Source organism: Anaerobium acetethylicum (assembly GCF_900096945.1).
Classification (GTDB): domain Bacteria; phylum Bacillota; class Clostridia; order Lachnospirales; family Lachnospiraceae; genus Anaerobium; species Anaerobium acetethylicum.
In genome coordinates this window covers 1-115,343 of record NZ_FMKA01000008.1, presented here as the reverse complement: position 1 = coordinate 115,343, position 115,343 = coordinate 1, and the positions used below count along the sequence as shown (strand labels likewise).

The following is a 115,343-nucleotide window of genomic DNA, read 5'->3' as shown; positions in this document are numbered from 1 at the left end:
TGTTCCATCCTCATTGATTGCAAGATAGGCAAGACCTTTTGCTCCAAAACCTTTTGCAAATTCAACAAGCGCATCTATTTTCTTACGAGGCATTGCGCCTTGTCCTTCAGCGTTGATACCGCGTACGGATCCGCCATTTTCAAGCGCGCCCGTGAATACCGAGAATCCGCATCCTTTTACAACGTCAGATACATTCTTCAGTTCCATTCCGAACCTGGTGTCCGGCTTGTCAGAACCGAAACGGTCCATAGCCTCTGCATATGTCATCCTCTGGATCGGTATCTGGATATCCATTCCCATTGTTTCCTTGAACACATATGCTAAAAGCCTTTCGTTCACATCGATTACGTCATCGATATCTACGAATGAAAGCTCCATATCCACCTGCGTGAATTCAGGCTGCCTGTCAGCCCTTAAGTCCTCATCCCTGAAGCATTTTGCTATCTGGAAGTATCTGTCGTATCCCGAACACATAAGCAGCTGTTTGAAAAGCTGTGGCGACTGGGGAAGCGCATAGAAGTTTCCCGGATGAACACGGCTTGGAACAAGATAATCTCTTGCTCCTTCAGGAGTGCTCTTCTGAAGTATCGGTGTCTCGATTTCCAGGAAGCCTTCGTTTGCAAGGAATGACCGGAACGCTACAGCAGCCTTGCTTCTTAAGATAAGATTTTTCTGAAGGTCGGGCCTTCTCAAATCAAGATAACGGTATTTCAGCCTCAGTTCTTCCTTCGTTGAACTTCCCTCTTCAATTGGGAACGGAGGCGTCAGTGCTTCTGAAAGGATTCTCAATTCAGTTGCACGGATTTCAATGTCGCCTGTTGCAAGGTTTTCATTTACTGCCCCTGAGCGCTTTTCAACCGTTCCGACTATAGCGACAACGAATTCGCTTCTTAATTTTCCAGCTTTTTCAAATCCATCTTTCCCGATATCGTTTTCATCGAAAATGATCTGTAAAAGACCTGAGCGATCTCTTAAATCCACAAATATTAAACTTCCTAAATTTCTTCTTTTCTGTACCCAGCCCATAACTGTAACGGTGTCTCCGATATTTGCATTCGAAACTTCCGTACATCTGTGTGACCTGTGTAAGCCTTTCATTGATTCTGCCATGTCTGTACCTCCGTTTTTATGTTTTTCCGGAGCGGGTAGTTCCCTCTCCGGTTTTTGATTTTATTTACTGCTACTGACTAGCAATTCCCGCCAGCTATATATTCGCTGATTCTGTCAAGCGCAACTTCTGTCTGTTCTCCGGTTTCCATATCTTTTATTCTCGCAAGATTATTTGCAAGCTCATCGCTTCCGATAATTACGGTTTTTCTTGCGCCGATTTTATTTGCATATTTCATCTGAGCCTTTACGCTTCTGTCCATATAATCCGTTTCAACGATTATGCCCTGGTTTCTCAGGTCATTTACAAGCTTGTAGGCTTTTGCCTTTCCTTCTTTTCCAAGGATTCCCACATATAATTCGACAGGATCCTCAGCTTCCAGCTCAACGCCCTCTTTTTCAAGGAAATAAAGGATTCTTTCGATTCCCATTCCAAAACCAACTGATGGAATGTCCTGCTTTTCGTCTATTTCATGAATCAGGCCGTCATACCTTCCGCCTCCGCAGAGGGTAAAGCCTTCGGAATTTACAAATTCGAATACTGTTTTCGTATAATAGTCGAGGCCTCTTACGATGCCCGTATCTATTTCATATGGGATTCCAAGTTCTTTTAAGAGAGCCTGGAGTTCTTCAAAATGCTCCCTGCATTCATCATCAAGATAGTCGATTGTGCGTGGCGCATCCTTGACGATTTCCTTGCATGCATCAACCTTGCAGTCAATTACACGGAGGGGATTCTTAAGCATTCTTTCCCTGCATGTCGGACATAAGTTTTCTTCATGTTCCTTCAGATAGGAAAGCAGCGCATCATTATAGGTCTGACGGCAGTTCTTGCAGCCGATGCTGTTTATATGGAGCTTTGCATCTTCCAGTCCGAAACGTTTGATCAATGTCGTTACAAGCGAAATCAGCTCAACCTCAGCCAGAGGGCTCTTTGAACCCACGAATTCCACACCAAACTGATGGTGCTGCCTTAATCTTCCACTCTGTGGTTTTTCATATCTGAATGCAGGTGTTACGTAAAACAGCTTTACAGGACCGGGATCTGCATACATATTATGCTCCAGATACGCCCTGATTGCACCCGCTGTTCCTTCCGGCTTCAGGGTTATGCTCCTGTCTCCTTTGTCGTTAAATGTGTACATTTCCTTCTGCACGACGTCAGTAGTCTCGCCGACACTTCTCTGAAACAGCACTGTGTGTTCAAAAACCGGCGTGATAATTTCCTTTATGTGATAGGCTTTTGCAAGGTCCCTTGCTATTTTTTCTATGACTGTCCTTCTGTGCATATCCTTGCCGTACCAGTCCTGTACGCCTCTTGGTGCCTGTGTAATCATACTGTTACCTCCTGAAATCTAGTATATATAAATTTACAACTATTCAGGACTATGTCCTGAATAGTTGCCTGAATCTCTACGTGATTGCCCTGTACCCCCGTCTTGCAAAACATTTAAACGGGTACATAACCGGTACTCTCGGATACCATCAGTGAATAGCCTGGCTGGTCAATGCGGATGTTTTCAATCCTGGTCACCGTCGGCTTATAACATCTTTCTATATTGAAATTTTCATCGTTTACAACTTTAAGGAATGTAAGAAAGATTCTCATATCAAAATTCTTGACCTCATCAATCATGAGTTCAACAGCCGTATCCTTGTCAAATGCCTGTCTGTAAGCCCTGTCTGATGTCAGCGCCGAAAAAACATCGCAGATTCTCATGATCCTTGCTCCAAATGGGATCTTTTCTCCCAGAAGATTATTCGGATATCCTGTGCCATCATAATTTTCATGATGATACAGGATACTTTCGAGGATAAATTCTGAATAGTCATGTTTCTTCAGGATGTCATAACTCAATTGCGAATGCATACGGATATATTTCATTTCCTCAATTCCCAGGGTGTCTTCATTCCTTCCATGAAGATACCTGGACAGTTTCATTTTTCCTATGTCATGCAGTATTCCTGCAACAGCCAATTCATGGCACTTCTCATGAGACAGCCCAAGTTCCCTGCCCATGCTGAAAGCCAGATTGCTGACGCATATCCCATGAGTAACATTATCTGTCAGATCATTGTCCAGAACCCATGCCATTTCAAGCCTCTTCTCCACAGCCGCCATTTCCATCTACTCCTTAAAACACGTTGTGCTCGATAAACGCTTGCTTGCGCTCTATCATTTCGTCAATTCGTTCAATATAATTCTTTACATCCTTGACATTTTCAATTCTTTCTATTCTGTCCTCATCCCTGAATACGATTTTAGTTGATGCTCCCGCACCGAGAGCAATAATGGGCTGTCTCTCCTCCATTATGAGGATATTGTAGAGCCCTTCTTTTCCAGGCTTTGCGTAGCCTACATTTTCAAAATTCCCCGCCATATTCTTCTGCCTGTAGAGATAATAGGGAGCCATTCCCATCTCTTTCGCAGATTTGGCCGTCATATTTATGATTTCTTCCGTATTTTCAAATTTAAGATCCTGATAGTTTTCCCATTGCATATTCAGCCTTGCAGCCCTTTTGATTGCCAGCGAATGCACTGTGATGCTGTCCGGATCAAGTTCCCTGATGGCCTCCATTGTGCGCTCCACATCGGCGAGTTCTTCTCCCGGAAGCCCTATGATCAGATCCATATTGATGTTATCGAATCCAAGACTTCTCGCCATCCGGAATGCCGCAACGGTCTCCTGGGGGGTGTGCTTCCTTCCGATTATCTCCAGTGTCTCCTGCTTCATGGTCTGCGGATTAATGGAAATTCTTGAAACTCTGTGTTCCTTAAGCACCTGCAGCTTTTCCACAGTGATACTGTCAGGTCTTCCCGCTTCAACTGTAAATTCCTTCAGTGCGCTGATATCAAAAACCGATTCCAGCTTTTCCATGAGCATCTCAAGCTGATGGGGAAGGAGGGTCGTTGGTGTTCCACCGCCTATATAGATTGTATTTAATTTTCTGTCTTGAAAAGCCTGTGCTGTAAAATCGATTTCCTTAAAGAGCGCCTCAAGATATGATTCAATTTCGTTTTCCCATTTTGAAATCGGATAAGATGTGAAAGAACAGTAAAGACAGGTGCTCGGACAAAATGGGATTCCGATATAGATGCTGTATCCGTCATCGGAGTCCGTTGCTTTCAGAATGGAAAGCTCGTATTCCGCAATCCCGACGGTAAGGCTTACCTTGTCCTTGCGGGCATGATAGGTCTTTTCCATATAGTCTTCTATTTCCTGCCTGTTTTTTCCTTCTTCAAGCATTGCCATGGGTATCTTTGTCGGTCTGATCCCTGTCAGAGTTCCCCATGGAAGCTTTTTCCCTGACTGTTTTGAAAGGATGCCATAGAGCATCGTCTTTAACTCGTTTTTAATTTCTTTGGGATCCCTGCTTTCGAAAACATGATATTCTTCCTGGAACATGATCACATCGTAAAACAGCGACATGGAGATGCTCGTTTCCTCCAAGTATACCGCCAGTGTAAAAATCAGAGGATCCGAACAGGAGTCTGCCCGTTCATGTTTCTTAAGCGGCGGGTCCTCACCCATAACGGTTACTTTTATGTTCTGTTCCGGATAGAACGCCTTTATAAGGGAGCGTATATCGTATTCAAAATCTCTTGTATTTGCTTGTACTGCTATCATAATATTACTCCTAATTAACGTATGGGTTATACTTTCTCTCATGACCGATCGTGGTAGAATCTTCATGGCCCGGAAGCACATCCACTTCATCGTCAAGAGCCATCAGTTTTTCACTCACTGACCGGACAATCTCAGAGGTGCTTCCTGTCGGAAGGTCCGTACGGCCTACGCATTCCCTGAACAGGGTGTCGCCGCTGAAAAGCACCTTCTCTTCCGGGAAATAGTAGCATACGCTTCCCTTTGTATGTCCCGGCGTATGGATTGTCTGTATTGCAAACCCTGCAAGTTCGAACTGTTCTCCATCCTTCAGGCCGATATCGGCTGTCAGGCTGTACGGAATTCCAATCTGGTTTGATGCGTTGTATCCTGGATTCCCCAGAACGTCTTGTTCTTCGTCACTGGCATAAACGCTTACCTTTGCGGCATCCCTGAGCTCCCTTGCCGCCATAATGTGGTCAAAATGCCCATGGGTCAGGAGTATCCCTTCAAGTTCAAGTCCTTTGTCTCTCAGTTTCTGTTCTATGTATGCGGCATCATCCGCCGGATCAATAACGATTGCCTTTTTTCCATCTGTTTCAGAAATAATATAGCAGTTGGTGCTTACCATGCCCAGTACTATTCTTTCTATTTCCATTTTTCCTGTCATTTATAATCTGCCCTTTCTGCCATATAACGCTTAACCGGTAGTTCTTTCAATATCTAATATGCTTTCTACCTGTCTGATCTTGTCTATGATGTAGTTTAATTCTTCTCTTCCTCTGATTTGGAAAGACATGGAGATGGTTGCAGTCCCCTGTTTGCTTGTCCTTACATTCATGGATATAACGTCAATCTTCTTTTCCGTCAGAATCCTTGAGATATCGACCAGAAGGCCTGTCCTGTTGTTGCCATAGATTTTGATTTCTGCAGTATAGAATTCCCGTCCGCCTGTTCTGTCTGGCTCTTCCCATTCTGCATCGATCAGTCTTGCCCTGTCCATATCTGTAAGGTTTATGACGTTGATACAGTCGGTCCTGTGTATGGAAACTCCTCTGCCTCTGGTTACAAAGCCTACTATTTCGTCTCCCGGCACAGGGCTGCAGCATTTTGAAAAACGAACCGCAAGGTCATGGATTCCCTTCACTACGATGCCGCTCTTGGATTTCGCAATGCGGAATTTCTCCTTGTTTTCTGTGATATTCTCAAGCACTTCGATGTCGGTGATTTCTTTCTTATGAGCCTTTTCATAGCTTTCAAGAAGTTTGTTCACGACCTGGCCTTCTTTCAGGCCGCCATGTCCGATAGCTGCAAGAACTGATTCCCAGTCCCTGAAGCCGTATTTCTGAAGGAGGGAATGCATATATTCACTCTTCGTGATATCGCTGAGTACGATTCCTTTGGTCTTACAGTACTGCAGGACCATTTCCTTGCCCTTTATGATATTGTCTTCTTTTAATTCATTCTTAAACCACTGGTTAATCTTGTTCTTAGCCTGGGTGCTTTTTACAATATTCAGCCAGTCCCGGCTTGGTCCCTTGGAGTTCTGGGAAGTAAGCACCTCTATACGGTCACCATTCTGGATCACATAGTCAATTGTAACCAGCTTTCCATTTACGCGGGCTCCTACCATCTTATTTCCTACCGCACTGTGTATGCTGTAGGCAAAATCGATAGGGGTAGATCCGTTGGGAAGGTTCTTCACATCTCCGGTCGGGGTGAAGCAGTATACATTTTCGGAAAACAGGTCAAGATCGCTCTTTAAGAGGCTCATGAACTCCCTGTTATCCGACATATCCCTCTGCCACTCCAGAATCTGGCGCAGCCAGCTTAATTTTGCCTCTTCCCGGTCTTCGACCTTCTTGCCGTCGGAAGATTCCTTATATTTCCAATGTGCCGCAATTCCGTATTCGGCAGTCCTGTGCATCTCGTAAGTACGGATCTGAATTTCAAAAGGCTGGCCCGTCGGTCCTATCAGCGTCGTATGAAGCGACTGGTACATATTCGGCTTCGGCATCGCAATATAGTCCTTGAAGCGTCCTGGAATCGGCTTATACATTTCATGAATCAGCCCCAGGACCGCATAGCAGTCTTTTACAGATTCAACGAGTACACGTATGGCAAACAGATCGTATATCTGATCCAGGGTCTTATCCTGGTTCTTCATCTTCTTATAGATACTGAAAAAATGTTTTACCCTTCCATCTACATGAGCCCTGATTCCGCCCTTTTCGATATGCTCGCTCACTTCATTGACGATGCTGCGAACAAACTCTTCCCTTGTGCTCTTTCTGAGGGCAATCTTCTCGCCCAGGTCATGATAGACTTCCGGCTCCAGGTATTTTAAAGATAAATCGTCCAACTCAATCTTGATTTTCGAGATGCCGAGACGCTGCGCGATAGGCGCATAGATATCCATCGTCTCTCTTGCTTTCTCTTTCTGTTTATCCGGCCTCATGTACTGCAGCGTCCGCATGTTGTGGAGCCTGTCGGCCAGCTTGATCAGAATTACGCGGATATCCTTTGCCATTGCAAGAAACATCTTCCTCAGATTTTCAGCCTGTACCTCAACTTTATCAAGGGAATAGGACAGCTGTCCCAGTTTTGTGACACCGTCAACCAGGAGGGCGATTTCCGCTCCGAATTCGACTGAAATCTCTTCTGTCGTCATAACCGTATCTTCAACAACATCATGCAGAAGTCCTGCAACAATTGTTTCTTTGTCAAGTTCAAGTTCTGCAAGAATGATTGCAACACAAAGTGGGTGAATAATATATGGTTCACCCGATTTTCTGGCCTGGTCCTTATGCGCATCATAAGCGATTCTATAAGCCTTCTCTATTAAGGATATATCTGCTGATGGATGGTACTTCCTGACACTGCTTATAAGTTCATTATATAAGATGTCAGGGCTTGTAAAATCCGCAGGAGCTTTAGCACGTGCCTCCACGTCTGCAGGAGTCCCTTTCATTGCATTGTCTGCCGATTGATTTTTTTGCCCTTCTGACATAGCGATCACCATTTCTATGATTTAGATAGGGCTGAATGAAGAAAATTCTGCCATTCAGCCATCAATAATTTCTTTAATTATAAATTTCTTTTTAAAAAATTGCAATTACATGTTTTTTGTCTGCAAAAGTTATCAGCCTGTGTTCCCGCAGAATCATTCCCGTTTGCCGTTCAGGCTATTTGCCTTCATAGCAGATTACTGTTTCAACATCATAGCCCTTCAGTTTATCGCGTCCGTTCAGACCCGCAAGTTCCATAAGAAACGTGATTTTCACGACTTCTCCTCCAAGAGCTTCAATCAATTTTACGATTGCCTCTGTCGTTCCGCCTGTTGCAATCAGATCGTCGATGATGACTACCTTCTGGCCTGGCTTGATGGCATCTGCATGCATTTCCAGAGTCGCACTTCCGTATTCGAGATCATATTCCATTTCAACGGTCTCTCTTGGCAGCTTTCCTTTTTTACGCACTGGCACAAAGGCTTTCTTGAGATTATACGCGATCGGCACGCCAAAAATAAATCCTCTTGACTCAGGTCCTATCACCACGTCGAAATCAACATCTTTCACCAGCTCCTGCATCGCATTGATTGCAAGCTGAAGTCCTTCCGCCTCTTCAAGGATAGATGTGACATCTCTGAAAATAACGCCTTCTTCAGGAAAATCCGGTATACTTCTTACATAATCTTCTAATTTTTTCATTTCTGTTCGCTCCTTAGAGAATCTATAATATTTATTTTTTGGCATTCCAGTGTGCATTATTAAAAATACAGAATACACAACAATGTTTTAATAGTATATCACCATAATGCGTATGCCGTAAAGACTTTTCAAGCATTAAACATAAAACGCAGAGTCTTATTAGTTACTGGTCACGGAGTGAACAGTAACTCTGATTGCTGCTTACCTCTTACTGATAATTCTGCACCACAATCTGTATGCTTTTATTTCCATTGTATTCATTTACGGCTGGATAGTATGTCACAGAAAGCCTTATCCTGTTTTCGCGTTTCTGATACATCCTCTCCAATTCCGATCTCCCGAATTTTCCGCCTACGTATTCATTGAAATTCTCTATATTGCCAAAATACATGGCATCAAGCATCGTGCCCCGCTGGTTCAGCACCTGGAGCTTCAGCACGTTCTGGTTCTTTCCAAGTATTCTCGCACCGATGACATCCAGCTCCTTCTCTGCAAACACAGGCTTTGCATTGGCCTTTCCAAAAGGCTCCAGCATGTCCAGTTCATTAATAAATTCTTCGCTTATATAGTCGATCGGCATCGGGACGTCAATCGAAACTTTGGCCGTCAGGTCCTCCTCCGTCAGCCTGCTGTATGCGTTCATGCGGCGTCTCAATTCCTCGACATTCTCTTCCGGCAGGGACAATCCGGCTGCCAACGGGTGTCCTCCAAATTTTGTAAGGAGATCCCTGCATTCCGAAAGCCCCTCGAACATATGATAAGCTTCTATGGAACGGCCCGAACCTTTAACGCCCTCCTCGCCCTTTGTCAGCACGATTGAAGGCTTGTAGTATTTTTCCCTGATACGTCCGGCTATAATTCCAGCAAGACTTTCGTGGCATTCCGGTATATAGACCACCAGTATCCTGTCTTCCTTCAGGCTGGTGCTTTCGATAAGATCCACAGCCTTTGCAAGGTTTACCTGGGTCATCTCCTTCCTGCTGTCGTTCAGCATCTTCAGTTCCAGCGCAAGTGTTTTTGCTTCTTCTGCTGTTTCTGCCCTCAGGAGGTCCAGTGCCTTCTTCGCCGTATCGAGTCTTCCGCTTGCATTGATACAGGGTCCCAGGACAAAACCGATATGGTAGGCCGAAAGGTTTTTATCTTCCAGCTGGTTTACCTCCAGGAGGGCCCTGAAGCCAGGATTTTCAGTGTTCTGAAGCCTCTGAAGCCCAGTTTTCACGAAAATCCTGTTTTCACCAACCAGATCCATTACATCGCCTACAGTTGCAAACGCTACAAATTCAATAAACTCGTGGATCTGCTCATCCCTGATGCCGCATTTCCGATAAAGGACTTCAGCAAGCTTGTATGCGACTCCTGCGCCACAGAGGTTTTTGAACGGATACCCGCAGTCTTCCTGCTTCGGATTCACGACAGCATCTGCAGATGGTATTATGTGTCTCCTGATACCGTTTTCTTCCTGATAAGGAATATCATGATGATCAGTCACGATCACATCCATTCCAAGTTCCTTGGCATATCTGATCTGTTCAACCGCTGCGATTCCGTTATCGCAGGTCACAATGGTGTCGACCCCGTCATCATAGGCAAGTCTTATGAGATTCTCATTCAGCCCGTATCCGTCTTTCATCCTGTCCGGAATATCTGTATCCACATCTGCCCCGCACCTTTCAAGTGCTGCAAGAAGGATATAGGTAGCATTCACGCCGTCTATGTCATAATCGCCTATGATCCTGATTTTTTTCCTTTCCTTTATTTTCCGCATGATTATGGAGACCGCTTTTTCCATGTCTTTCATAAGCCTTGCATCATGCAGATAGCTCAGGTCGCCGTTGAGATAGCAGTCTATAGCTTCGTCTCCTATAATATCCCTGTTCCTGATGATCCTTGCCGTTACGGGAGTGATATTGTACTTTTTCGCTATTTGATTAAAATCCGCCTTTTTCGCAGCAACAAACCATTTTTCCATGTCTTCCCCTTTTTATAAAAGGAGACTTTCACATCACAGCGAAAGTCTCCCGAATTAAGTCTTTTTACTATTTCTCGTTTTTCCTATTTTTTGTTCTGATCACGTACCATAATGCACCAGTCACACAAACCGATGAATAAGTGCCGTATGCGATACCGATCATTAACGGAAGCGCGAATTCTTTTATGGAAGCCACACCTACAAAGTAGAGGACCGCAATCGTTATGAACGTCGTAAGGTTCGTGTAGATGCTTCTTGAAAGAGTCTGGTTAATGCAAACATTCACAAGATCTTTCAAGTCGCCATTTGCCTTCATCTGAGGCAGGTTTTCACGAATTCTGTCGAATATGATGATGGTCGCATTGATTGAATAACCTACAATTGTAAGCATGCAGGCAATAAATGTTCCGCCCACCGATGTCTTGGAGATCGCATAGAATGCAAAAACCACAAGTACGTCATTTAAAAGGGCAAACATAGCACTTACTGCAAATCCCAGATTCTTAAATCTGAACCAGATATAGGCGAGCATTCCTGCGAGTGAAATGACAACGGCGATTACTGCGTCCATTCTCATTTCAGAACCAATTGTAGCGCTGATATTTTCAGTTGTAATAAGGGTTTCATCCACCCCGAAGGTTTCCGCCAGTGCTTTGCTTATCTCTGTTCTTTCATCAAGTGTCAGCAATCTCGTCTTGATGATTACAGCATTGGAATCCGCAACCTTCTGTGCCTGGATGTCTCCTTCGCTTATGATGTCCGAAATGACAGGCTTCACCTCTGCATCTATGTCCTCGATGGACATGTCTTCATTGAAGGTCACGTTCGTTGAAGTGCCGCCTCTGAATTCCATGCTGTAGTTCAGGATACTTCCGGTCTGGGATTTGTTAACTCCGAGGAATACGAATCCTGACAGAATAAGCGCAAGGGAAACAATAAAGAATACATTCTTCTTTCCTAAGAAATCGATAGTCTTCCTTTCCTTCTGCCTGCCGTAGAACTTAGGATCCGTGAATCCCAGCGCATAAAATGCATTTAACAGGGCTTTTGTAACGAACAGAGCTGTGAACATGGATAACACAACGCCCAGGCCTAATGTCATTGCAAAGCCTTTTACCGTTCCCGTTCCTTTGATTCCCAGAACCACTGCTGCGATCAGAGTAGTCACGTTACCATCTATGATTGCAGATAATGCCTTATGGAATCCCAGCTTCATGGCAGATTTCACGGTTTTTCCTGCGGTAAGTTCCTCTCTGATTCTGGCGAAAATAATAACATTGGCATCGACTGCCATACCAAGCGACAATACAATACCTGCGATACCGGGAAGAGTAAGCGTGATATCGAACAGATTCAGCATAGCAAGGGTCAGTGCCAGGTATAATGTAAGGGCAATACCGGAAACAAAGCCTGGCAGCAGATAGAATACAGTCATAAAAATGATGATAAGGACCAATCCGATTGCTCCAGCCTTGAGGCTTGTCGAAATCGCTTCCTGGCCTAATTTTGCACCTACCACGTTTGAACGGAGCTCTGTCAGTTCCAGCTTGAGGGAACCGATTCTGATAGCCGAAGCAAGCTGTTCAGCCTCTTCATAGGAGCTCATGCCGTCGATATATGCTTTTCCGCCTTCGATAGCTGACTTGACAGTAGGCGCACTGATTACCGCTTCATCATATACGATCGCAAGGGTCTTTCCGATGTTATCAGCTGTTATCTGTGCAAATGTTGCTGCCGCTTCATCCGTAAATGTAAGTTCAACAACATACTGCTTGTTACCCATGTCATCCTGGGTCGTAGCTGCCTGGGCATCTGCTATATCAGTTCCCGACAGGACTGTAGTTCCGTCTTCTGTCTGGAATTCTATGGAACCAGGTTTCCCAAGTTCTTCTAAAATCGTATTTGCATCTGATACGCCAGGAATGTCAACATTGATTCTGTTGCTGCCTTCCTGGTAAACTTCTGATTCTGTGCTATAGCCTTCTACACGTTTCTGAAGTTTATAGATCGTGTCACTCATTTCCACTTCTGTAGGATTTTCCTTTGATGCTTCATAGGTTATGCTTACGCCGCCTGCAAGATCCAGCCCCAGATTGATCTCTCTGATATTCCCCGTTTTTCCTGAACCGAACCCCACTGCTTCCATAAAGCTGAGGCCTGCTATGATGAGCACCGTGAGAATGATTATGATGATTCCTCTGCTTTTCTTCATTACTAGTCTTCTCCTTTTCGTATTATGCTATTATTCTGCTAATGCTGCTTTTATCATAATTGCGCACTCTACCCTCTTCCTCTGGAGCTCGCAACCGATGTCGTATGTATCTGTAATGGAATTGTGGAATTTATAGGAATTTGCCGCGCATCCGCCACTGCAGTAGAATTTTGCAAAGCAGTCCCTGCATTTTTCTTTTGCATATACATTACAGAGCTTAAATTCATCCCTGATTTCCGTATTGGTTATGCCGGTGTCCACATTCCCCATGAGGAATTTTTCTTCCCCTACAAACTGATGGCATGGGTAGAAATCCCCCCATGGAGTAACTGCAAGATACTCTGTTCCAGAACCACAGCCTGACAGACGTTTTGCGACGCATGGGCCCTGTTTAAGATCTATCATGAAATGGAAAAAGTTGAAGTCTTCTTCCTTTTTATGGCGTTCTATCATTTCCACGGCCAGTCTGTCATATTCTTCACAGATCTGCGGGATATCCTCTTTTTTGATTGCGTATGGTTCTGACTCTTCCGAAACAACCGGTTCAACCGAAATCTGTTTGAATCCTTCGTTTGCTAGATGGAGCACATCTTCTGCAAAATCAAGGTTATTATGGGTGAATGTACCCCTTACATAATAATCAGTCTGCTTGCGGCTTTCAGCTAGCTTTTTGAATTTCGGAAGTATCAGGTCATAGCTTCCCTGGCCTTTTCGGAAAGGCCTCATATGATCATGAACCTCTTTTCTTCCATCAATACTGAGAACGACATTTGCCATTTCGCGGTTGGCGAAATCCATGACTTCATCATTCAGAAGAACGCCGTTCGTAGTCAGGGTAAACCTGAACTTCTTGTTATGCAGCGCTTCCTGCTCACGGCCGTATCGAACAAGGTCTTTGACAACCTGCCAGTTCATCAGGGGTTCGCCTCCAAAAAAGTCAACCTCAAGATTTCTTCTGTTTCCTGAATTTGCAATCAGGAAATCAAGCGCCTTCTTACCAACCTCGTAAGTCATAAGCGCCCTGCGGCCGTGGTATTCTCCCTCTTCCGCAAAGCAGTATCTGCAAGCCAGGTTACAGTCGTGGGCTATATGCAGGCAGAGAGCCTTGACCACAGTCTCCCTTTTTTTGAAATCCGTAATATAATCCCTGTATATATCTTTCGTAAAAAGCTGTTCTGCCTCTGTAAGTTCCTGGATATCGGCTAAAGCTTCTTTGATTTCTTCTTCTGTGTATATTTCACTCAGCTGGCTGACGATGGTGCCCTCGGCTTCTCCGATTTTTTCAGCTGACATATTCTCTTCATCTATTGCTTTAAGCTGTGAAATCACATCATAGACAAGATCGTCTACTACATGAACTCCTCCGCTGTTAACGTCTAAAACAATATTAATACCATTATTTTTATACTGATGAACCACTATAGTTCCCCTTTCATTTCCTATCAATCAAAAAAATACCCGATTTAAATTTATCGAGTATCACAAAGATTTCAATAAACATTTCCTGTTCATGCGATAAATAAGCAGCGACAAAGTCGCTGCTTACGGCTGATTAACGATTGTTGCTATTTTCACAGCTCTGGTTTCCAACTGTGCATGAAGTTTTACAAGCTGACTGGCATGAAGTCTGGCATTCGCCACATCCGCCTTTTTTCATTGTATTTTTCAAGCTCTGTGTATTCAATGTTTTGATATGTTTCATATTCACTACCTCCTTATGTTCATTAACTTTGAACATTATACCATATATGACTATTTTTTCAAAGTATTTTTTATACAGCGGCTGCCCGCTTCAGAGGTTTGCCTCTTCAGTGCCAAAAGTCATCGTCCTGAACCTTAATCAGTCAAGAAGAAACTGCGCAAGCACATAATTGCTCAAATCCATTCCTTTCCCGGTAAGGCATATCCTGCCGGGCTTTCGGCTATACCCCTTCAGCAGTCCTTCTTTTTCAAGCTTCTCACAGATTTTACCATAGACGGCCTCAAATTTCCCAGAAAACACTCTGTCAAACTCTTCCTTGTCAATCCCTTCAGTAGTCCGCAGGCCCAGGAACATGAATTCCTCCATCTGCTCCTGTACGGAAAGGTTCTGCGTCGCCTTGTGTATACTGTCCGGACTCCCGCAGTTTTCAATATACTCCGGAATGCTTTCCGTATTGCTGAACCTGACATTGTCGATCAGGGATGCAGCGCCCGTTCCAAGGCCAAGGTAATCCTTCCGGCGCCAATAGCCCATGTTGTGCCTGCAGATGAAACCTTCCTTTGCATAATTGGATATCTCATACTGGCAATACCCCCTGGCTTCCAGAAACCGCTTCGTAAGTTCATACATTCCGCGTTCCTCTTCCTCGGAAGGCAGCGGCGGGCAATTCCTTCCTTCTTTGTCCTGAAACCATTCATAAAAAGGAGTCCCTTCCTCAATGATCAGGCTGTAGGCCGAAATATGGGCAGGATCCAGATCCGCTATCCTCTCCAGCGTCTTGGCCCATAATTCCGGCGTCTGCCCCGGAAGTGCCGACATGAGGTCCACATTTATATTGGAGAATCCGCACTTTTCAGCCATTCGGTATCCCTCAAGGAATTCCTCGTAGGTATGGATTCTGCCAAGCAGCTTAAGTTCTTCATTTTCCGTGGACTGCAGTCCCATGCTTATCCGGTTGATGCCTGCCTCACGGTATATCATCAGCTTTTTTTCCGTAATCGTCCCCGGATTCGCCTCTATTGTGACCTCCGGACTCTCATCAAATTCAAAGACTTCCTTCAGTTTTTCCATGACCGCCTTTATTTTCAGCGGAGCCGCAATTGAGGGGGTCCCTCCTCCGAAAAACACAGTATCAACAAAGAAGCGGCTGCCGAGATTCCTGTTCCCCTCTATTTCCTTCACCAGCGCATCCATGTACGTATTTATAGTACCCTCATCAGCCGGCCCTGACAGGAAATCACAATAGCTGCACTTACTGATGCAAAACGGTATATGAATGTATATTCCGAGAGGCTTTTTTAAACCTGATGCTTTGCTTATAGCCTTATTCATAATCTTCAGACTTTCCTTTCTTTTGTGCTGCCTCGGTGTACAGGCATATGCCAAAGTCCACGGATTCAGGTCTTCCCTGTCTCCATGGACTTTATAGGTCAGTTCATATGCCAGTGCTATTTTTCGTCCAGCTTCAGGACGCTCATGAAGGCTTTCTGCGGAATTTCGACATTGCCGACCTGCCTCATTCTCTTCTTTCCTTCTTTCTGCTTTTCAAGAAGCTTTCTCTTTCTTGAAATATCGCCGCCGTAACATTTTGCAAGCACATCTTTTCTCATAGCCTTGACTGTTTCTCTTGCGATTACCTTGCTTCCAACAGCTGCCTGTATCGGAACTTCGAAAAGATGTCTTGGAATTTCGTCTTTCAGCTTTTCACACATTTTCCTGCCTCTTTCATAAGCAGTCGATCCATGCACGATAAACGAAAGGGCATCCACTTCTTCCTTATTGATCAGGATGTCAAGTTTAACAAGTTCTGATCTTTCATATCCCTTCATTTCATAATCGAAGGATGCATATCCCCTGGATCTTGATTTGAGCGCATCGAAGAAATCGTAGATGATTTCATTTAATGGCAGCTCGTATCTCAGTACAGCTCTGGTTTCCTCCATGTATTCCATTCCGAGGTAAACCCCTCTTCTCTCCTGACATAAATCCATGATCTGTCCGATAAATTCTGTTGTCACCATAATTTCGGCGCTTACAATCGGTTCTTCCATATAGTCGATTTCCGAAGGGTCCGGAAGATTTGAAGGATTTGTAAGTTCTACCACTTCTCCATTTGTCTTATATACCTTATAGATAACACCTGGCGCTGTTGTTACAATATCAAGATTGTACTCCCTCTCAAGCCTCTCCTGAATGATTTCAAGATGGAGAAGTCCCAGGAATCCGCATCGGAAACCAAAACCAAGGGCGATTGATGTTTCAGGTTCGAACTGGAGAGATGCATCGTTAAGCTGGAGCTTTTCAAGGGCATCCCTCAGATCCGGATATTTAGCTCCGTCCGCAGGGTACATACCACAGTAAACCATTGGGTTTACCTTTTTGTAGCCGGGCAGCGGCGCTTTGCATGGATTCAGCGCATCCGTGACCGTATCGCCGACAGAGGTATCCTTCACGTTCTTCAGGCTGGCTGTTATATACCCAACCATTCCGGCGCTGAGCTCTTCACAAGGAATAAACTGGCCTGCTCCGAAATATCCTATTTCCACAACATCTGCCACTGCGCCTGTTGCCATCATCTTAATCTTTGTTCCTTTTCTGACCCGGCCTTCTTTGATGCGGCAGAATACAATAACGCCTTTGTAGGAATCATAAAGGGAGTCGAAAATAAGGGCCTGCAGAGGTGCGTCCGGATTTCCAACAGGCGCCGGAATCTTTGCAACAATCTGCTCAAGCACCTGCTCGATATTGATTCCCGCTTTTGCTGAAATAAGAGGCGCATCCTGTGCCTCGATTCCGATCACATCCTCAATTTCTTCAATTACCCTCTGCGGGTCCGCACTCGGAAGGTCAATTTTGTTGATAACAGGTATAACGTCCAGATCGTGGTCCAACGCAAGATATACGTTTGCAAGAGTCTGCGCTTCAATTCCCTGAGCCGCATCGACTACCAGAACAGCTCCGTCACATGCTGCAAGGCTTCTCGATACTTCATAGTTGAAATCCACGTGACCCGGCGTATCGATAAGATTAAATACATATTCTTCCCCGTCCTGGGCCTTGTATACGATACGCACCGCCTGCGCCTTAATTGTAATTCCTCTTTCCCTCTCGAGATCCATGTTGTCAAGGACCTGGGCCTGCATTTCTCTGCTTGTAAGGAGCCCTGTTTTTTCGATTATTCTGTCAGCCAATGTTGATTTTCCATGATCTATATGTGCAATGATGCAAAAATTCCTGATTTTACTCTGCTCTATTCCGGACATATTTTTCCTCCTGAGGTGTACTCAAATTTTCAATAAAATTATCTGATGTATTATAGCACAGTCGGGCTCTTCCTTGCAATCTATCCTATATTTTTTTGCAAAAAAACCTTAAACTTTCTATTGACATCGGAGCCTGTTTCATCTAATATATAGTGGTATGTTTACATTAGATCGTCCGTGTCCGGCTTTAATGTAGCTGCTTACAGAACATAGAACCGCAATGGGAGATTTAGAATATCCGTTGCATTAATTTAAAATAATTTTGGAGGTGTCCACATTGGCTAACATTAAATCTGCTAAAAAAAGAATCTTAGTTAACGAAACAAAGGCTGCTAGAAACAAAGCAATCAAATCAAAGGTAAAAACTTCTATCAAGAAAGTTGACGCTGCAGTAGTTGCAAACGACAAAGATCTTGCTAAAGAAATGCTTAGAAACGCAATTTCTGAACTTGACAAAGCAACAACTAAAGGTGTTTACCACAAAAATACTACATCAAGAAAAATTTCTCGTTTAACTAAAGCTGTTAACAGCATCGCTTAATTAACGGAATTCATAAAGATAATAAGTCCCAGGCCGATACCGTCATGTCAGCCTGGGACCTTTTTCATGTAAGCAACAAGCCAAAAACAAAAAATCATGCCACGCATCCTTCTGCTCGCAGAAAAGGTTGCATGGCATGATTTTTTGTCGTGGGCGACTGCCCACGACCCCTCGGAACTGAGTAGCAGTTCTAATGGGTGTTTGGCTGTCCCTTCCGGACCGCACAGCAGTTCTAAGAAGTGTTTGGCAATTCTAGTGTGTATTTGCCTGCTTCCCGCTATATTTCACAATAATAAGCTCCACGCTTATCAGATCATTTATCTTTCCTGTCTTTACATCCTGTTCAGTCTGGACACAGTCCTCGACTGCCTCCTTCAATATTTCCATACTGAAATTCCTGGCCTGAACCATATATTTTCCGGCAATAAATCCGGGAAGCCCCATTTTTTGTCCCAAAGAATCCCTGCTGTATCCCAGACGCATAAGATCCTTTGCCTGCATCAAAAGATTAAACTGTCTGGCAATCAGAAATAAAATTTTCATAGGTGGCTCTTTGAGGGCCAGCAAATCGTAATAAAGATCCAGCGCCTCTTTCTGCTTACGTTCTGTAATAAAATTGATCATATCGAAGATACGGTTTTCCGTAATGGTTATGCAGACCTCCTCAACATCATCATCCGTAATCACATCCCTGTCAAGAGTATAGCATATCAGCTTTTCCAGTTCCTTGTCGATATTTTCCATATCAGCACCCGTTTTGTTCAGAAGGCTCATCATGGTATTCTCAGTGATCCTCTTATTCTCGCCCTTGAGTTTTCCCAGAATCCAGCTTATAAGCATTTTCTCATTCTGCCTGCCCAGTTCGGTAACCCGGCCGATGTCCTTCACAGCCTTGAACAGACGGCTTCTTTTGTCGATTTCGCTTTCCACAAATATAAAATAAGATGTTTCAGGAAGTTCTTTCAAATAATCAGCAAGTTCCTGGCCTTCACCCTTGAAAAGCCCGCTGTTCTCAACGACAATAAGCCTCCTGTCCGCAAAAAACGGCATCGTCTCCGAAAGATCGATAATTTCCTTTACATTTATCTTTTTCCCTTCAAAATACCCGTAATTCATCGTATCTCCAGGTTCAACAAGCGCTTTTACCAGTTTTTCCTTGTACTGCCTTTTCAGATATGCCTCTTCGCCATAAAGCAGATAGATCTGTTTGAAATTACCGGTTTTTAAATCCTCATTTATGCTTTTCATCAGGACTTATCTGCTCCTTTTCATTTTTTCGAATCATTTTTTCGAGTCACTTTTACGTAGCTGTTCAGACGCTAAATGTTCTGAATCAGGAAATATCCCAGCACGATGACGCCCAGTACAATCCTGTAATATCCGAATACCGCAAAATTATGCTTCTTTATGTATCCCACGAGGAATTTGATTGCAAATACAGATACCGCAAATGCAACGCCCATTCCCAGAACCAGGGTGAACACCTCGGGACCGGTGAACGCAAACCCGAACTTGATCAGTTTCAAAAAGCTCAAGCCGAACATTACCGGAATTGCAAGGAAAAATGTGAATTCAGCTGCTACATTCCTTGACGTTCCTATAAGGATACCGCCAAGTATCGTCGCCCCGGACCTGGATGTTCCCGGGATTATCGAAAGGACCTGGAAAAGGCCGATGCAGAAAGCCATCCCGAATGACATGCTTCTGAGGGTATTGACCTTCGGAATCCTGTCCTTGTTTCTTTTTTCAATGATTATGAATAATATTCCATATAAGATAAGGGTGATGGCAACCGTTATGTAATTATTGAATTTTGCTTCAATATAGTCATCAAACAGGATGCCTACCACACCGCCCGGAATGCATGCGACTACAATCTTTAACCACAGTATCATTATATTTTTCTTTACTACAGGTTTTCCCTTTAAGCTGAAAGGAAAAAGCTTATTCCAGTAAAGGACAACGACGGCCAGAATGGCCCCCAGCTGTATGACTACCAGAAACATCTCCTTAAATTCTTCGCTTGTATTTAATTTAATGAATTCGTCCACAAGAATCATATGGCCGGTGCTGCTGATCGGCAGCCATTCTGTAATTCCTTCAACAATTCCAAGCAAAATTACTTTTAAAATTTCTATAAATTCCATTTTGTTTTCCGCCTCGTTCCTGAAATTTTTACCGCTGCCGGTTTACGACACACGGTACCTGAATATTATAACATTGTTTTACAATTTTACAACTTGCTATTGCATGAAATTTCAGATCAGGTTTTCAAATTCAAAGCGTTTTGGCGCATTCATTTTTTGCAGGATCTGATAGGATATTAAAGAGCCGGCAACACCAAGAATTCCCATACCAATTAGGAGAAATCCGTAACCCGGGATAGTTGTCACTTCCCCAAAAACCTTATTATAAAGAGCAAATGTCTTATTATCCGGCACCAGATTTACAATTCCAAGGGTGATTCCCGTAACCAAAATACTGATTCCTGCAAAAACCATATACCAGGTTCTGGTTTTTCGAACCAGGGCAAGAGGAAGCATGGCAACTGTCATCAAAAAGTAATACAGAATATAAAAAACTGCATTTACTAAAATGTTGTATATCTCTCTGGTTTTCGGGAAATCACTCAGTTTGAAATCATGAAATGAAAACCCAAAAAATATTATTAAATACAAAAGCCAAAGAAACATAAGAAAAATAAAATTAGCAGCGAGTATCATCAGTGCATGATGTATCTGCTCCCTTGATGTAAACGGAAGATCCTTTGTAAACTGCGGCAAATTCAGCATTAAAGAGGAAAATGACACATATATGCCCGCTGTAATAAAAAACGGAAAAATCATGGGCCCATTGAACAGATCACCATGCATTTTATTAGATATAAACGAAAGTACAATTGCTGCTACCCACCATTTTGAAACGCCTTTAGAACTTGTATTATTAAGGCTGTATAGTTTATTTAACCAGAATATTTTTTTCATTAATGAGCGCCTTTCTGTCTGTTTCTGTATTGTTTTTTGAATTGTAATCTGCCTTTACAATTTTTCCCTTGTCAATAAAAATAAGATAATCCACTATCTGATCGAAATCTTCAGTACTGCTGGAAGTAATAAGTACTGAGTTTTGTCCGTCTTTAACAAAGTCCTGAAGGATATCCCATATGGTATTTCTGTCAGCAGGTTCTAAATCCATTGTGGGTTCATCCAAAATCAGAATCTGGGGATGCCTTGACAGTGCTACAATCAGTTCGAATTTGCGCTTCATGTCAGGCAAAAATTTGACAATAGCATGTTTGTAAGAAAGATCAAATTTATCCATATAGCTACAAAACAAATCCGAATCAAAATCCTGTATGCAGGATTTGGCTCTTTTTAAAAATTGTTTAGGTGTTAATTGGGTATTGAAACAGACCACATCATAAACAAACCCCAGTTTTCTCTTGATACCTGCTTCATCTTCCCAGAACAGGCGTCCATCATATAGAATTGTTCCTGATTTTCGGATAAGGTTATTTGCAATAATATGTATAAGAGTGGTTTTTCCAGCTCCATCAGGTCCGACAAGACTTGTAATACAACCCTTTGGAACCTCAAAACTAATATTTTCCAGTGAAAATCCTTTTACTGAATAGTTTACATTTTTCAGGATCAGTGAAGACATAAAAACCTCCTTTTATTTGATTTAATTTTTAACATTATTGTAATTATATGGTAATTTTTGTCCACTGTCAATATTTTAAAAACCTTTCTACCTTCATACTACTTCCGTCCATTCTTATTGTGATCTGTCCACAATCAGGTGTTGTCATAATCTCCACCTCCATACTCTTTATTCTATCCAGCACTTCCTGATGCGGATGACCAAATCTGTTTCCTTCCCCACAGGATATAACTGCAATCTCGGGGGTTACTGCTTCTATAAATTCCTGACTGGTTGAAAATTTCGAGCCATGATGGGCTACTTTTAAAAGATCATAGTCCCTCATGAGGCCTGACTCCAGAATCAGTTTTTCCCCGTCAGCCTCCAGGTCGCCGGTAAGCAGCATGTCGAATCCGCCACAGCTCACATCCAGAACCGTAGAATAGGAATTTCTCGATGAAGCTGGAAACTCCGCAGTCGGGTGCAGGCATTTGATTGTGAAATCTCCGTTTCTTATTTCGGTACCTTTCCTGATGTATTTTACCTTGACGCCGTTGGCTTGTGCAAGGCTTACAAGCCCGAGATATGCCTCATCCTTCAGCGATGTATCAGGCATCAGCAGACAGCGTACCCTGATTCCGTTCTCATCCGATTCTTCCAGAATCTCCTTCAGACCGCTTATATGGTCCTCATCAGCATGTGTGACGATCGCGTAATCGATGACGCCGGTACCGTTATATTTCAAAAATGGAATGATTCTGTATGTTCCGACTTCCTTCACACCTGTACTTCCTCCGTCCACAAGAATATGCAGTCCTTCCGGCGTTTCAATATAGATTCCGTCTCCCTGGCCAACGTCCAGAAAAGTGGCTGAGAACCCCTCATTTCTCTGGAATGCGATTACCAGGATAAGCAACGGCAGTATTGCAAGGCATTTTCTTCCCCATTTCCGCTTCACTCCTGCAATAAAAACTGCCAGGAGGCAGTAGTAGAGCCAGAGCTGCCACTTCTCCGGACGGCCGGTCACATGTAGCGCATGGGGCAGAGACATGAAAACACTGCAAGCTTTTTCGCAGAACAGAAGAATATAGTGGCAGGGTGCCGCAAATAATACTGCCACAGGAATGCTCACGTTCCCTGCTATTCCGCAGAGTATACCGGAAATCAGAACAATGGACATAGGCGGTATGATCAGGATGTTCAATAAAATTGAGTATACTGGAAGTTCATAATAGTAATAGGCAAGTATTGGAATTGTCACGACATTGATGCCGATGCTTGCCGACAAGGTACGGATAACGATATTCTTTTTCGAAGCAGCATTTTCAATTGCCGGAGCTACCACCATGATGCCCGCAACTGCTCCGAAGGACAGAAGGAATCCCGGATTATACAGATAACGCGGATTTTCAAAAAGCAGCAGAAAAGCAGAAAGGGACATGGCCGTTATCACGTCATAACTCCTGCCCCACATCTGGGCCGCCACTCCGATGGAAAACATGAGCACGGCGCGGAATGATGAGATTCCCAGACCTGTCATGATGCCGTAGCTGATCACGCAGAAAATACACAGGCAGCCTGCCTTTTTGAACGAAAGCCCAAGCCTGCGAAGAAGATTGTAGAGCACCATGCCAATGAGGGAAATATGTTGTCCCGAAATTGACAGAATATGCACAATTCCACTTTTCTGATACAGCTCTTCTATGCTCCGGTCAAGCTCCGATTTGTCCCCTAATATCATTGTCTTCATGATTGACGCATCCTGTTCCCCAAGGGTCATTTCAAAAGACCTTTCCAGCCTTTCCCTGACTTTCTGAAGCGTCTCCCTGTAGCTGCTATAAGTTTCGTCGACAACTTCCGCTCTTGAAACATCAACCTTGTAATCGATTTTCATCGCACGATAATAAGAAGCGGCATCAAACTGCCCCTCATTTCCTGCACTGTCCCAATTTTTAACTGTTCCTTCTGCTTTGATTGTATTCCCGATTAGAAAATGTTCATCGGTATCGAAATATAAAATAATCTGACCAGCCCTGTACCCTTTCGAGCCGGCTGCTATAGAAGTGTTTTTAATATATACGAGATTTTTTCCATTCTTTATTTCTCTTTTATAAACTTTTCCTGTTACTGCTACCGCCCTGTTTTCCTCAATACATTCACCGGCTCCCCCCACGGCTGACATATTTCCATCCCCTGGGGACGCCCAGGCCTCTGCACCTATTGCATCCGGCCATCCCGCATCCTGCCATGTGTATGCCATTCCTCCAATGGCCATGATTGGAAGAATCAGCAAAAAGGGACTATCCAGTCTTTTCCGGATTTCCGGAACCATAAAGGCTGTTGCCGATACGAGAATAGCTGCAACGCCCATACGTAATGGAAATCCTGCCAAAAAGATTCCGGTGATGAATGCCAGGAAGACGGCAGCCAGCGGCCGTTTTCTCATACAAATCCCTCCCCTGGCCTGCCTCTATATTTTTCTTGATCACTTTTATGACTGTTCAGGATTTTTCCCTTCATAGTCCCATCATTTTTCTTCTTCCGTCAACACTTCGCTTTTCTCAATGATATCAAGGTTTCTTTCATATGTCTTATTAAGAAATTCCTTCTCAGCCTTTCCGTTTACGACAATCTGAACCTTGCTTATTCCAGGCACTTCCGAAAGGGTGTTTACGACTGAATATACCGGAATTTTCTCCATTCCTTCTATTGATGTTTTCAGGAACGCCTCATTGAAATTCACATAGCAGATGTTGTCCACAACAGAAGCGCTTATCAGTTCGGTATCCTCCGAAAGAGTCGGATAAGAACCTTCTTTTTGGGGACCCTTGATCAGCTCCTCAATAATCGCCTTTTCGAGAGGCGTACTGCTGTCGTAGGAAACCTTCCTTGTCTCTTCTACAAGCTTGTCTCCCGTCTTATTCGCAAAATACAGGGTCAATTCCTGACTATGCCTGGACTGAAGATCCCGGCTTATGTCCTCGATGAAGTTATCGGCTGTGAGAACTCCTACCGGCTGGTCGTTAGAATTCCTGAGTGGCTGATCGTTGATGTAGATCGATATGCACTCCACCCCTGGGATCTGGGTGAATGTCTTTACAAGCGCCGCGCGGCAGAGTATTTCCTCAACCCTGTCCATCATGGCATAGGTGCTGTCGAAGCTGATATATAGAACTTTCTCCTCCATACGCTGGCTGACGACTATCACTTCTTCAGGCAGTGCTTTTTTGATTCCTACTTCCTCTGGATCTTTTTTCAGTGCTTCGATAAATTCCGCAACCATTTCCTCCGTTGTAGAAGTTTCCGGCTCATAGGCCTCCGTCACAATCTTAGTACCTTCTTTGTTTATGTAATACAGAGAATATTCTGATTCTTCCTCTTTCTTGTCTGAGCCGCCGCAACCGCAGAACAGAATCATCACTGTTAAAAAAAGAAGTCCTTTACTTATCCTTTGAAACATGCTTTCCTCCTTACGCAATGTAGTTGAGCGGCACTCTGATTGTAAACGTCGTGCCCTCCCCTTCCTTGCTGTATACCCTTATTGCCCCGCGATGCATAAGAATTGCATTCCTTGTAATGGATAACCCCAGACCTGTGCCTCCGATTTCCCTGGAATGGGATTTGTCGACACGATAGAATCTTTCGAATATATGCTCAAGAGATTCATCTGGTATCCCTATGCCCGAATCTGCCACCTTCACATAAAAGTATTTGTGGTCTGCGTTCAGATAAATCCTTACCCAGCCATTTTCCACATTATACTTGATTGCATTCTCAACGAGATTTGAAATGGCAAGGGTAAGCTTAACCTCATCGACTTCGGCCGTCACGGGCCTGAAGCTTTCGAATACAAGCTCGATATTCCTCTTTGCCGCAATTGGACGGAGCCTCTTGAGTATAAGTTCAAGAAGGTCATTGATATTCATTGCCTTTATGTTAAGATCTGCCGCAGTCTTATCCATCTTGACAAGGGAGAGAAGGTCATTGATGATTTTATTTTCCCTGTCTATCTCCTCTGTAATATCTGTCATGAATTCCTTATATAATTCAACCGGCGCCTCCTCCTGCATAAGCAGGGAATCTGCCAGAACTTTCATGGATGTAAGAGGGGTCTTCAATTCATGGGACACATTTGAAACAAATTCCTGTCTTGAAGCATCAATCGCCCTTATTTTTCCGAGTATTTTATTGAAGGCTTCTGAAATGAGCTGGGTCTCTGTATAGTCAGAAACCGAAAAACTTTCATTCCCATACCCGTCTGAAAGTTCTTCTATTGACTGGGTGATCCTTCCGAAAGGCTTTACAAGTGCTGCAGAAAAGAATATGCTCAACACCACCAGTACAAGCATCAGTGCAGCCATCAGTATTGTTGCCTTATTTTCTATGACTTCATGGTTTGTTGCCAGACCCTCCGTAGAAATGATACTGAGTATTGCGCCGTTTATATTCTTGCTGTCGGGATCCTTTATCGGTGCAACGATTTCTATGTACCCTTTTTTCGCATCATACCTGACCGTACTCTCGCCTTTGAAGCACTTGATGATATCTTCTGAAACAATTGTTTTGGACTCCGCATCGGTATAAGTATCCTTGATTATCTTAAAATTGTCATCAATAACAAGAATGCGCCCCGCATAGATATTGGACAGCTGTTCCAGTTCTGCATTGACAGTCTCCTGCTGCGGGTTGTCCATGTAATTCAGATCGATCAGCTTCCTGGAAATAATATTGTACTGATTCTGCACCTCGATCGTCTTTGCAGAAACCGCATATTTCTCATAACTGCTCATTATTCCAAACTCCAGAATGATGCAGGGAATAACGCCCATTGTCAACAGAATAATCAGGATTTTGAACCTGAGGCTCCTGAAAAACCTTTTCTTAATTTTGTTCCTAATCCTGGAAATAGTAACCAACTCCCCATTTCGTATGAACATATTTTGGTTCGCTTGGATTTACTTCGATCTTTTCCCTCAGCCTTCGAATATGTACATCCACGGTCCTTACATCACCCGGATAATCATATCCCCATACTATATTCAATAAATTTTCTCTGCTGTATACCTTGTTCGGATTGAACACAAGCAGTTCCAGTACGTCGAATTCCTTTGCTGTCAGATTAATTTCCTTGCCATTTATATACACACGCCTGCTTTCACAGTCCAGCTTCAACTCCCCGACCACAGCAATTTTGCTGTTTTCCGGAGCTTTCTCCTTCTTATTCGTACGCCTCATGATTGCCTTGATCCTGGCTTTGACCTCCAGAATATTAAAAGGCTTTGTAATATAATCATCTGCTCCATATTCAAGCCCGAGTATCTTATCCATATCGTCGCCTTTTGCTGTCAGCATTACGATCGGCATCGATGAAAATTCCCGGATCTGCTGGCAGACTTCAAATCCATTCAGCTTAGGAAGCATCACATCAAGAAGGACGATATCATATTCCTTCTCTTTCGCCATATTAAGGGCTTCCTCTCCGTCATAAGCACAGTCTACTTCCATTCCGTCCTGTTCAAGACTAAAACGTATTCCTTTTACAATTAATTTTTCGTCATCTACGACCAGTACTCTCTTTCCCATGCTTTCACCTCAATTTATGGATATATAATCCTTTATTTTGTTAAACAGACCTTCCTTGATTCCTTCAATATTCTTGATTTCATTAATCGTACTGAACCTGCCATTTTTCTCGCGGTAGCTGATGATGCTCAGCGCTTTTGCTTCACCGATTCCCGGAAGGGTCGACAGAAGCTCCGCATCAGCATCGTTGATGTTGACGACTGTTTTGCCTGTGCCGGCATTTTCACTGGAACCCGTTCCCGTCGATGCTGGCGGTGAAGCAATACTGCCTGATGCCACCTGCTCATGAGTCGGCACCTCTATCCTCTGCCCGTCAGTGACTGCTTCCGCCTGGTTGAGCGCATCGCCGGCTCCATCCCCGGTAATTCCCCCTGCCATCTCAATGACCTGGTATACCCTTGTTCCGCTGGCAGCACTATAAACGCCAGGCTTTGCCACTGCCCCGCAGACATGGACGAATATCGTCGTGGCTGCACCGTCATTTTCCGGATCAGCTTTTTCCGTACTGCCATCTCCTGTTTCTCCGGCTTCTTTTCCCTGGCCGGCAGAAGCGGTACCGTTTTCTCCTGTGCCGCCCTCATTGCCATCTTCTCCGGAGCCTTCCACCACATCATCATTCACAGGAGCCTCTTCAGCCCCATAAATTCCATCCGCAGCATTCCGGGTTCCGGAATCTCCCGCTAAAATACGATCTGTATCCGTGCCTTTTCCTGCGCCCGCATACAAAATAGCAGATATCAGAAAAAGCAGGAAAACGCCTGCATATTTCAAGATTTTCCCTGCCTGCTTTCTGCAGAAAAGCTCTTTTACTGTTTTTGCAAAGTCTTGTTTGTCTTTTATATTCAGCATATTTCTCCTTTTATAGTTTTGACCAGCTATAAAAGCCCCTCTATGCTTACATCATTTATTCTAACGAATTTCCAGTGTCTTTACAATAGATAATCGCAATTTTCGACCAACGGGACGGAACAGCGTTATTGAGCAAGCTGCTCTTTGATGAAATCCGCAACAGCTTTTATCTCTGCTGCTATGTCACCGCCGGCCCATATGTTCGAGAATGCAATTTCAATTTTCACCCAATAGTTCCCTGCCTCCATAAATTTCGCTACCGGAACAGACGCCCTGTACTGCTCCATAATGTTGGCTATTTCAGGATTGCTGTAGGCAATTCCTTCCCTTGCTGCAATCCTTCCCGTCGTATCATACAGGGAATCCGCTGCATCATAGCTCAGATATTTTGCAAAATCCTCTGCTTCCTCCCGGTTTTTTGTATACCCATTCACCACAGCCATATCCGTGGTCGATATTCCCTTCGTTGCAAGATCTGCTCTCAGGTCAGGAAGCACCGCTGCTCCATATGGTACTGCTGAGGTTCCTGCCGCAACAGCTTTGTCTATGGCAGATATTGCATCTGTCTTGGCAAAAATGAATACCGTTTTCCCATCCATGAATTCCTGGAGGACGTTTTCATATGTCACTTCCCTGGCATCTATGGAAAAGAACTGATTCAGGGACTGGAAATAAGCAAGGCATTCCTGTACCTTCTGGTTATCCACGTCCGCCACAGTCCTGTCATCACCGTTCTTTCCTCCAAGTTCCATATATTCCCTCACAAAAAAGTAATCAAAGAACAGGTCCGAAACGTCCCATTTCAGTATGTTCTCAACGCCGTCGGAACCGGCAAAATTTTCTGCAAAGGCCAGGATTTCATCCATGGTCGCAGGGACTGTTTCCACATAATTCTTATTGTAAAGCAGACAGGTTGTTTCAAAAGAAACCGGATACGCAATCAGCCCGTCCTTGTAGGAAGCAGCCGATAAAGCCGTTCCCGGAAAATTCTTTTCCTTATAGATGTCCTTATATTCCTCGACTTTCGAAGTCAGCCCGGCAAGCTCCAGAGTCTCAAGAAGGCTGTTCGCCGCAATATAGACGTCAGGGCCTCCTTCTTCGGAAATGCTTGCTTCGCTGATCGCCTCTGCATAGTCGGCTGCGGGAACCAGCTCCAGAGCCACTTCCACGCCCTTTTCCGTTTTGTATGCCGTAGCTGCCTGGGTCAGATATGGCTCAAGCCCCTGATCCGTATACCAGAGCCTGAGGGCCTTTTCTTCCTGGACCGATGCCTCGTCCTGGGTGTCAGCATCCGGCTTTTTGCCGCTGCAGCCCGTGATCAGACCTGCCGCAAGGGCTAGCACTGCTATGCAGGCTGTCATTTTTTTAACAAATCGTCTCATCATTCAGAATTTCTCCTTTTCAGATCACATGAACGAATTGGTTTCGCCACTCAGCTTTTTTATGAGATAAAAAATCCAGTTCCATGAAACAGTCAATGCCCGGGCTGCCACGGATATTTTTCATCCGCATCAGCCCAGGCAGTTTTTTTTACTTGAATACTTTTTCTATGCTTGCCTTCAGTTTTTCAATCATTTCATCGACATTTTCTTCCGTGATGATGAGAGGTGGAACAAATCTTAACACATTCGTTCCTGCCGTGATTACGATAAGCCCTTCCTCAAGTGCCCTGACCACAACATCGCCTGCCGGAGCGTTGAAAATAAGTCCCTGCATAAGGCCTTTTCCGCGCCTGCCTTCGATAAAGTCATACTGCTCTACAAGCTCATCAAGTTTTTTCTCCAGATAAACGGAGATCTCGTTAACATGCTCAGTAATCTTCTCTTTTTCGAACATATCCAGCACTTTGCTCACTGCCGCACATGCGAATGGGTTTCCGCCGTATGTCGTTCCATGGTCTCCCGGAACCATGGCGTCCACCGCTTTCCCTGCTGTCAGGAATGCTCCCACGGGAACCCCGCAGCCCAAAGCTTTGGCAGTCGTCATGACATCTGGCTTGATTCCATAAGCCTGACATGCGAACATGGTTCCTGTCCTTCCCATTCCGCACTGGATTTCATCAAAAATCAGCACCAGATCATGTTCATCGCAGAGTGCCCTCACGCCTTCAAGGAATTCCTTATCAGCAGGATAGATTCCGCCTTCGCCCTGAACCGGCTCCAGTATGATTGCGCAGGTTTTTTCCGTAATCTGTGCCTTTACGCTTTCAAGGTCATTGAAGTCGGCAAACTTCACGCCGCCGATAAGCGGTTTGAATGCCTCCTGATATTTTTTATTTCCCGTAACCGATAATGCACCAAGACTTCTTCCGTGGAAGGAATGCCTCATGGCTATGATTTCGTGATCAGCTTTGCCGTCACGGTTGTATGCGTATTTCCTTGCAACCTTGATTGCCCCTTCGATTGCTTCCGTGCCGCTGTTTGTAAAGAACACCCTTTCCATGCCTGAAACCCTGGTCAGCTTCTTTGCAGCTTCTATCGCAGGCACATTGTAATAAAGGTTTGACGTATGGATGAGCTTGTCGATCTGGCTTTTCAGGGCTTCGTTAAACTCTTCGTTGTGGTAGCCGAATGCGAAAACTGCGATTCCGGCTGCAAAATCCAGGTATTTCTTTCCATCCGTGTCATAGAGATAGACCCCTTCGCCTTTATCAAGGACGATGTGATACCTGTTATAGGTGCGGAGAAGGACCTTCTCTGCCTCATCTATATATTCAGATTTATTCATGGTAATACCTCTTTTCAAGTGAGTTCAGGATTGCTGTTCCGATACCTTTATTTGTAAAGAATTCAAGGAGGAGACAGTGTTCAATTCTTCCATCAAGAATATGCACCCTGGAAACGCCGCTTTCAACGGCATCGATGCAGTTATTCAGTTTAGGGAGCATGCCGCCTCCAACATTTCCGCTTGACAGAAGTTCCTTTGCTTCCGGAATCGTAAGTTCTGAAATCAGGGTTGAAGGATCTTTAGGATCCCTGTATACGCCTTCAATATCAGTAAGGAATGCAAGCTTCTCAGCTTTTACGGCAGTTGCGATGGCGCATGCCGCATCATCAGCATTGATATTGTAAGTATTGTACAGATCGTCTGTTCCAATCGGACAGATGACCGGTACGAAGTCATTTTCAAGAAGGGTGTTCAGAAGTCCCGCGTCAACCTCTTTTACATCTCCAACAAATCCGATATCCTGGCCGTTTGACAGCTTTTTGTCAACCTTGATCGTTCCGCCGTCTTTGCCGCTGATTCCGACAGCCTTGACGCCGTTGCTCTGCATCAGCTGCACAAGGCTTTTGTTTACTCTTCCGAGTACCATTTCTGCAATTTCCATTGTAGGAGCGTCAGTAACACGGAGACCATTGACGAATTTCGTTTCCATTCCGACCTTGGCGATCCAGGAACTGATTTCCTTTCCTCCGCCGTGAACGATAATAGGTTTGAACCCTACCAGTTTCAGGAGGGCAACATCCTTGATGACGTTCTTTTTCAGTTCTTCATCAACCATGGCGCTTCCGCCGTATTTTACAACAATGATCTTTCCGTTGAATTTCTGTATATAAGGAAGGGCTTCAATGAGCACCTGTGCTTTTTCTAACCAAAGTTCCATTTCCATATTTTCATCCTCTTTCGTCTCTTAATTTATATTATGAACGGTAGTCTGCATTGATTTTGACATAGTCGAAAGTCAGATCGCATCCCCATGCAGTAGCTTCTGCACTACCCATCTTCACGTCCGCAATTGTAGTAACCTCCGGTTCGGACAGGATCTGAGTCGCAATCTCCTCGCTGTAGTCGACTGCCATTCCGTTTTCAATCAGCTGGATCTTTCCGGCTGCGCTCTGGAAGAACAGATCCACCTTTTCAGGATCGAACTGTGCCCCTGAATATCCCATTGCACACAGGATACGTCCCCAGTTTGCATCATGTCCGAAAATTGCTGCCTTCGTAAGTGACGAAGTGACGATCGCTTTTGCAAGAACCGATGCCTGCTCCTTATCGAGGGCGTTAATTACCTTAACCTCAAAAAGGGCTGTTGCTCCTTCTCCGTCTTCGGCGATTTTCTTGGCAAGATAAGTGTCCACAAAGTTAAGGGCATCCAGAAACTTTTTGAAGTCCTCATTCTTCTCTGTGATTTCAGGGTTTCCTGCCATCCCGTTCGCCATAAGAAGAACCGTATCATTCGTTGATGTATCGCCATCAACGGAAACCATATTATAGGTATCTATGATATCCTCGCTCAGGGCTGCCTGGAGCATCTCCTTTGAAATTGCAGCATCTGTCGTAATAAAGCTTAACATTGTGCACATATTCGGATGGATCATTCCTGATCCCTTGCACATTCCGCCGATTGTAACTGTTTTTCCGCCCAGTTCAATTTCAACTGCGATTTCCTTTTTCTTAGTGTCGGTAGTCATGATAGCCTCTGCCGCAATGGTACCGTCATCCAGGGTATCTCCAAGAATGGGAACCAGATTCCTGATGCCCGCCTTGATAATGTCCATCGGAAGTTGTTTTCCGATAACACCCGTAGATGCCACGAGCACTGAATCCATCGGAATTCCAAGCTCCTCTCCTGTAACCTCAGCCATCTCCTTGCAATATTCCATTCCTACGGCGCCTGTACATGCATTTGCAACACCGCTGTTGATTACCACTGCCTGTGCGGCAGGTGAGTTGTAGACGACTTCCATATCCCATTTTACAGGTGCTGCTTTAACAAGGTTTGTCGTAAATGTCCCTGCAGCTTTACATGGAACCTCGCTGTATATCATAGCCATATCTTTTTTCTGTTTTTTGATGCCTGCATAAAGTCCTGCAGCCTTGAATCCTTTAGGCGCTGTAACTCCGCCTTCTATATGTTTTATATGCTTCATATGCTTTCCTCTTTTCTTTTTATGGGAACATCGGAACCAGTTCAAGTCCCATTGTCTCTTTAAATCCGAACATCAGGTTCATATTCTGTACCGCCTGTCCTGCTGCACCCTTTACCAGATTGTCCATGGCGCCCATCATGATGATCCTGTTTGTCCTATCATCTATCTTGAAGTTGACGTCAACGTAATTGCTGCCTTCGACCCATTTTGTCTGCGGGCATACATCCTTATCCAGAACCCTTACGAATTTTTCACTGCCATAGTATTTGTCATAGGCTGCCTTTACTTCTTCGTAAGTCGCTTTTTTATTGAGCGACGCATAAGCTGTGATCAGGATTCCCCTGTTCATCGGAACAAGATGCGGCGTGAAATTGATCTTGACATCTGCCCCTGCAGCATATCCCAGCTGTTCTTCAATCTCAGGCGTATGCCTGTGCACAGCGACACCGTAAGCTTTGATGTTTTCATTCACTTCACAGTAAAGGTTGTCAAGCTTTGCTCCTCTTCCTGCGCCCGAGGTTCCAGATTTTGCATCGATGATGATCGTGTTCGGATCGATCAGCCCTTCCTTTATTAATGGGTAAATCGACAGTGTCGAACATGTCGGATAACATCCAGGGTTAGCCACAAGCCTTGCCTTCTTCACATCTTCCCTGTTTATTTCACAGAGCCCGTAAACTGCTTCTTCTATGTACTGAGGAGTCTTGTGTTCGATTCCGTACCATTCTTCATATGTCTTTACGTCCTTGATCCTGTAATCAGCGCTAAGGTCAACTACTTTTACCTTTGAAAGAATGCCCTCATTCAGAAGAGACGCACAAAGTCCCTGAGGCGTCGCCGTAAAAATCACATCTACCTGATCTGCCAGAGCTTCCATATTATCATCCAGACAGGTGTCATCGACGATCTGGAACATATTCTGGTAAACCTCGTAATACTTCTTATCTATATAGCTTCTGGATCCGTACCATTTTATCTCCACTTCCTTATGTCCCATAAGGATTCTTACCAATTCTCCACCTGCGTATCCAGTCGCTCCGATTATTCCTGCCTTGATCATATTATCTCTCCTTTTTCCTTTAGGTTGCAGATTCTGCTGCTGTTTTTCCTTTTATCTATAATACCACTATTGCCGGCAAAATCCTATATTCATTATTATGATTTCCCATAATTTTCAAATCTGTTGCAGCCAGTATTCATCCTGTGCAACGATATTGCATAATTATACGACACGTTCGTATATTATGCAAGTATGTTTTTTTATTTTTTCACTTTCTCTACACAAACACTCCTTGTGTTCTATATAATAGAAATAACATCTGCTCATTCTGCCTTTTATCACCCAATGCATAATATGTATAAATTTACACTTGCATAATACTGAAAGATGTTGTATATTATTTTTAAGTTATTAAGATTGCAACTCATTCAGCTCCCTTTAAACGGAACTGATGTATTTATGTATTCATACGGCAGCCAGTGCTGCAATTAAAAATTTTAGGAGGCATTTCATTATGAAAGAAAAAGTTATCTTAGCGTACTCAGGCGGACTTGATACCACAGTGATCATTCCATGGTTAAAAGAAAATTACGATTATGACGTTGTCTGCGTCTGTATCGACGTAGGACAGGGAAATGAATTAGACGGACTTGAAGAAAGAGCAAGATTATCAGGTGCTGTCAAATTATACATCGAAGATGTCATCGATGAATTCTGCGATGATTATGTTGTTCCATGTGTACAGGCGAATGCTGTATACGAAAACAAATATCTTCTTGGAACTTCAATGGCAAGACCTGTAATTGCAAAAAGGCTTGTTGAAATCGCAAGAGCTGAAGGCGCTACTGCTATCTGCCACGGCGCTACAGGAAAAGGAAATGACCAGGTTCGTTTCGAACTCGGAATCAAAGCACTTGCTCCTGACCTTAAAATCATCGCACCATGGAGAATCTGGGATATTTCTTCAAGGGAAGAAGAAATCGATTATTGCCACGCACACGGAATCGACCTTCCATTCTCAATGAACAACAGCTACAGCCGTGACAGGAACTTATGGCACATCAGCCATGAAGGACTTGAGCTTGAAGATCCTGCTGCAGCTCCTGATTACGACCACCTTTTAGTTCTTGGCGTATCTCCTGAAAAAGCTCCTGACGAAGGGGAAATCGTTACTATGACTTTTGAAAAGGGCATTCCTGTAAGTGTTAACGGAAAAGAAATGAAAGTAGCTGACATCATCACTACTTTAAATGAATTAGGCGGAAAGCATGGCATCGGCATCATCGATATCGTTGAAAACCGAGTAGTTGGAATGAAATCACGCGGCGTGTATGAAACTCCAGGCGGAACAATCCTCCTTGAAGCTCATCAGCAGCTTGAAGAGCTCATCTTAGACAGATCCACTATTACTCTTAAGAAAGAAATGGGCAATAAATTCGCTGACGTCGTTTATGAAGGAAAATGGTTCACTCCTTTAAGGGAAGCGATCCAGGCCTTCATCGAATCCACTCAGCAGTATGTGACTGGTGAAGTTAAATTCAAGCTTTACAAAGGAAACATAATCAAACAGGGAACAACATCCCCTTACTCACTCTATAATGAAAGCATCGCTTCCTTCACAACAGGTGACTTATATGATCACCGTGATGCAGAAGGCTTCATCAACCTTTTCGGACTTTCATTAAAGGTACGTGCTATGAAAATGGCAGAAGTAGAAAAAAACAAAAAGTAACAAAACTGATAACGCTGCCCCGTTAGCTACGGGGCAGCATTTTGTGATTAAGAGGGCTTTATCCATAGCCTTTGAGGAGTATATCATTCATGAACCAGTTCAATGCACTTCTATCCACTCTGAAAAAGCAGTCCGTATACATCCAGACCCATAACTTTCCGGATCCTGATGCCATTGCAAGTGCTTTCGGCCTCCAGAAACTGTTAGGTGCCCGGGGGATTGATTCCTTCATCTGCTACTCAGGCAGGATTGAACGTTATAACACAATAAAAATGATCAATACGCTGGGAATAACTGTCTTCAACACAAATGACCTGGGACACCTTGAGCAGAATGATGAGGTGCTTCTCGTGGACTGCCAGAAAGGCAATTCGAATATCCGTAACACAAACGGGAATGAAATCATCTGCATCGACCACCATCCCACTTTCATGGAAGTCGCTTATCTCTTCAAGGACATCCGGCCAGAGGCCGGCTCCTGTTCCGCTATCATAGCAGAATATTTTATTGAGAATGATCTGCCTCTCGACAGTACAACTGCCACCGCCCTCATCTACGGAATCAAAATTGATACTGCGAACCTTACCCGCGGGGTATCTAAACTTGACCTGGATATGTTTTATGCCCTTTACCAGCTTTCTGACCTGGATCTTTTGAGATGTCTGGAACAGAGCACCTTGCAGTTTGAAGATCTCGAGGCATACACAAATGCCATAAACAGCATTCAGGTATTCGAAAATATAAGCTTTGCCAATACCGGAATGAACTGCCCCGAGGCGCTGATAGCAACAATCTCCGACTTCGTGCTTGCACTTGCCGAAGTTCAGTTTTCTGTGGTCTATTCCATACAGAAAGACGGCGTCAAGCTCTCTGTAAGGAGCGAATTCCAGAAATATGATGCAGGCAGAATCTGCAACTGTGCCCTCGAAGGCATCGGAAACGGCGGCGGACATTCTACAATGGCTGCTGGCTTTGTGCCATTCACAGGAAATGCGAACGATGACAGTCTGCTCATTCCTGCCATACAGGATCGGTTTCTAGAAAAGCTTGGAAAAAGCTTTCCTGTGAGATAAATCAAAAAACAGGATAGAATCCCGGAAATCCCGGGATTCTATCCTGTTTTAGTAACTATTCAGGACTACGTCCTTCATAGTCACATATGAGACACACAAATTGCAAAATCAACAATTTGGCGCACGAATGTCTCAGGTTTTATGCAAAATCAGCATAAAACACCTCGCGAGACAGGGGTTCTGAACAGTTACCTTCTTTATTTCTTCTCTTACAATACGACGATTATTCCCCCGTCGCTGGCGTAAGTACTGCTGATTCCTGCCGTATCAACAATCAGGACGTCTCTGAACTTCATGTTTCTCTGAAGCTCGCCTTTGACATATTCTGCACGTTCAGGGCAGTTGCAATGGGATATTCCAAGTATCCTCTCCTCACTGTCCGGTGTGTTCTTTTCTATAACGGAAACCATTTTTGCAAGCGCCTTGTTCATTCCCCTTGCCTGATCAATCTGGTAAATCGTTCCCTCAGGAGTAGCACCCATGACAGGCTTGATGTTCAATGCGCCCGCCACAAAAGCCTTCAGATTGCTAAGTCGTCCATTTTTCCTAAGGGTTTCCAGTGTTTCCAGAACAAAATAGGTTCTGGCCCCTTTTCTATAATTTTCAACCTTTTCAACTATTTCTTCAAAGGAAAGCCCCATTTCCTCGTATTCCTCGACTTTCAGTCCGATAAGCGTCTCTCCTACCGAGGCTGACCGTGAGTCGAATACATGAATATTTTTCCCCGGGTGTTCTTCAAGATAAAGCGATTTTGCCAGTTCTGCGCTGTTATAGGATCCGCTGAGCTGGGATGAAAGCGTCACTACATACACGTTATCCGCATCAGTCTCATATGCCTGCATGTATCTTTCAGGTGAAGGACATGCCGACTTTGGTGCGTTCGGACTTGCTGCCACTTTTTTCAGGAAATCCGCCTGATCGAACGTCTCGTCATCTATAATATGAAAATCATCAACATCTATTGTCAATGGAACCGATTCAAAATTGGGATTATTCTTATAATTTTCTGGCAGTTCCCCACAACTGTCTATCACGATTTTAAAGCTCATGCCAATCCTCCTAATATCTGCAGCTAGTATTTATCTGGTATCCATGCCGCCGTTACTACATGACGTGGTTTTTGATACTATTTATAATAGCATAAATAGCAGGTTTTGCAAAGTGCTTTTATCGTTACAGTTCATACATCATCCAGCGCAAGGTGTTTTATTCCAACCATTTCTGTGCATCGCAAAGCGTGTTACTGATCACAGAGAGAACAGTAACCTTTTATCACAGGCTGAAAAATGATTTCACCAGTTCTGTCATGCTGTCCTGATCCTGTCTGCCCATCAGTTCCCTGCTTGAATGCATCGCAAGCAGCGGGACTCCCGCATCCACGGTCCTGACTGGCAGAATTGCCGACGCAATGGAACCCAGGGTGCTGCCCGCAGTCCCGTCAGAACGGTTCACAAATTTCTGATAGGGGATCTTCCCTGCATGACAGATCTGCTGAATGATGGCGACCGCCTCGCTGTCCGTCGCATAGGTCTGACCTGCAGCCTCCTTCAGGCATACGCCTCCGTTCAGGATGCATTTGTTCGTAGGATCATTTTTTGCAGTCTGGTTCGGATGGAGCCCGTGAGCCACATCCACAGAAAGAAGAAGGCTGTCCGCCATGGCCCCCATAAAATTCAGGCGGTCGCGGCCGAGTGTTGCATAAATTTTTTCCACCACCATGCTTAAAAGCATGGATCCGGCTCCCTGCTTCGTCCTGCTTCCTATCTCTTCGTGATCAAACAGAGCTATGATATTGATTCCATTTGCCCTTCCCCCATCAATGATTGCCGTAACGAGAGCCTGTACCGAAGTCAGGTTATCGAGCCTTGGTGCTGATATAAATTCCTCATTGATGCCTATCAAATCACCTGCATCCGTATTGTAGACTGTCAGCTCATAATCCAGGATATCCTCCGTGTCAACGCCGACCCTTTCAGCCAGATAATTCATGAAATAATGATCCTTGTTCAATTCCTCCGTAATCATCCCCACAATCGGAAGCATATCTGTCTGCTTGTTCAGTTCGACGCCTTTGTTGACCTCTTTATTCATGTGAATTGCCAGATTCGGAATTGTCATGATCGGCTTTTTAAAATTCACAAGCCTTATTTCAGGTTTGAAGATATCAATGCTCTTCAGAACGACCCTTCCAGATACAGAAAGGGGCCTGTCGAGCCACGTATTGAGTATGGCACCGCCATAAATCTCGACATTTACCTGGGCGTATTTTTCAACTGCAATGTCAGGATTTGGCTTGATTTTGATGCAGGGAAAATCTGTGTGGGCCGCCGCTATCCGGAAGTTGTCCCTGTATCCAAACCGTTTTCCTATCGAAAAGGCGAAAAGGCTGGTTCCGTTGTAACTCAGGTAGTACCTGCTCCCTGCATTAAGCCCCCATTCCTTGTCTGCCTCCAGCCTGATAAAACCTGCATCCTCAAGCTGATCCGCTGCACTTTTGACCACATGGAAGGGAGAGGTACCTTCCTCTATAAGCTGCAGCAATTTATCTGTATTATCCATATTTTTCATGTTGTATCCTCCTGTTCCAGATAAGTATAAAACAATCCCTCCCCCCTTACAACTGGATTTTCATTTTCCCCTTTTCATTATCTGCCGAAAATTATATAATTGTAATAATTACGAAAAGGGAGGCATTATTTTGATTGCACTTGAGATACAAGACATAAAGACTTTTATGCATAAACTGCTGAGCGGAGACGTATTCGACTCATTCCTGCTGTCAGAAGCATCTATCCAGACCTTCTGCACCTTCTCCATAGACGGCCATCTGAACAAAGAGTTCTTCAACTCTGACGAGCTTGCGCAACCCGAACTTACCGAGCGCTCCATGTGCTGTTGGCGGGAAGTCAGGAATATCTGCTTCGAGCTGATAAAAGGAAAGAAGACACCCCTCAGCTTCAAATTCATATTCCTGCTGTCTCCTGAAAACGTTGCGAGGCTTATACAGCAGACCGGACTTTCCATTTCTCCGGACGAGGTGAACGGACTGTTTCTGAACATCCGGTTCGAAAGAGGAACGCTTTCCTGCACCACCGGAACATCACAAAGGAATTTCACTCTTGATAAGAGCCTTGACCAGGCATGGGACTCAATGGTATTAAGATTCCTCAAAAAGAATGAAATTGTTAGCACTCAGTTGTAATGAGTGCTAATTTTCTCTTGACATTTGCTTTTTCCAGTATTAAGATATTTTCTATACGAAGGTCTTGGCAACAGGACCTTACATAACAAAAAAAAGAATGATAAGGAGTGTAAAAAATGACCCAGAAACACGGCAGTCTTTCAATCAACAGCGAAAATATTTTTCCAATCATAAAAAAATGGTTGTATTCAGACCATGACATCTTCTTCCGTGAACTCATTTCCAACGGATGTGATGCCATCACAAAGCTCAGGAAATTAGAGGTTATGGGGGAATACACTTTCCCTGAAAAATACAAGGCCAAAATCCAGGTTATCGTAAATCCTGAAGAAAAGACTCTCAAATTCATTGACAATGGTATCGGCATGACTGCTGATGAGGTCGAAGAATATATTACGCAGATCGCATTCTCCGGCGCAACAGACTTCCTTGAAAAATACAAAGACAAGACCAATGAAGACCAGATGATCGGACATTTCGGACTTGGCTTCTATTCCGCTTTCATGGTAGCAAATGACGTGCATATTGATACCCGCTCCTACAAAGAAGGCTCAACAGGCGTTCACTGGGAATGTGACGGCGGGACGGAATATGTACTTGAAGACAGCGACAGGACCGAAGTCGGCACTGAAATCACCTTATTCCTCAATGACGAAAGCTTCGAATTTGCAAATGAATACCGCGCTCGCGAAATCATTTCAAAATACTGTTCCTTCATGCCTGTAGAGATCTTCCTTTCAAATGCGACAGCTGAAACAGCATACGAAACGATTGAGAAAGACGAGCTTACAGAGGATGACACAGTAGTTGAGACCATCGTTGAAGAAGCGAAGACCGAAGAAAAGGAAAATGAAAACGGTGAAAAAGAAATCGTCGAGATTTCTCCTGCAAAGGAAAAACTTAAAATCGTAAAACGTCCTGTTTCCTTAAGCGATACGGAACCCCTTTGGACAAAACATCCTAACAGCTGCACGGAAGAAGATTACAAAGATTTCTACCGCAAGGTATTCAATGACTACAAGGAGCCTTTGTTCTGGATTCACCTGAATATGGACTATCCTTTTAACTTAAAAGGCATCCTTTACTTCCCGAAAATCAACACAGAGTATGATTCAATCGAAGGAACTATCAAGCTTTACAACAATCAGGTATTTATCGCCGACAATATCAAGGAAGTAATTCCTGAATTCCTCATGCTCCTGAAAGGCGTGATCGACTGTCCTGATCTTCCTCTCAATGTTTCAAGAAGCGCTCTGCAGAATGACGGTTTCGTAAGGAAGATTTCCGACTATATTTCCAAAAAAGTTGCAGACAGACTTTCAGGAATGTGCAAGGTTGAAAAAGAAAGCTATGAAAAATACTGGGATGACATCAGTCCGTTTATCAAATTCGGCTGCCTGAAGGATGAAAAATTCTTTGAGAAAATGAATGACTATATCCTCTTCAAGAATCTGGATAACAAATACCAGACACTGGCAGAATGCATCGAAGCTGCAAAACCAGCTGCAGATAAAGCAGATGCTGCTGACGAAACTCCGGATCAGGGTGCCGATGCCGGAGAAACAGCTGAAACCGCAGAAGAAAAGACTGAAAGCACCATCTTTTATGTGACAGATCCGGTACAGCAGAGCCAGTACATCAACATGTTCAGGAACGAAGGCCTCAATGCCGTCCTGCTTACCCACAACATCGACTCAGCCTTTATCACACATCTCGAGCGTAAAAATGAAGGCGTTCATTTCCAGAGAATCGATGCTGACCTGACCCATCACTTTAAGGACGAGCAGACAGAGGATGTGGCTTCCGAACTCGAAGAAGCTGCTAAGGCTCTGGGTGAAATTTTCAAAAAGTCCCTTCACAACGACAAGCTTGAAGTGAAAGCAGAAAGACTCAAGGACGAAAATATTTCTTCCATGATTACCCTTTCAGAAGAAAGCAGACGTATGCAGGATATGATGAAGATGTACAATATGTACGGAATGGATCCTTCCATGTTCGGAAACAGCGAGACCCTTATCCTGAACACAAATAACAAGCTCGTTAAATATATCCTTGAACATAAGGATTCGGATAATACGCCAATGATCTGCGAGCAGCTTTATGACCTTGCACTTCTTGCACACAAACCGCTTTCCCCTGATGGAATGACGAACTTCATTGCAAGAAGCAACAAAATCATGATGCTCCTTGCCGACCTCTAGAAATCTCCATAGTTACTTTAAGAAAAAAAAAGAATGAATCGGACTGATTCATTCTTTTTTTTTATAAACGTTGCCGTTTATGAGAATGGTATTCTATTTGCCATGCACCCGGAATTCCCTAATACAGAGGCGCATAGGGCATGAGTTCCAACAACCTGTCTTTCAGCAATACCCCCAGAGCAACTGCAATGATGCACAGCACAAGTATAGCCCTTGCATAATTGCGCTTGTTAGGATTTACTGATTTTGAAAAGCTCCAGGCCAATATCAGGATCAGATTAAGAACTGGTATGCTCATCAGGATAAAAGTTCCCAGATACTGTCCTACTCCCATGATTTCCGCCGTTCTGTCCTTGTATGCTGTTGCCGGATTATAAGGCTGGTAAGGCTGTTGCTGCCTTCCTGAAGCAGCACCTGGTGCTGCTCCCATAGCTGCCCCTGGCGCTGCTCCATATGCTGCCCCTGGCGCTGTTCCCGGTGCTGCCCCTGGCGCTGCTCCATATCCTGCCCCTGGCGTTGTTCCTGGCGCTGCTCCATATGGATTTGCAGCCGCCTGTATATGAGGGCTGCTTCCGCTGATTCTATCGTTCGCAACAGGCTGCTTCGCACCGCATCCATCGCAGTACTCATCATGTTCCCCGATCTTTTTTCCACAATTTTCACAAAACATCTCTTTTTCCTCCATTCATCAGATTTCTATGCCCAAGGCAGTACGATCTTTCCATCCACAATATCATCAAGAAATTGAGCCAGGGCTCCCAAAGCATCATCGGCTTTGCTGACGACTGCATCGCCTGCATCTGTAATAGGTTTCATCAATTTCCCATCGGCATCTTTGCTGTAGCCGTATGGGTTTTTATTGATTACCTGGTCTTCATCCAGATATCTGGCTACAAATCCGGCCATGACAGTCTTGATTCCCAGTTCCTTGAAAGCCTGAAGCAGCGCTTCGCTCCAGCTATTGATCTGATTGTTTTCATTGCGCACATAATACTTATTGTAGAATATCCTGTAGGTAAAGTACCCTGCCAGCCAAAGGCTGAGTTTCCTGATTTCGGATGGCGAAGGCGTCGATGAGAATACGCCGTCAAGTCCGCCAAGCACACCTGTCAGGTAGCTCATCACTCCATCCAGCGTAAGTTCTCCGTTCGTCTGGTACATGTTGACAAGAGCAATGAAGAGATCTTTGGCATTCGAAATAAGGAATCCTGCCAGCGGTCCGCCGATTGGCATCAGCATGGCTTCAAACGCAATATTGCCTATAAATACCGCCATGTCGCAGACTTTGATCATATCGTCGTAAAAAGCAGCCTCTCTCATATAGTCCCGGTGCTGTTCCATCAGATAATACTGGGCTCTTTCCCATACATACCTGCGGTAGATCTGATAGTCCCCTGCGCCGTATGCATAAAGGATCCTCTTTGTTTCCAGCTCCGTCTTCAGTATTGCCGCCTGCTCTGTCGGAAGATAATTGTCTATCATGTACAGGCAGTTCTGATATTCCTTTTCTGTATCCATGATGCTGTCATACTCCTGAATATCCGGCATCAGGGGAATCTCTGCACTGTATTCATAAAAAGCTTCTCCAAACCTGCACATTGCGGATAACAGGCCTTTGACAGGCGCTGATGACGGGAAGGATTTCTGTGCTTTCAGATTGTAGACCGTCTTCTCCCTGTCACTTCTGTCGGAATCCAGATCGGCCTCAAGCCCTATAATTTCGCAGACTCCGCTTTCATCGCTATAGGTAAATGCCAGATCATCAGGCTTCACATATTCCAGTTCTTCATTTTCCACATTCCATAATCCCAGCCTGAACGCAACCGCTGTCCTGCCCATCTGCCCCGTTTTGCGGTCGAAATAGCCCTTGATTTCCTTTTTCGCTCCTGCGAAATCAGCAAGGAGTCCTTCATAGCACAGAACAACTTCAAACGGTGAACGGCATTCTTCATGCTCGCTTTTTGCAACGATCGTAAGCCTGAAAGGATCCATAAACCGTTCAATTGCTTCTGGCTTCTGGCTTCTGTCAGTAATCACGATTTTCTGCTTCCCATCCTTTTCCGTCACGATTTCCGGAACAAATCCTTCAAACTCGACTTCTTCCAGGGTACATTCCGGTTTTGCCGTGAAATTTACCGGCTCGAAGGGAAGTTCATAAGTACCCCCGCTTCCTGCAAGGACCATGATCTGGTTATCGTGTTTTCCTGTATATTCGATATACGGATCTCCTACCAGGTAGAATTTCATATTATTCTGGAAGATTCCGCCCTCTCCCGAAAAGGTAAAGCGGATTACTGCTTCAGTCGGATTTTCAGCACCCTTTACCGATTCGGCAGAAACAGCAGCCCCCATATAATTGCCGGCTATAGCTGGATTTCCCACCTTCAGGCAGCTTTCTGCCGATGCGATCTGTATACGCTCAGTCAGATCGAGTCTCTCGACTTCCCGTCCATCCGGCTTCACCTCTGCCATTCGCGCATACACGCTGACTGCCGGCTGGTCGTAACGGATCTTGTTTCCAAAATCCTTATAGACATACATCCGGAAACTGGATTCCTTTTCTTCCTCTTCCTGGCCTTCTTCGCCTTCCCCGGATGATGCAGCTCCGGCTCCTGCGGTTCCGGCCGCTGCTGACGCTGCGCCTGCTGCTCCGGCCAGGGCTGCCACCGCAGTTATTCCTAAAACGGCTGCCTTCGGTACTGAATAAGGCGTTTCGCCAGAACCGGCATCCGCTTCCGTATTGATCACAGAAGATCCGTCAGCCACCGGAGCCGCGGTACCGCTTCTATATTCATAAATATATTCTACAACAAGTGGAGATCCGCAGTAGACCTCTATGGTCAGTGTAGCGCCTTCCTCACCTCTCAGATAATCTTTGTCGATGAAAACCTCTTTGGTGACAGAAGGATTTTCATAGCTTACAGACATATTTGCCGGACTTACTATGTCATTTAAAGTTCCAGATGCCGGATAATAGGCATCCAGGTGATACTCCAGATACATATCGTTGTAGAAATACCGCGATTCATTCAGCCCAGTGATGCTTCCTGAAACAGTCAGCTTCAAGTCCCTGATATTCTCCGTACTGAATTCCTGGGGAGGCTCTTCCCACAGGAAAGTCGTTGTATAATCATACTGCGTATGATAGATTGGGGAATCCTTGAACTGTTCATCATAATAATCCGCCGCATTATTGATTACCAGGCTGCCTGGCGAATAGGTTGCCGTCGTACTTGAAAATCCGCTCATGCCACCGCCGCTGTATTCTTCCCGTTCGGTATACTCTCCCGTTCCGTCATCTACAACAACATCTGTCAAAACCCATTTCCCGGTTTCTGCCTCCGCATGGACCGACAGGGGGAATATGCAGGCAGACATCATAAATGCAGCCAAACCTGCACAAACTATTCTTTTCAGTGCTATCATGCTTCTGTCACCTCCTTTTTTCTGTTGCCTGTAAACACAATGCCAATACCGGCTCCCAGAAAGATAGCACCTGCTGCGTAGCCTGCCCAGCTGATCTGGATTGCCGATATTGATGCCGATATTGCGAAACCGGCTGCCATGCCGGCCAGAACACGGTTGACGCCGCCTGCTTTCTCATTTTTTTCAGAAGCATGGATGCGCTTTCCTATTATGGACGAAATCAGCCTTTTGATAAATCCGTTCCTTCCTCCCAGCATCCTAAGCATGGAAAACGAAGCCAGCACGGGAAGAATGCTGTTCTGTATCGGATTTCCTGCAGTCAGAAAATTGTTTGCGATCATAGCCATACCCGCCGCTGAAAGCATGATTCCAGCTCCGTTTCGATCCTTCCAATTAAGAGTTGATACGAATTTCTTCAACCCGCCCGTCACATTCGCCAAGGGATTTCTCCGCTCCATGAATGCCGTCACAATCGAAGTGATGCAGCCGGCATACACAGCTTTTCCAAGCATGCTTCCCGCCAGGAGCGGCCGGCTTGCTGTACCGTTTTGTGTAAAGGTAAGCCACTCAAGGGCTCCTGAAAATGGAATCCTGATTCCCTTCTGCTTCAGCAGATCCTGCAAAACCCATATAAGGAAGAGCACCAGTGCCGGAATTATTTTCCTGGGATTCCGGACAATTATCTGAAAGCCTCTGAACAGCCCTGATATGCCGGAAGCCAATATCTTCAGAGTACCTGTAGCTTCCCGAATATCAGAAACAGCGCTCCCAGCTGAAGCGATCGGTTCAAACGAGATCTCTCCAGGCAGGTCAGAGGCCTGCACCGCCCTTTCCAGAACCTTCATGCTGTTGCGCAACTCAGTCCTGGCTGGAGCCGATGCCTGGAGAGGCTTGTTTTCCCTCACTTTTACTGCCGCTGCCGTATACTGTTTTTCTATTGTTTCTATGTTTTTTTCAGCCTTTGATTCTTCTTTTCGTTCTGCCTTCGGTTCTGCCTTTTCTTCTACTTTCGGAACTTCCTTCCTGGTTTCATCCAGAGTCACTTTCGCTCCACATTTCCGGCAGAATTTGGCATTCGGTGAAAGAACTCCTCCACACCCGGAGCATACGGGCTGCTTTTTATTTTTCGAAATAATCTGCTGACCGCAGCTTCGACAGAATTTTGCCTCTTCACCAAGCACACTGCCGCATTTTCTGCAAAAATTAGCCATAATATCCTCCTTCCTATTTGATCAGCGGACATCCGCAGGACTGGCAGAAATTTCCCCGGATATCGTTAGGATAGCCGCAGGATGCACAGTAAAGCGTATCATCCAAGGATTTGTCATATTTTTCAATATATCTGAAATCTCTGTTCTGATGGTTGTAAACATAATCACCAGCCTTCAGATATTCATAATATCGGTTGTCATCTTTGAACACAATGTTCTCTCTTCTTCCGCTTGGTTTGCGCAGGGTGATGATTGTATCCCAATGAATGATTTCTTCATACCTCTCCAGATTATGATTGTAGGATTTTACTACGCGCTTCTTCAACTGCTTATCTTCCACGGTTCCTTCCCAGCTCTTTCCCTTTTTCATAGTGCTCAGTATCCAGCCTATACAGAACATGGAAAAAATCACAAAAAGTCCGCCTATCACATAAATTCCTTCCGAATCAAGCTCAATCTGCCCGGTTACAAGAAGTACAACTGCTATAATCACAAGCAGTACCGGGTACATGATCAAGGCAGATCCCCTTTTCTTTTTCTGGTATCCGGCAAACCTTGGATCGTTTATCTTGTCCGACCAGCCTGCCCCAACGGATCCAACAGCCGGTATTCCCGGATACGGATCCTCTTTATATCGCTGAAATCCGCAATCGGGGCATACTTCTGCCTTCCTGTCAAGCTTTCTGCCGCACCAGCTGCAATAGTGGCATTGTTCAAATGCTGCTTTTCTGCTCATCTTCAATCTCCCTTTTGATTATTCATTTCTCATCGCCCTCTGCCTTCCCTCGCTGTTTAGGCATTTTCTGCGCAATAAGTACGTCTATTTTACTTGATAACTACGCACAATACAATACTTGACTTGCATTATTGAACATTATTGAACATCCCTTATTAAACATCCTTTGTTACTGTTCACACATCAGCTGGCGCAAGGTGTTTTTTGTGAATGCAGCGAAGCGGAACTCACGAAAATTCCGGAGCTTGCAGGGCGAAATGGTATATTTCAACCTTTTCTGTGCATCGCGCAGCGTGTTGCTTGTCACAGAGTGAACAGTAATCATCCTTTCCTCTGTTCCCTGGCTTCTTTGAAGGCATTGACTGCTGTTCCCCAAAACAAGCAGAGCCTTTATAAGGTATAATTTATAAGAAACCCTCTGAATTTCTTATAAAAATTCGCGAAGCAAAAGCCCTCTCACAACGTTCGCGTCGTCAATTTGCACATTCGCCATCTATCGCGCAGTGATGCAAAACATGATTCAATGAGCAGCTTTATGAAGACGTTGGTACTTAGGCCGCGTACTTTGCGGCCTTACGTACCACTACGTCTTCATCTAAGCGAGAGCGCGCTGCGAATGAACATGTTTTGCATCACGTCCTCATTCGAAAACCTTGCCTTCGTCAATTTGCACATTCGCCATCCAACACGCAGTGATGCAAAACATGATTCAATGAGCAGCTTTATGAAGACGTTGGCACTTGGGCCGCGTATTCTGCGGCCCTATGTACCACTACGTCTTCATCTAAGCGAGAGCGCGCTGCGAATGAACATGTTTTGCATCACGTCCTCATTCGAAAACCTGTGCAAATTGACGAATACTATTTTATGACTGGGCTTTTGCCCCCCTATAAGTAAAAAAAGGCAGATTCTAAAGAATCCGCCTTTTTTTATCCGCCAATCTGCACCTGCAACCCTGTTTCTGCAGCTGCATCCTGGAGCATTCTCATATATTCTTCACTCAGCGTTTCCAAATCCCCCAGAAGATACTCTCTTCCAAGGCCTTCATACTTATCCTGCCCGAAGCGATGGTACGGAAGCAGATGGAGCTCCTCCACTCCGGGGAGGGATGCTGCAAATTCTGCTATTTTCCGTATCTCTTCCGGCGTATGGTTGAATCCTGGAATTACCGGCACCCTGATGACCAGATTCTGGCCCGACTCTGCAATCTTTCTTGCATTCTCCAGAATCAGGCTGTTGGGCAGTCCGGTATATGCTTCATGTTTTGCACTGTCGACATGCTTGATGTCCAGCATGAACAAATCCAGATGCGGGAGATATCGCTCAATGATTCCATAGCCAACACATCCGCTGGATTCGATTGCGGTGTTTATTCCGCTTTCCCGGGCAGCCTCCAGCAGGGCACAGGCAAAATCGGGCTGAAGCAGGGATTCACCGCCAGACAGGGTGAGCCCACCGCCTGAGCGCTTGTAGTAGGTCATATCCTTCATGACCTCTTCGAGCACCTGGGCGACGGTGACATCCTCTCCGATTACCTTATTTTTTTCCCCGACCTTCATCGTTTCTATGTCAAAGTTCTGGGATTCCGGATTGCAGCACCACCTGCAGCGGAGAACACACCCCTTCAGGAATACGATTGTCCTGATTCCTGGTCCGTCATGAATTGAAAATTTCTGTATGTCAAATATCCTGCCTTTTATGTTCAATTTATCCTGTTCCATATGATGATCGTTCCTTTCCCTGCGCATATCGGATCTGTCCTGTCATCCGCCGCCCGTATCCGTTTTCTCCTGCCTAGAACCCCTGGGTCGTCCTGCTGATAATATCATCCTGAAGCGATCTCGAAAGTGAAGTGAACAGCGCACTGTATCCCGCCACCCTGACCACGAGGCTCTTGTAATTTTCCGGATGCGCCTGGGCATCCAGGAGGGTCTCTCTGCTGACGACATTGAACTGCATATGCATGCCCTTCTGGTCAAAGAATCCCCTGATCAGGGAGGTGAAGTTCTGGAGACCTTTCATTCCTGCCAGCGCCGAAGGATGAAACTTCTGGTTGAAAAGGGTTCCGTTGGATGCGATAAAATGATCCAGACATGCCACCGAGTTGGCAGCGGCGGTAGGTCCCTTGACGTCCCTTCCCGAAGCCGGCCCGACTCCGTCTGCGATTGGCGTGTATGCAAGCCTTCCATCCGGTGTTGCACCGGTCTGGGCGCCAAGGGGGACGTTTGCTGATACCGGATAAAGACCCGCCTGATACTGCCCGCCTCTTGGATTTTTGAATTTTTCAAGTGGTCTGGTATACGAATATGCCACGTCACGGGCAAATGCGTCTACTTCCGGAATGTCATTCCCGTATTTCGGAAGGGCTTCTATTGTTTCCAGCAGCTTCTCGTATTTTTCCTTTTCCGGTCCTGCTGCCAGTCCGGCCACCACCATCCTGTATATGTCGCTGACTTCCTTTTCGCCCACAGGCTTTCCTGCGGCTGCAATGTCACCGGCGATTCTTGCCGTTATTTTTTCCGCCATGCCGCCTTCCATGCCCCTTCCGAAATTGTCTTCAAGGGCTTTCTTTAATTCGGCAAGCGTAAGGCGCTTCTCATCATAGACCAGTCTTTGTATGGCAACAAGAGAGTCAGCCATGTTTGCGATTCCGAATCCCTGAGGGCCCGTGAAGTTATACACGGCTCCGCCCTCCTGAAGGGATTTTCCTCTTTTTATGCAGTCGTCCACCATGCACGACTGGAACGGCAGAGGGCATCTTTCAGCGTGGGCCACATCAATTGCATTATCAGCATTCACCATAAGGCCGATGCAATATTCCGTCTGCTTTTTGTATGCATTATAGAACTTTTCGAATGTATCAAGCTCCTGTATTTCTCCTGTCCTGATGCCGACCTGCACTCCCTGGTCCATGCCGTTGCCAAAAACCAGTTCAAGTGGCCTGCACATGTTGAAGAAAGCGGCATCATGCCAGCCGTCGGTCTTTCCTGCCTTCTGTGGCTCGACGCACCCGATGATGTTATAAGTGCGGGCATCCTGAAGGGTCACTCCCCTGTTTACCAGTGCCGGAATAATCACTTCGTCATTGTAATAGGCCGGGAGGCCGATTCCTGTCCTTGTAAGGATGGCGGCCTTAATCAGAAATTCGTCCGGAGTCCTGTTCCATACGCGTACGGAAAGGGATGGCGCGGGAAGCATGACGTGCATGGAGGCTTCTATGCACATGAACGACAGATCGTTCGTCACGTCATTGCCATCCTCATCCTGGCCTCCTGCAATCAGGTTCTGGAAAAGGCTGTATCCAGCAAAGCCTTCCGCTGATCCCGCATCGCGCACCTTGTTCAGGTCGTTCAGTTTGACCCAGATGCAGTCCATCAGTTCCTGGGCGAATTCCCTTGTTATCTTTCCTGCATCTAAGTCCGCTTTATAGTAAGGATACATATACTGGTCGAAACGCCCCGGAGAAATCGAATGTCCGCTGGATTCCGTCTGCAGAAGCATCTGTACAAGCCAGAATGACTGGCAGGCTTCCCAGAAGCTTTCCGCTCCATGTTCCGGAACCCTGGCACAGTTCATTGCGATGCCGAGAAGCTCTGATTTTCGCTGTTCATCCCTGCAGTTCTCTGCTTCCTTAAGTGCAAGTTCCGCATACCTTCTGGCAAATGTTATGGCAGCCTGGCAGCTTATGATGACCGCATTGAGAAAATGGGACTTTTTCGCATAATCACCATCCGACACCCTGCAGCATGCAAGCTCCGCCTCTGCTTCGGCAATGATGCCCTTATAGCCGACAGCGAGAATCTTTTCATACTGTACAGTCAGGTGTCCGATGCCATTATAGAAGTAATTCCCCGGCGTAAAGATATTGTGCTCCATCGCGAGGAGTGTTTCTGGCGCCATGTATGAGGTCGCAAGTTCTGATGTGGTTTTTCCCTTCCAGTACTGAAAGACTTCATGAAGTGATTTTTTTGTCTCTTCTGATATATAAAAAGGATCTGCACTTCTCGTCTCCACTGTATCGAACTCAGCTTCCAGCCACTCAAAGGAATATTCCGGAAATACCTGGCAGCTTCTCGGCGATTTCGAATTGCTTCCCACTATGAGCTCGTTCCTCCTGATTATAATAGGAAGCTCCTCACAAATCGTCCTGAAGGCTTTTGCTCTCCTCGTGATCACAGGCTCGCCTTCGGTCTCCATATAGGAGCGCGTCAGCAGCACTGCCCTGTCTGCTTCTATTTCTGGCATCTTTTCGTATAAATCATCAACAAGCCCCTGGATTCTTGGACTTTTCTGAATTTCTCCATCATAGTACTTTTTCATCTTCTCGCTCCTTATGGCATGATTCCGGCAGCCGGCAGGCTGTCTTCTTTTGCAGGCTTTTTGTATTATCCTTTTAATTATACCTTTGTTTTATGAATAAGTCAACGCAAAACCAACACAATACAACACCTTCAGTCACAATCAGACACTTTCCGTTTGTTCGGATAAAAAAAGAAGGACCTTACATGTAGGTCCTCCTTTTCTGGCTCATCCGCCTGTGAAGCTTCACGCCCCAAATTTACTATTATAGACATCGAAAAACTCTGTGGTTTCGATTCCGTCTCCACTTTCGAATTCAATCCCGTCCCAGAGCTTGTCGTTAAATTCCGATGGCAGCTCCGCTGTGTAAAAATTATATATTTCATTGAAGGCTTCCGTCTTCCGCTGCTGTGCGATCGTCAGCTTATTCTTGTCGGTCTCTTCTTTGTCATAGCTTACGATGCATTTGAGGATATGATATCCGAACTCGGTCTCGACTATTCCGCTCAGTTCTCCGTCCTCCATATTAAAAGCAGCAGCTTCGAACGTTTCTGACATGGTACCTCTTCCAAATGTATATTCCGTTTCCGAATCTTCATTATATGTCTCTGCAAGCATGGTAAACGCTTCGCCTGCCTGGGCTCTGGCGAGCACCTCTTCAGCCTTTGCCTTTGCAGCCTGTTTCTCATCCAGGCTTAGTTCTGTCCTGCTGCCATCCGCATCAGTTCCATAGTTCTTGATCAGAATATGCTGCACCGTGATGATTCTGGCTTCGTCATCGCTTACTTCCGTATCCACATCTTTAGTAAGTTCTGTATAGACTTTATTTGCCAGTGCATAGTCTGCGTACATTCCGGCAATAATCTCCTCTGTGACATTTAGATATTCTATCTCTTTTTCATCCAGAGTTGCAAAATACTCTTTTGCTGATTCTGCCACAAGGGCTGATTCCTCCTCGCCCAGGGATATTTCCCTGTCCTTCGCCAGAATGGCCATGCTCTTGATCTGGGCCAGCTGAGAGATCACCGATTCTTTCACATACTCTTCAAGAGTCGTTCCTCCGAAATCCTGTTCCCACATCTCCACCCCATATGTGTTTTCATACTGGTTCTGTACGGTGGTCAGATAAACCATGGCTTCAGGAAGGACGCAGACGCTTCCATCGATTTTAAAGACCTCATCATTTGAAAGCCCTGTTGTAAACACGATTTTCGAGCCTGATTTCCCACAGCTCGACACCATCGCTATAACTGCTATGATAGCTGCCACCATTATGAGAAACAGTTTTCTCCTCTGATTCATGCAATTATGCCTCCACGACAAGATATCTGCCGTTCGAAAGCGGAAATACTTCAGCGGATTCTTCAATCTCTTCCAGGGTCATTCCTTCTACGTCCATCCCGTTTTCTTCCCAGTACTCTTTTACTTCCTTCAGTGAAACTAATACGACTGCCATGCAGTCCTGCAAAAATTCATCTGCTTCTTCAAGGCTTTCCGCTACCGGTTCCGGAAACAGCTGTCCCTGCTTTTTCAAAAATACCTTCAGACATTCTTCATCAAATTCATACATCGTTTTTATGACCCTCACTTTCTTCTTTGATCTGTTCCATTTTTTCAAGCAGCGCCTTCAGGACTTTCAGGACCCCGTGGTTTACATTCGTGTCTGCTATATGCTTTGCAGCCGCCTTCACTTCAGGTCTTGCATTCCCGACGGCAAAACTCTCGCCTGCCCTTGCGAACATTCCAATATCATTCAGATTATCGCCAAATACCATTGTTTCTTCTATCGCGATTCCCAGCGTTCTCTGGATTTTCTCAATGGCTGCGCCCTTATCCACTGACAGTTCCATAAAATCCATCCAGTCCTGTCCGGATACGACGACCTTCAGCTTATCATTCCATTTCGGTGAAATCTCTTCTGCGATACTGTCTATATCATCCTTCTTGAAGATTGAAAGCTTGATAATAGAAGACTCTACAGTCAGCACGTCATCCACGATTTCCACAATATATTTATAGCCGTTGACGAGCAGGTCAATGAATTCTTCGTCTTTTGATTCCACATAGAGTGCATCTTTTGCACATGCCACGAACCTGCAGTTTTCCAGCTTTCGCATGTCTTCAACCAGTCCGGCTACAAGTTCCCTTTCAATGGCCACCACATCTATTTCGACGTCCCTGCACACAACATATGCGCCATTCTCGGCAATAAATATCATGTCATGGTCGACCGGTTCAAACAGGCGCCTTACATTGAAGTACTGCCTTCCGCTTGCAGCAGCGAATACAATGCCCTTTTTTTTAAGTTCACAGACGATATCATGCAGTTCTGTGTTAATGTTGTTTTTTCCCTCTTCAACAAGGGTGCCGTCAATATCGGTAGCAACAAGTCTGATCATACTAATTCAAAACTTCCTTTCCTAAAAGCTTCATCAGCTCGGATGGACTGTCTATCACCCAGTCTGCATGATTTTTTTCCAGTTCGTCCCTGTCTCTGAATCCCCAGGTGACGCCCACAGTAAACATGTTGGATCCTTTTCCGGTAATCATGTCCGTATTCGTATCTCCGACATATACGCACTCCCGGGGATCTGCCTGGAATTTTTCTGCAATCATAAGCGCTCCCTGTGGATCCGGTTTTCTTTCTATGCTTTCAGTCTGTCCCTGGACATGGTCAAAATAGTCCTTGCCAAAAAGTTCCTCGATAACCTCCACGGTCCGTTCATGCGGCTTGTTCGACAACACTGCAATCTTGATGCCCATTTCTTTGAGACAGTCCAGAAATTCCAGTATTCCGTCAAATACCGAAACCTTGTACATGCAATGCTCTGCAAGCAGCTTATGATATCTTGCTTCGACCTGGTCAAAGTTTTTCAGTTCCTCATCTCCAACAGCAGCCAGCATCCGCTTAATCAGCTCCTTGACGCCGTCTCCGGCAAATCCCCTGTATCTGCTGACCTCAAGAGGTGCAAATCCCGCCTCCGCAATTGCCAGGTTTCCCGAACATGCAATCGATTCTACTGTATCTGCCAGCGTTCCATCTAAATCAAATATGAACAATTTATACATAATATTCCTCATTTCTAATACTTTAATGGCTATAAACAGCCACTTCTATAATAGTATGAATCCACCCAAATTTCAATACCTATTGCGTTTCCGGCAACTCTATCTGTCGGCAGTCTGAGCGCTTGAAAACCCCTTACGTTCTGCCTTATTCCACCCTCCTGTGCTTCTGAACATCTCAAAAAATGCTCCCACGCGCCATACGCTGAGTATCTGCCTTATCCCAAAATTTTCAGCTATTGCATATCCCGCAAGTACCAGCACTTCTTTCACTGTAAAATACGCAGCTCCCTTTTCTGAAATCATAAGCGAAGACATGGATACGAGAGTCCCCATAAGAATGGTTGTAACAAACAGCAGCAGGGCAATCTCATAGTTCATCATCCCAAGGAAAAATGCTGCTATTGCCATAAAATATCCGCCCATTTCAATCAGGGGCCCGGCCATTTCAAAAATAAAGAAATACGGCATGGCCATGATTCCAGCCCTTCCATAATCGGGATTGAACAGCATTTCCTTATGAAAATACAGGATGTCGATCAGTCCCTTATGCCAGCGGTATCTCTGCTTTCTCAGCACTCCGATCTCTTCAGGTACTTCGGTCCAGCAGTTTGCATTATATGCGTAGCATATCCTGTAGCTTCCGCCCAGCTCCCTGATCGACCTGACAATACGCACGACAAGTTCCATATCCTCGCCAACCGTATCCTTTTCATACCTCTCACTGCTTGTCAGATATCCACCTACCCCCACAACCCTGTCTTTTCTGAAGAGGCCAAAGGCTCCCGAAATGATAAGCAGGCTGTTCAGATAAGCCCATCCAAGCCTTCCACCCATAAAAGAGCGGATATATTCCATCATCTGCACTCTTGCAAGACAGTTCCGGGGAATCCCTGTCTTATTGATCTTTCCTTTTTCGACCTGGCAGCCGTTTATAGGAAAAATGTTCCCTCCCAGTGCCGGTGTCTCCTGGTTCTCATCCAGGGTCATCGCCGCAAGTCTTAAGAGCGCTTCCTCCTCGATCAGGGAATCCGCATCTATGCCGCAGAAATACTCTTTACTCGAGATGTTGATTCCAGCGTTCAGCGTATCCGCTTTTCCTCCGTTTTCCTTATCCACGACAGTGAATCCCGGCCTTGCAGGATTCCTGTATATACCTCTGACTGGCTTTGTCTTCAGACTGCTTTCAAACATGTAGTCCACCCTGATAAGATTGAAATAGCGTATCAGGGTCTGCAAAGTATCATCTTTCGATCCGTCATTCACAATAATCAGTTCATAATCGGGATATTTGAGGTTCAGAAGGGAATTTGAACTCTCAATGATCGTCTTCTCTTCGTTATATGCCGGTGCAATGATAGACACGGAAGGAAGCATCTTCTTCTTAAAAAGCATCGAAACATCTTTTACTGCCTGGAGCCTCTTCTGCTTTACCACATTGATATAGGAAAACAGCAGCAGCATCAGATAAGCGATATTAATAGCTGCGGAGTAGAACACAAAACCATAGTTGAAATCCCTGACAAAATGCCGGATCTGATCGTCCAGGGGAAGCGTGCGCAGTGTATCCATATGCCTGACTGCATAGATTAAAAAGGGCCCGGCAGTCATGACTACCAGCAATTCAACAAGATAAGTAGTCAGATTCCTATCCTTCTTTTCTTCCTTTTTCTCAGTTTCAACCATGTACGGGATAATGCCGCACTTTTCAAGAAGCACTCTGTTCAGATAGATGGACAGGGTATGTTCGAGTTCCGGCAGATCTTCTGAGGCCTTCCGGACAATTCTGATCAGCTCGGCTTCAATATCCAAATTTTTATTTTTATTCAGGAAATCAATGATTTCACTGCTTCTTCCAAGCTTCAGAACTTCAAAAATAATCTTTTCGGCCTTTTCCTTGTTCCCTTTTGTCAGCTTCATAATAAAATACTCTATTTTACCAGCCAGAATCCTTGCAAGTTCCCTTCTGGCCACGATATTCTCTGTTTCGGCAAGTGCATCTGCAACAGCATTGATATAGCCCGGGTTCTTCTCAATAATTGCAGATATGGCCTTTGATGCACTTCTGGAAGTCTCTTCCTCCGTAAGCAGGCCAATCAGCCTGACGATCCTGTCCTCTGAGCGGTAGTTCGCCAATGCTCCTACGGCTATATTTTTGATGGTTTGGTCTGCTGATTTCAAATACTTTTCATCGTCCAGAAATGCCGGATAATATTCTGCAAGAATTCTGCAGGCCTTGTAGACCACCTGTCTGTAATTTTCCCCCGAATTGATACTGACCGGAAGCAGGGTATGGCGCCTGCACACATAATTTCCTGGCCGGATTCCCTTGTACCTGCATTTGATTGTTGAACTGCTTCCTACCATCAGACTTCTATGGATGCAGTTTCCGCAGCAATCGACATCAGAGCCGTACATTCGGCTGTACCAGTCCAGCTTCTCCTGTCTCGTATCAATAAGCTGAATCAGATAGTCTTTTACAAGCGCCGAAAAATGCCCGGAAGCAAAATCCACGATCAGCTCGACTATTTCAACCCTGTCGACAGTCATAATCGTCGGGAGATAGTCATTGAACTCACTCCCGAATCCGGCAATCAGCATATTCACCTTTTCCCTGTAAAAACGGTTCGCATTAAACAGCGAAGCTACCATTACACTAATGGAATTGCTGTCCCCGATTTCTGACAGCGAGTTTGCCATATAGAGTTTTACGCTGCTATCCTTTTCCCTGAGCAGACCTAGTTCTAAAGCATGCCTGGCTTTCTCGGTTCCAAGCATCCCAAGTTCCGCGACTCCTCTTATCCTGGTCGTCCTGAAAACACTCTCCGCACGCCTTAGCGCCTTTCTTTCAGCCTTTTTGATATCAAACAGGCCCTTCATCTTTTCACAGCTCTCAGCATCCAGCCTTAGGGACTGCCTCATTTCTGCATAGAAGCTGAAGGGTATTTTTCTGCTTCCTTCCGCATGGTTTTCTGACACAGCCCGAAGGATATACTCCCTGTTTTTACCAAATGTTTGCATCCTACCCTTTTTATAAACTTTATTAATAATCATTGCTGCTGCAATCATAGCATCCGCTAACAGTATAACAGTTACGATGTTCAGCCATATAGTAGTATTCAGGTCCATTTCTAGCGCTCCCTTGCAATGGTTCTCTTCACGATTCCCATAAGTTCCGTTACCATGAATGGTTTTTTGAGATAATGGCTTACCTCAAGTTCAAAAGCCCTCCTGACGGTGTCTTCACTTTTCAGATGGGAGACTATCACGTAAGGAATGTTCTTTGTATGGGATTGGGCCAGGAGATTTTCCCGGACCAGCAGTCCATCCATTTTTGGCAGCATGATTTCTGATATGATAAGGTCTACATTCTTCTTTGATGCAAGATCGACGGCTTCAGAACCGTCGTTGGCTGTATAGACGCCGTACCCCATATTTTCCAGCTGATTCTTAATGACATCCATTACCACAGTGTCCTCATCCACGAGAAGTATATTTACACCCTTGGTTATGAGGGAGGCATCCGCCTTATGGCCGCATACAATATTCCGGCCAAGGATTTCGGCCTGCCTCACACGTGCTACTGCTTCCCGGAAGAACAACGCCTCCGGATTGTTTGCATATTTGATTTCCTCACGCATCTCATCAAAACATACAACCCCTATGGATACAGTTATCTTTTCAATGAATTTTTCCGATGAGGCAACGGCGTTCCTTATCTGCTCTGCAAATCTCAACGACGATTCTTTCTCCGACTGCGGGGTGTACAGGGCAAAGGATCCATCCTGAAGCCTGAAATCGGTTGTAAGGTCATTCTGCATTTCTTCAATCATATAGGCCAGATTTCTGTAAACCTGCTCCACTTCGCTTTCACCGTATTCATAACTGATTTTCGAAATATTATCAACTCTGATGATCATCAGTCCTGGATTCTGCAGGGATTCCTGCAGAATCAGATCTCTGATTTCATGGGTCAGATACTTTTTGAGGAATTCAAAATTATAGAATTTCGTCACCGGACATCTTGTAAGCTTGTCCTCAGCCTCATGGAGGCTGCCTTGCAGCCTGTCATTTACCTCCTTAAGAAGCTGGTTTTCCTTGTTAAGGTTCTCCATCTTCTGCTCGTTGGCCTTGAAGTTGCTGTCGAATACGGGCGGCATCTGGATATCATATTCTTTGGCAAGCGCCTTCATGTAGGGCTCAATTACAATTAGCCATGAAAGCCCATTTTTTGCCAGGACTTTTTCAAAGATCCTGTTCAGCAGCACATCTCCAGTGTTATTGGAATCGATGACCTCCAGCTTCTCATTCACCCTCATTTCAAGTTCCCTGGTCATCTCGAGGACCTCTTCCCTGCTGTAGATGGATGCATATCTGATCAGGATTGCGCTGCAGATGGCATGGTATCCCCCAGCAACCGTCAGCTCCTTTTTAATCGGATCCAGTAAGCTTCCGCAGTCAAGATCCCGCAGAATCCTGATGTACTTCTTCACATCCCTGTTAATGATGGAGCCGTGCTGTGGCGCTATCATATTGAGTTCCATCTCCATCATCATAGACATGACGGGCCTGAGTATCCTGTTCGACGGCATATAGTGCTCGTGAAAAGCTTTCATGCCTTCGACATAATCATCGCCCGCATACAGGCTCCAGCTTTTTGAAAAAGCACCAAAAAGATCGCTTGAAAAAAGAGTCCCTGACTGCCTGTCATAAGTCGCAATAGATCCTGCAAAATGCAGATACGGCGTCTGGACAAACTCCAGGACTCTTCCGGAAGCCAGAGTCAGCATGAACCTGTTCTTATTGACAATGTAGAAATCTGATTTTATCCCATAATAGACAAGGAGCGTGCTGGTCCTCCAATGGGTCACGATCTGGAAGCGGCAGCCCTTTGCTTCAAATAGAGGAACGCTAGCGCAGAAATCAGGATCCTGATGATGCAGAATCACATATTTGATTTTTTCAAGGGGCACAACAGAGCACACATTTTCATAAACCGCTTCGAAATCAAGCACGGACCCCGGATCTATCAGGACCGCCTCATCACCGTCAACGATAAGATAAGGGTTGCACTGCAGATTCTCTTCAAGATTGCCTCCCACCCAGTATATGCCTTTAGAAATTTCAACTGCTCCCGTTCCGTTTCTCATCCTGTTCCTACTCCTCCTGTTCTTTCATCCTTGTAGCTGGTGTACCTGTCAAAGCGGATAGACGCAATCTGCTAAAACTGCCTGCCTGACAAGGTTAAATCAAAACCAGCTTTCTTAAGCTCCTGGTATAGCCTGGCCAAAGGAAGGCCTACCACATTGTTGTAATCACCATCAATTTTCTGTATGTATACTGCAGACAGACCCTGTATTCCATAAGCACCTGCCTTGTCCATCGGTTCTCCGGTCCTCACATACCCCTTTATTTCTTCCTCTGTCATGGGATACATGGTAACTGATGTCGCCTCGGAAAAAGTGATGTACTCTCTCTGGCTGTCTGTCCTGATTATCACCGTCACCCCTGTGTAGACCTGATGTGTCCTGCCCTGCAGGTTTGAAAGCATGCGGACCGCATCTTCCTCATCCTTCGGTTTTCCAAGAATTTCCCCATCGATTGCCACTACGGTATCGGCTCCGATTATGATCGCCGGGCCCAAGACCCTGGCTTCTATTTCTCCAGCCTTCTGTCTGGATAATTCCTCAACTTCCTTGTCCGGAATTTTTGTTGTTATAATTTCCTCTCCCACACTGGGAATAATTTCAAAAGATGCTCCTGCCTGTTCAAGAAGATCCTTCCTTCTTGGGGAAGCAGATGCAAGAATGATTCTTATATTGCTTTCTATATGCATGGAAATCCCCTTTCATTTGATGAACAGCGCTCAACCCTATTAGTATACCACCATTTTTTTCATTTGCACTATCTTTTTTAGTGTTTGCACGATCCTTCGCCGAGCCTGCTGGGAACGTTTTTACTATATAGGAAATTCGAGGAATTTTCTATATACACTCACCTGCCAAATTGATTTAGCTTCCCAGATTCGGACCTCAAATTCCCCAGTTCCCATGAACCAAAGGACGTATATCCCCCCTCCTATAACCTTCAGCCTAGTCCATCTGCACATTCGCCATCCAACACGCAGTGATGCAAAACATAATTCAATGAGCAGCTTTATGAAGACGATGATACGTCTTCATCTAAGCGTTCCCCCCTCCTGTAACCTTCAGCCTAGTCAATTTTCACATTCGCCATCCAACACGCAGTGATGCAAAACATGATTCAATGAGCAGCTTTATGAAGACGTTGGTACTTAGGCCGCGTACTTTGCGGCCTTACGTACCACTACGTCTTCATCTAAGCGAGAGCGCGCTGCGAATGAACATGTTTTGCATCACGTCCTGTTTCGCGAAACCTGTGCAAATTGACACCCCACCCTATAAATCAAAAACCGGACCATCATACCGGTCCGGTCTTTGAGCTAATATCCTGCTATTCTGTTTCAGTAAATTTTACACTGACCTCTCCAATTCCTCCATTGATATTCAGTGTGTTTTCTGCAGATGAATCGCCTGCCTTCATGTCATCCTGCTTCTCACCGTCCAGATAAATCTCACCGATTCCGCGCTCAACGGAAATATCGTAATCCTCGCGGTTTCCTTCTATCCTGATATCGATTTCTCCGACTCCGCAGTCCACGTCGTTTTCTCCGGTCATAATGCCCTCAATTGATATGTCGCCGACGCCGCAGTTCAGGTTCACATTTCCCAGAACCACATCGATAAAGGAAAGCTCGCCTACACCTGCATCAATATCTGTCCTTCCACTCTTTACACCTATGACGTCGCAGTCTCCGGCGCCAAGCTTCAGTTTCAAAAATCCGCAAGCGACATCCTGCATGATCAGATCACCAAAGCCGTTCTCTATCTCCAGGCTTTCTACTTCAAACTTTTCAGGAACTGTTACGGTGATTACTGCATCCTTGAATTCATCATCGCCTCCGAAAAACTTTCCGGCCCAGTTGTAATTGCCTCCCGTATTCGTTATGACAAGAATTCCTGAATTTGAAACCCTGCTGGAAAATCTGCTGCTTGCTCCGTCAGCTTCCACAAGGAAGCCGTCACCGGATTTTATGACAAGCCGGCCATAGGAACTTTCAATCTTTATGCCTTCGATTCCATCTTCTTCATATGCTTCTGAAAAATTTTCCGTCGTTTTTCCGTCGCCGCCCGTAAGACCGTTAATAAAGAATCCTGCAAGATTCACAATGCCGCCAATGATGGTGGCTGTAAGTGAAATTGCAAATACGATTGCTACTACCTTGATTGCTTTCTGGAAACCGGTCATTTTATATCAATCCCCCCAAACATGCATGTGGCATTCACGAAGACCGTCGGTGCTGACGGCTCGATAGAAGCCATTGATTTGTTGGATACGCCCCCAAAAACTGGTACTGACGAAACCTTCACCTTCACATTTGCCGGCACGAAGATATCTGCGCCCCCAAAAATGGCAGTTGCATGGATCAGCACATCATGGTCAATCACCGCTTCCCTCAGATCCAGAGTCACACCGCCAAAAATCGCATTGATGTCAGCGCCGTTGAACTGCTGGTTGCGGAAATTGGCCTTTCTTTCTCCAAATACCGCTGTAAGCTCTGAATCAGCCTGTTCAAAATGCGACGCCACATTTGGCGGTATCTGATTCCTTTTTCCGGTGCTCCTGAAAATGAATCCCAGTCCGATTATGACGAAAATAACAGGAACTATCATGGCTCCTATGATGTCCCAGTTCACGATTCCCTGTGCCGCCATAAGCATCAGCACACCGAGGACGATTCCAACTACCGTTGATGTTTTCGGACCATTCTGTACCAGGCTGATACAGCAGGGCACAATGATGAACAACGTCCACCAGCCTGCAAAAAACAATCTGAAATCCCATAATTCAAGGGCATTTCCCGCAAAACCGATACCCACTACAATAAATGCGATTCCCCATAATATATTAGACATTTTCGTTCTCATACCACAATTCCCCCTATGCTTTTTGACAATATCATCTGTTGTCTGTCATTCATATGAATTTTACTATATTAGATGTCCAATGTCCAGTTACATTTGTCATCGGTCAGGGGGGCCTTCATGTAGGGCGAAATGGTGAAGTTTACACCATTCCTGTGCATCATCCAGCATATTACTGGTCATAGCGTGAACAGTAACCTGCTCTTCCCTGCCTCCAGACTTCTGCTAGTTCACTGACTGCCTCTCTGATTTCATCTTCCTTCAGGTTGGCATAACCCATTATAATTGTAGCCGACTCGCCGGGAGACGATTTGATGTAGTACTCCGAAAGTCCGTAGACCTTGATTTTCCTGCTCGCTGCCCTCTCGATAATCTCTCTTTCCTGAAGACCATTATGGAAGCTTACAAGTATATGGACTCCGGCATTCTCTCCTGATACGGTACAGACCGTACTGAGCTTCTTCATTTCCTGAAGGAGTACATCATGCTTATTTTTATATATGGCTCTCATCTTGTTCAGATGCCGTTCGAAGTATCCCTCGCTTAGAAAGCTGTTGATCAGGGTCTGATCGATTCTGGACACGGTCGAGGTATAAAATTCGCTGTTTTCTCTGTATTTTTCCAGAAGCTTTTCAGGAAGCACCATGTAGCTGACCCTGATTGCCGGTGCGATCGACTTGGAAAATGTTCCTGTATAGATTACCCTGTCATTGGAGTCGAAGCCCTGAAGCGCTGGTATCGGCTTGCCTTTGTAGCGGAATTCACTGTCATAATCATCCTCTATGATATACTTTTCTGATCCTGCGGCTGCCCACCTCAGCAGTTCAAGCCTCCGCTTGATCGGCATGACGATACCCAGCGGATACTGATGGGAAGGCATGACATATGCAATGTCCGCATTGGTCTTTTCAAGCTCTTTGACCAAAATCCCATTCTTATCCATATTTACGGTCACAACCTCATAGGAAAGGCCGGTAAAAGTCCCGTAGGCATGCCGGTATGTGGGGTTTTCCATTGCAATGACATGGTCTTTTCCTATAATCCTGCTTAACAGCATCATCAGATAGTCATTTCCTGCGCCGACAATGATCTGTTCCGGCCGGCATCTGACCCCTCTGGCCTGATGCAGGTATTTACATATGGCAGTTCTGAATTCAGGTTCTCCCTCTGCAGCCCCCGGCTGGAAAAGTTCCTTATTATCATACTGCAGGGTATTTCTTGTCAGTTTCCGCCAGGTATTATAGGGAAAACTGTCCAGATCAATTCCATTTGGAGAAAAATCGATCCTGTAGTCCTCCCTGCGGTCCTTTTTTTCCTGCATGATTTTAACAGGCTCGGAAACTGTTTCCGTAAACTGATATAGTTCATCAATTCCCGATACAAAATAGCCCCTGCAGGGAACAGCCTCTATATATCCTTCCGACATCAGCTGCTCGTAGGCGGCATCCACAGTGCTTCTGCTGATCTGAAGGTGTCTGGCCAGAGCCCTTGTGGATGGCAGCTTCTCATGGAATGAAATACTCCCCCCCTGTATCTCGCCTTTGATATATTCATAAATTTGCTCATATAAAGGCTTACTATCCTTTACATCTATGCTTATTGTCAATTCATTCATGATATTCCCCCGGATTCTGAACAGATAACCCAGACGACTCCCCCGCTTCTAAAAAAAAGCGGGGGAGTCATTATAGTGCTGTCATTAGATTTATCTGCTGCTTCTGATTTTCTGGATCAATGCCTCCTTGAGCTCACAGGCTTTGTCCTTTATCCTTCTGCTGGCGGTTCTGTCTGTGAGGACGGAAGAAACCAGTTTCGACGCCACCTCATAATTTCCTGTATTCATCGCAAGCACAGCAACAAGATATATGGTGGTATGTTCGTCCATTCCGCACATCGGAAAGGATTCCGTTTCAATGGCTCTCCTGAAGCCCTCAAATGCATTCTTGACGAATCTGTTTTCCTCTTCTTCGGACTCCTTTATGATTGCATCATAATTATCAACATAAGTGGGAAGGTGTTCCTTTTTCCCCCTTATAATCCATGCAAGCTTCAGGCAGATATAAGCCTTTTCGCTTGATTTCGCCTTTTTTACCATGGCATTCACAAGAGCCAGCTTGTGGTTTTCAATCGCCTTTTCATAGGTATAGATTTCTTCTGCCTTGGAAGCCGCCTTGAAACGGACGGTGATTTCTTCCTTGATCAGCCTGACCTGCACCGGTGTAAGGGAATTGAAGAATCTTGTCAATGCCGCATACCCGCATTCCGGACATACGACGGCATCATATTTTAGAGGATCCACATTCTGGTATCTGGGCCTCAAATCCATTTCTACTTCAGCAAGCTTGGCCTTGCCCGTCTTCACGGTCTTCGCCCTGAATTCACTGCCGCATGCCGGACACTCGTATCCCTTGTCAAAAATCAGATCTGTCTCCTTCACTACGGGTTTTGCCGTAGGACTTTCAGCAGTCCTTTTTTTCTTTGCTTCCGGGAACAGGATGGCTCCTTCCAATCCTTCAAGTCCGAACTTATCAAGCCCTGATAACAATCCGCTCATCTGTTATGCCTCCTATTTCTGTATTTTGAATGAGCTCTTCAGGGAAACAATCCTGTTGAATACCAGGCTTCCCTCCTTTGAATCTTTTGCATCCACGCAGAAATATCCATTCCTTACGAACTGGAAGCTGTCATATGTCTTTGCCTCCGCAAGAGCCGGCTCCAGATAGCATTCTTTCAATACTGTAAGAGAATTCGGATTAAGATTCAGTTCTCCATCCTCATTTCGTACGCCTTCTTCTTCATTTACGATATTTTCGTAGAGACGGACCTCTGCTTTCACAGCGAATTCTGCCGGAACCCAGTGGATGGTTCCTTTTACCTTTCGTTCTGTAAAACCGGAGCCGCTTCTTGTTGCCGGATCGTAGGTGCAGTGTATTTCAGTTACTTTACCAGTTTCATCCTTTACGAAGCTTTCGCATTTCACAAAATATGCGTTCATCAGACGAACTTCATTGCCAGGAAAAAGCCTGAAATATTTTTTTGGAGGCTCTTCCATGAAATCTTCTCTGTCAATATAGAGTTCCCTGCTGAAAGGAACTTTTCTGCTGCCCATCTCCGGATTTTCCTGGTTATTGGCAACCTCAAAATATTCAACCTGTCCTTCCGGATAGTTGTCGATCACTAATTTGATTGGATCAAGTACTGCCATCATTCTTGGCTTTTTCAGCTTCAGATCTTCCCTGATGCAGTATTCCAGCATTGCGTAGTCTACAGAGCTGTTGCTCTTTGATACGCCTACCAGGTCAACGAACATCCTGATGGATTCCGGCGTAAATCCTCTTCTCTTTAACGCAGCAATCGATACGAGCCTCGGATCGTCCCATCCGTCAACAATGCCGTCTTCAACAAGTTTTTTGATATATCTCTTTCCAGTGATTACATTTGTAAGGTACAGTTTTGCAAACTCGATCTGCTTTGGCGGATTTTCATATTCAAGTTCCTTCACTACCCAGTCATAAAGAGGTCTGTGGTCCTCAAATTCAAGGGTGCAGATGGAATGTGTGATTCCTTCGATGGCATCCTCAATTGGATGTGCGAAATCATACATCGGATAGATGCACCATTTGTCTCCTGTGTTATGGTGGGTCATTCTTGCAACCCTGTAGAGAATAGGATCTCTCATATTTATATTAGGTGAGGACATATCGATTTTTGCCCTCAGCACTTTTTCACCGTCTTTGCATTTGCCATTCTTCATATCTTCAAACAGTTGAAGATTTTCTTCAACGCTTCTGCTTCTGAAAGGGCTGTCTTTTCCAGGTGCCTTCAGCGTCCCTCTGTATTCCCTGATTTCATCCGGAGTAAGGTCACATACATATGCTTTCCCCTTCTTAATCAGTTTGACCGCGCCTTCATACATCTGGTCAAAATAATCAGATGCGAAAAACAGGCGGTCTTCCCAGTCTGCTCCCAGCCATTCTACATCAGCCTTGATTGACTCGACGAATTCTGTCTTTTCTTTTGTAGGATTCGTATCGTCAAACCTTAAATTAAATTTTCCGCCATACTTTTTTGCAAGACCTGCATTCAGGATAATTGATTTTGCATGTCCTATATGAAGATATCCGTTCGGTTCCGGTGGAAATCTTGTGTGCACCGTACTGCAATGACCCTCTTCTAAATCTTTATCGATAATCTGTTCAATGAAATTTTTGGAAACTACTTCTTTTTCCATTGTTTTCCTCCTTGTGCCTCTTTACTTGTCATTCTTGATTGCGCTGCATGGCTGCAGCGCATTTACTCCCTATAATAACACATCATTTAAAATTGTTAAAGAGTAACTATTCCATCATTCCGGCACGTTTTCCGTGAAGGCGCCCATATACTCCTTCAGGAGCATTTTTGTAAACTGGGCTGTCCTAACCGCTTTATCTTCTTCCGGCCTGCCCTTCAGCTCATTGATGCTGCTCTGGATGATGACTGCCATCACCTCGATCACAGCTTCAAGCCTGTCCATCTCGCATGCGGAACGCTCCCTGATTTTTGATGCAATGTCTTCAGATGACAGCTTTTCGTTTCCAAGAAGCACGCCTGCCTGTTCCTTCAGCTTCTTCAGTTCCCTGTACTCCATGCCTTCCCTGACCGGCAAAAGAAGATCCCCTCGCTTCTCCCAGGGCCTGACCACAAATTTGAAGATTCCCTTCATCCCTGATGAATTGATTACATTTTCAAAATATGGTTCTTCAGATATTGCAATCAGAACCGTATCCGGATATATATGCCCTATCATCTCAAGTATTTCCAGTCCGCTGATGACAGGTATATCCAGATCGGCGATTGCCAATGCAATCTCAGTGCTCCTCATAATCTCCAGCGCTTCCATCCCCGAAGATGCGTAAAAACAGTTAAACTCTTCACCTGATATACAGTCTCTGAACTTCTCCGTAACAAGCGGATCATGTTCTACAAACAGAATATTCCTCATGCCTTTTCTCCCCTGATCTTATTATTTCAAACTATTCAGGCATGCATCCTTCAAAACCACAAGGGAGCCTGCATAGTTATTTGTGCTTTTCCTATACTCCCCTTTTATATCGGCTAGAATTCCTCGCTGATGTACCTCTCGACAGAAGATATTGCACATGCTCCATCTCCAGCTGCTGTAATGACCTGTCTGAGACGCTTTGTCCTGACATCCCCTGCGGCAAAAATTCCATTGGCACTTGTGACACAGTCTTCTCCTGATATGATATAACCGCTGCCGTCGCATTCAACGATTCCTTCAACAATCTTTGAATTCGGCTTTGATCCAACTGCGATAAACACTCCATCCACATCATATGCTGTGATTTTTCCGTCCTTGACATTTTTCACGCTGATGGATCCCACTTTTTCCTCCCCTGAAATCTCTTCCAGCGTACTGTTCCAGATCACTTCGACATTCGGGAGACTGAGAAGCTTGTTCTGGAGCACCTTTGCAGCCCTGAACTCATCGCGCCTGTGGACAACGTATACTTTTTTCGATCCCCTTGCCAGGAAGATGGCATCTTCCACTGCGGTATCCCCGCCGCCGATGACTGCTACGGTCTTGTCCCTGAAAAAGGCGCCGTCGCAGGTCGCACAGTAGGAAACGCCCATTCCTGAAAGCCGCGCTTCGCCTTCGGCTCCGAGACGGCTGCTCTGCGCTCCTGTCGCCACGACTATGGTTCTCGTCTTATACATAGTATCATCTGTCAGTACGACCGTCTTAATCTTGTCGGAAGCATCTATCAGCTGGACTTCACCGGTTACGAATTCAGCACCGAACTTGTCTGCATGCTCCCTCATCTTCATTCCCAGATCAAATCCGTTGATTCCCGGAATTCCGAGATAATTGTCGACTTCATAGGTATATACGATCTGCCCCCCGCTCATGGGCTCCTTTTCAATTACGAGCGTATCCATCTGTGCCCTTTTTGCGTAAACCGCCGCTGAGAGTCCTGCAGGACCTGAACCGATTATAATTACGTCATATATAGTTTCCATTTTTGTTTCCTCCTGTCATTCTGCTTTTGTAAGGTTTGGTGATGCTGTTCAGAACCCCTGTGCCGCGAGATGTTTTTATGCTGGTTTTGCATGAACACTTGAGTTCTGCATGCGCAAAATTGCTGGTTCTGCAATTTTTGTGCATCATATGTGACTATGAAGGACATAGTCCTGAATAGTTACGGTTTAGTGATGCTGTATATTACTTTTCACGCTGTGACCAATAACTGCTCAATTCTAAACTATTCAAAATAGTCCGGATGCGGCGCCTTGACAATAAAGAACTCAAGTACACCGTCTGCCACGTTATTGAGATTCATTTTCACTTTATAAGGAATACTGATAATGCTTCCCTTTGTATATTCATTCTCTTCTTCATCTCCAAGCCTCAGTCCCATGGTCCCTTTCACGATGATCAGATAAACGTTCGAATTAGAATAATGTTCCGGAAGCCCCGTATGTCCTTCGAGCACCACATGATTGATCATGACTTTCTCATCTTCAACGATCTTCTCTATAATCTTCTCCTTGCCGATTGTGAATTCATAAGCTTTTTCCAGCATTGCCGCCCCCCCCCTTTCCTTTTGACCCAAATACCCAAAGTCATATTTTTTCATGCAAGCATGAAAAATATGACCTTTTGACTTTTGCTATTTTTCCATGATACCTACGGATTGCTACGCACTTCGTGCTCCCGCAATCCTAAAACATTCGAAATCCGCCCTGTCGGGCTCCTTTCTCATGTTTTGCGGGTCCCAAAGTCATATTTTTTCATGCAAGCATGAAAAATATGACCTTTTGACTTCTGCTATCTTACCATGATACCTACGGATCGCTTCGCACTTCGTGCTCCCGCAATCCTAAAACATTCGAAATCCGCCCTGTCGGGCTCCTTTCTCATGTTTTGCGGGTCCCAAAGTCATATTTTTTCATGCAAGCATGAAAAATATGACCTTTTGACCCTTGGTATCATTATAATTACTATCTGGGGAAAAATCAAATTATTCTGGGATTTGGTTGCGTTCTGATGGTTCCTGTGATAACATATCAAATCATCGGGATAGAAGTTCATTTCCGATGATTTCAAATCAACCATAACAGCAATAAGCATAACAGGGTGTGCCTTTCAATAGAAAGAAGACTGCCGGAAAAGCAGATCTGGAACAATAGAATGTTCCAGGTTTGTTTTTCCGGCATTTTTTATACAAAAGGGCATGTCTTCTGTGTATGAAACCCTTTCATGTTATGCACATGCAGAATAGGAGAAACCCAATGTACCTGATGATTGACAATTATGACTCGTTCGTCCATAACCTGGCTGTCTGTTTCAAGGAACTCGGCCAGGACATCCGAATATTCCGGAACGACTGCCTGACTCTCGACGACATCCGGAGCATGTCTGACCTTGAGGGCATCATCATCTCCCCCGGGCCGAAAAGCCCCACTGATTCGGGTCTGTCCGGAACTATAGTCAGGGAGTTTTTCGGAATCATTCCCATCCTGGGAGTCTGTCTCGGACACCAGGTAATCGGACATGTATCCGGAGCCCTTATTGAAAAAGGCTTCCGTCCCATGCACGGAAAGGTCAGCAGGATATACAACTCAGGAATGCGCCTGTTCCACGGGCTGCCTTCTGAATATCACGTAACCAGGTACCACTCTCTTGTAGTCCGAAGGGACAGCCTTTCCGAGCAGATGGTCGTTGATGCATACGCCGAGGATGGCGCCGTCATGGCCATATCCCACAGGGTACTGCCCGTCTTCGGGGTGCAGTTCCACCCGGAAGCGCTTCTTACCCAGTACGGCCATGAAATACTGGAAAACTTTATTAGGCTGAGCCGGGAATGGAGGTGCCGCAATGACTGACAACACCCTGGTCAGAATGCTGCCTGACTATATGCCTGCAAGCCTGATCTTCAACCTGTTCCATGCTGAGGACGGCGCCGTGTTCCTTGACTCTTCTTCCGGTTCTCCTTCGGAAAGGTATTCGATAATCGGCCTGAATCCCTACCTGTGCCTTGTCCAGAAGGACGGGCAGCTTTCCATAAACGGCACCCCAAGCCAGGAGAATTTCTCCTGCTGCCTCACCCGGCTGCTTCATGAAGGACGCCAGGAAAACCCTACAAGCCTCCCTCTTGTTGCAGGGGCGATCGGCTATTTTTCCTACGACTATGGCATCGGCCTTGAAAATTTCAGGAGCCGCCATGGCAAAGATCCTGATGTCCCGGACTGCATATGGAATTTCTATGACAATTTCATAATAGAGGACCTCACAGAAAGGAAGATTTACATAACCGGGAATGGAATGCTGGAGCCTGCTGAATGCTCCATTACCGGGATCGAAAGGAAGCTTGCATGGGGGATAGACGTGGAAAATCCTGCCACAGAATCGGTCGATCCCTGCGGCGGGATTGTTCCGGACTTCGAAAAGACCGAATACGCAGACACCGTCCAGAAACTGATCGACTACATCATCGAAGGCGATGTCTACATAGCCAACCTGACCCAGCGGTTCCTGATTAAAAGCAGCCTTCATCCCTATGATTTTTTCCGCCGCCTCCGCAGGCAGACACCGTCCCCTTTCGGCGGCTATATGAATTATGGAGACTTCCAGATAGTCAGTGCCTCTCCTGAAAGCTTCTTAAGTCTCAGGAACGGCACTGTAACCACCCGCCCCATAAAGGGCACAAGGAAAAGGGGAGCGACTCCTGCCGAAGACCTTGCCCTGCGCCTTGAACTGGAAAATTCCGAAAAAGACAGAAGCGAACTCCTAATGATAGTCGATCTTGAAAGGAATGATCTGAACCGCATATGTCTGGATAACACGGTCAGGGTTAACGACCTTTTCAGGGTAGAAGAGCACTCCTCCGTCTTCCATCTGACCGCCGAAATCAGCGGCCGCCTGAAACCCGGAATAACGGTAATGGACCTTATCCGCGCGGCATTTCCTGGCGGCTCCATAACCGGAGCACCCAAAATAAGAGCTATAGAAATCATAGACGAGCTTGAACGCACCGGCCGCGGAATCTACACAGGCAGCATGGGCTACATCTCCCTGAGCGGAGACTGTGAGCTCAACATTATCATCCGTACCGCCATATGCAAAAATGGCCACTATCATCTGGGAGCCGGGGGCGGGGTAACCTGCGAATCCGATCCTGATTTCGAACACGAAGAGACGCTGCTGAAAGCCGGATCGGTAATCCGCCCTTTGACATTTTGAAAACATTTTTTATAAAATAAACTTTCCCATGAGACAATATCATACGAGAGGAACAACTATGAACATAAAATTAGACGACGGCTTTTCTTTCGGGCTTGGCGCCTTTGAAACAATCTGCGTATCATGCGGTGTCCCCGTCCTGCTGGATTCCCACCTTGAAAGGCTGAACGGAGCCCTAAAAATGCTTGGTATCGACAAAACCGTGAACAGGAGCACCATATCCGGCTATCTGTCCAAAAATCCCGTCAGTCAGGGAGCCCTTAAAATTTCCGTATCCAGGGAAAACACGATTATTGCCGTAAGAGAAAACCCCTATAACGATTCCGATTACACAAAGGGCTTTTCCTTAGTTGTAAGCGAAACCCTGCGAAATGAGACTTCCCCTCTGACCTATATAAAGTCCCTGAATTATGCGGAAAACATCCTGGAAAAACGCAAGGCCGCTTCCCTGGGCTATGAGGAAGCGCTCTTTTTCAACACAAGGGGCGCCCTTGCTGAAGGCTCTTCCACAAACATCTTTTTGCAAAAGGGGAACCGGCTCTATACCCCGGCCCTCTCCTGCGGGCTTCTGAACGGCACCATCAGGAAATATATCCTGGAACGGTATCCGGTCCAGGAGACCTGCATATATTCCGCAGAACTGGCGGCTTATGACGAGGTATTCGTCACCAATTCCCTGCTGGGGATCATGCCGGTCACCGGAATCACCTTCAGAAACGGAGATGCTACAGGCTCCGTGAAACATCCACAATCTGCTGAACGTCGGGATTCAGGGGAATATTCGTTCAATTATGCCGGGCGCGAAACAGCCATGGAAATACTGGACGAATACCATGCATATATCCGCAGGTAACAATCCTGGAAATTTTCTGTTTATTCTTTAACCATAATAGTTACTGTTCACATTTCATCCGGCGCAAGGTGTTTTTGTGAGTGTAGCGAAGCGAAAGTCACATAAAACCCGGGGATTGCAGCGCGAAATGGTGTATTTCAACCATTTCTGTGCATCGCGCAGCGTGTTACTGGTCACAGAGTGAACAGTAACCCATAATAAAGTCCCGAATCGTCCTGACAGGGTTAGAGATTGACACATTGAAAAAGAAATGCTATTATTTCATACAGTAGAAATAAGATTGAAATAACCTTTATAATGACAAAGGTGTCTGAAATGTATATATACATGTTCAGGCACCTTTTTTTATATCATATAAACGTCCTACGATATGAAAACGCACTGCAGAAAGGGATGATTACCAATGTCAATCATTGAAAAATTTTTAGATTACTATACAAAGAAGGCGGATTTCTACAGGGAAAGCGCCAAGATATGTGCCCAGATATGTGAAACCAATATGGAGCAGATGGGTATCCGCGGAATTGTAACAAGCCGTGCAAAAAAAGTGGAACGGCTCAGGGATAAACTCGAAAAAAGAAGCAAAAAAAAGAACTACTGCTCCCTCGAGGATATCACTGAGGATATTATTGATCTGGCCGGCGTCAGGATAGCGCTTTATTTCCCTGGCGACCTTAAGAAAGTCCAGAATCTCATCGAATCTACTTTCCAGATAATCGAATGCAAGGTATTTCCTGAATTTTCGAAATACAAAGAAGATCAGGGAAAGGAATACAAAAAACGCTTTTCCGGCTATTGGGCCACTCATTACAGAGTTTATCTGAAAGAAAGCGACCTGTCGGGAGATCTGATGAAATATTCCAATACGATCATCGAAATCCAGATTGCCTCCGCCCTGATGCATGCCTGGGCCGAAGTCGAACATGACCTGGTATACAAGCCTTTCAGCGGTGAGTTGTCCTATGAAGAATATCAGATACTGGATGAACTGAACGGCCTGATTCTGGCAGGCGAAATCGCCCTTGAACGGCTTCAGAAGGCCGTAAAGAACAGGGTAAGCCAGGCTGGTCAGGAATTCAACAACCATTACGAGCTTGCAATGTTCCTCTATAACAGGCTGGGATCTGCATCAGATAATCCCAACAGTGAGGCCATTTTAGGCCGAGTGGATCTGCTTTACAACTGCCTGAAATACACCCGGTATAACAAACCGGAAAACCTCATGGAAATTCTGTCCGATATCGACCCGGATATCCAGAACAGCACCATAGTCGACCAGCTAATCGAAAAAATGGGGAAACTGAATCCGGCACTTTATGAAAGCTTTTTCCACATGAAGCAGGGCGAAGAATTGAAATATCAGTTGGAAACCCTCCGGATGAACCGCGAAAACGGAAACCGTCAGGGCGAAGCGAACACCCTGGCAAACATCGGCTACCTGTATCTCTCAAAGGAAAATTACGACGAGGCAACCAGCTACTTTACAAAATCGGTTGAAATCAACCACGAAATCGGCGGCATACAGGGGGAGGCAAACCAGCTGCTGAATCTCGGCTCAAGCCACCGATTGAAAGGCGATTTGGACAAATCACTGGAATTCTGCGATTCTGCCCTCGCACTTCACATGCGCATCAACTACAAACAGGGACAGGCAAACGCTCTCGGTATGATCGGAAACATTTTTTCCGATAAAGGTGATTTTGACAGAGCTGCAGGATATTATAAAGACGCCCTCGCCATCTACAAAGAAACAAGCTATAAAATAGGAGAGGCCACCCAGCTGAGCAATCTGGGCAGCCTGTTTTTCAAGCAGAATGATCTGGACATAGCTCTCGGGTATTGTAACAGAAGCATCGGTCTTTATTCCGAATGCGATTACAAGCAGGGCGAAGCCGATACCCTGTGTCTTGCCGGCAAAATTTATCTTAAGAAAAATATGCCGGACGAGGCACTTATCTATTTTAAAAAGGCGCTTTCCATACAGGAAGATGCGGGGAGCCAGAAAAACAAAACAAGCACTCTGATGATGCTCGGGAAGATCTATAAGGACAAAGGAGACTGCGAACAGGCGCTTCACTTCTATAATGAAGCGCTCATTATCAGCCGGAATATCGGATATAAGAACGGCGAGTCCGAAGCTCTCAAAAATATTGAGTTCCTGAATTAGTCTGTTATCCTCTTTTCTTAAATCGTCTTCCGGAACTCCGAAGGACTCATGCCAGTTATCTTCTTAAAAACTTTAGAAAAATATTTTTCATCTTTAAACCCGACCTTATAGGCCACCTCGTAGGTTTTCAAGCCATAATCCCTTAAAAACAATTTCGCCCTTTCCACACGGTACTGATTCAGATACTCTATAAATCCACTATGCTCATACTTTGTAAATAAGGTGGAAATATAGGGAGCCGTCACTTTTGCATTCTCTGCAACCATGGCAAGGGAGAGATCCTCTTTGTAGTGCTCGGTTATGTACCTTTTCGCAGCTTCAATGATCGGATTTGTCTCTTCCTCATCCCCTTCACCTGGGGATTCCTCTTCTTTTATATTCAGCACTTCCTTGATTTTTTTGATGATCTCATCCGGTCTGCATGGCTTCAGTATATAGTCAAGGGCACCTAACCGGATTGCCTTCTGCGCGTATTCGAATTCATCATATCCGCTCAGGATGATCGTTTTCGGGCACACTTTTGCCGCGATGGCTTCAGCCATGACCTCGAATCCATTCTTGACCGGCATCTGCACGTCCAGCAGCATGACATCTGGCCTGTATTTATAAATCATTTCAAGCGCTTCTTCGCCATTCTCCGCCGTATAGATATTTCCCAGCCACTCCGCATTGAGATGAATATAGGTGTATATTCCATTGCGAATTTTTGCTTCATCATCCACAATCAACAGTATCGGTTTTCCCATAATTTTACTCCTTCGGTATCCTAATGATAATCGTTGTTCCTGTCCCGATCGCACTCGTAATATCCAGCTTGAAATCCTCCTTATAGTACAGCTTAAGGCGTTCCCTTACATTTTTGATGGCATACCTGCTGATCCTCTGATTTGAATAAATGACCTTCTCTTCCGTCATTAAGCTCTGCAGCTGCTCTTCATCCATTCCGATTCCGTTATCGCTTACTTTAAAGACCATATAGCCTTCTTCCATATATCCCTGGACTTTTATAAGTCCCTGGCCGCTTTTGTTTTCAAGGCCGTGGACGATTGCATTTTCAACAAAGGGCTGCAGTATTAGTTTTGGAATCTTGTAGTCCTTCATTTCCGACATGAGATTGATCCGATAATCCATCCTTTTTTCAAAGCGCATTTTCTGGATCCTGAGATAGCTTTCCACCAGCCTGTACTCCGCTTCCACGGTAACGATCCCTTCTCCTCTGTTTAGGGCAAGGCGGAACAGTTCAGACAGCGACATGATATTCTCTGCCAGCTCCGTATGTCCTTCATTCATGGCGTCCCAATACAGGGAGTCCAGGGTATTGTATAAAAAATGGGGATTGATCTGAGCCTGCAGCAGATCCAGCTCGCTCTGTTTTTCCCGCAGCACCATGACATAGTTCGTTTCAATCAGCTCATTGATGTGGCTGACCATCTTATTATAGACATGGGTCACATCTCCGATTTCATCTTCGGCATATACAGAAACACTCTGCCTGAAATCGCCTTCCTGCAATTTCAGCATAGACTTATGCAGATTGTGGAGGGGGATATTGATAAATCTTGTCACATAATTGAATATCGGGAATGCCACAAAGAACAGGAGGATTGCAAGCAGGAATGGCATCCTGTTTACGTTTTTCAGCTGCTTTGTCCAGTTTTCCTTGGGAACAATATAGAACACGGAATATTGGTAGTGCTCATTTGTGCTGCGAAAAATATAGCTTCCTTTTGTTTCCTGGTATTCGCCGCTAAAAACAGATTCGCTGATGCTCGTTTTGATTGCCTGGAAATCCTCTTCTTCTGCTTCTCCGGAATGTACGATGACAGTTCCATCCTTGTCTAGCAGATAAACGCTTTCATTTGTCTCCTGTCTTTCCTTTTCAAAAACACCTGCTATTTCCTTGGCATCGATTGCTGCACAGATATATCCCAGTATCTCCTCTTTGCTGTAAGAAAAAACTGTCTTTCCAAACAGGATCCGGTCTGTCTTATTCCCTTTGAACAGGGTGCTGTCTGAAGCTTCCATCCGCATGATCCGCAGATCCCCCTGCGCTTCTTTGGACTTTAGAAAAACTTCCAGCCCTTTCACTTCTTCAGTATTCTGGGACACGATATCATTTCTTCTTGTGCTCAGATAGGGCCTCGCTCCGTTCTCCGGAAAGAGTCCAAAAAAACCGATATGGTTTTTGACAGCCAGCATTTCCGTTACCAGATCAGCAGGCGTCTCCTTGGACCATACCAACGGGTTGTTTGCCAGGGCGGAGTCTTGATCAGAACTCAGCACATAACGGAAATCGTTATTGATTACAACATAGGTAATGATATCCTCTATATCCGAAGCGATATAGTTGATGCTCTCCTCCATTGTCCGCGTCAGATTCTGATAAGCATTGCTCAGTTCATTGGTAACTGTCTTTGAACTCTGCATATAAATGTATGCAGTAATGCCAAGCAATGCAGGGATCAGGACCGCATACATTGCTCCTGTCAGCTTATACTTGATTTTCCATCTGTGTATGTTAAAAAAACGCTTCATATGATCACCCGCATCATTTTGTAATAGAGTAACTATTCAGGACTATGTCCTTCATAGTCACAAAATATAATCCTAGCCGCTCAGCATTATATTCATAACTACCAGGCGGCTATATATATTTATATTGGTAACCATTCAGAACTACGTCCTTCATAGCCACTTGTTATGTTTCCCTTTGCTTTATATTATCCTTTTACTGCACCTGCCGCAACACCTTTTGTAATATACTTGTTCAGGATGATGTAGATCAGCAGTGCCGGAGCTGCCGTCAGTGCCATGACTGCAAACTGAACAGCGTAATTTGATGAATACTGGCCGGTGAATTCCAGGATTGCAAATGGAAGCGTCTTCCATGTCTTGGTACTCAGGTATGTACTTGCCATCATGAATTCATTCCAGTTGTTCAGGTAAGTCATAATCGCGACTGTAACAAGAGATGCTTTCATCAGGGGCATAATCATGGTGAATACGATCCTATAGATTCCGCATCCATCCAGCAGTGCCGCCTCCTCCAGTTCCTTCGGGATTGCGCTCATAAAGCTGCTTGTGAGGAATACGCCCTGTGGAAGGGAAAATGCGATGTAAGGAATCAGAAGCGCCCAGATTGTGTCCGTCAATCCAAGCTTATCATAGATGACGAAATTCGGAAGCAGTGTCGCATGAATCGGAATCATCATTCCCATTAAAAGCAGGGTCTTGACCACTCCGCTCAATTTCCATTCCATTCTGATACAGGCAAATGATGCCATGACCGAAATAAGCAGGACAAATACCACTGCCAGCGTATTGATCAGAATACTGTTCTTAAAATACAGAAGGAAATTTCCATCCACAAATGCTTTTACATAGTTCCCCCACTGGATTTTTTCCGGCCATACGAGGATACCGCTTGTAAAAAGTTCATTCGGATTCGCCAGTGAAAAATCTACAAGCCAGATGAGAGGAAACAGCTGAATTCCTGCTATCACCAGAAGGCATATGAAGAGAACTATTTTTCCTGATTTACCTGTTTTTCTGATATCGGAATTCATGCTCTTTTCCTCCTTTCATCTTTTTCTGCAAAAATTTTATTTAAAATGACAGTTGCTGCCAGGCAGATAATAACAAATATAACGCTGATGGAATTTCCGTATCCATATTTATATGATTTAAATGCCTCTTTATACAGGAAGTTTGCCAGGAACTGCGTTTCATTGCCGGGTCCGCCATTTGTCAGCAGATATACGGTTTCCATCTGTTTTAAAGCTGCGATAATTGCCATTGTTACGTTCATCTGGATTACCGTTTTCATAAGCGGCAATGTGATTTTCATGAAAGTCTGTGCGGAAGTTGCACCATCGATTGCTGCCGCTTCATAAAGCACAGGGTCGATATTCTTGATGCCTGTATAATAAATCAGCATCCCCCAGCCAAAACCATGCCATATAAGTACAAGCAGCACCGACCAGATTGCGTTTCCGCTTCCAAGCCAGTTGACGTCTCCTTTGAAACCCAGAGACTGAAGAATCTTATTAAAAAGTCCGAAATTCGGATTGTAGATAAATTTCCATAAATAAGCAATAATTGCAACCGAAATAACATTCGGTATGAAGTATACGCATCTGAAAAAGCCTTCCGCTTTTCCCTGCAGTTTGTCAAGAATTGCAGCTACGACAATCGCTATCGGGTGCTGGATCAGGATAAATCCGACTGCCAGGAACAGAGAGTTCCTAAGGGACATCCAAAAACCGCTATCTTTAAATAAAGTTGTATAATTTTCCAAACCTATAAAGTTTGCTGCACCTATTCCTGAAAAATCTGTAAATCCGTAATATACGCTCAAACAGATTGGTACTAAAATCGCAAAAACAAACGTTAATAGTCCTGGGGCTATCAGACTGAGTATGATGTATTTGTTACTGTATAATTTTTTCACAACTTTCTCCTTTCACAGCAATGCTTTTCGGCTTCGAGCTGTCATTCCTGTTGAAAATGGCTGCCTCAGCAATTCCACACAAGGCAGCCATTCCACAAGATTATTTTATTTTCCAGCTTCTTCTAATTTTCCGATAAACTCTTCGACCGACACAGATTTGATTGCAAGTTCCTGTGACAGATCTTCGCTCAGCGTCTTGAACTCGGAAGTTCCCAAATCATTAAATGTTACGCCTGTTACGCTTGTTGATCCTGATACGATATCCGTAAAGTCTAACTGTGCAGATGTTTCTTCTCCTGTCAGATATTCAGAATAATTCTGTGCTGACATGCAGATTCCGTTTTCCCAGCAGAGCTTTGACCAGTTTTCCGGTTTGAACATGAAATTCAGTAACTTGATTGCTTCCTCTTTCACTTTGGAATTTGCGGTCACTGCATATCCGCCTCCGTTCCAGGCGGCAATGTCTGTTACGTTTCCTGCACCGCCTGCTACTGTAGGCATCATAAATACACCGATGTTATTTCTCACATCTTCAGGAACATTTTCATCTGTTGCCATAGACATTTCCCAACTTCCCATATAGAACATGGCCGCCTGTGAGTTCGTGAACAGATTTTTTGCAGTTCCATAATCAGTGGTTTCGAATCCACTCTGGAATAAACCAGCGTCTGCCGCATCCACAAAAAGTCCAGCTGCCTGTGCATAAACAGGATTTAAAAAATCTCCGTTTGCAATGGAATCCTGCACCTGCGTCTTGATGTCAGGATCGATCTTCTGCATCAGGTCATGAACGTAAATCGAAAGAGGCCATTTGTCGGAACCATCCATGCTGCATGGAATTAAGCCCGCATCTTTGATCTTGCCTGCTAAAGCGATTAATTCGTCATATGTCTGTGGTACTTCCCATCCATTTTTTTCAAATATAGCCTTGTTATAATAAAATCCCATAACGTCGGTATTTCTTGCAAGTCCGTATAATTTTCCGTCATTACTGAATCCGTCTAAAGATCCGTTGATGAAACCGTAATCAGCATAATCAGCCGCATTCAGTTCTGTCAACAGATTTGCATCAATGATTTCATTTAAGAAAGACGGCTGCCCCCATACGTTTACCAGATCCGGCATATTGCTTCCGGATGCATAGGCTTTGAATTTTGTTTTGTATGCTTCGTCATCAAGCGCTTCTACCTGGATCACTACATCTGGATTTTCATCCATGTACTGGTCGAATAAAGTCTGCTCAACGAATCCCTGTCCGTTTGTTCTGTCTGGAAGATTAGAAAATACTTTGATGGTAACTTTGTCCTCTGATGCCTGATCAGATGTTGACGATTCCTTGGCTCCGCAGGCTGTCATTGATAATACCATTGTGAACGCCAGCAAAGCAGATAATAATTTCTTTTTCATTGTGATTCCTCCCTGTTCTTCATTGGTTACGGTTATGTTTCTTAAGATGGTCTTATTGTAGCATTGGTTTGTTGCGAATAGAATGTGTCTATTTTTCAATAAGGTGGAATTTTTTTCACTCGGCTGCTGTGTAAAAAAACACACACAGACATTTTTTGAGTTCGGTATTTTCATCCATTTGCCGAAAAAAAAAATGGTCCTATGATTTAAAGTCATAGGAGCCATTTTCAATAGTGTCTGATGCAAAGGGCATATTATATACCCAAAAATCAAATTTTAATATTCATTATATTTTTCAGCATAGTCATCGTCTACATCATCAATATCTTCGTTCAAACTTCCTTCATCCTCCACGTGATTTAATTTTACTTCATCCAGTTCTGAATTTGATGTTGTTGTAAAGTTTGTATTATCTTTCATTGACATAAATCCACCTCCTGATCGCTGTTGTAAAAATAATCGTTTACGTTCTAGTAATGTGTATATGATGAATTATATCACAATATGTCAGAATTTGAAACTTTTATTTATTGAAATTCTCACAAATTATCTAATACTTTAATAGTTTGTTGTATTTCGTTTATTCCTGCTTTCTAACTAATTATCCTGAATGCTTTCAAAATAATTGAATTTCTTCTGGGATCCATAGATTGTCTTATCCCCATTAAATACATATGCGATTGAACACACGACTACAAAACTGATGATGTTATCCGGACCAAATACTTCGGCGCCTATCAGTATTGGTGCGAGGAGCGTATTGGTAGCGCTTCCGAATACGGCCGCATAGCCAAGTGAAGCGATCAGCACAGGCGGCATACCAAGCAGATGGGCCAGGACGATTCCCAGACTGGATCCGATCGAAAAAAGCGGCGTCACCTCTCCACCCTGGAAGCCGGCTGATAATGTCAGAATCGTCAATGCGGATTTCAGGATCCAGTCATAAGCATATATTTTCTCACCCGAAAAACCGGCATGAATCAGATTGGTTCCAAGGCCGCAATATCTTCCCACATGTAGCACGAGCAGAACTATGGCGAGCCCGCAGCCCATAACAAATATTCTCTTAACCGGATCACTGAAAATCTTTGCGAAGAACTTTTTAGATGAGCCTAACAGATGGGCAAAAATGCCACCGGTAATGCCAAACGCAATTCCAAGAACGATCAATTTTCCTACGGATGCAGCCGATGGATCTAACGTATCCGTGACTGCAATCGAGAACTTTTCAAGGCCTAGAAAGTGGGAAGTGTAACTTGCAGCAAAGGAAGCGGCCAGTGCCGGAAGAAGGGCCTCATACAGCAGCGAGCCCGCAACCAGCACTTCCATTGCAAAAAAAGTGGCTGCCAGCGGGGTTTGAAAGAGCCCGGCAAAACCGGCTGCCATCCCTATTACAACAAGGGTCCTCGGATTTTTGTACAGCTTCATATGCCGCCCCACGGTATGGGTAACTGCAGCACCGATCTGGACTGCAACGCCCTCACGTCCCGCACTGCCTCCAAACAGGTGGGTAATCCATGTGCTGACCATTACCAACGGAATCAGCATTTTCGGAATTCTTTCCCGTTCGCCATGTCCGGCCTCAAAAACAAGGGTCATTCCCTTGAGGCTTTCCTTGCTGTATTTTCTGTACAGAAGCATGATGGCGATGCCTGCGACTGGCAGAAACGGGACAAGCTTCATCACATGATTATCCCTGATTTCAGATATTTGCAGCAATACACGTCCGAATACAGTATCAATCATACCGACAATCATACCGATAAACGCTGCAGCTATGGTATAAAGCAGTATCTCCCTGTAATTGTCATAAGTTTTTCGTATCATAATCTTTAGTCCTCCCTATAAGCCCGACTGCACATCTTCTCGGAGCATTTTTTATCTCATAGGACGAACTTCCCTATGAGATAAAAAAGACTGACAACCCCTGCAATAAGAGTACTGCAGGAGTCATCAGCATAAATTAATATCCTTCCGGGAAAAAACGCAGCTGCACGGATACTCCGTCTGGATCATACATGTAAAAATAGCGGGTCTGATCGCCAGGATCCTGGATTTCTGAAGGATTAAGTCCTCTGTCCCGGGCAAGCTTATGCATTTCTTCCAACTTGTCCGTTTCAAAACAGATGAACATGCCTTTCCCTTCAAACTTCTGTCCCTGCGGCATGCAGACAAGTTCAATCTCAGTTTCCCCGTTGCCATTTGTTAGAAATGCCAGTTCCCCGGGTCCTGCGTGAAAGCGGCGGGAAATGGTAAGTCCTGTCATGGTTTCATAAAATTCTATAGATTTTTCCAGGTTTTTGACCATTAAGGTCACATGTTTCATATGCATATCATATCTCCTTCTTTGTATCATCCGATAATTATCTCACGATAAAATTAATAATTCAAGAAATGATTTTCAAGTCAAATGCAGAAATCAGCGTGTATTCGGGCCATCTGGTGATGTTCTTCCTTCTGCCGGTACATTAGCCCATCCAGGTGCTTCATAAATCCTTCTGCATCATAGCCTGAAGCCGCATCGTACACATCCGCGCCCATGCTCAGATGAATCTCATAAGGCTTTGCCTTTTCCCGATTGTGCGCTTTCAGGTTAAAAATGATCTTCTCCATGATTGCTGTCAATTCTTCTCTGTTATCTGTATTCAGCACCACGTAGAATTCGTCTCCGCCGTACCTTGCAATCATACTCTCTGTTCCAATGCTGCGTTTTAAAAGCTGTGCAACCCAAATAAGAGCCGCATCTCCCTCGTCATGACCGAATCTGTCATTAATCTGCTTGAATTCGTCCAGATCGATTGCGATTGCCGAGAAACTTTTTTTCTTTGTGCTTGCTGCAATCTTTTCAGCCACATAGGAGTCAATTACCCTGCGGTTAAACAGCCCTGTGAGGTAGTCCGTCTTAATCCCCACATCCAGAAGATTGCAGTATAAAATGAGAACTGCAATCACATAAGAAGGCCAGGTCACGGAAACCCCATAAAAGCTTGTATGCAAAATTGCTCCGATGATAGTCGGAACCGGATATAAAAGCAGTGTCCAAAAATTCCTGGTTTCAATTCTGCTGCGGTTTTTCAGAATCAGCATTGTCACATACAAAATAAGGAAAAAATTAAACATGACATGAAACAAAAACCATGGCCCCCGTGAATATATATTATCTGCATCTACAGTCATAATCAGGCCGTTCAGCGGCGTTGTAAGCACAAGGACAGCATCAATCAAAACGATTGCCGCAAATCTGAAGCCTTTGCGTTTTGCCTGTTCCCTGCTCCTGAAAATCTCATAATCTGCATAAACAATCCAGAGCAACGCCGGAAGCGGGGTAAACATTAACTGCAATATGTTCGTAGCCCAGTTCAGAAGATAGAATATACTCCCATCCCTGCCGTTGACAATCCAGGTCGCCGTGGAAGCCGCAATAAGAAACAGCCCGCTCAGAAGCATATACTTAAATATCCTGTCTGAAAACAGCTGCTTTGATTTTGTATAAAGTTTAACATATAAAATCCCTAAAATCACCATGGAAAAAACATTTATTTCCAGATTTTTAATGATGTCCATCCTGCTACCCTGTCCTTATATGTCGGTAAACTGTTTACCTGATGAGTTTAAATTCATGCTTATCTTTATTATTCGGCATATTCTCCGGAATTCTTAATAGTTACACATTTTCATTTAAGGAATATAACACCATGCCGCCTATGTTTCCGTGGTCAGATACAGACGGACCATCAAAATCAGCTGTTCTGCCTGCATATTCAATTCTTTTTTCTGCTTCTGAAATACATCTTCATTCATCAGCGCAATCCGTTCAATTAAAGCCAGATTTACATTGACAATAAAATCCACTGTGCTTTTCAGCTTTAAACCAGAATTGATCTTCCCGTCCTGCTTCGCTTCCTCAATCATCCCATACAATACTTCATACATTTTGCTTGCAAGCATATCCTCTCCGGCTTCTTTTGACTGCACCTGAAACAGAAACAGAAGCGTTATGGCATTTCTTTGCTCCAATGCATTCATATAAAAGTTCCGGATGGTCTGCAGTAATCTTTCCATGGCATCTTTCTGAACAGAAGCCCTTTGCATGAACAAATCACCACTGTCAAGAATCTGCTTTTGGACAGCACTCATAACGTCATCACTGTTTTTAAAATACTTATACAGCGTAACCGTAGAAATATCGAGTTCCCGCGCCAATCGCTGCATCTGAAATGCATCCAGGCCTTCCTTTAAAATCAGGCTTTTAGCAGCTGCCAGGATTTCATCTCTTCTTTTTTGACGCATCTGTTCAAAATAAGCTGTTTGATCCATCTCTTAAAATCCTTCTCTTTCATTTTTCGTATCTGTTCCGTCCTATGTCCTTTATGGTTGCAGAGAATGAATAAAAAATCCCCCCAGACAGTGGACATTAACAGTTATCGCATTTTTTAATTATAGCAGTTTCAAAAACAATTAGCAAATTCGTGTTTCATTCCATTTTTCTGTTTGTGTTATTTGAATCCTCACTATTCTGCTTGTATTTCATCTCTATTAGTGTTAATATAGCGTTAACTCATTTAACATTCGTGTAATCTCAATTCAAAAACCGAAAAGGAGAATAAAATGTTACAGACAGCACCTATTTTTCAAAACGAAATGGTCATCCAACGAGAAAAGCCATTCCTGATCTGGGGATTTGGAACTCCCGGTAAAACACTCCATATTTCTGTGCAGAATAAAACTGCGGAGACTGTTATTCCTGCCAGCGGGCACTGGAAGTTAACCCTTCCTGCACTAAAAGCTTCCAAAGATGAGCAGATTATTCTGCATACGGAACAGGAATCCATTACGCTGGAACATGTGGCTGTGGGTGAAGTCTGGGTTGCCGGCGGACAGTCAAATATGGAATTCCATATGCGCTATGAAAAACACAAAAAGGAAGAACTCCTCTCCTGTCCCCGTCCAAATCTTCGCTTCTATGATGTTCCGGAAATTTGCTATGACGGGCAGGATCAGGATTTTGACTATAGCAGAATGGGCATATGGCGGGATGCCACCGCTGAAAATCTGGAATATTTTTCTGCAGTAGGCTACTATTTTCAGAAGGAACTCGCTGATACACTGGATGTTCCCATTGGAATCATCGGATGCAATTGGGGCGGAACGCCATCCTGCTCCTGGATGAACCCGTCATCTGTATCCAGAGCCGGAAAACCATGGATGCAGGAATATGAAGACTTTGCATCGCATACGGACATGGACGAATACTGGAGAGAGCAGCGCGATAATCCCATGAACGGACGCGGAGATCCGTTCGCGGATGAATTTGGTGAATTTGTTTCACCACGAACTCCTGACGATGAAGAAATTGCAGCTTTTTTTGCAGCTCGAGGAATCGAACCTTTCGGAATGCCTCAGCAGATGCAGCCCCAGTTGATTCCGGGAAGCCTCTACGAGCACATGTTAAAAACTGTCGCACCCTGCAGCATCCGTGGTTTTCTGTGGTACCAGGGTGAAAGTGACGACGTTCCAGGACGCCAGGCATTGTACAAAGATATGATGACCGCATTAATAGCAGACTGGCGGGCTTTATGGAACGACAACACACTGCCTTTCCTGCTGGTTCAATTACCCGGATTTCAAACCTGGTTTGGTATTGAGCCCAGGGATATTACGACCATTCGGGCTTGTCAGAAAGCCGTTGCTGATACTGTGCCGGATGCATATCTGTGTTCCATATCAGATGCAGGCGAACAGATGGATATTCACCCGAAAGACAAGAAAACCGTTGGTCATCGGCTTGCACTTCTTGCCCGCGGACATGTCTATGGTGAACAGATCCTTTGCGATGCACCTGTTGCAGCAGATGTTGTCCGTAAAAATAATCTGCTTACCATAACTTTTGACAATGCAGAAGGCGGATTGAAACTGGACGGCGATACATGCAGTGCACTTCATGTAACACAGATTAATGAGGAAATCCCCTTCACTGCAGGTGTAAAAGGAGATCAGCTGGTCCTCCAGCTTCCGGAAACAACAGAAGGGCCTTTAAAAGTGTCTTTCGCACAGAATGACTGGTATCTGGTAAATCTGTATAACCAGGCGGATATTCCTGCCATCCCTTTTCAGGTTTACTGTTAAGACAGGATGAACAGAGGTGTATCGCCAGAGCGTTTTTTAGTCCTGGGAATATGCGTCTATAACATAAAAACCTTCACGTCCCAAATGGAACATGAAGGTTTTTTTAAACTAACAATCTATCTGATTTTTTCCAAAAGCTTAACCGCTTCTTCTACTTTCAGCACCTTACCATAGGATACTACCTTGCCGTCTACCACCAATGCCGGAGTAGTCATTACACCGTATGCTGCAATCTGTGAAAAATCCGTTACATGCTCAATGGTTGTATCCATTCCCAGCTGCTCCAATGCAGCTTTCACATTTGCTTCCAGCTGGTTGCATTTTGCGCAGCCCGAACCCAGAACCTTCACAGATTCTCCTTCTTTATTCATTTCCGCTGCATTCTTAATTGATTCGGCATCGCATGCCCCGCTGCAGCAGCAGCTGCCTGTTTCTTCTTTTTTCTTTCCAAAATTAAATAATGCCATGCTATTATCTCCTTTTCTTAAAAACCTGAATGAAATATGTTGAATACTGTTACTAATATACCACAGCCCATTACATTTTTTAATAGGCTGCTATACAATCAGAAAACTGAATGCATTAAAGAAATATCCGATTATGATAATTCCAGCTGCTACAATACCAACAAAGATTACCAAAAGCTTATTTTTCACAACTCTCTTCAGCATGAGTATGGACGGCAGGCTAAGCGCCGTAACTCCCATCATAAAGGAAAGGATCGTTCCGACTCCCACTCCCTTTGCAAACAGGGCTTCCGCAATCGGCAATGTTCCGAAAATATCCGCATACATGGGGATACCCACAACAGTGGCGATCAGAACAGAAAATGGATTGTTTGTACCTAATACATTCTGAATTATCGTTTCCGGAATCCAGTTATGGATTGCCGCGCCGATGGCAACGCCTCCAAGCACATACAGGATCACCTTCTTAACAGTTGACTGAACCTGCTCTTTCGCATAAATGATTCTTTCTTTTCTCGACAGTTCAGGGGCTTCGATATCAACCGTGGCAGCCGGATTGATGAATTTCACAACGTAATCCTCCATTCCCAGTTTGTCAATAATGCCGCCTCCGATTACCGCAAGCACAAGGCCCACAATTACATATGTTACTGCAATTTTAGCTCCAAAGATGCTCATCAGAAGAATCAGGGCCCCCAGATCGACCAGAGGCGAGGATATCAAGAACGAGAATGTTACGCCAACCGGCAGTCCTGCATTTGTGAATCCAATAAATAATGGAATCGAAGAGCAGCTGCAGAACGGTGTTACGGTTCCGAGCAGAGCACTCAGTATATTCGCTCTCACGCCGTGAAATCTCCCCAGTATCTTTTTAGTCCTTTCAGGCGGAAAGAAGCTTTGAATATAAGAAATAATAAAAATCAGAACCGACAGCAACACTAAAATCTTTATTGTGTCATAGATAAAAAACTGGATGCTGCCTCCCAGCCTTGCCGTAATATCCAGCCCCAGGGCTGACAGGCCCTCTCCTATTAATGCATTCAACCATTTCATTCCGAGAATCTGGTTTTGAAAAAAATCCCATATCGCCTTCATATAAGTACCGTCCTTTATATTTTTATATCGATGTTCATCAATCTTTTTATCATTATAGTATACATATCGACATTTGTCAATATGTAATGGGGCGCACAAAAATTGCCTGCTTCTTATCTACTCTTCCGTATATGAATCATACTTTTCCAAAAAATTATGCTGGATCCCGTTTTCCTTATAGGCGATAACCGTACTGAGGTTGACGTTTTCCACGCTTCGGAAAATATTGCTCTCAATGTAAGGATTCGTCTCCTTCAGATGCCTGATCAGATCCTTGATTTCGGTCCTCTTTGACACTGCGCTGCCGTCGACCCTGCAGGTCGTGCAGGAATCCGTAAAGCGGCATGCGCACTGGATGAAATGGAGATTGTTGTAGTCCCTCCAATGCTTGATATCCTCTTCCCGGATCAGATACATCGGCCGTATCAGTTCCATCCCCTCAAAATTGGTACTGTGCAGCTTCGGCATCATAGTCTGAACCTGCGCGCCATACAGCATCCCCATCAGGATCGTTTCGATCACATCATCATAATGGTGTCCCAGTGCAATCTTATTGCATCCCAGCTCTTTTGCCCTGCTGTACAGATGTCCGCGCCTCATCCTGGCGCACAGGTAGCACGGAGATTTCTCCACGTTGTAGACAGCCTCGAAAATATCCGTTTCAAATACCGTGATCGGGATGCCAAGCATTCTGGCATTTTCTTCGATGACTCTCCTGTTCACTTCATTATATCCCGGATCCATTACGAGAAACACCAGTTCAAACTCGAACTTGTTGTGCTTCTTCAGTTCCTGGAAAAGCTTCGCCATCACCATGGAATCCTTGCCGCCTGAAATGCAGACTGCGATCTTATCGCCTTGCTTCAACATCTCATATTCCCTGATAGCCTTGGCAAATTTCGAGAATAATGACTTATGGAATTTTTTCTGTATGCTTTTTTCAGCCTCATCCTGTACAGTCCTGCTTTCCAACTGCATCTGAATCTGATTCCTGAGCCATTCGTTGTAGCCTCCCGACAGATTCCAGGCTTCATAACCGTTTTCCCGCAGCATTTCAGCAACATCGGCGCTTACCTGACCGATTTTACAGTACACCACTATTTTCTTCTCCCGGGGCAGCAGAGTATTGTCCTCTTCCAGCTGCTTCAGGGAAATGTTCACAGCTTCCGGCAGGTGTCCGAACTGGAATGCAGCCTCATCCCTGATATCGACAAGCAGATACGGTTCTGCAAGTTTTCGCAATTCACTGTTTGTAATTTCATAGTTTTTCTCTGACAGACTCATTTTCTATTTCCTCTTTTTTTCTACTTAATCTATCGTTTTAATATGGTTTTACGCAAAATTTTTTTAGCGTTCAGCCACTTCCTTCTGAACAGCTAGTAATTTTCATTCCTACACATACGCTATGATTATACTTCGAAAGAAAGATAAAGGCAACGGGATTTTATGCAAATTCAGCATCACGCGCCTCCTTGCGGAATTTTTATAATTCAAGAAAAATTCCAGGAATTTCTTGTGAATAAAAAACAACTGGCAGAATCCCCCCCCTCTAGGAATCCTGCCAGTCATTCTGCTTCATCATACATCCATCATAAAGATATATGGTTATTCGTTTTTAATCCCTCATTTAGCTTAGTCGTATAAGTTTGGAGCTATTTCAGCATCATCCATATTGTCAGCTGTATACCATCTGCATCCTGTATCAACGTCAGCTACTTTTTCTCCTTTTGCTGCTGCAACTGCCAGTTCAACAGTTTTTCTTCCGATTGAAACCGGATCCTGTGTAACAGCGCCTGCTAATGTTCCATTTTTTACAGCACCTTTGATAAGTGATCCTGAGTCGAATGCAACACCGATTACGCCGTCCGGACCAAGTTTCTTTAAGTTTGAATCTGCATTTACAAGTGCTTCACCGGAGTGCTGGTTAGAACCATATACTGCAATGATATCTTTTTTGTTTAACAGGTTCTGTCCGTCGATTGAAGATGCTTCTGCAGTAACTGCTGATGGAACTGCCACTTCGATAATGACATCGGCATTATCCTTTTTGTCGTTCCATTTATCATGTCCTTCAACAGAAACTGTTTTTCCTTCTGCTTCGATCAATGATTTCATTTTGTCAATGAATCCTGAACCACGGTTGATGATAGATTCTGCGGTAGCATCCTGGTTCATAACACCGATTCTTACTGTAGCTGTAGCACCTGTTATTTTATCTTTGATGATTGGGAATGTATTTTCTGCTGCCAATTCACCTGCTTTGTAATTATCTGTAGATGCATTTGCAAATACTGCACCTTCAGGAGCATTCGGAACACCAGAGTCAAATCCTATAATTGGAATTCCTGCATCCTTTGCTGCCTGAATCGCTTCGAGACAAGCGTCTGTACTCAGAGATGCAAGGCCGATTGCGTCAGGTTTTAAGTTGATTGCATTGTTTAACATCTGAACCTGATCTGCGATATCGCTTTCTGTATTTGGACCAACGAATTCTATTTTCGCTCCCAATTCCGCTGCAGCTTCGTCAGCACCCTTTTTAACCGCCTGCCAGTACTGATGCTGGAATCCTTTGGATACCATATAGACGAATAATTCCTCATCTGAAGCACTTTCCTTCTTGTCGGTAGTTTCTGTTGTTTCCGTTGTTGCGGCATCCTTAGATCCGCATCCTGACAGCATAGCAGCGGTCATAGCTGCACATAACAATACACTTAATACTTTTTTCCTCATTTGTAAATCCTCCCTTTAATTTTTCTTTCTTCTATTAACAACATCCGCGAAAACGGCTGCAATCAATACAAAACCTGTTATAAACTGCTGATAATGCGGCTGCAATCCGATAAACGGAAGGCCTGTCTTTAATACCGACATGATAAATACACCAATCAGTGTTCCGGCAATGGATCCATAACCGCCGCTCATGGAGGTTCCTCCGATTACTACGCCTGCGATTGCATCAAGTTCGAATCCTGCGCCGCCGCCTGGAAGCATTGTGGAGTAGGAAGCTGCATATGCGATGCCTGCAAGTCCGGCAAAGCTTCCTGAGAATATATAAGCTAACGTTTCCCATTTGACAATATTCACGCCTGAAAGCCTTGTAGCTTCTTTGTTGCTTCCAAGTGCCAGTATGTAACGTCCCGGACGGGTCTTATTCAATATGACTGACATGATGACTGCAAGTATGATCAGTAACAGGAATCCGGTCGGAATGATCTTAGCGCCCGCTCCGCTTCCTATGGTCACTTTGAAGATACTTCTGAACCATCCGCCATCTCCTGCTGCCTGAGGCCAGGTAACACTCTGTGCTTTTGAATAGATGGAGCCAAACCCTTTCGAAACCATCATTGTTCCCAAAGTTGCAATAAAAGGTGGAAGCCCCATAATCGATACCATCAGACCGTTGCAAAGGCCAAAGAGTGCACCGATCAGAATGCCTACTGCCAGACATGCTGCAACAGGAACTCCGTTCTTCACTGCCAGGGAACCTGCAATCAGAGACGAGCATACAAGAACAGTTCCGATAGAAAGATCGATGCCGCCTGTGATGATTACGAATGTGATTCCGATTGCCATGAAGCCGATGTAGTAGGAAGCATCGAAGATGCTTACCACCGTTGTCCACTGCCTGAACGCAGGACTAGCGATACTGAAAAATCCCGTCAAAGCCAGAAGGGCCAGCACTGCTATTAACCGTTGTGTTCCGATTGCCTTTACAACCGGATTATCTATGAACGGGTTTGTTTTTGTAGATACCTTTTTTTGTATGTTTTCCATTTCTATATATCCTCCCGACTAATTTCTTAAGGTTGCCGCCTGCATGATCGTTTCCTGGGATGCTTCCTCAATCGACAGCTCTCCTGTTTTTCTGCCTTCACACATGACAACGATCCGATCGCTCATTCTTAGAATCTCTGTCAGTTCAGAAGAAATCATAATGATTGATTTGCCTTCTGCTGCCAGTTCACTCATCAGCTGATAAATTTCATTCTTCGCACCTACGTCAATTCCTCTGGTAGGTTCGTCAAAAATGAGAATATCGCAGTCGCGCACAAGCCATTTTGCTATAACTACTTTCTGCTGGTTTCCACCTGATAAATTTATTACTGCGGTATCAACTGTCGGTGTCTTTGTCCTTAGTTTATTTACGTACTCTTCAGCGATCTTTTTTTCTTCTTTCTCATTGATGAAAAAGCCTTTCATGTAATGTTCAAGAGACGCCATCGTCGTATTCTCTGCTATTGTCTTGTCAAGAACGATTCCATAACGCTTTCTGTCTTCCGATAAATATCCGACTCCCGCATTTACGGCATCCATAGGATTTTTGATGTCCACTTTCTGTCCGTTGATATAGATGTCTCCGCTGTCTTTTTTGTCTGCCCCGAAAAGCGCTCTGGCGGTTTCAGTTCTTCCAGCTCCCATCAGTCCGGCAAATCCAAGTATCTCGCCTTTCTTCAATTCGAAGCTTACATCCCTCACCATCTTGCCCGCATTCAGATGTTCCACCTTCAAAACGACAGGTGCGTTTTCCGGCACATTGCTTTTCTGCTTTGGATCTTCGTAGATCACTCGGCCTACCATCATATTGATGATGTCATTTTTCGAGCAGTCTTTCGTAATTAAGGTTCCCACATATTCACCATCACGCATTACCGTAACCCGGTCTGTAATCACCTTAATTTCATCCATTCTGTGGGAAATATAGACAATCCCGATTCCCTTTGCCCTTAAATCCCTGATAATTTTGAAAAGCTCATCAATTTCAGACTCGGTCAAAGCAGCTGTCGGTTCGTCAAATACGATGATTTTTGCATCCCTTGAAATCGCTTTTGCAATTTCGCACATCTGCTGTTTTCCGACCGTCAGGTTCCCGATCGTCTCGTCTGGATCGATATCGATATTCAGCTTCTCAAATAATTTTGCCGCTTCCTTGTTCATTTTTCTGTCATTGATCAGCTTTCCATTCATCATCTCGCGGCCAATAAATATATTCTGCGCAACTGTAAGATGATTCATCATGTTCAGCTCCTGATGTACGATTGTGATGCCTACATCCTGTGCTTCACGGGGATTTGTAAACTCAATCTCTTTTCCCTCATATATGATACTGCCGCTGTCTTTTGCATAAATTCCGGTCAGCACCTTCATAAGCGTAGATTTTCCTGCACCGTTTTCTCCCATCAGCGCATGGACCTCTCCCTTTTTCAGTTCCAAATTTACCTGTTTCAGCGCGTGTACACCAATGAAGGATTTGTCGATCTCTTTCATTGTCAAAATTACTTCGCCCACGTTTTCACCATCCATTTCTTGAATAAATTTCTGCGTTTCCTGATATATGAATTATATTGCAGGATGGGAAAATTAGTAATTGAATATCTTCTAAAAAAAGGTTAAAAAACTACTGTTTTGTAGTTTTTTAACCTTTTCACTGTTCCATTTACAGAATTATATGCATTTCACCCTGAATCTGGTATGCTGTATCACTGATAATCGGCAAAACAGCACACTAGTCTGTACTGCCTTCATCCTTTTGCGTCGACTGGTTTCCGATGAACGGAAATAAAAGCTTCTGATTCTCATCCGTATACATGTTTTCTTTCGTAATCAGCTGCGAACCTGAATCTACATTTTTCGGCACCTTTCCCCCCCTCACAGCTTTTACCGCCTTTTCGATTCCAAGATAGCCCATATTAAAGGATTTCTGTATGACAATCCCCTGAAAAACGCCTTCCTCCAGCAATTCGATTTCTTCAGCGGAACTGTCAAATCCGATTATTTTCACCTGCTCTTCCAGGCCCATGTCCTTGATTGCCCTTGCCGCACCAACGGCTGAATATTCATTGAGCCCGGCCACCATGCTGATGTCAGGATATTTTTTAAACAGATCTACAGTAACCTCATAGGCCTTGCCAAATACCGAATCACAGAATACCACTTCCAGGATTTTGCTTTCGTCCTTACCCAGTGCCGCCCGCAGGCCCTTCTCCCGCTCAATTGCAGTCGATGCGGTCTTGACATGCCCGACAACTGCAATCTTCGTATCTTTCTGAATGAATTGTTTCATGAACTGGCCGATTTTTTTGCCAGCTTCATAATTGTTTGTCGAGACGCTGACATCTTCTACAGCTTCATCCACATTGGAATCGATCAGAATTAATTTTATATTATTCTGGGTAACCTTTTTCACCATTTCCGTCGATTCCGTAAAATTGGCCGGCGACACTGCGATGGCATCCGGTTTTTGCTCAATTGCCCATTGAATCAATTCATTCTGCCTTTCATAATCATTTTCCGCATTTGGAGCAACAATTGTAAGTTCTGCACCGTATTCTTTCGCCGCCATGTTCGCTCCTCCGATCAGGGCTGACCAGAATTCGTTTGTCTCATCAATGATTTTCGGAATATAGATGATTTTAATGGGCTTTTCCATCTTTAGATTTTCTCCAGCTATTATTGTAATGCACAGAGCTGTGATACACAGTAAGATCAGCACAACAATCTTGTTCCTAAGCTTTTTCATTTGTTTCCCCCTGCAGATTCCTTCTGGGAATCTTTACTGTAGCCGTCGTCCCTTCGCCCAAAACGCTTTCATAGGAGATGCCATAGCTTTTTCCGTAATACAGCTGCAGCCTCATCTGCACGTTATAGACGCCTATTCCATTTGATTTGTAATTGACTTTATGCTCATCAAGTATGTGCGCAAGGGTCTCTTCCGACATTCCCACACCATTATCGCTCACTTTCAGTATGATATCGTTTTCTGATGAATATCCGCTGATGACAAGAAGGCCTTTTGCATCCTTGAATTTGATTCCATGATAAATTGCATTCTCCACAATCGGCTGAAGGACAAGTTTAATGATTTCCTCATCATAAATGTCTTTCGGGATATTGATCTCAAATTCCAGTTTATCTTTATATCTCATCTTCTGTATGGTGAGGTAGTTTTGCAGGTAGCTGATCTCCTGGGAAATCGTCAGCACCTCGTTGTCATTCCCTATGCTCTGGCGCAGCAGCTTCGCAAGAGACGAGGTCATCAGGACAACCTCCCGGTTCTTATTCCCCTCTGCCATCCATATGATCGCATCCAGCGTATTGTATAGAAAATGAGGATTGATCTGCGACTGGAGCGCCTTCAGCTCACTTTTACGCTTTTGTTTCTGTTCATAAATATTCTCTTCCATCAGGTTTTGGATTTTTTTCGTCATGACATTAAAAGACTTGCTCAGACTTCCGATTTCATTATCATCAATCACTTCTATGTTGGCGTTGGAAAAATGTCCCTTTTCCACTTCTTTCATGGAATCTTTCAGAATCTTGATGGGCCTCGTAATATCTGAAGCGATAAAAGCTGAAATTGCCACGGTCGCCATCAGCAGTACCGCTGCGACCAGCAGATAGATGATCTGGGTTTTGGCTTTGTTCTCCATGAGCGCAGACCTTACGACGACGCCTACCACGGTCCATCCCGTCTTTTCCGATTTTGAAATCGTATACAGCCTGCTTTGCTGCCCTTCATCAGTGACGAAATAGCGGGTTTTGCTGTTCCTGACTTCCTCGATCCGCTCAGTCTTCAGGCCGCTGTATAAAAGCTGCTGCTGGGGATGATAGATGATATTTCCTCCTTCATCCAGGATGAATACATAACCTTTTTCTCCCAGGCTGTTGTTTTCACACAAGTCGCTGATTGCATTGTAATTCAAATCGATAAAAAATATTCCGGAAGGCTCATTCGTATAGGGATTCCTTATGCTCCTGCTTAATGTAATCACCCATCTGTAGTCGCTTTTTATGGCATTCTGGACATGGGAGGAAGACAAGGCAGTACCATCCACATTTACTATGGCATTCCTGTACCAGTCCATGTCCGTCAGCGAAACATATTCATTCAGCCTGTCCGTACCATCATTGATGATATGTTTCCCGTCATTGGAAATTACCGCTATGTTATAGACGTCTTCCCTTGCGTCAATAATCGTATTGAACTGGGCCAGAATCCCGCTATACAGATTGTCCATGGCGCCCTGCGAAAGATTTCTGTTGAACAGGTATTCCTTGATATCGTTGTTGTTTGTAACCAGAGAGGATATATTTTCCATATAGTCAATATAGGAATCGATATCCGTGTTTACCTGTTCGATCAGCTGGGTGGAATAATCAATGGAGTTGTTCAGGACTGTATCTTCGGTATAGTTTATGGATAAGATTAAGAATGAGACCAGAGCTAAGACAATCAAAGCCGAAAAACCAAACAGCATGGTAAACTGTATGCTTTTAAAATGACCGAACAGCCAGTAATGGCTTCTCTTTTTCTTCACAGACAGCTACCTCTTTCCCTTTGCATATTCTTTCGGTGTCTTTCCTGTCGCTTTCTTGAATGCGATGCTGAAATAATGCGGATCGCTGAATCCTACCTTTTCTGCAATCTCATAGTTTTTCAGATCCGTATTTTCCAACAGTTCTTTTGCTTTCTGCATCCTGATTCTGGTCAGGGCTTCCATAAATGTTTCACCGGTTGCATTTTTAAATATGGTACTGAACCGGCTCGGGCTGATACAAAGATAGGTGCAGATGGAATTCAGATTCAGTTCGTCATCCGAATAATTCTTCTCCATATAATTCATCGCAAGAAAAGCCTGCCTTTTCCCACCTGCATTCTTCTGGTTGTCCAGTTCCTCTCCTGCCTGGTGGCAGTAATCTTCGAGCAGCTTCATGGAATCCGCAAAGGTCCTGGCCTCTGCAATATCGGTCAGCAGCTGATCCTTTTGGGCGTATATCATGCTTCCTGCAAGGTCGGAAGTCCTCAGTACGTCACCGACTGCCACAATCACCTGCTGCAGATACAGGCAGCTTCTGTTTTTGTCGGCCATTGCATCTTTTACTGCTTTACTGATTTTATCCAGTCCTTCTTCAGTCTTTGTCCGGTCATTGAGTTTTAGAGCCATTGACAGCTGATTGATCTCCTCATCCAGATCCACTTCTTTGTTCATGGTGCGGATAATTTCTTTCATATCGATGATGCTGTCTCCTCCCAGGAGATAGCGGTATCTGATTGCGCCTTCTGCCTCTTCATAGGACTTATAAATGTCTTTCTTGTTTCTCACTTCTCTTCCGATCCCGACGGTGATACTCAGCCCCAGCAGCTGTTTCACCAGATCACTGATCTGAAGGCAGGTATTTTTTACCGACTCATCGAATCCCTTCGGCCTGTCTGTCTGAAAAAGAATGAAGACACGGTTGTGGTTCCCCTGACAGACAATCCCTGCATGATGCGCTTTTATGATCTCGTCACTGATATTAAAAACTGCAAATGCCATCAGGGCACTCTGCTGCTTTGCTTCTTCGTCCGGGTCATGCAATTCTGAATAAAGGTCGATTTCAAGAACAGCGACACGAAATTCCGAAGCCTCCAGCACAACATCGACTTCCCTTAGGCCCCGGAGGTTCTCTTCTTCCGTTTTCGTCCCCATAATAAAATCTGCCAGTACCTTCGATTTTATGATGATACGGTTCTTATTATAGGTTTCGCTCAATCGCTCCAGCTTTTTTTCTTTCTCCCTGGCACTGTCTATCTTCTCTTTCAGATTTGTCAATACTTCCGATAATTCAAATGCAGTGACAGGTTTGAGCAGGTACTCCTTTACATTATATTTGATTGCCTTCTTTGCATACTCAAAGTCATCAAAACCGCTGAAAATAATAACGTTTACTTCCGGATACTGTTCGTAAATCAGTTCGCTCAGTTCCATCCCATCCATATGGGGCATGCAGATGTCAGTAAGAACGACGTCAACAGGATTTCTCTCCAAAAATTCCTTTGCTTCCTTCCTATCCTGACAGCTTCCGGCCAGTTCGTAACCCAGCTCTTCCCAATGAATATTTTCTCCTATCGCTTCTCTAACAAGCACTTCGTCATCAACCAGTAATACTCGATACATGATCTCACTCCCATAATGTGTGTACCTTCAAAAAGGAAAGCGATTCATGATAGGAATCTGATATCTGAACCGTTGCCAAAGGGGTACTATACGTATATCATATAGTACCCCATCTGCTCTTGTCCATATCATCTTTTACAAATTGTAACTATTCAGGACTACGTCCTTCATAGTCACAATGATGCACACAAATTGCAAAATCAGCAATTTGGCACACGCATGTCTCGGGGTTTTATGCAAATTCAGCATAAAAACACCTCGCGATACAGGGGTTCTGAACAGTTACTATAAATCTATTGTTACTGTTCAATCCTTGGCCAGCAACAATCTATTTACTAATCACTCCATCCAGGTCCCAAAGGTCTTCCCATCCTTTTGCGCCTTCCCATAAGAACACCTGACCTTTTATCAGCCGGTTGTTTCTGTCAAGGGACTTCATAATTCCCATTTCCCTGTCTGTCAAAGGATCTTCCGTTACGCATTTCAGATTGCCGACATACTGCTGCTCCCTGACTGAAAAGGGAATCGGAATCTGTCCTCTCTGGACTGCCCATTTCAGGCAGACAATTGCGGGATGGACGTTATGTGCATTTGCGATTTCAACAAGTTCCGGAACCTGGACATCCGCAATGTCCTCGTCAGTTTTGTCACGTTCAGGCCTCGACGGGGATCCGATCGGGCAGAAACCGATTGGCTGGATATCATGGGCCTTGCAATAGTCAAATAATTCCGGCTGCTGAAAACATGGATGCAGTTCCATTTCGAGGACTGCCGGCTGTATCCTGCAAAGCGGAAGCACGGCCTCCAATTTAGGGATTGTCATATTGGACATGCCGATATGTTTTACAAGTCCCATTTCCACCAGTCTTTCGCACTGTCTCCAGGTCTCCATAAACGCATCTGCGCTGAATGGCTTTGAATCAGGATTACGGGAATCTCCGTCACATCCCGGCGCATGGTAATTTGCAAATGGCCAGTGTATGAAAAAAAGATCGATGTAATCCAGATGCAGATCCTTTAAGCTTTTGGCACATGAAATCAGCACATCTCCCCTTCCCTGCATGTCGTTCCAGACCTTTGATGTAATGAATAATTCTTCACGTTTTACTTCCCCTTTGTCAAATGCGTTCTGAAAAACCTCTCCAATCAGATGCTCATTGCCATAGACTGCTGCACAATCAAACAGACGATATCCTGACCTGATCGCTCCGGCAACAGCTTCCGATACCTGTTCGGGTGTGAACCGGTCCGAGCCGAACGTTCCCATTCCAATTGCCGGCATGTAGTCGCCTGTATAAAGCTTTCTCTGAGGTACTGATTTTGGATCGATGAATGATGTCATGGTTGTAATCTCCTTTTTATTTTAATTTTAATTTTATTGCTGATTGGTCTATGTTCCATTTATGTAATCGCTCTTCGAAATGTCTGGCCATCCAGTCCCATAAGGTGTGTTTGATGATGCTTTCGCCGACAAATCCGTAACGTTTCGGTTTTACTATGAATAGAATTCTCCCGGCACTGATAACTTTCTTTGTATCACAGGAGCGTTTGTTTTATAATGTGATCAGCGTGTTAAAAGCCCTCCTGTAACGTTCGCTTCGTCAATTTGCACATTCGCCAGCTATCACGCAATGATGCAAAATATGATTCAATGAGCAGCTTTATGAAGACTTTGGTACTTAGGACGCATACTTTGCGGCCTAAGTACCACTACGTCTTCATCTAAGCGAGAGCGCGCTGCGAATGAACATGTTTTGCATCACGTCCTATTTGCTCATGAAGTCAAGCAGTGATGCAAAACATGATTCAATGAGCAGCTTTATGAAGACTTTGGTACTTAGGACGCGTACTTTGCGGCCTTACGTACCACTACGTCTTCATCTAAGCGAGAGCGCGCTGCGAATGAACATGTTTTGCATCACGTCCTATTTGCTCATGAAGTCAAGCAGTGACGCAAAACATGATTCAATGAGCAGCTTTATGAAGACGTTGGTACTTAGGACGCGTATTTTGCGTCCTTACGTACCACTACGTCTTCATCTAAGCGAGAGCGCGCTGCGAATGAACATGTTTTGCATCACGTCCCCGCAGAAACCATTATATCCTGCGGACGGAATTTCCTTCCACAATGTCGGTCTGCAGTTTTATCACCTGGAAATCGGAAGCCTCCGGATTCCTTTGATCTGCTTCCATGCGTTTCAGAATAATCTGCGCAACATTTTTTGCAATTTCCCTCATCGGCTGGGTTACAATGGTAAGCTTAGGTTTGCATGCCCTGGCAAACTCCGTATTGTCGAATCCGATGATTGAAAGATCTTCAGGAATCCTGATGCCAAGCTCGTTAATCCCGATTACCGCACCCATTGTCATTTCATAGTTTGCAACGAACACAGCCGTCATATCCGGATTCTGCTTCACCAGATTTTCCAGGCATCTGACTCCGCTGTCAATCGTGTAATCGCCCTGCACGACCAGCTTCTCTTCCGGCACGATTCCTGCTTCCATCAATGCCGTTTTATATCCAAGGAGCCTTTCCTGTGCTGTGAAAATTTCCTCAGGACCTCCGATCATCCCTATCTTTGTATGTCCATTCTCAACTAATCTCTTCACCGCATTTTTTGCTGCCGTAAGGTTATCTGCCAAAACACAGTCGCAGTCGATTCCGTTTATTTTCCGGTCGATCAAAACAATCGGTTTCCCCGACTTCTGGAAGCTTTTCAGATGGGATCCGTCCACATTTACCGGCATATTGATGATTCCGTCTACCCGCTTCCTGTAAAGGAAATCAACCGCCTCTTTCTCCAGCTCCTTATCGGTCCTGCAGTCGCATACAATGGTCGCATAGCCATGATTTCGCAGAACATCCTCTACTCCCGTTATAATCTCCGCACAGAAAATATTATTCAGTTCCGGAATCACAACGCCGATCGTTTTTGTTTTATTTGTTTTCAGCCCGCGTGCAACTTCGTTTACCTCAAAATTCAGTTCTTCAATTGCCGTCTCTATTTTTTCCCTGTTTGCTTCGCGCACGTTTCCACCGTTGAGATAGGATGAAATCGTCGCAAGCCCCAGGCCTGTATGTTTTGCTATGTCCTTAATCGTTGCTGCCAATGCTTTCCCTACTTTCAAATAACGATTTATCATACCTCTGGCCTTGCTGATATGATTCTGTCTTACAGTTTTCTTTTTCGAAACCGAAACGTTTCGGTTTTATATTTACATATTACCTTCTTACCCGCATATTGTCAATCATGGAATTCACTTTTTTCTCTTTTGTTTTCGGCTGACATGCAGACAGTAACCAGTTGACATCCCTGAAACTCTGCTATAGTATTTGATTAGCGGTAACTATTCATGACTACGTCCTTCATAGTTACATATGATGCACACAAATTGCAAAACCAGCAATTTGGCGCACGTATGTCTCGGGTTTTTATGCAAATACAGCATAAAAACACCTCGCAATACAGGGGTTCTGAACAGTTACGATTAGCATAACTATTCAGGACTACATCCTTCACAGTTACAAAGGATCCGGTTGACTGAACAGTTATCTGACTGACAACGATATAACTGACTGATTGAAAGGTGGGATTTGATGCAATACTTATTAGAAAATGCGGAAGCGGTTGTACGATTCGATACCAAAGGTGGCGGGATTATTTCGATTAAGGATACTGACGGACTTGAATATTTATGGCAGGGCGATGCCGCGTACTGGTCCGGACAGGCTCCCGTTATGTTTCCGATCTGCGGCAGCCTGCGCAATAAAACGGCAACAATAGGCAACGGAATGACCTGCAGTATGGAACGTCACGGGTTCGCAAAAAAAATGGAATTCACTTTGATTGAAAAGACGGAGGATTCCATTACTTTTTCACTAAAATCCAGCGAAGACTCAAAAACCATGTTCCCTTATGATTTTGAACTCAGGATCAAGTATCTCTTAAAAGGGAAAACCATCACCACCAGCTACACGGTACTGAACCTCAATTCTGTTCCAATGCCATATTTTGTCGGGGGACATCCTGGATTCAACTGTCCATTGCTGGATGGCGAGACTTTTGAGGATTATATTGTTCAATTCGAAAAGCCGGAGACCGCATTATGCCCGGAATCCATACCGTCCACAGGCCTCGTAAATGTAGATAACCGCCTTCAGGTCCTGGACAATGAATCCGTCCTCCCGCTGAAGCACAGCTATTTCGACGTGGATGCACTTATCTTTGACAGCCTCATTTCAAGGTCGGCAAAAATGGTGAATCCGGCAACCGGAAAAGGAATCCAGGTAGATTTTCCTGGTTTTGATTATTTTATATTATGGTCAAGTTCCAATAATGGTCCTTTCATAGCCTTGGAACCATGGACCGGCATCTCGACCTGCAACGACGAATCCGATGTGTTCGAAGAAAAAAGGGGCGTAAAGATTCTTCCTCCGAATGAGTCGGAAACTCTGGCCTTTGATATTACGATCCTGTAGCTTTTCTGGTGACTCCCCTGCCTGACGCACATACAGCAACGGTGGGGGCACAAACAGGCATATTGATCTGGGTGGCTTTCATAACCCGGATCAATATGCCTGTTTGTTATTTTATGGCAACCTGTCAGATGACGCCTTTCTGAAGCATAATATTCGCATAAAGCGCCTTTTCACCAGTTGCAACAATGGCGTATGCAGTTCTTGCTTCATCATAAAATGCAAACCTTTCGATGTTTCCAACTGCTGCCGCTCCACGGCTGTCATTCTTTTTGATGATATCCTTATAGGTATCCCAGATCGGCGTTTCGACCGTATCTCCCGGCATAACCTCCATCAGGTTGACCGGATGGTCCACATAAGTGTCCAACGGAAATACCTGGAGAATTGCATCCAGAATTTCCGGAACCCCATGGCCGTCGCACCTGATCACGATTGCATCCTTTCCCATTGATTCGGCCGGAAAATTTCCGTCTGAGATCACAAGCCTGTCGCTGTGTCCCATTTCACACAATACTTTTAATAATTCCGGTGATAAAATAGCCGGTATTCCCTTCAGCATGATCTTTTCCTCCTGCAACATCAATTTTGCTGCTATTATCTTCCTGCCAGACGATGTCTGCTATCCTGTAATTATACGTTCTGAATAACGTGCTCATTAAGCAGTTCCTTAAATTCCTGATACTTTTCTTCCCATACGCTGCTGTCCACAGGCTGGAAGCGCTTGATATCCTCTGATGCCATTACCAGCCTTCGCGCCTCCGCAAGATCTTTTACAGCTCCGCTTTCTATCAGCTGCAGTATGACATTGCCGAGCACGGTAGCTTCAACCGGACCCGCAACCACTTCGCAATTGCAGGCATTGGCTGTCAGCTGGCAGAGCAAGGCACTCTGTACTCCGCCTCCGATCAGATACAGCCTGTCGAATGTTTTTCCGACACAGCTTTCGATTTCTTCTTTTGCCATCCTGTATTTGAAAGCAAGGCTTTCATTGATGCACCTTACGATTTCTCCTGCCGTCGTCGGAATATGCTGCCCTTTTTCCCTGCAGTATTCCCTGATGCGCTTTGGAATATTTCCTGCCGGAAGGAACACCGGATCATCGGGATCGATAAAGCATTTCAAAGGCTCCGCCTCTAACGCCATTTTCTCAAGTTCGCCGAAACCGTATTCGGTTCCCTCCCTGATCCACTGTCTCCTGCTTTCCTGAATCATCCAGAGGCCGATGATATTTTTGAGGAATGAAATTCTGCCTTCAAATCCTCCTTCATTTGTAATATTGCACTTTTTCGACTGTTCATTAATCAATGGTTCGTCAAGTTCCGTTCCAATCAGGGACCAGGTTCCGCAGCTTAAAAACAGAAAGTCTTTTTCCTGGGCCGGAACCGCTACCATGGCGCTCTGGGTATCATGTCCTGCTACCGCTATCACGTCTGCCGGCTCGATTCCCAATTCTTCACAGATTGATTCCCTGACTTTCCCGATTTTTGTCTTGCTTGGTACCACTTCCGGAAGTATCTCTTTCGGAAGGTCCAGTGCTTCCAGAACCCTTCCCGACCACTGTTTTCTGCCTGCATCAAGGAGCTGGGTCGTCGAAGCGATGGAATATTCTGCCGCGGTCTCGCCAGTCAGGAGATAATTGAACAGATCCGGCATCAGCAGCAGTTCTTTTGCTCTTTCCAGTAGCTCAGGCCTCTGGCTTTTCAAAGCCAGAAGCTGAAACACCGTATTGATTTCCATAAACTGGTTGCCAGTGATCTGATACATTTCCTCTTCCGGAATTTTGCTGAAGCCGTACTCAAGCATTCCCTTTGTACGGTTATCGCGGTAGTGGACCGGATTTTCAAGAAGATATCCTCTCTCATCAATCAGTCCAAAATCCACTCCCCAGGTGTCTATCCCGATGCTGGAATAGGCACCTGTCTTTTTTGCTTTTACAAGCCCCTGCTTGATCTCATGAAAAAGCCTTAATACGTCCCAGTACATCGTATCTCCGACAATGACAGGATCGTTCGTAAATCGATGCACTTCCTGCAGGTGAATCTGCTCTCCGTCATAAGTTCCATACATGACCCTGCCGCTTGATGCACCAAAATCAATCGCCAAAACACCTGTGTTTTCTTTCATGCCGTCACCTACTTCTTGAACGTCGGGCCGTATGTCGCGCATGCGCGGTAATCCTGGCCTTCTTTATCCATTCCATATGCATTCCATGCAGCTGGTCTGAAGATTTTCTCTTCCGGAACATTGTGCATAGCTACCGGAATTCTCAACATCGAGCAGAGGGTAATCAGGTCAGCTCCAATATGTCCGTAGCTGATCGCTCCATGATTTGCTCCCCAGTTGTTCATTACATCATAAGCAGTCTTGAAGGCTCCCTCTCCTGTTGTCCTTGGTGCGAACCAGGTACATGGCCAGGTGTAGTCAGTTCTCTTCCAAAGCGTATCGGAAACCTCATCCGGCAGCTCTACTGTATATCCTTCTGCAATCTGGAGCATAGGTCCAAGACCTTTTACAAGATTCAGTCTGACCATAGTACATGGCATTTCAGCCTTTGTGAGGAATCTTGATGAATATCCGCCTCCCCTGAAGTATCCCTGGTCTGCTGCATTCCAGGTAGTCGCTTCCAGGCATGCATCCATATCTGCATCCGTCATTTCCCAGAATGGTTTGATGACTCCGTTTCCGTCTGCATCCTTAACCGCTCCGCATGCATCAATGCAGGCTGCTCCCGAGTTGATCAGATGGATAAATCCGCCTGCCTCAGCAGCTTTTCCTTCAAGCTTGTATCCGCCTGTTGCTTTTTCTACAGCTTCCGGACTCCAGTATGTCCTGACATCAGCAAAGATCTGTGCTGTGTTCGTCAGCAGTTTTCCGAACAGCATTCCGATACCATTCAGTGCATCGTTCTCTGTAGCAAGAATGTATGGTTCCCTTGCACCTTCCCAGTCAAAGGAAGAGCAGAGCATGGATTCAGGGAAATCGGCATTCGGGTAGAAGTCAGTCCACTGTCTCTGTCCCTGGAAACCAGCAGCAATTGCATTGTGTCCGACACGTTCTTCTTCACAGCCTTCCGGAAGGTTCTTGTTTCCATTCATCAGGTCTTTGATGATGCACATCATCTTGACAACGAATTCCCAGTCAGCTTCTTTCTCTTCCTTCGATTTCTGGGCATCTGCAGGATTTTTATCAAAGCCTTCCTTGCATTTTTCTTTTGTCCATGCAAGAGCCTTTTGGAATTCAGCTTCATCGTAGACATTTTCTGTCATTCTTCTTATAATCTCTACTTCGTCAACTGATTCTACCCTCATTCCAAGATAATCCTCGAAGAAATTCGGATCCACGATTGAACCTGCGATTCCCATACAGATCGAGCCGATCTGAAGGTATGATTTTCCTCTCATGGTAGCTGCTGCAACAGATGCACGGCCAAATCTAAGCAGCTTTTCTCTGACATCATCCGGAATAGAGGTATCATCGCTATTCTGAACGTCATGGCCATAGATACCGAATGCGGGAAGTCCCTTCTGGGCATGTCCTGCAAGTACTGCTGCAAGATAAACTGCTCCCGGCCTCTCTGTGCCATTGAAGCCCCATACGCCTTTGATTGTATGCTGGTTCATATCCATCGTTTCTGAACCGTAGCACCAGCATGGAGTTACAGTAAGGGTGATTTCAACTCCTTCTTTTTTGAATTTCTCTTCACATGCCGCAGCTTCTGCAACGCGTCCGATTGTCGTATCCGCAATGACAACCTTCACTGGCTCTCCGTTTGAATATCTGAGATTTGATGTGAACAGCTCCGCCGCCGCTTTTGCCATGTTCATCGTCTGCTCTTCAAGTGATTCCCTTACTTTCAGGTATCCTCTTCTTCCGTCAATTGTAGGTCTGATTCCGATTACCGGATAACCGCCTATTAATCTGCTTTCTGCCATCTTTCTGTTACCTCCGTTTTTATAAGTTTGCTTTTACAGGATTTTTTATTTTTATATGCTAATTATACGACAAGCTTCCCCTAAATTCTCGTAATATCCTGTTCTTATATGGACATTTTTTGTCATTACTAACAGTATCTGTTCCGGGAATCCTGCATTTTCGGACAAATGGAGAGTTATGGGAGATATAGTGGTACGTAGGGTCGTAGAAAGCGCGGCAGCGGAACATCTATTTCCCAAACAAACCCCAAACGCAAAAAAAGACCACCCGTAAAGGTGGTTTTTCTTTTTGTAAAATCTCTGTAACCCTGATGTTTCCTGGGTTTTTCAATAAGCTGCTAACGGGAGTCGGACCCGTGACCTCAACACTACCAATGTTGCGCTCTACCGCCTGAGCTATAGCAGCAATAACTTGTCATCTCGTGACTTGTTATAGTTTACAACAATTTCATATATATGTCAATAGAAAAACTTTTTACATTTGCATTTTTTATTCCTTGTTGGCAATCAGGCTGTTCAGCTTGTTCTTAATCCTCTGTATGGCATTGTCAACAGACTTTGGGGGCTTGCCGAGTATCTCCGCAATCTGCAGGTAGCTAATGCCTGCCAGATGCAGATCGAATACTTTTTTCTCGAACTTGCTGAGGCTTTTTTCAAGCCCCTCCTCTATAATGGTGACCCTCTCCTGGTCGATGACCAGCTCCTCGGGATTCCTGTCCCTTATGGAATGGAGCGCATCCAGGAGCGGCGCGCCTTCTTCGCCGTCTCCAGAGGTCTGGGCATACAGGGAAATGTAGTTGTTTAAAGGAATATGCTTCTTCCGCTGCGATGCCTCAATAGCGCTATAGATCTGTCTGGAGATGCAGAGTTCTGCAAAACTGAAGAAAGAGGCTTCCTTTTCCTCGTTGTAGTCTCTGACTGCCTTGAAAAGGCCGATCATACCCTCCTGGATGAGATCGTCGTTATCTCCTCCGATCAGGTACATGGCCCTTGCTTTCTTTCTCACCAGGTTCTTATATTTTTCCATGATGAAATCCATTACATCCAGGCTGCCTTCCCGGTGCAGTCTTATAAGAGCTTCATCCGTTAAAGATTCGTACTTATCTTTCTTCACTTATTACACTTCCCTGTCGGTAGATTATCGGCCCATACGCTGTCTGACTATCTCATAGGCAAGCACGCCCGCTGCAACGGAAGCGTTCAGAGAGTCGATGTCGCCCTTCATTGGTATAGATGCGATGAAGTCGCATTTTTCCTTTACAAGCCTTCCCACACCTTCGCCCTCACTGCCGATTACAAGACCGATCGGCCCTTTCAGGTCAAGGTTGTACATGACTTCCCCACCCATGTCGGCGCAGACGAACCAGAGGCCCTTTTCTTTCAGCTCATCGATGGTCGCTCCTAAATTCGTAACCTTTGCAACAGGCGTATAGTTCAGGGCGCCTGCCGATGTCTTCACTACGGTAGCTGTAAGCCCTGCTGCCCTTCGCTTGGGAATGATGACTCCGTGTGCTCCTGCAAGGTTTGCAGTACGGATTATTGCGCCAAGGTTATGGGGATCTTCGATGTTGTCCAGAAGGAATATAAATGGCTGTTCACCTTTTTCCTCTGCTATTTTGAGGATGTCCTCCACTTCTGCGTATTCATAAGCCGCAGCATATGCGATGACTCCCTGGTGTTTTCCTGTTTCTGACATGTTGTCCAGGCGTTCCTTTGACACATAATTGATGATCGTGTCCTGCTTCCTTGCTTCTCTTGTGATGGATTTCACAGGACCGTCCTGACATCCGTCAAGTACGAAAAGCTTGTCTACTGTCTTTCCTGCCCTGAATGCTTCGAGAACTGCGTTTCTGCCCTCTATTGTAAATTCTTCGTATCTCATTTTAACTCCTATCTGCGCATCTGGCGCACTCTGGTGGAAATCTTCCGTAGGTATCTGTGGGTAAAATACCTTTTACCCACTACATTATTATATATTAAATTCTTCGTTCTCTTCGATTCCCTCAATCCCTATTTTTACAAGATCGAAAAGCCTTTTAAAATCCTTTTTCAGGTAGATGTAGCCGATCAGCGCTTCGAATCCGGTGGCTCTGCGGTAATCGGACATGGTCGCATTTTTTGCCATGGATACCGACTTTGCATTCCTGCCCCTTTTGTACACTACTTTCTCCTCTTCGGTCAGGAAGGGCTTCAGTACTCCGATCATCGATGACTGGGCTGATGCCTTTACAAACTTGCTGGTCCTTTTGTGAAGCTTGTTGGCCTGGCAGTTTCCACGGCCTACCACTATAGTTCTGATAATCAGGTCATAAACTCCGTCTCCGATGTATGCAAGGGCGAGAGGGGAATATATTCTTGGGTCGATTTTCCCAACTTTGAACTGCTCAGCAAAATATCCCGTCAGGTCAAAGTTCTCCGGCAGGTCAAAATTCTCCGGCAGTCCGTCGTTCACTAAATCCTTTTCCATTTTATGCCTTCCCTCGTATCTTCTATAACGATGCCCTTTTCAAGCAGAAGATCCCTGATTTCATCAGCTCTCTGGAAGTTCTTTGCTTTTCTTGCCGCCTGTCTTTCTCCGATAAGGCTTTCGATGTCTGCATCCAAAATCTCTTCTTCTTTTTCAACGATGATTCCGAGAATATCTGTAAGGCTGACGAGCTTATCAAGCATTGCCTGCAGGTATTCTTTCGAATTCTCCGCCGACACATTTGTGTTGATGTACTTCACGAGCTCGAAAACTGCTGAAATAGCATCCGCGGTGTTGAAATCGTCTTCCATTGCAGTTTCGTATTTATTGACGAATTCTTCTGTTCCTTTGAAAAGCGCTTCTTCTGACGGGCTCATTGTTTCAGCAGTCACAGTCCCCATAAGGTACTTGAGGTTCTCAGCTGCTGTTATGATTCTATCAAGCCCTGTTTTTGAAGCCTCCATAAGGTCTGCGCTGAAATTCAGCGGGCTTCTGTAGTGTGCGCTCAGCATGAAGAAACGCAGCACCTGGAGGTCATATTGTTCACTGATCTCCCTCACTGTAAAGAAGTTTCCGAGAGATTTTGACATCTTCCTGTTGTCGATATTCAGGAATGCATTGTGCATCCAGTATTTTGAAAACTGCTTTCCATTGGCAGCCTCGCTCTGTGCGATTTCATTTTCATGGTGCGGGAATACGAGATCCTCGCCGCCTGCATGGATGTCGATTTCATCGCCTAAATATTTTTTAGACATGACGGAGCATTCGATATGCCATCCCGGGCGACCGTCGCTCCATGGGGATTCCCAGAAAGGTTCTCCTTCTTTCTTAGGCTTCCAGAGAACGAAATCCATCGGATCTTCCTTTTCATCGCTTACTGCAATACGGATTCCGGCTTCCAGATCATCCAGATTCTTCTTGGATAATTTTCCATATCCGTCGAATTTCCTGGTCCTGAAATATACAGTTCCGTTCACTTCGTATGCATATCCCTTTTCGATGAGCGTGCTGATCATTTCAAGCATCCCGCCGATTTCCTCAGTTGCCAAAGGATGTTTTGTGGCCGGCTTGACATTCATGCCCTCCATGTCCTTTTTGCATTCAGCAATGAACTTTTCTGATATTTCGCTTGCCGGAACACCTTCTTCAATTGCCTTGTTTATGATCTTGTCGTCTACGTCTGTGAAATTGCTCACATAGTTCACGTCATAGCCTTTGTATTCCATGTAACGCCTTACGGTATCGAATACGATCATAGGTCTTGCATTTCCGATATGGATGTAGTTGTATACGGTCGGTCCGCACACATACATCCTTACTTTTCCCGGTTCAACAGGTACGAATTCATCTTTCGATTTTGTCAGTGTATTATATATCTTCATCTGTCTGTCCTTCTTTCTTCAAATTTATGATAGTTTTGCAGGTCCCAAAGTCATGTTTTTTCATGTAAGCATGAAACACATGACCTTTTGACCCTGGTATCACGCTATAATTCTATTCCTTTTTCCTGCATGGCTTTTCTCTCGTCTGCACATGGTCTGCCTTTTCCTTCGCTGGCCTCTGTCTTCAGTCTTGCGATAATCTTCTCCATCTCTTCAATCCTGCGGCAGAACTCCAGATTGCCTTCCCTGAGCTTCATGATGTCGCCAAGCATTGGATCCGGAAAATGGATCTGATCCATGTCGATCCTCGGCATCTTCACATTATCCTGCTTCACGATTCTGCCCGGAACACCGACTACCGTACAGTTTGGCGGAACCTCCTCAAGCACTACAGAACCTGCTCCGATTTTTGAGTTTTCACCGATTGTAAAGGATCCCAATATCTTAGCCCCGGCACTTACCATAACGTTGTCGCACAGGGTCGGATGGCGCTTTCCGTGCTCCTTGCCCGTTCCTCCAAGGGTAACCCCCTGATAGAGCGTTACATTATCACCGATGATTGCTGTCTCGCCGATTACGACGCCGCATCCATGATCGATAAAAAGCCCTTTTCCGATTTCAGCTCCCGGATGGATTTCGATTCCCGTCTTTCGCACAGTCCTCTGGGAAATCCATCTTGCAAGGAAGTAATGTTCCCTTTTGAAAAGGTAATGGGATACCCGGTACATCAGTATCGCTTTAAAACTCGGATACAGAAAAACCTCCAGCGGGGTCTTTATGGCTGGATCCCTTTCCTTAATAACATCTATTTCTTCTTTCACATATCTTATCAGTCCCAATTGTAAATCCTCCCGGAATATGTTCTCTATAATAACAACGCTTTTTTATCTTATAGGATTAGCATGTCAAAAGCCCTCTTGTAACGTTCGGCTTCGTCAATTTGCACAGTCACCAGCTGTAGCACAGTGATACAAAACATGAATTGATGAGCAGCTTTATGAAGACGTTGGTACTTGGGCCGCGTATTTTGCGGCCTTACGTACCACTACGTCTTCATCTAAGCGAGAGCGCGCTGCGAGTCAACATGTTTTGCATCACGTCCTCATTCGAAAACCTGTGCAAATTGACGAATACTATTTTGTAAAGGGGCTTTTGACACTCTACCTCTATGAGATAAAAAAACTCCGCCTCTAATGCTAGAGACGAAGTTATCCGCGGTTCCACTCTGCTAAAGGATAGTACCTACCCTTCACTCGATACACGTAACATGTGTAAAACGTACCGGGCTACTGCAAAATCGCACTCGTCCGATCAGCTCCTAGATGCACTTCATCCCTTCCGAAATAAAGACTGCTTTCAGCCGGTGGCAGTCTGTCTCTGATATCCTTCGTGGATTACTCTCTCTATTCATCGCTTTTCATATATAGTATAGTCTATGAAAAAAACAGACATTTGTCAATAACCTACAGCACTTATAGGGAAAATAAACTATTCCGCCTATACGATTTCATTTAAAAACAGCTTTCCGGGTACCTTTATGTTTGCAAGCTCCCTCAGAATTTTGTCTGCCTCCGGAGTTTCGCAGGACTGGAGTCCGCTTCTGCATGCTTCTGTCTCTGCAACAAACTCTTCAGCGGAAATATATCCGAACAGAAACGCAGTGAGCACACCGATGCCTGCCTCGAAATCCCCGCTTTCGGAAGTCTCTTCCAGCAGGAGTTTTCCATCTCCATCAGAACGAAACCAAAAAGTCCTGTCGTTTTCCCGGATGATTCCATCCGTCACCCTGATTTTGACTGCCACCGGTCCATCAGTCCTGAGGCAGGATGCAAAATGTTTCAAATCTACTATCCGGGCCATGATCATGGGCTTTTTCTCCGCATCCACCATTCCGCCGTTTTCAGAGAGCATCTCTTCGAAAAAAATGTCCTCAATACCGATGAAATGTAGCTCCCTGTCATAAATTTTCAGCTGTTCCAGCATCGCAGCTGCAAACTCTGCTTCCTGTCCTTTTTCGCAAACCGGCTCCCTTACCTCGACAGCCTCTCCCAGGGCGTAAACGCAGTACCCTGACAGCTTTTTGTCCGTCATGAACAGAAGTATGCCGCCGTTCTCACTCGCTGCTTCTGCAAGGAGCGTCCTGTAATAAAGTGCATCCCTGCGGGCAAAAACTCCGTAACGCCCCTCCAGTATGCGGTTCGAGAACTCAGCAAGAAGGTCGCTGTCCTTTTCTTCGAACAGTCGACAGTCCATGGCTTCCACAGCTTTTGCTGCCGGCAGTCCATGCAGGCGCTTTTTCAGCATTTCAATCGCCGGACTGATTTTTTCCATCCCGATCCGGCACTGCCCCTGATCATAGACAAACCGGAAATCAAATGGCCTGTATATGGCTTCTGCTGCCGGCATCAGGAAGGTAAACGCCTCCCCGTTTCCATACATGTCCTTTAGCATCCTGTGGAGCAGGATTCTCATATACCCCCTGTGCCTGAACCCAGGGTCTGTGGCAACGCCGACAATGTACCTGGTACGCCACGTCTGCCCTCCCGTGAAAATATCATAGGGGTTCAGCTGGAGCATCGCATGGATTTCCGAATCCTCCTCAATTACCAGAATTTCATTCTGTGAAGCCTTATGGGTATAGTAGTAGTCGACAAAGGCACTGCTGTCGCCCGAAAACACCTCTTCCCACATGCTCCTTGTCCGTATCCGTTCTTCTTTCCCAAGGTATCTGACATCCATCTTCAGGCTCCTTTCTTAAGGTTTTTTAGTTACTGCCGGTCTTTGCCGCATCCGCTGCAGCCGCTGCAGCCGCCCGATTCCCCTTCTGCCATAATGGTGTCGTAGACATAATTGTTCACTGGCACCAGCGAACATATGGCCTGAGCCGCAATGCCATCTCCCGAGCCTGTAAAGCCAAGGCCTTCTTCTGTAGTTGCCTTGATGTTTACCTGCTTCACGGAGAGATTCAGGGCCTTCGCAACATTTCCGACCATCTCCTCCATATATGGACGAAGCTTCGGCCGCTGCGCAATGATTGTTGCGTCAATGTTCTCTATCACGTAGAGCTCCTCTTCCAGCAGTTTTCCCACCTGTTCAAGAAGGCTGATGCTGGAAATCCCTTTATACTGTGGATCCGTATCCGGAAAATGTTTTCCTATATCGCCTAAGGCCGCAGCCCCAAGAAGCGCATCCATGATTGCATGTACAACGACATCCGCATCCGAATGACCCAGAAGCCCCTTCTCATAAGGGATGTCCACTCCTCCTAAAATCAGTTTCCTGTCACTGACCAGCTTATGAACATCATAACCCATTCCGACTCTCATATTTTTTCCCTCTATCTTTCCCGCAGCAGACTTCCCGTACCAGGTACGGCTTACCTCCTGCATATTTTTTAATCCGGTTTCCAAACAACTTTCCTGTCTATTATAGCATAATTTAAAAATCAGTTAAAGCCCACGGCGACAGGGTTCGCAACTGCATATCACCCTACATATCACATCCTGCTCGGAACATTCTAATTTCCTATATCGATTAGCGTGTCAATAAATCACTTGTTAAAGAGATTAAATACTTTGGGTTGGTAGCCTGCTACTGCTATCTAAATCCAGAAAAAGTAAAAAGTAGGATCGATAGGGAGACTTTCTGCGTCTTTTCAACAACAAAGAGAGGTTTTCATAGTAACAGCCCTCTTATAACGTTCAGCTTCGTCAATTTACACATTCGCCATCTATCAAACAGTGATGCAAAACATGACTTGATGAGCAGCTTTATGAAGACGTTGGTACTTAGGCCGCGTACTTTGCGGCCTTACGTACCACTACGTCTTCATCTAAGCGAGAGCGCGCTGCGAATCAACATGTTTTGCATCACGTCCTCATTATAGAAAAATGGGCTTTTAACACTCCACCCTGATGAATTAAAAAAACCACCCTGATGGGTGGTACAAATAGTAGCGGAAAAGGGATTTGAACCCATGACACCACGGGTATGAACCGTGTGCTCTAGCCAACTGAGCTATTCCGCCTTATGAAATTAAAAATGTCATATTTCTATGACGATGGGACCTACAGGGCTCGAACCTGTGACCCTCTGCTTGTAAGGCAGATGCTCTCCCAGCTGAGCTAAGATCCCTGGGCTTTCAAGTCGTATAACTCCGACCTGCTTTGCTATTATACTATCCTTTTCCCATTAATGTCAAGTATTTTACAATAATTTTTTTCAATAATTTTTATGCCCTAAATTGAATTTTTAAATTCCACCCCTTTTATACAAGGTATGGAATTTAATCTTGCAATCTCTTGTGTGGAATTTAGTCTTACAAGCTTTTCT

The 115,343-nt window shown here is 44.8% G+C and carries 92 protein-coding genes, 3 tRNA genes and 1 other annotated feature (1 of these 96 running past the window's edge); of the genes, 11 read left to right on the top strand and 84 right to left on the bottom strand.

Features of this window, described 5'->3' with window-relative positions; genetic code table 11:
* The 13 genes from aspS to lepA form a co-directional block, all read right to left on the bottom strand.
* A protein-coding gene (gene aspS / locus BJR36_RS08825) for an aspartate--tRNA ligase (protein ID WP_091232921.1) crosses the window boundary here: on the bottom strand, positions 1–1,110 show its 5' portion. 696 nt of this gene lie to the left of the window's left edge; only the first 1,110 of its 1,806 coding nucleotides appear in the window; the start codon lies at positions 1,108–1,110; its stop codon lies off the left edge, out of view.
* A gap of 77 nt (positions 1,111–1,187) precedes the next feature.
* Positions 1,188–2,444, bottom strand: coding sequence for a histidine--tRNA ligase (gene hisS, locus BJR36_RS08820; RefSeq protein WP_091232917.1), 1,257 nt, complete (start codon positions 2,442–2,444; stop codon positions 1,188–1,190).
* Between the two features lie 113 nt (positions 2,445–2,557).
* Positions 2,558–3,229: an HD-GYP domain-containing protein gene (locus tag BJR36_RS08815; RefSeq protein ID WP_242875507.1), complete on the bottom strand. Its 672-nt coding sequence runs from the start codon at positions 3,227–3,229 to the stop codon at positions 2,558–2,560.
* Positions 3,230–3,242: 13 nt separating this feature from the next.
* Positions 3,243–4,736 carry a coproporphyrinogen dehydrogenase HemZ gene (gene hemZ / locus BJR36_RS08810; RefSeq protein ID WP_091232914.1) on the bottom strand — a complete coding sequence of 498 codons (1,494 nt, stop codon included), beginning with the start codon at positions 4,734–4,736 and terminating at the stop codon, positions 3,243–3,245.
* Between the two features lie 10 nt (positions 4,737–4,746).
* Positions 4,747–5,382 (bottom strand): MBL fold metallo-hydrolase, encoded by a 636-nt coding sequence (locus tag BJR36_RS08805; RefSeq protein WP_242875506.1) that lies wholly within the window; start codon positions 5,380–5,382, stop codon positions 4,747–4,749.
* A 30-nt stretch (positions 5,383–5,412) separates the two neighbouring features.
* A complete protein-coding gene (locus BJR36_RS08800; RefSeq protein WP_242875508.1) occupies positions 5,413–7,683 on the bottom strand; it encodes a RelA/SpoT family protein in 2,271 nt (756 codons plus the stop codon).
* A gap of 214 nt (positions 7,684–7,897) precedes the next feature.
* Entirely contained in the window at positions 7,898–8,422 is a 525-nt protein-coding gene (locus tag BJR36_RS08795; protein ID WP_091232908.1) for an adenine phosphoribosyltransferase, read from the bottom strand.
* Between the two features lie 208 nt (positions 8,423–8,630).
* The gene (gene recJ / locus BJR36_RS08790; RefSeq protein WP_091232905.1) at positions 8,631–10,391 is read right to left on the bottom strand and encodes a single-stranded-DNA-specific exonuclease RecJ; all 1,761 of its coding nucleotides are present in this window, start codon (positions 10,389–10,391) and stop codon (positions 8,631–8,633) included.
* 67 nt (positions 10,392–10,458) lie between these two features.
* Positions 10,459–12,603 carry a protein translocase subunit SecD gene (secD, locus tag BJR36_RS08785; RefSeq protein WP_091232902.1) on the bottom strand — a complete coding sequence of 715 codons (2,145 nt, stop codon included), beginning with the start codon at positions 12,601–12,603 and terminating at the stop codon, positions 10,459–10,461.
* Between the two features lie 30 nt (positions 12,604–12,633).
* A complete protein-coding gene (gene scfB, locus BJR36_RS08780) occupies positions 12,634–14,022 on the bottom strand; it encodes a thioether cross-link-forming SCIFF peptide maturase (protein ID WP_091232899.1) in 1,389 nt (462 codons plus the stop codon).
* 133 nt (positions 14,023–14,155) lie between these two features.
* Positions 14,156–14,305, bottom strand: coding sequence for a six-cysteine ranthipeptide SCIFF (scfA, locus tag BJR36_RS08775; protein ID WP_091232897.1), 150 nt, complete (start codon positions 14,303–14,305; stop codon positions 14,156–14,158).
* Between the two features lie 138 nt (positions 14,306–14,443).
* The gene (gene hemW, locus BJR36_RS08770) at positions 14,444–15,637 is read right to left on the bottom strand and encodes a radical SAM family heme chaperone HemW (RefSeq protein WP_091232988.1); all 1,194 of its coding nucleotides are present in this window, start codon (positions 15,635–15,637) and stop codon (positions 14,444–14,446) included.
* 116 nt (positions 15,638–15,753) lie between these two features.
* Complete coding sequence (gene lepA / locus BJR36_RS08765; RefSeq protein ID WP_091232894.1) at positions 15,754–17,568, bottom strand: translation elongation factor 4; 1,815 nt, start codon at positions 17,566–17,568, stop codon at positions 15,754–15,756.
* Between the two features lie 277 nt (positions 17,569–17,845).
* On the opposite strand from lepA, the gene rpsT reads away from it, so the two are divergent.
* Positions 17,846–18,109, top strand: a complete 264-nt coding sequence (gene rpsT, locus BJR36_RS08760) for a 30S ribosomal protein S20 (RefSeq protein ID WP_091232892.1) — start codon at positions 17,846–17,848, stop codon at positions 18,107–18,109.
* A gap of 252 nt (positions 18,110–18,361) precedes the next feature.
* On the opposite strand, the gene holA is transcribed toward rpsT, so the two are convergent.
* The 14 genes from holA to argC all read right to left on the bottom strand — a co-directional run bounded on the left by holA (position 18,362) and on the right by argC (position 34,114).
* A complete protein-coding gene (gene holA, locus BJR36_RS08755; protein WP_091232890.1) occupies positions 18,362–19,357 on the bottom strand; it encodes a DNA polymerase III subunit delta in 996 nt (331 codons plus the stop codon).
* Positions 19,358–19,428: 71 nt separating this feature from the next.
* The gene (locus tag BJR36_RS08750) at positions 19,429–20,256 is read right to left on the bottom strand and encodes an undecaprenyl-diphosphate phosphatase (protein WP_091232888.1); all 828 of its coding nucleotides are present in this window, start codon (positions 20,254–20,256) and stop codon (positions 19,429–19,431) included.
* A 111-nt stretch (positions 20,257–20,367) separates the two neighbouring features.
* Positions 20,368–20,787: a hypothetical protein gene (locus BJR36_RS20270; RefSeq protein WP_207648840.1), complete on the bottom strand. Its 420-nt coding sequence runs from the start codon at positions 20,785–20,787 to the stop codon at positions 20,368–20,370.
* A gap of 280 nt (positions 20,788–21,067) precedes the next feature.
* A complete protein-coding gene (locus BJR36_RS08740; protein WP_091232882.1) occupies positions 21,068–21,772 on the bottom strand; it encodes an ATP-binding cassette domain-containing protein in 705 nt (234 codons plus the stop codon).
* 67 nt (positions 21,773–21,839) lie between these two features.
* Positions 21,840–24,197, bottom strand: a complete 2,358-nt coding sequence (locus BJR36_RS08735) for a DNA internalization-related competence protein ComEC/Rec2 (protein WP_091232880.1) — start codon at positions 24,195–24,197, stop codon at positions 21,840–21,842.
* An 81-nt stretch (positions 24,198–24,278) separates the two neighbouring features.
* Complete coding sequence (locus BJR36_RS08730) at positions 24,279–25,211, bottom strand: GerMN domain-containing protein (RefSeq protein ID WP_091232878.1); 933 nt, start codon at positions 25,209–25,211, stop codon at positions 24,279–24,281.
* A 10-nt stretch (positions 25,212–25,221) separates the two neighbouring features.
* A complete protein-coding gene (locus BJR36_RS08725) occupies positions 25,222–26,688 on the bottom strand; it encodes a sensor histidine kinase (protein WP_091232876.1) in 1,467 nt (488 codons plus the stop codon).
* Positions 26,645–27,334, bottom strand: coding sequence for a response regulator transcription factor (locus tag BJR36_RS08720; RefSeq protein ID WP_091232873.1), 690 nt, complete (start codon positions 27,332–27,334; stop codon positions 26,645–26,647). The genes BJR36_RS08725 and BJR36_RS08720 overlap by 44 nt, the downstream gene beginning before the upstream one ends.
* A gap of 9 nt (positions 27,335–27,343) precedes the next feature.
* The gene (locus BJR36_RS08715; protein WP_091232871.1) at positions 27,344–28,183 is read right to left on the bottom strand and encodes a helix-hairpin-helix domain-containing protein; all 840 of its coding nucleotides are present in this window, start codon (positions 28,181–28,183) and stop codon (positions 27,344–27,346) included.
* Between the two features lie 125 nt (positions 28,184–28,308).
* Positions 28,309–29,568 carry a sugar ABC transporter substrate-binding protein gene (locus BJR36_RS08710; protein WP_091232869.1) on the bottom strand — a complete coding sequence of 420 codons (1,260 nt, stop codon included), beginning with the start codon at positions 29,566–29,568 and terminating at the stop codon, positions 28,309–28,311.
* A gap of 145 nt (positions 29,569–29,713) precedes the next feature.
* The gene (locus BJR36_RS08705) at positions 29,714–30,910 is read right to left on the bottom strand and encodes an aspartate aminotransferase family protein (protein ID WP_091232866.1); all 1,197 of its coding nucleotides are present in this window, start codon (positions 30,908–30,910) and stop codon (positions 29,714–29,716) included.
* The gene (argB, locus tag BJR36_RS08700) at positions 30,903–31,793 is read right to left on the bottom strand and encodes an acetylglutamate kinase (protein ID WP_091232864.1); all 891 of its coding nucleotides are present in this window, start codon (positions 31,791–31,793) and stop codon (positions 30,903–30,905) included. The genes BJR36_RS08705 and argB overlap by 8 nt, the downstream gene beginning before the upstream one ends.
* A 31-nt stretch (positions 31,794–31,824) precedes the next feature.
* Positions 31,825–33,045, bottom strand: coding sequence for a bifunctional ornithine acetyltransferase/N-acetylglutamate synthase (gene argJ, locus BJR36_RS08695; protein ID WP_091232986.1), 1,221 nt, complete (start codon positions 33,043–33,045; stop codon positions 31,825–31,827).
* A gap of 28 nt (positions 33,046–33,073) precedes the next feature.
* Complete coding sequence (gene argC, locus BJR36_RS08690) at positions 33,074–34,114, bottom strand: N-acetyl-gamma-glutamyl-phosphate reductase (RefSeq protein ID WP_091232861.1); 1,041 nt, start codon at positions 34,112–34,114, stop codon at positions 33,074–33,076.
* Between the two features lie 454 nt (positions 34,115–34,568).
* On the opposite strand from argC, the gene BJR36_RS08685 reads away from it, so the two are divergent.
* Both BJR36_RS08685 and BJR36_RS08680 read left to right on the top strand, forming a co-directional pair.
* Positions 34,569–35,786 (top strand): argininosuccinate synthase, encoded by a 1,218-nt coding sequence (locus BJR36_RS08685; protein WP_091232858.1) that lies wholly within the window; start codon positions 34,569–34,571, stop codon positions 35,784–35,786.
* 89 nt (positions 35,787–35,875) lie between these two features.
* On the top strand, positions 35,876–36,859 hold the full coding sequence (locus tag BJR36_RS08680; RefSeq protein WP_091232856.1) for a DHH family phosphoesterase: 984 nt from the start codon (positions 35,876–35,878) through the stop codon (positions 36,857–36,859).
* A gap of 209 nt (positions 36,860–37,068) precedes the next feature.
* Here BJR36_RS08680 and BJR36_RS08675 read toward each other — a convergent pair whose 3' ends face one another.
* Together BJR36_RS08675 and BJR36_RS08670 are read right to left on the bottom strand one after the other, a co-directional pair.
* Positions 37,069–37,908, bottom strand: coding sequence for a DegV family protein (locus BJR36_RS08675; RefSeq protein ID WP_091232853.1), 840 nt, complete (start codon positions 37,906–37,908; stop codon positions 37,069–37,071).
* 223 nt (positions 37,909–38,131) lie between these two features.
* A complete protein-coding gene (locus BJR36_RS08670; protein ID WP_091232850.1) occupies positions 38,132–39,427 on the bottom strand; it encodes a M18 family aminopeptidase in 1,296 nt (431 codons plus the stop codon).
* A 130-nt stretch (positions 39,428–39,557) separates the two neighbouring features.
* Here BJR36_RS08670 and BJR36_RS08665 point away from each other — a divergent pair, with 130 nt between their 5' ends.
* The gene (locus tag BJR36_RS08665) at positions 39,558–40,061 is read left to right on the top strand and encodes a DUF5721 family protein (RefSeq protein WP_091232847.1); all 504 of its coding nucleotides are present in this window, start codon (positions 39,558–39,560) and stop codon (positions 40,059–40,061) included.
* A 116-nt stretch (positions 40,062–40,177) separates the two neighbouring features.
* Positions 40,178–42,262, top strand: a complete 2,085-nt coding sequence (htpG, locus tag BJR36_RS08660) for a molecular chaperone HtpG (protein WP_091232844.1) — start codon at positions 40,178–40,180, stop codon at positions 42,260–42,262.
* Between the two features lie 118 nt (positions 42,263–42,380).
* Here htpG and BJR36_RS08655 read toward each other — a convergent pair whose 3' ends face one another.
* The 21 genes from BJR36_RS08655 to BJR36_RS08555 form a co-directional block, all read right to left on the bottom strand.
* Positions 42,381–42,932, bottom strand: a complete 552-nt coding sequence (locus BJR36_RS08655; protein WP_091232842.1) for a zinc ribbon domain-containing protein — start codon at positions 42,930–42,932, stop codon at positions 42,381–42,383.
* 26 nt (positions 42,933–42,958) lie between these two features.
* Entirely contained in the window at positions 42,959–45,688 is a 2,730-nt protein-coding gene (locus BJR36_RS20265; protein WP_091232840.1) for a hypothetical protein, read from the bottom strand.
* Positions 45,685–46,899, bottom strand: a complete 1,215-nt coding sequence (locus BJR36_RS08645) for a zinc ribbon domain-containing protein (protein WP_091232838.1) — start codon at positions 46,897–46,899, stop codon at positions 45,685–45,687. Before BJR36_RS08645 ends, BJR36_RS20265 begins: the two co-directional genes overlap by 4 nt.
* A gap of 13 nt (positions 46,900–46,912) precedes the next feature.
* A complete protein-coding gene (locus BJR36_RS08640) occupies positions 46,913–47,635 on the bottom strand; it encodes a hypothetical protein (protein ID WP_091232835.1) in 723 nt (240 codons plus the stop codon).
* A 929-nt stretch (positions 47,636–48,564) separates the two neighbouring features.
* Positions 48,565–49,356 (bottom strand): glycyl-radical enzyme activating protein, encoded by a 792-nt coding sequence (locus BJR36_RS08635; protein ID WP_091232983.1) that lies wholly within the window; start codon positions 49,354–49,356, stop codon positions 48,565–48,567.
* Between the two features lie 73 nt (positions 49,357–49,429).
* A complete protein-coding gene (locus BJR36_RS08630) occupies positions 49,430–51,955 on the bottom strand; it encodes a glycyl radical protein (RefSeq protein ID WP_091232832.1) in 2,526 nt (841 codons plus the stop codon).
* Between the two features lie 225 nt (positions 51,956–52,180).
* Positions 52,181–53,236, bottom strand: a complete 1,056-nt coding sequence (locus tag BJR36_RS08625) for a peptidylprolyl isomerase (protein WP_091232829.1) — start codon at positions 53,234–53,236, stop codon at positions 52,181–52,183.
* Between the two features lie 4 nt (positions 53,237–53,240).
* Complete coding sequence (locus BJR36_RS08620; protein ID WP_091232826.1) at positions 53,241–53,504, bottom strand: glyoxalase; 264 nt, start codon at positions 53,502–53,504, stop codon at positions 53,241–53,243.
* Positions 53,497–54,333, bottom strand: a complete 837-nt coding sequence (locus BJR36_RS08615) for an HAD family hydrolase (RefSeq protein ID WP_091232822.1) — start codon at positions 54,331–54,333, stop codon at positions 53,497–53,499. The genes BJR36_RS08620 and BJR36_RS08615 overlap by 8 nt, the downstream gene beginning before the upstream one ends.
* A 1-nt stretch (position 54,334) precedes the next feature.
* Positions 54,335–55,003 carry an HAD family hydrolase gene (locus BJR36_RS08610; RefSeq protein ID WP_091232819.1) on the bottom strand — a complete coding sequence of 223 codons (669 nt, stop codon included), beginning with the start codon at positions 55,001–55,003 and terminating at the stop codon, positions 54,335–54,337.
* Positions 55,004–55,102: 99 nt separating this feature from the next.
* A complete protein-coding gene (locus BJR36_RS08605) occupies positions 55,103–58,129 on the bottom strand; it encodes a glycosyltransferase family 2 protein (RefSeq protein ID WP_091232816.1) in 3,027 nt (1,008 codons plus the stop codon).
* Positions 58,130–58,131: 2 nt separating this feature from the next.
* Positions 58,132–60,150, bottom strand: a complete 2,019-nt coding sequence (locus BJR36_RS08600) for an oxygen-binding di-iron domain-containing protein (RefSeq protein ID WP_091232813.1) — start codon at positions 60,148–60,150, stop codon at positions 58,132–58,134.
* Positions 60,151–60,221: 71 nt separating this feature from the next.
* Entirely contained in the window at positions 60,222–60,836 is a 615-nt protein-coding gene (locus BJR36_RS08595; RefSeq protein ID WP_091232811.1) for a Maf family protein, read from the bottom strand.
* A gap of 638 nt (positions 60,837–61,474) precedes the next feature.
* Complete coding sequence (locus BJR36_RS08590) at positions 61,475–62,329, bottom strand: DUF4097 family beta strand repeat-containing protein (protein ID WP_091232808.1); 855 nt, start codon at positions 62,327–62,329, stop codon at positions 61,475–61,477.
* Positions 62,326–63,009 (bottom strand): LiaF transmembrane domain-containing protein, encoded by a 684-nt coding sequence (locus BJR36_RS08585; protein ID WP_091232806.1) that lies wholly within the window; start codon positions 63,007–63,009, stop codon positions 62,326–62,328. The genes BJR36_RS08590 and BJR36_RS08585 overlap by 4 nt, the downstream gene beginning before the upstream one ends.
* 169 nt (positions 63,010–63,178) lie before the next feature.
* Positions 63,179–64,621: a MocR-like pyridoxine biosynthesis transcription factor PdxR gene (pdxR, locus tag BJR36_RS08580; protein WP_091232804.1), complete on the bottom strand. Its 1,443-nt coding sequence runs from the start codon at positions 64,619–64,621 to the stop codon at positions 63,179–63,181.
* 90 nt (positions 64,622–64,711) lie between these two features.
* Positions 64,712–65,560: a DUF2225 domain-containing protein gene (locus BJR36_RS08575; RefSeq protein ID WP_091232801.1), complete on the bottom strand. Its 849-nt coding sequence runs from the start codon at positions 65,558–65,560 to the stop codon at positions 64,712–64,714.
* A 12-nt stretch (positions 65,561–65,572) separates the two neighbouring features.
* A complete protein-coding gene (locus tag BJR36_RS08570; RefSeq protein ID WP_091232798.1) occupies positions 65,573–67,237 on the bottom strand; it encodes a glutamine--tRNA ligase/YqeY domain fusion protein in 1,665 nt (554 codons plus the stop codon).
* Between the two features lie 114 nt (positions 67,238–67,351).
* Positions 67,352–67,987 (bottom strand): response regulator, encoded by a 636-nt coding sequence (locus tag BJR36_RS08565; RefSeq protein WP_091232795.1) that lies wholly within the window; start codon positions 67,985–67,987, stop codon positions 67,352–67,354.
* A gap of 113 nt (positions 67,988–68,100) precedes the next feature.
* A complete protein-coding gene (gene trxB, locus BJR36_RS08560) occupies positions 68,101–69,027 on the bottom strand; it encodes a thioredoxin-disulfide reductase (protein WP_091232793.1) in 927 nt (308 codons plus the stop codon).
* Between the two features lie 242 nt (positions 69,028–69,269).
* Positions 69,270–69,590 carry a cupin domain-containing protein gene (locus BJR36_RS08555; RefSeq protein ID WP_091232788.1) on the bottom strand — a complete coding sequence of 107 codons (321 nt, stop codon included), beginning with the start codon at positions 69,588–69,590 and terminating at the stop codon, positions 69,270–69,272.
* Between the two features lie 709 nt (positions 69,591–70,299).
* On the opposite strand from BJR36_RS08555, the gene BJR36_RS08550 reads away from it, so the two are divergent.
* The 4 genes from BJR36_RS08550 (at position 70,300) to BJR36_RS08535 (ending at position 75,270) form a co-directional block, all read left to right on the top strand.
* On the top strand, positions 70,300–70,893 hold the full coding sequence (locus tag BJR36_RS08550; RefSeq protein WP_091232785.1) for an anthranilate synthase component II: 594 nt from the start codon (positions 70,300–70,302) through the stop codon (positions 70,891–70,893).
* A complete protein-coding gene (gene pabB, locus BJR36_RS08545) occupies positions 70,886–72,250 on the top strand; it encodes an aminodeoxychorismate synthase component I (protein WP_091232782.1) in 1,365 nt (454 codons plus the stop codon). Before BJR36_RS08550 ends, pabB begins: the two co-directional genes overlap by 8 nt.
* A gap of 58 nt (positions 72,251–72,308) precedes the next feature.
* Positions 72,309–73,103 (top strand): aminotransferase class IV, encoded by a 795-nt coding sequence (locus BJR36_RS08540; protein ID WP_169823638.1) that lies wholly within the window; start codon positions 72,309–72,311, stop codon positions 73,101–73,103.
* A 403-nt stretch (positions 73,104–73,506) separates the two neighbouring features.
* Positions 73,507–75,270, top strand: a complete 1,764-nt coding sequence (locus tag BJR36_RS08535) for a tetratricopeptide repeat protein (protein ID WP_091232775.1) — start codon at positions 73,507–73,509, stop codon at positions 75,268–75,270.
* Positions 75,271–75,287: 17 nt separating this feature from the next.
* Here the strand turns inward: BJR36_RS08535 and BJR36_RS08530 are convergent, their stop codons facing one another.
* From BJR36_RS08530 to BJR36_RS08490, 10 genes are all read right to left on the bottom strand, one after another.
* The gene (locus BJR36_RS08530) at positions 75,288–76,016 is read right to left on the bottom strand and encodes a response regulator transcription factor (RefSeq protein ID WP_091232772.1); all 729 of its coding nucleotides are present in this window, start codon (positions 76,014–76,016) and stop codon (positions 75,288–75,290) included.
* A gap of 4 nt (positions 76,017–76,020) precedes the next feature.
* Positions 76,021–77,805, bottom strand: coding sequence for a cache domain-containing sensor histidine kinase (locus BJR36_RS08525; protein WP_091232770.1), 1,785 nt, complete (start codon positions 77,803–77,805; stop codon positions 76,021–76,023).
* Positions 77,806–77,990: 185 nt separating this feature from the next.
* Complete coding sequence (locus BJR36_RS08520) at positions 77,991–78,836, bottom strand: carbohydrate ABC transporter permease (RefSeq protein WP_091232767.1); 846 nt, start codon at positions 78,834–78,836, stop codon at positions 77,991–77,993.
* Positions 78,833–79,720 (bottom strand): carbohydrate ABC transporter permease, encoded by an 888-nt coding sequence (locus BJR36_RS08515; RefSeq protein ID WP_091232765.1) that lies wholly within the window; start codon positions 79,718–79,720, stop codon positions 78,833–78,835. Before BJR36_RS08515 ends, BJR36_RS08520 begins: the two co-directional genes overlap by 4 nt.
* A gap of 105 nt (positions 79,721–79,825) precedes the next feature.
* Positions 79,826–81,127 carry an ABC transporter substrate-binding protein gene (locus BJR36_RS08510; RefSeq protein WP_091232763.1) on the bottom strand — a complete coding sequence of 434 codons (1,302 nt, stop codon included), beginning with the start codon at positions 81,125–81,127 and terminating at the stop codon, positions 79,826–79,828.
* A gap of 276 nt (positions 81,128–81,403) precedes the next feature.
* Complete coding sequence (locus BJR36_RS20260) at positions 81,404–81,553, bottom strand: hypothetical protein (protein ID WP_169823637.1); 150 nt, start codon at positions 81,551–81,553, stop codon at positions 81,404–81,406.
* Between the two features lie 171 nt (positions 81,554–81,724).
* Entirely contained in the window at positions 81,725–82,954 is a 1,230-nt protein-coding gene (locus tag BJR36_RS08505; protein ID WP_091232760.1) for a chloride channel protein, read from the bottom strand.
* A 136-nt stretch (positions 82,955–83,090) separates the two neighbouring features.
* On the bottom strand, positions 83,091–83,459 hold the full coding sequence (locus tag BJR36_RS08500; RefSeq protein ID WP_091232758.1) for a VOC family protein: 369 nt from the start codon (positions 83,457–83,459) through the stop codon (positions 83,091–83,093).
* A gap of 74 nt (positions 83,460–83,533) precedes the next feature.
* Positions 83,534–84,691, bottom strand: a complete 1,158-nt coding sequence (locus BJR36_RS08495; protein WP_091232755.1) for a GGDEF domain-containing protein — start codon at positions 84,689–84,691, stop codon at positions 83,534–83,536.
* A 138-nt stretch (positions 84,692–84,829) separates the two neighbouring features.
* Positions 84,830–85,444 carry a TetR/AcrR family transcriptional regulator gene (locus tag BJR36_RS08490; RefSeq protein ID WP_091232752.1) on the bottom strand — a complete coding sequence of 205 codons (615 nt, stop codon included), beginning with the start codon at positions 85,442–85,444 and terminating at the stop codon, positions 84,830–84,832.
* Between the two features lie 291 nt (positions 85,445–85,735).
* Between BJR36_RS08490 and BJR36_RS08485 the strand changes: the two genes are divergently transcribed.
* A complete protein-coding gene (locus tag BJR36_RS08485; RefSeq protein ID WP_091232749.1) occupies positions 85,736–87,253 on the top strand; it encodes a sialate O-acetylesterase in 1,518 nt (505 codons plus the stop codon).
* A gap of 116 nt (positions 87,254–87,369) precedes the next feature.
* Here the strand turns inward: BJR36_RS08485 and BJR36_RS08480 are convergent, their stop codons facing one another.
* The 11 genes from BJR36_RS08480 to BJR36_RS08430 form a co-directional block, all read right to left on the bottom strand.
* A complete protein-coding gene (locus tag BJR36_RS08480; protein WP_091232747.1) occupies positions 87,370–87,720 on the bottom strand; it encodes a thioredoxin family protein in 351 nt (116 codons plus the stop codon).
* A 90-nt stretch (positions 87,721–87,810) separates the two neighbouring features.
* The gene (locus BJR36_RS08475; RefSeq protein WP_242875505.1) at positions 87,811–88,815 is read right to left on the bottom strand and encodes a permease; all 1,005 of its coding nucleotides are present in this window, start codon (positions 88,813–88,815) and stop codon (positions 87,811–87,813) included.
* A 117-nt stretch (positions 88,816–88,932) separates the two neighbouring features.
* A complete protein-coding gene (locus BJR36_RS08470) occupies positions 88,933–90,099 on the bottom strand; it encodes a rhodanese-like domain-containing protein (RefSeq protein WP_091232744.1) in 1,167 nt (388 codons plus the stop codon).
* Between the two features lie 348 nt (positions 90,100–90,447).
* Positions 90,448–91,545 carry an ABC transporter substrate-binding protein gene (locus tag BJR36_RS08465; RefSeq protein ID WP_091232741.1) on the bottom strand — a complete coding sequence of 366 codons (1,098 nt, stop codon included), beginning with the start codon at positions 91,543–91,545 and terminating at the stop codon, positions 90,448–90,450.
* Between the two features lie 15 nt (positions 91,546–91,560).
* Positions 91,561–92,589, bottom strand: coding sequence for an ABC transporter permease (locus tag BJR36_RS08460; protein WP_091232739.1), 1,029 nt, complete (start codon positions 92,587–92,589; stop codon positions 91,561–91,563).
* An 18-nt stretch (positions 92,590–92,607) separates the two neighbouring features.
* Positions 92,608–94,101, bottom strand: a complete 1,494-nt coding sequence (locus BJR36_RS08455) for a sugar ABC transporter ATP-binding protein (RefSeq protein ID WP_091232977.1) — start codon at positions 94,099–94,101, stop codon at positions 92,608–92,610.
* A 217-nt stretch (positions 94,102–94,318) separates the two neighbouring features.
* On the bottom strand, positions 94,319–95,332 hold the full coding sequence (locus BJR36_RS08450) for a substrate-binding domain-containing protein (protein ID WP_091232736.1): 1,014 nt from the start codon (positions 95,330–95,332) through the stop codon (positions 94,319–94,321).
* The gene (locus BJR36_RS08445) at positions 95,319–97,130 is read right to left on the bottom strand and encodes a cache domain-containing sensor histidine kinase (protein WP_330387868.1); all 1,812 of its coding nucleotides are present in this window, start codon (positions 97,128–97,130) and stop codon (positions 95,319–95,321) included. The genes BJR36_RS08450 and BJR36_RS08445 overlap by 14 nt, the downstream gene beginning before the upstream one ends.
* A 6-nt stretch (positions 97,131–97,136) precedes the next feature.
* Complete coding sequence (locus BJR36_RS08440) at positions 97,137–98,750, bottom strand: response regulator (RefSeq protein ID WP_091232733.1); 1,614 nt, start codon at positions 98,748–98,750, stop codon at positions 97,137–97,139.
* A 328-nt stretch (positions 98,751–99,078) separates the two neighbouring features.
* Entirely contained in the window at positions 99,079–100,092 is a 1,014-nt protein-coding gene (locus tag BJR36_RS08435; protein WP_091232731.1) for an aldo/keto reductase, read from the bottom strand.
* A 755-nt stretch (positions 100,093–100,847) separates the two neighbouring features.
* On the bottom strand, positions 100,848–101,894 hold the full coding sequence (locus BJR36_RS08430; protein ID WP_330387866.1) for a LacI family DNA-binding transcriptional regulator: 1,047 nt from the start codon (positions 101,892–101,894) through the stop codon (positions 100,848–100,850).
* A 454-nt stretch (positions 101,895–102,348) separates the two neighbouring features.
* On the opposite strand from BJR36_RS08430, the gene BJR36_RS08425 reads away from it, so the two are divergent.
* Positions 102,349–103,230, top strand: a complete 882-nt coding sequence (locus BJR36_RS08425; protein ID WP_091232728.1) for an aldose 1-epimerase family protein — start codon at positions 102,349–102,351, stop codon at positions 103,228–103,230.
* A gap of 124 nt (positions 103,231–103,354) precedes the next feature.
* Here the strand turns inward: BJR36_RS08425 and BJR36_RS08420 are convergent, their stop codons facing one another.
* The 13 genes from BJR36_RS08420 to BJR36_RS08360 form a co-directional block, all read right to left on the bottom strand.
* Complete coding sequence (locus BJR36_RS08420; protein WP_091232725.1) at positions 103,355–103,789, bottom strand: RbsD/FucU family protein; 435 nt, start codon at positions 103,787–103,789, stop codon at positions 103,355–103,357.
* Positions 103,790–103,860: 71 nt separating this feature from the next.
* Entirely contained in the window at positions 103,861–105,354 is a 1,494-nt protein-coding gene (locus BJR36_RS08415; protein WP_091232723.1) for a rhamnulokinase, read from the bottom strand.
* A gap of 8 nt (positions 105,355–105,362) precedes the next feature.
* Positions 105,363–107,162 (bottom strand): L-fucose isomerase, encoded by a 1,800-nt coding sequence (locus tag BJR36_RS08410; protein WP_091232720.1) that lies wholly within the window; start codon positions 107,160–107,162, stop codon positions 105,363–105,365.
* A gap of 333 nt (positions 107,163–107,495) precedes the next feature.
* Positions 107,496–107,568, bottom strand: a tRNA-Thr gene (locus BJR36_RS08405).
* 84 nt (positions 107,569–107,652) lie between these two features.
* On the bottom strand, positions 107,653–108,276 hold the full coding sequence (gene sigH, locus BJR36_RS08400) for an RNA polymerase sporulation sigma factor SigH (protein ID WP_091232719.1): 624 nt from the start codon (positions 108,274–108,276) through the stop codon (positions 107,653–107,655).
* Positions 108,277–108,300: 24 nt separating this feature from the next.
* Positions 108,301–109,044 carry a 23S rRNA (guanosine(2251)-2'-O)-methyltransferase RlmB gene (gene rlmB / locus BJR36_RS08395; protein WP_091232716.1) on the bottom strand — a complete coding sequence of 248 codons (744 nt, stop codon included), beginning with the start codon at positions 109,042–109,044 and terminating at the stop codon, positions 108,301–108,303.
* 87 nt (positions 109,045–109,131) lie between these two features.
* Positions 109,132–109,629, bottom strand: coding sequence for a Mini-ribonuclease 3 (locus BJR36_RS08390; RefSeq protein ID WP_091232713.1), 498 nt, complete (start codon positions 109,627–109,629; stop codon positions 109,132–109,134).
* Complete coding sequence (gene cysS, locus BJR36_RS08385; RefSeq protein ID WP_091232711.1) at positions 109,614–111,011, bottom strand: cysteine--tRNA ligase; 1,398 nt, start codon at positions 111,009–111,011, stop codon at positions 109,614–109,616. The genes BJR36_RS08390 and cysS overlap by 16 nt, the downstream gene beginning before the upstream one ends.
* Before the next feature lie 104 nt (positions 111,012–111,115).
* The gene (epsC, locus tag BJR36_RS08380; RefSeq protein ID WP_091232708.1) at positions 111,116–111,850 is read right to left on the bottom strand and encodes a serine O-acetyltransferase EpsC; all 735 of its coding nucleotides are present in this window, start codon (positions 111,848–111,850) and stop codon (positions 111,116–111,118) included.
* A gap of 356 nt (positions 111,851–112,206) precedes the next feature.
* Positions 112,207–112,431 (bottom strand) — a binding site (T-box leader).
* A 77-nt stretch (positions 112,432–112,508) separates the two neighbouring features.
* Positions 112,509–113,750 carry a GNAT family N-acetyltransferase gene (locus tag BJR36_RS08375; protein ID WP_091232705.1) on the bottom strand — a complete coding sequence of 414 codons (1,242 nt, stop codon included), beginning with the start codon at positions 113,748–113,750 and terminating at the stop codon, positions 112,509–112,511.
* 29 nt (positions 113,751–113,779) lie between these two features.
* The gene (ispF, locus tag BJR36_RS08370; RefSeq protein ID WP_091232967.1) at positions 113,780–114,337 is read right to left on the bottom strand and encodes a 2-C-methyl-D-erythritol 2,4-cyclodiphosphate synthase; all 558 of its coding nucleotides are present in this window, start codon (positions 114,335–114,337) and stop codon (positions 113,780–113,782) included.
* Between the two features lie 627 nt (positions 114,338–114,964).
* A tRNA-Met gene (locus BJR36_RS08365) sits at positions 114,965–115,038 on the bottom strand.
* Positions 115,039–115,072: 34 nt separating this feature from the next.
* Positions 115,073–115,145, bottom strand: a tRNA-Val gene (locus BJR36_RS08360).
* Positions 115,146–115,343 lie beyond the last annotated feature (198 nt).

Coding starts and splice junctions, on each gene's coding strand:
- hisS (WP_091232917.1), bottom strand. CDS start 2,444: ATGATTACACAGGCACCAAGAGGCGTACAGGACTGGTACGGCAAGGAT.
- BJR36_RS08815 (WP_242875507.1), bottom strand. CDS start 3,229: ATGGCGGCTGTGGAGAAGAGGCTTGAAATGGCATGGGTTCTGGACAAT.
- hemZ (WP_091232914.1), bottom strand. CDS start 4,736: ATGATAGCAGTACAAGCAAATACAAGAGATTTTGAATACGATATACGC.
- BJR36_RS08805 (WP_242875506.1), bottom strand. CDS start 5,382: ATGACAGGAAAAATGGAAATAGAAAGAATAGTACTGGGCATGGTAAGC.
- BJR36_RS08800 (WP_242875508.1), bottom strand. CDS start 7,683: ATGAAAGGGACTCCTGCAGACGTGGAGGCACGTGCTAAAGCTCCTGCG.
- BJR36_RS08795 (WP_091232908.1), bottom strand. CDS start 8,422: ATGAAAAAATTAGAAGATTATGTAAGAAGTATACCGGATTTTCCTGAA.
- recJ (WP_091232905.1), bottom strand. CDS start 10,391: ATGGAAAAATGGTTTGTTGCTGCGAAAAAGGCGGATTTTAATCAAATA.
- secD (WP_091232902.1), bottom strand. CDS start 12,603: ATGAAGAAAAGCAGAGGAATCATCATAATCATTCTCACGGTGCTCATC.
- scfA (WP_091232897.1), bottom strand. CDS start 14,305: ATGAAACATATCAAAACATTGAATACACAGAGCTTGAAAAATACAATG.
- hemW (WP_091232988.1), bottom strand. CDS start 15,637: ATGAATAAGGCTATAAGCAAAGCATCAGGTTTAAAAAAGCCTCTCGGA.
- lepA (WP_091232894.1), bottom strand. CDS start 17,568: ATGTCCGGAATAGAGCAGAGTAAAATCAGGAATTTTTGCATCATTGCA.
- holA (WP_091232890.1), bottom strand. CDS start 19,357: ATGAAAAGCATAAATGAGGATTTAAAAACCGGTAATTTCAAACAGATC.
- BJR36_RS08750 (WP_091232888.1), bottom strand. CDS start 20,256: ATGGAATTTATAGAAATTTTAAAAGTAATTTTGCTTGGAATTGTTGAA.
- BJR36_RS08740 (WP_091232882.1), bottom strand. CDS start 21,772: ATGTCTTCACTGATCCTGAAAAATGTAAACTATTCAGTAAAAGGATTT.
- BJR36_RS08735 (WP_091232880.1), bottom strand. CDS start 24,197: ATGAGAAAACGGCCGCTGGCTGCCGTCTTCCTGGCATTCATCACCGGA.
- BJR36_RS08730 (WP_091232878.1), bottom strand. CDS start 25,211: ATGTTTCAAAGGATAAGTAAAGGACTTCTTTTTTTAACAGTGATGATT.
- BJR36_RS08725 (WP_091232876.1), bottom strand. CDS start 26,688: ATGTTCATACGAAATGGGGAGTTGGTTACTATTTCCAGGATTAGGAAC.
- BJR36_RS08720 (WP_091232873.1), bottom strand. CDS start 27,334: ATGGGAAAGAGAGTACTGGTCGTAGATGACGAAAAATTAATTGTAAAA.
- BJR36_RS08715 (WP_091232871.1), bottom strand. CDS start 28,183: ATGCTGAATATAAAAGACAAACAAGACTTTGCAAAAACAGTAAAAGAG.
- BJR36_RS08710 (WP_091232869.1), bottom strand. CDS start 29,568: ATGATGAGACGATTTGTTAAAAAAATGACAGCCTGCATAGCAGTGCTA.
- BJR36_RS08705 (WP_091232866.1), bottom strand. CDS start 30,910: ATGAATAAATCTGAATATATAGATGAGGCAGAGAAGGTCCTTCTCCGC.
- argB (WP_091232864.1), bottom strand. CDS start 31,793: ATGGAAATGGAACTTTGGTTAGAAAAAGCACAGGTGCTCATTGAAGCC.
- argC (WP_091232861.1), bottom strand. CDS start 34,114: ATGATCAAGGCAGGAATAATCGGAGCGACTGGATACGCAGGTGGAGAA.
- BJR36_RS08685 (WP_091232858.1), top strand. CDS start 34,569: ATGAAAGAAAAAGTTATCTTAGCGTACTCAGGCGGACTTGATACCACA.
- BJR36_RS08680 (WP_091232856.1), top strand. CDS start 35,876: ATGAACCAGTTCAATGCACTTCTATCCACTCTGAAAAAGCAGTCCGTA.
- BJR36_RS08675 (WP_091232853.1), bottom strand. CDS start 37,908: ATGAGCTTTAAAATCGTGATAGACAGTTGTGGGGAACTGCCAGAAAAT.
- BJR36_RS08670 (WP_091232850.1), bottom strand. CDS start 39,427: ATGAAAAATATGGATAATACAGATAAATTGCTGCAGCTTATAGAGGAA.
- htpG (WP_091232844.1), top strand. CDS start 40,178: ATGACCCAGAAACACGGCAGTCTTTCAATCAACAGCGAAAATATTTTT.
- BJR36_RS08655 (WP_091232842.1), bottom strand. CDS start 42,932: ATGTTTTGTGAAAATTGTGGAAAAAAGATCGGGGAACATGATGAGTAC.
- BJR36_RS20265 (WP_091232840.1), bottom strand. CDS start 45,688: ATGATAGCACTGAAAAGAATAGTTTGTGCAGGTTTGGCTGCATTTATG.
- BJR36_RS08645 (WP_091232838.1), bottom strand. CDS start 46,899: ATGGCTAATTTTTGCAGAAAATGCGGCAGTGTGCTTGGTGAAGAGGCA.
- BJR36_RS08640 (WP_091232835.1), bottom strand. CDS start 47,635: ATGAGCAGAAAAGCAGCATTTGAACAATGCCACTATTGCAGCTGGTGC.
- BJR36_RS08635 (WP_091232983.1), bottom strand. CDS start 49,356: ATGGAACAGGATAAATTGAACATAAAAGGCAGGATATTTGACATACAG.
- BJR36_RS08630 (WP_091232832.1), bottom strand. CDS start 51,955: ATGAAAAAGTACTATGATGGAGAAATTCAGAAAAGTCCAAGAATCCAG.
- BJR36_RS08625 (WP_091232829.1), bottom strand. CDS start 53,236: ATGAATCAGAGGAGAAAACTGTTTCTCATAATGGTGGCAGCTATCATA.
- BJR36_RS08620 (WP_091232826.1), bottom strand. CDS start 53,504: ATGTATGAATTTGATGAAGAATGTCTGAAGGTATTTTTGAAAAAGCAG.
- BJR36_RS08615 (WP_091232822.1), bottom strand. CDS start 54,333: ATGATCAGACTTGTTGCTACCGATATTGACGGCACCCTTGTTGAAGAG.
- BJR36_RS08610 (WP_091232819.1), bottom strand. CDS start 55,003: ATGTATAAATTGTTCATATTTGATTTAGATGGAACGCTGGCAGATACA.
- BJR36_RS08605 (WP_091232816.1), bottom strand. CDS start 58,129: ATGGACCTGAATACTACTATATGGCTGAACATCGTAACTGTTATACTG.
- BJR36_RS08600 (WP_091232813.1), bottom strand. CDS start 60,150: ATGAGAAACGGAACGGGAGCAGTTGAAATTTCTAAAGGCATATACTGG.
- BJR36_RS08595 (WP_091232811.1), bottom strand. CDS start 60,836: ATGCATATAGAAAGCAATATAAGAATCATTCTTGCATCTGCTTCCCCA.
- BJR36_RS08590 (WP_091232808.1), bottom strand. CDS start 62,329: ATGACCGGTTTCCAGAAAGCAATCAAGGTAGTAGCAATCGTATTTGCA.
- BJR36_RS08585 (WP_091232806.1), bottom strand. CDS start 63,009: ATGAGAACGAAAATGTCTAATATATTATGGGGAATCGCATTTATTGTA.
- pdxR (WP_091232804.1), bottom strand. CDS start 64,621: ATGAATGAATTGACAATAAGCATAGATGTAAAGGATAGTAAGCCTTTA.
- BJR36_RS08575 (WP_091232801.1), bottom strand. CDS start 65,560: ATGAGCGGATTGTTATCAGGGCTTGATAAGTTCGGACTTGAAGGATTG.
- BJR36_RS08570 (WP_091232798.1), bottom strand. CDS start 67,237: ATGGAAAAAGAAGTAGTTTCCAAAAATTTCATTGAACAGATTATCGAT.
- BJR36_RS08565 (WP_091232795.1), bottom strand. CDS start 67,987: ATGAGGAATATTCTGTTTGTAGAACATGATCCGCTTGTTACGGAGAAG.
- trxB (WP_091232793.1), bottom strand. CDS start 69,027: ATGGAAACTATATATGACGTAATTATAATCGGTTCAGGTCCTGCAGGA.
- BJR36_RS08555 (WP_091232788.1), bottom strand. CDS start 69,590: ATGCTGGAAAAAGCTTATGAATTCACAATCGGCAAGGAGAAGATTATA.
- BJR36_RS08550 (WP_091232785.1), top strand. CDS start 70,300: ATGTACCTGATGATTGACAATTATGACTCGTTCGTCCATAACCTGGCT.
- pabB (WP_091232782.1), top strand. CDS start 70,886: ATGACTGACAACACCCTGGTCAGAATGCTGCCTGACTATATGCCTGCA.
- BJR36_RS08540 (WP_169823638.1), top strand. CDS start 72,309: ATGAACATAAAATTAGACGACGGCTTTTCTTTCGGGCTTGGCGCCTTT.
- BJR36_RS08535 (WP_091232775.1), top strand. CDS start 73,507: ATGTCAATCATTGAAAAATTTTTAGATTACTATACAAAGAAGGCGGAT.
- BJR36_RS08530 (WP_091232772.1), bottom strand. CDS start 76,016: ATGGGAAAACCGATACTGTTGATTGTGGATGATGAAGCAAAAATTCGC.
- BJR36_RS08525 (WP_091232770.1), bottom strand. CDS start 77,805: ATGAAGCGTTTTTTTAACATACACAGATGGAAAATCAAGTATAAGCTG.
- BJR36_RS08520 (WP_091232767.1), bottom strand. CDS start 78,836: ATGAATTCCGATATCAGAAAAACAGGTAAATCAGGAAAAATAGTTCTC.
- BJR36_RS08510 (WP_091232763.1), bottom strand. CDS start 81,127: ATGAAAAAGAAATTATTATCTGCTTTGCTGGCGTTCACAATGGTATTA.
- BJR36_RS20260 (WP_169823637.1), bottom strand. CDS start 81,553: ATGTCAATGAAAGATAATACAAACTTTACAACAACATCAAATTCAGAA.
- BJR36_RS08505 (WP_091232760.1), bottom strand. CDS start 82,954: ATGATACGAAAAACTTATGACAATTACAGGGAGATACTGCTTTATACC.
- BJR36_RS08500 (WP_091232758.1), bottom strand. CDS start 83,459: ATGCATATGAAACATGTGACCTTAATGGTCAAAAACCTGGAAAAATCT.
- BJR36_RS08495 (WP_091232755.1), bottom strand. CDS start 84,691: ATGGACATCATTAAAAATCTGGAAATAAATGTTTTTTCCATGGTGATT.
- BJR36_RS08490 (WP_091232752.1), bottom strand. CDS start 85,444: ATGGATCAAACAGCTTATTTTGAACAGATGCGTCAAAAAAGAAGAGAT.
- BJR36_RS08485 (WP_091232749.1), top strand. CDS start 85,736: ATGTTACAGACAGCACCTATTTTTCAAAACGAAATGGTCATCCAACGA.
- BJR36_RS08480 (WP_091232747.1), bottom strand. CDS start 87,720: ATGGCATTATTTAATTTTGGAAAGAAAAAAGAAGAAACAGGCAGCTGC.
- BJR36_RS08475 (WP_242875505.1), bottom strand. CDS start 88,815: ATGAAGGCGATATGGGATTTTTTTCAAAACCAGATTCTCGGAATGAAA.
- BJR36_RS08470 (WP_091232744.1), bottom strand. CDS start 90,099: ATGAGTCTGTCAGAGAAAAACTATGAAATTACAAACAGTGAATTGCGA.
- BJR36_RS08465 (WP_091232741.1), bottom strand. CDS start 91,545: ATGAGGAAAAAAGTATTAAGTGTATTGTTATGTGCAGCTATGACCGCT.
- BJR36_RS08460 (WP_091232739.1), bottom strand. CDS start 92,589: ATGGAAAACATACAAAAAAAGGTATCTACAAAAACAAACCCGTTCATA.
- BJR36_RS08450 (WP_091232736.1), bottom strand. CDS start 95,332: ATGAAAAAGCTTAGGAACAAGATTGTTGTGCTGATCTTACTGTGTATC.
- BJR36_RS08440 (WP_091232733.1), bottom strand. CDS start 98,750: ATGTATCGAGTATTACTGGTTGATGACGAAGTGCTTGTTAGAGAAGCG.
- BJR36_RS08435 (WP_091232731.1), bottom strand. CDS start 100,092: ATGACATCATTCATCGATCCAAAATCAGTACCTCAGAGAAAGCTTTAT.
- BJR36_RS08430 (WP_330387866.1), bottom strand. CDS start 101,894: ATGATAAATCGTTATTTGAAAGTAGGGAAAGCATTGGCAGCAACGATT.
- BJR36_RS08425 (WP_091232728.1), top strand. CDS start 102,349: ATGCAATACTTATTAGAAAATGCGGAAGCGGTTGTACGATTCGATACC.
- BJR36_RS08420 (WP_091232725.1), bottom strand. CDS start 103,789: ATGCTGAAGGGAATACCGGCTATTTTATCACCGGAATTATTAAAAGTA.
- BJR36_RS08415 (WP_091232723.1), bottom strand. CDS start 105,354: ATGAAAGAAAACACAGGTGTTTTGGCGATTGATTTTGGTGCATCAAGC.
- BJR36_RS08410 (WP_091232720.1), bottom strand. CDS start 107,162: ATGGCAGAAAGCAGATTAATAGGCGGTTATCCGGTAATCGGAATCAGA.
- rlmB (WP_091232716.1), bottom strand. CDS start 109,044: ATGAGATACGAAGAATTTACAATAGAGGGCAGAAACGCAGTTCTCGAA.
- BJR36_RS08390 (WP_091232713.1), bottom strand. CDS start 109,629: ATGGAAAAGGATTTAGTGAACGACGGACTGCCGGAGAATTTTGACCTG.
- cysS (WP_091232711.1), bottom strand. CDS start 111,011: ATGAAGATATATAATACACTGACAAAATCGAAAGATGAATTCGTACCT.
- BJR36_RS08375 (WP_091232705.1), bottom strand. CDS start 113,750: ATGGATGTCAGATACCTTGGGAAAGAAGAACGGATACGGACAAGGAGC.
- ispF (WP_091232967.1), bottom strand. CDS start 114,337: ATGAGAGTCGGAATGGGTTATGATGTTCATAAGCTGGTCAGTGACAGG.